We start from the raw sequence: 114,476 nt of genomic DNA, 5'->3' as shown, positions 1-114,476 counted from the left end.
GAGATGTCTATCCAGTTTGAAGAGGCCATTAATAATCTCGATAGGAAAATTACAGATTATCTAATTCAAATTTCCTCTCGGTCATTATCTGCACATGATTCGAAGATGCATTCGATGCTGATGGATACAGTCCGTGATATCGAACGTATCGGAGATCATATTGAAAATATAGTTGAATTGAAGGATTATCAAAAAGTAAACAAAGTTCATATATCAGAGAAAGCACTTGAAGATTTACGTGAAATGTCTGAATTAACACTCTCAACTTTAAAAGAAGCTATTCAGTCTTTAGAATTATTAGATGGTGATTTAGCACGTTCTGTTTTGGAGAAAGAAGAAAAAATAGACAAAATGGAAAGAAAGCTTAGAAAGCAGCATATTCAACGAGTGAATGACGGCAAATGTTCTGGTTCAGCTGGAATTGTTTTTGTCGATATTGTTAGTAATTTAGAACGGATCGGCGATCACTCTGTTAATATTGCAGAAGCAGTAATTGGAGAAGACCACTAAATCTACAGTAATCAAGGTGCCCCTTTAGTATGGCGGGTGCCTTGATTTTTCTCTCAAAAGTAGGCTTGTTTAATTGTTGGAAGTATGGTAAGTTATAGCAGGAATTAATGTTATAAATTTATTCCTAATTTATTTTCAGAAAAAATGTTGACGTAATTTAAAGAGCATGTTAAGATAATTCTTGTCTCTTAAGTGATATTCCACAGTAGCTCAGTGGTAGAGCAATCGGCTGTTAACCGATCGGTCGTAGGTTCGAGTCCTACCTGTGGAGCCATTATGGCGGCGTAGCTCAGCTGGCTAGAGCGTACGGTTCATACCCGTGAGGTCGTGGGTTCGATTCCCTCCGCCGCTACTTTAATTAAATGTTTTACGGCGATTGTGGCGAAGTGGTTAACGCATCGGATTGTGGTTCCGACATTCGTGGGTTCGATTCCCATCAGTCGCCCCATAGGGGACCCTTAGCTCAGTTGGTCAGAGCAGTCGGCTCATAACCGATCGGTCGTAGGTTCGAGTCCTACAGGGTCCACCATTATAGAAGTTGGAAATAGAAGAATGAACTAAGTTATCTCTAACCTCTATTTGTTTACATTAGGTACGGAGGAATACCCAAGTCCGGCTGAAGGGATCGGTCTTGAAAACCGACAGGCGGGTTAAACCGCGCGGGGGTTCGAATCCCTCTTCCTCCGCCATTTATACTACATATTCAAGGATCTCTAACTTAGAGATCCTTTTTTGGTTAAATTAATCTCCATGTGAAAATTCCAAGTCCAATACAGTAAAAAGCAAAATATGTTAATTTAGTGTTTTGTAGCATCGAGATAAACCATTTAATCCCTATCAACGCAAAAATAAATGAAGATATAAAGGCAATGCTTAAGGAAAAGAGAGTGATCTCTGTATGGCTTTTTATTAAATCTGGTAATTTTAATATGGTCATACCGAGGAAGACGGGAATAGAAAGAAGAAATGAGTAGCGAAGTGCAGTATCTTTAGACAATCCTAAACAAAGAGCGGTGAATAATGTACTACCTGTCCTGGATATTCCTGGTATTAATGATAGAGCTTGCCCTATGCCGATAATAACTCCATCCTTCCAGTTTAACGTTGATTGTACTCTTGTTCCTTCATTTAATCCATGTTCAATTAATATTAGCGATAATCCCGTAATAATGAGTGAAGCTCCGATTGTTGCTGAATTAGTTAATTGGTTCCCGAGAATTGACTCGATCATTTTCCCAACTAAGATAGTAACAATTGTTGATATAATTAATAAAAGTACGAATTTATAATTTGTTTGGGCTTTATTATTTTTCGTTCTAATATAGGTTATAAAATCTTGCAGGATCTTACATAAATCATGGCGAAAATAAACAATGACAGCAAAGACTGATGCGATGTGTAGAAATGTTTCAAATGACAATTTAAAATTTTTTCCAATAGGTATATCGAGAAGTCTTTGTGCTATTAGCATTAGTGCTGTACTAGAGATCGGCAAGAATTCTGATATTCCTTGAATGAAACCTATAATTATTGCTTGCCACCAATTCATATTGTTCCTCCATTAGATTGAAAAAGGGTTTGTACATCTTTATGTCTGGGGATTCTTGTTATGACGAAATTGGGTTTAATTCGTCTAGAGTAAGGGTAGAGTATATGTGGTTACATTATTAAAAATTACTGAGCATAAACGTTGCAAGAATGTTCAAATTTTGGTAATGTATGAATTGGAAGACTTATGAAACAAAAATGTTGCAAAAGTCCACATTTTTGGAGTACATACTCCGCCAATAATCAGATTTACATTAGAGGAGGAATTTAACATGGCATACGAATTACCACAATTACCTTATGCAGCAAACGCATTAGAACCGCATATTGATGAGGCAACAATGAATATTCATCATGGGAAGCACCACAACACTTATATTACAAAATTAAATGCAGCACTTGAAGGTCATGATGATCTAGCTAGCAAAAGCATCGAAGAGTTAGTTGCAAACCTTGATGCTGTACCAGAGAATATTCGTGGTGCTGTACGTAACAACGGTGGTGGACATGCTAACCACACTTTGTTCTGGGAAATCCTAAGTCCAAATGGCGGTGGCAACCCAACAGGTGAACTTGCTGATGCGATTACTTCAACATTCGGAAGCTTTGATGCATTCAAAGAAGAATTTGCAAACGCAGGTGCTAACCGTTTTGGTTCTGGTTGGGCTTGGCTAGTTGTTGATGGTGGTAAATTGGCTGTAACAAGCACTCCAAATCAAGACACTCCATTAATGGAAGGAAAGACCCCAATTTTAGGTCTTGATGTTTGGGAGCATGCATATTACTTAAACTACCAAAACCGTCGTCCTGACTACATTAACGCATTCTGGAATGTTGTTAACTGGGATGAAGTTACAAAACGTTATAACGAAGCTAAATAAGAATACAAAAGGCCCTAAGGAAAAACCTTAGGGTCTTTTTGTATAACCGTTTTTTCAAGTGACACACTACTTGTGAGGGTGGTGGAGTCGGTGAATAAGGTATTGGTAAAGAAAGTAATTGGTGATATAGAAGTGACAAGGGACTTAAAGCTATTACTCATAATTGGTGGGTTGTATGCACTAAGTATTGCTTTGTCTAATACTTTCGTCAATGTTTACTTGTGGAAACAATCAGGTGAATTTGTAGATATTGCTCTATATAACTTGGGATCCGTTGTCATGCAGCCAATTGCATTTATATTAGCTGGTAAAGTAGCTAAGAAAATTGACAGGGTCATTGTATTAAGAGCAGGTGTAATTGCACTTGCTATTTTTTTCTCAACTGTTTTATTCTTGGGGAAAAATGCAAATGAATACTTAATTCTTCTTGGAGTGTTAATTGGAACAGGCTTTGGCTTTTATTGGCTTGCTTTTAATGTATTAACGTTTGAAATAACCGAACCCGAGACAAGAGATTTCTTCAATGGCTTCTTAGGTTTATTAACGTCTTTTGCTGGGATGATCGGTCCAATCTTATCTGGGTTTATTATTACTAGAATGGAGCAATTTACAGGCTATACGATTATTTTTACAATTTCCCTCTCTCTTTTTGTAGCAGCTGTTCTCATAAGTTTTATGTTAAAACGTCGTTCGGCTGAAGGGCAGTTTTGCTTTAAAAGAATCTTAAAAGAGCGCAAAAAAAATCCGAATTGGCGACAGATTACGAGGGCTCATTTTTTCCAAGGCTTACGAGAAGGGACTTTCGTTTTTGTAATTGTTGTTTGGGTGTATATCGCAACAGGGAGCGAGTTAGCAATTGGTACGTATGGGTTAGTTGCTTCTGCAACTCAATTTGTTGCGTATTATGTCATTACTCGAATAATAAAACCAACGTTTAGAAAAAAATTAATCCTAATTGGTGGTTTAATCCTATATGGTGCAATCTTCATTATTGTATTAGGCGAGTTAACGTTTGCTAAGCTTATCACGTATGGCGTTGTTGTCTCGATAGCATATCCGATGTTACTTGTCCCTTATGTCTCTCTCACTTTTGATGTTATTGGAAAAGGTTGGAAGGCTGCTGAGATGAGAGTGGAGTATATTGTTGTACGAGAGTTATTTGTAAACTCGGGTCGTATTGTATCAGTACTGGCTTTTTTAGCTACTGTAACACTTTTCTCAGAAGAAAGAGGTATTCCAATTTTATTGCTTGTACTTGGTGCTGGACATGCGGTTATTTACTTTTTTGTTAGGCATGTTCATTTCAAAGAAAATAAAGGGGGAGAAAGCTATAGCTTTGCTAGACAAAAAGGAGGAGATGGTGACCCTTCAGGTGGAAGTGGAACGAGCATGTAGTTGGTTTCCTTTCCCTTTTGACAAAAAAAATGGGTATGCTATAATGAAATCAATATAAAACGTTGCCTGCCGTGTTAGTCAGCTTCTCCTTGTTTCGAACCTTGATTTATTAAAGGGAGTTCTATATTGAAACACTGCCAACAAGCCAGCTTGTTCTGGACGTTGAATGTGATTCTGCGAACACCCACCTACGAGAGTAGGTTCATGAAACAACTGAAGCAACGGCATACGCGGGTTACGACTTTTGCAATCAAGTAGGCACCTTAATAAGGTGCCTATTCTAATGTAGATAGAAAATTTTTAGGAGGAACATCCAAGGTGGAAAGAGCATCAAAGCGCAAGAAGAAACATCATGTTCCAACTCGGTTAAATGTCCTTTTCTTTGCTGTGTTCGTATTATTTTCTGTTTTAATCCTGCGTTTGGGGGTTGTTCAGATTGTAGAAGGACAAGAGTTTGTAAAAGAACTTGAGGGAACAAGTAATACGACAGCAAGAATAGATGCACCTAGAGGGTTGATGTATGATCGGTTTGGCAATGTAGTTGTTGATAATGAGCTTGAGTTATCGGTAACGTATACGAATCCGTCTAGATCAACAAGTGCAGATACTATGCTTGGTATTGCCCGAGAATTAGAACAATTAATTGATATTGAAACAGATCGAATTACAGAGCGGGATAAACAAGATTATATTTTAATGCAAATGACTCAAGAGGAACGATTTGATCTTGTTAGTCGAGAAGAACGTAACGAATTAGAAAGTGTATCTGAAGAATACCAATTAGAGGTTGAACGCATTACAAGCGATAAAACTGAAGCTTTATCGGAAACAGATTTGCGTGTTCTTGCTATTTATCGTGAAATGTCACGTGGCTTTGCTAATTCTCCACAGCGAATAAAACGTGGAATTACAGAAGAGGAAGCTCATAAATTAAGCGAAAATTTATATCGATTGCCAGGAGTTGATATATTAAGAGATTCACGTAGAAATTATGTGTACGGAGAATCATTACGTAGTGTATTTGGGTCAACTGGAACGATACCAAGAGAAAAAGTCGATTACTATTTAGCAAGGGGTTATGAACGCTCGGATATCGTAGGGACAAGTTTTCTTGAATTGCAATATGAAGATGTGTTACGAGGGCAAAAAGCTGTTGTAGAAAGCATTACGCATTCAAGTGGTGGCACTGTAGACCACACAGTCAATGAACGACTTGGTCAACGCGGAAATGATTTAGTACTAAGTGTTGATATGGAATTGCAGCAAAGTTTAGAAAGTATCATCTCAGAAGAAATGAAAAAGGCTGGCAATTCTTTTATTCTAGATCGAGCGGCTTATGCTGTTTTGATGGATCCTCGTACTGGTGATATTTTGGCAATGGCTGGATTCAATGACCCTGCTGGACAAACAAGAGAAACAAATGCGGATCATATCGGAAATGTAACGAAAGCTTTTGAAATGGGCTCATCCGTTAAAGCAGCTTCTGTCTTAACTGGGTTTGAAGCTGGAGTCGCTCACCCTGGTAAAAGTTTTAATGATCGACCAATTAGGTTGCCGTCAACTCCTGAGAAGAAATCGGTACGGAATTATGGTTGGGTGAATGATGTGCGAGCTCTTGAAGTCTCATCGAATGTTTATATGTTTGAAATGGCGATGTTAATGGCTAATTGTAATTACCCTAATAATTGTAATTGGACGAACAATTCAGTAGCAGAGGCTTACAATGAAATTAGGTATAATTTTAGCCAGTTCGGTTTAGGATCTGAGACAGGAATAGATTTACCGTCTAGCTCAACAGGATTAACAGGTGGATCAACGATCTATGGAAACCTACTAGATCTGATGATTGGGCAGTATGACACATATACAACACTACAGCTTGCGCAATATATTTCTACCATAGCTAATGATGGACTTAGAATGCAACCTAGGTTAGTCACGGAAATTCGTGAACCTGTCTCCAATACAGATGAGCATGGTGCGGTGGTTCAAAAGTTTGAACCGCAAGTTCTAAATCGGATTGATATGAATGAACAATTTATTACTCGTGTTCAACAAGGTTTGCGTGGAGTGATGACTAGAGGTACTGCTAGTAGTCGTTTTGCGAATAAATCTTATCAGCCAGCTGGAAAAACGGGTACGGCTCAAGTTCGAGTAGCTTTGGGGACAGGAGATGACCGTCGGTTTGTTGACGGAAACACTCAGACCCTTGTAGGCTACGCTCCTTTTAATAACCCTGAAATTGCATTTGCGGTTGTCGTACCGAATGTGAAGTTAGAAAGAAATGGTGGAAGGCAAGGTATGGCTCAAGAAATTGCCAGCCAAGCATTAGATGCCTATTTTGATATGAAAGATGTGAGGAATGGACCTGAAAGAGCAGAACGTCCAATTCTTGAACAGCCCGATGAATAAAAAAGATGTGTTTCAAAGGTGGAATTCCCCTTATGAAACACATCTTTTTATTTTATTCATATTTATTATGTAAGATAATATCTCGTACCAACAGCCTCATCTAGAAGTCTATGTTACTTTAATATATATTATTTGCCTCTAAATCCTTTCCCATCAATCAATACCTTTTTGATTAACAAGATACCGAATAAATTTATCGTTTTTTATTAGTATCACTTATGTAGTGCTTATGCTGTAAAAGATTTTGCTTATCACTGCTCACTAACAATTCTTCTTCTAGTACTTGGATTTTCTTTTTTAATTGGTAAATTTCTTGCATATATGTAATGGACATGTGGTCAAGTTGTTTTTCCACTTGTTTTATTCGATCTTTACGGAAGAAAGATAAAATAAAAAGAAGAACAGCAAAAGACAATAAGACAATAATAGAAATTTCCACTAAAAGCAACTCACTTTCATTTTTTCAAATATGAATAGTATCAGTTTAGCAAGAAATAAGCTGAAGTCAAATTCCAAAGAGTTTTTTACTTAATTCGACATTCAATAAAGAACACGCTTACATTTACCGACTTTTTAGTATTTTCGCCAAAAAACGACCCGAAGATCTGACAAAAATAGATGGCGAAAAAAGGCGAATAATTTTTTTTGTGAATCAAATGCCTAACTAGCCTCGACCTGACAAAAAGAGACAAAATGGGCTTCTTGTTTGCTGAAAAATTGAATTGTATGATTAACATAACAAAAAAATAGTCATACTTTGTAACTTACTTACATAAAGTAACTATTTGTGTTCTAAAAAAGATTTACTTGGAGGTGAAAGTGTTGATTGAGGAAATACTTGCTTTAAGAGAAAAGGGATATTCCTTTCGAAAAATTGCAATTGAATTAGATACTACAGTTGGAAAAGTTCAATACCGGTATCAAAAACACCGCCAACAACAAGAAGAGAATAAGGAGAATGACGAAATGAATTTTACTCCAATTGTGCCCTCGAGTTATGAACGAGATGAAATCACTTTGCTTCCGCAAAGTCCAACTTCTATATATTCCTTTTGGGAAATTAGCTCATCATTAAGACAAACAATTGAACACCAAACACGCCTTCAATGGCATGAGTTAACTAAGAAAATAAGAGTCTATGATTGTACAATGGTTGATTTTAATGGGCATAATGCTCATCGTTTTTTTGATATTCACATCCCTGAGATGACGAATAATTGGATGATAACGGATTTAGAACCGAACCGTACCTTCATTATAGATTTAGGCATTCAAACAAGACAAGGTTCATTTTTATCTTTGTTAAGGTCGAATGCAATTGATACACCTCGGACTGAAAAAGCAAAACAAGGTTTACATGTTGAAGCAGTGAATCAATGGAAAACTGGCAACCAAAATGAACCTCAATGGCTCGAGCATTTCAGTACTTATTCGTATTATGAAACAGTAAAATAGGAGGGATTTTGTTGAAAGAAGGGTATTATTCTTTAGTTCTACATGCTCATCTTCCCTATGTTCGTCACAAGGAAGAGGGACGGCTTGAAGAACGTTGGTTATTTGAAGCGATTACAGAATCATACATACCATTACTATGGGAGTTAAATGAAACAGAATTAAAAGATGTACTGACAATTTCTTTTTCTCCACCGGTATTAGAAATGTTGGCCGATCCAACGATTCAGGAACGATATTTAGATTACATCATTAAGACCGAGGAACTATTAGGGAAAGAAAAGAAATTAGCAGAAACAAAAGAAGAGAAAGATCTCGTATCATTTTACATTAATCGTTATCAGAAAATTAAAAAAACATTTATTGATTATAACAAAAACATACTTTATGCATTTCGAGAATTATTCGAAAAAAGAGTTATTACGTGTATAACAAGTGCAGCAACTCATGCATTTTTACCTTATGTAAAAACCAAATCAGCCATTCGTTCTCAAGTTGTTGAGGCCATTCGTTGTTTTGAACAACATTTTGGGAAGAAACCTCGTGGTTTTTGGTTGCCAGAGTGTGCTTTTGCACCCGGTATTGATCGCATTTTAGTCGAAGAAGGCATTACCTATACTTTTGTTGATGAACATGCACTATTAAACGCAGAACCAATACCATCTAAAGGTAGTGGAGCACCAATTTATTCACCACATGGATTAATCTTATTCCCAAGGCACACAACCTTGTCAAGCAAAGTTTGGAGTTCAACTCTAGGTTACCCGGGCGATGTTGATTATCGCGAATTTTATCGAGATATAGCCTATGAACGAGAGTGGGATTATATAAAACCATACGTTCATGAAGACGGAATAAGAATAGATACTGGAATTAAGCACAAGCGAATAACAGGTGAAGGTGAAGAAAAAGCAATATACGTTCGTAAATGGGCTGAAGGGAAAATACAAGCCCACGCAGATCACTTCCTATATTCCATTGAAAATGAGATAAATGAGCACGGAGACCAGTGTTATCCTCCATATTTAATGGTTACCCCTTTTGATGCAGAACTTTTTGGGCATTGGTGGTTTGAAGGACCTGAGTGGATTGGACAAGTAATCAAGAAAGGACAGAATCGAATCCATTTTGTGACTCCTGAATTATATATTGACAGACACTATCAGGATTTCGATACCTCTCATATTTCTTTCTCGACTTGGGGGCGTGAAGGCTACGGTGATGTCTGGATAAATGAAAAAAACCAATACCTCTACCGTCATCACCACCGAATGGAGACAGATTTAGCAACTGTTGTTGCACTCTTCTCAAATCCAACGGACTTAGAAAAACGTTATTTAAAGCAAATGGTTCGCGAATGGATGTTGGCAGTAAGCAGTGATTGGGCATTTATAATGGATGGGCAAAGTGCTGTTCAATATGCTCATGAACGATTTGCAACACACCTTAGTAGATTTGATGTAACAAAGGAGAAATTACTAAGTGGATCGGTGCAGGATGAATGGATACTGAGAATGGAACAGTGCTATCCATTTTTAGCGGAAATTGATGAACAAATCTTTTTCTCCCCTCATGATGCTTACATTCAAACGAAAGAAGAGGCTGATCAAGAGCAAAAACGTACCATCTTAATGCTTAGTTGGGAATTTCCACCGATGATGGTCGGCGGATTATCTCGACATGTATTTGACCTTTCAAGGGCAATGGTAAAAGAGGGGCATGAGGTTCATGTTGTTACTTCACATGTAGCTGGTTATCCAGATTATGAAATTAACCAAGGTGTACATGTTCACCGTATTAAAGGATTGCAGCCAGAAGCTGCTAACTTCTTTGATTGGGTTGGGAGTTTAAATATTGAAATGACTCGCTATATCGAGAAGCTAGCAAGAAAAACCCAATTTGATATTATTCATGCTCATGATTGGCTAGTTGGCGTAACGGCAACTGCTGTTAAAAGATCTCTTCAACTTCCGCTACTTGCGACCATTCACGCTACGGAACATGGGAGAAATAATGGGATTCATAGTGAATTGCAATATGAAATCAATCAAAAAGAATGGGAACTTACTTATGAAGCAGATCGGGTTATCGTTTGCAGTGACTATATGAAAGAAGAATTATTAACAATCTTTTCAATGCCAGAAGAAAAGCTTGCTGTCATACCAAATGGTGTAGATATCGACCTGCTTCGTCCGTATACCGGATTAAGTACCATCGAAAACAATAATGAGTTCACTGTATTTTCAGTCGGTAGAATGGTTAAGGAAAAAGGGTATCAAACGGTTATTGATGCAGCAGCGCTGTTAAAAGAAAGAAATGAGAAGATTCGTTTTGTTATTGCAGGAAAGGGTCCAATGCTCCAAGCTTATCAGCAGCAAGTTGCAGAAAGACAATTAGATTCACATGTCACGTTCCTCGGTTTTGTCAGTGATGAAGAGAGAAACGAGTGGTTTTCCCGTTGTGATGCAACGATCTTCCCAAGTTATTACGAACCTTTTGGAATCGTTGCTTTAGAAGGTCTCGCTGCGGGGAAAGCAACCATTGTATCTGATACAGGCGGATTAGCAGGGATTATTCGACATGAAGAGAATGGGTTGAAAATGATTCCAGGTGATGTCCAAAGTTTGGCTACGCAAGTTCTTTATCTTTATAATCATCCAATTTCAAGAGAAGCATTAGCTACTCAAGGACTACGTGATGTTAAATCTCAGTTTAACTGGGAGACCATTGCGAAGCAAACAGAAGATGAAATAGAAAAATGTCTTGTTGGAGAGTTAGAACTAACTATTTAAATTAAAGGGAGGCTATCATAATGAAGGGTGTCATCATGGCAGGAGGAAAGGGTACGAGATTACGTCCATTAACTTGTAATGTACCAAAACCAATGGTTCCATTAATTCAAAAGCCAGTTATGCAATATAGTATTGAACTATTAAAGAAATACGGAATTACTGAAATTGCTGTGACCGTTCAGTATTTATCAGATGTTATTCAAGATTATTTTGGTGATGGGTCTGAATTCGGAGTGAAATTGCATTATTTTGAAGAAACTACTCCTTTAGGGACAGCTGGGAGTGTAAAACAAGCGGAAGAATTTCTAGATGAACCTTTTGTCGTTGTAAGTGGTGATGCTTTAACAGACTTTAACCTTCAATCAGGAATTGATTTTCATGAAAAAAATGAAAGTCTAGTAACTATTTTTATGAAACAAGTTGAATGCCCATTAGAATTTGGTGTGATTATGACGGATGAACAAGATAAAATTGTTCGTTTTCTAGAAAAGCCAAGTTGGAGCGAGGTTTTTAGTGATACCGTTAATACTGGTATTTATATTATGAATCCAGAAATCTTTTCATACATTAAAGAAGATGCAGTAGTAGACTTTAGTAAGGACGTTTTTCCAAAGCTGTTAGCTGATCAATCACCTTTGTATGGATATTCTGCTGAAGGTTATTGGTCAGATATAGGTAATCTAAAGCAATATCGCCAAGCTCAAAGCGATATATTAAATGGTGATCTGGATGCTCTAATTCAAGGAACTGAGATTCAACCAAGTGTATGGGTTGGGGAAAATGTCATTATTGAAGAAGGAGTGAAAATTGAAGGGCCTGTTTCAATAGGTTCAAATTCAGTTATTCGGTCTGGGGCTCACTTAGGAGAACACGCAGTTATTGGCTCAGGGTCAACTGTATCGAATAAGGCTTCAATTAAACGTTCTGTTCTTTGGGATGGCGCATATATCGGTGACGATAGTGAACTAAGAGGGGCTACTTTATGCCAAGGTGTGACCGTTGGCACCAAAGCATCAATATTCGAAGATGCTGTCATTGGTCATAATACGGTCATTGGAGAAGAGGCTAGAATTCAACCAGAGGTTAAAGTTTGGCCATATAAAAGAGTGGAGGAAGCCACAACTGTTCCACAGTCCTTTGTCTGGAATGAAATTGGAGCAAAATCGTTATTAAGAGGACACCGTGCTACCGGTGTTGCAAATAGTGAAATGACTCCAGAGGAAGCCTCTAAATTTGGTGCAGCTTATGGTAGCTTGCTCAATCAAGGTGCACAAGTATTAGTGGCTAGCGATAGTAATTCTTTTTCACAGGTTATGAAATTATCGCTCATTCAGAGTCTGCAAGCATCGGGTGTAGACGTTGTTGAACTCGGACAAACAATGTTGCCAGTTTTAAGATTTAGTGTTGAACAGAGTGATGCTAAAGGCGGTATATACATTAGGTTGTTAGATAAAAATCATGAAAAGCAGTTAATCATTGAATTCTTTAACGAAGATGGATTGCCGATAAGTTCTTCTGAACAACGTGAATTGGAACAAGTGATAACATTTCAATCTTACCGTAGGGTAGCATTTGAATATGTTGGTCAATTTGAAACAAACCATCAATTGGAAGAAAGTTACATAGCTAATTTGATGGAACATATTAATGTTGAAGCGATAAAAGCAAGAAGTATTAAAGTGGTTCTTCATGAAGAATCATCAAGTAACCATCCATTATTCCAAACAATACTTGAAAAACTAGGTTGCTCGATTCATAGTCTGTCTGATCAAGTAGATGAAGAGACAATGAGGAAAACCTTACTTGAGTATAACGCCGATTTTGGGGTAATGGTTGGTGAAAGTGGAGAGTTCATTAGTTTAATGACAGAACAAGGACATTTGGTCTCAGAAGAAGAACAATTAATGTTGTTTATCTATATGCAACTTGAAAAAGGGTTACGCCAAGAGCTAGCTGTTCCATTATATGGTGGAAGTGCACTTGAAGAGGTAGCAGCAAGTTATGATAAAACACTTATTAGAACAAAGACTTCTGCTCGTGCGATGATGGAATCAGAGGGGACAGTTCAAATGATGTCTTATGATGGTTCATATGCGATCGTTCAACTATTAGACCATATTGTTGGGAATAAGCAAACCCTTTCAGAAATTCTAAGTGAACTGCCTGTACAATCTATCTATAAACAAGAAGTAACGTGTAAAACACAACAAAAAGGGATTGTAATGCGAAAGTTATTGGAATCGTTAAAAGGAAAGAACGTAGAACTTATTGATGGGATGAAAGTTAAACATACAGAGGAAAGTTGGACATTTATTGTTCCAGACCAAGAACGAGGAACATTTACTGTATATGCTCAGTCGACAGATGGAGCACATGCAAAACAACTGGCAGGTGAATACATTGAACAGATTAATTTTATTAAACAGCAAACATCCTAGTATGTTTGCTTTTCAAAAAAAAAATCACCACTTCTTGAAGAAATTTGCTGTCTGGTTAGGTGGAAAATGTTCTTGGTTAAATAGTAGTGAATGGGAAATGTCTTCTAAACAAGAGCGCGGGTCAGACCTATCCATTGTTGTCGCTTTCCATAAGCAATGGAATATTCAACTAACTATTTTACAAGAGTATAAAAAAGAGGAAAGTAGTTTCGTTTATACATTTATCTTTAAAAATCAATCTGAAGAAAATCTTAATATTAAGTTTGTCGTTCATCAACAAAGATTTGGGACGGTTTCTTCAAAGGTAGCTTTTATTTCGCCTTTGAGACAAACGATTATGCATTACGGAAGTCCAATATTAACTCTTTTAGCTACTAATTTCTTCAAAGGGAAAGAAAGCCAATTAGCTGTTGGGAAAAGAGAAAAAATATGGTCAGAAAAAAGTGGGAATTTGGCTGTCTCACCATTATGCCAAAGTGGTCATGAAAGCATGATGGTAACTAGCCTTCAATTAGCTCCATGGCAAGAGACTTACGGTCGGATTTGGGAAATCAATGGTACATCAGAAGAGGAAGTATTGATGAAACATGATAAACAAATTCGTTCTAATCACCTTAAACAAGTAACAAAACAAATACTGTAAAGAAAAACCACTTGATTGAAGTGAAAAGATTTGCTATCATATTCAAGTATGAAGTAAGCACAGTTTGGAGGGATAGCAAATGCGTGTACAAGTAACTCTTGCTTGCACTGAAACAGGAGATCGTAACTATATTACAACAAAAAATAAACGTACAAATCCTGAGCGTATTGAATTCAAAAAATACAGCCCAAGATTAAAGCGTCATACGTTACACCGTGAAACAAAGTAAGCAGCTGGATTATCCGCTGCTTTTTTCTATTTATAAGGGTTTTTTGATGGCGCATTCATAAATAAGGTGAGAGTGAGTGAAAGTTATGCTTACAAAAAAGGACATTAGAAATGAAATGAGCAGAAAACTAGATTCAATTTCCGCTGAAAAATGGAAGAATTGGTCGAAAGAAATTGCAGATCACCTTGTTTCTTCTAGTCTTTGGAAAGAATCAGGAGTTATTGCACTTACCGTTTCTCGTGGCAAAGAAGTAGATACATATTGTTTAATAGAAACTGCTTGGAAGCAAGGAAAAAAAGTCGTCGTTCCTCGTGCAGATTTCAAACAAAAAAGGATGTCATTTTTTGAAATCACTAGTTTTAATCAATTAGAAGAAGGTCCATATAACTTGAAAGAACCGAATGTTGAGAGTTGTCCTTCTATTGATCCACAGAAGATTGAGTTAGTAATTGTTCCTGGACTTGCTTTTGATAAAAACGGTTCTAGGCTAGGATTCGGAGGAGGATTCTATGATCGGTTCCTGCCAAAAATCAAAGCGCAGACGATAGCGTTAGCTTTACCATGTCAAGTGATTCCATTTGTCCCAACTGAGCCCCATGATTGTCTAATCGATCATATTATTAGCCCTGCAGGATTTCTATCATGATCCTCCTCCTCTTTACAGCGGTTATTTTGATTGCGGTCTTTGCTTATCAGAAAAACAAATTAACCTTTGGTGGAGCGATTGCTGCTGTCATAGTTGGTGGCTCAATTTCTCTGGGGTTAGGAATTTATGGGTTACTTTTATTAGGTGTATTTTTTTGTAGTTCTATATTAATTGGTTCTTTTCATCCTAATGAAGAAGAGCTTGACATTGTTCAAAAAGGACAACAAAGAGATGCCATTCAAGTACTTGCAAATGGAGGAGTTTCTGCCATACTTGCACTTATTTATTTTGTTTATCCTTCACAAATTTACATGTTCGGATTCGTCGCAAGTCTTGCCGCTGCCACTTCCGATACATGGGCATCGGAACTCGGTTCTCACAGCAAAAAAAAACCGTTCCATCTTTTTAAGAGAAAACATGTTAGACATGGAACATCTGGAGCAATCACATTACTCGGCTCAGCCGCCGCCTTCAGTGGGAGTTTCTTGATTGTTATTTTCTCAATTATTTTTTGGTGGGGTCCATCTTATGATAGTCTTATCTTGTTAGTTGTTTTGACTTTAGCCGGTTTCCTCGGTAATTTACTAGATACAGTGTTAGGTGGGGGTTGGCAAGTTGTTTACCGTTGTTCTGTTTGTTCAATTGAAACGGAACGGGAAAATCATTGTAGTACGAAGACTGTACGTATAAAAGGTAAAAAGTGGATGAATAATGATTTTGTTAATTTAGGTTGTACCGGTTTTGGAGCAGCCATAGGCTTACTTTCAGGTTGGTTGTTGTTATAAGGAGGAGAAAGATGGAACGTAATTCGTTGGAACGCTACTCAAGGCAAATGCGCTTTTCACCAATTGGAGAGGTTGGTCAGAAAGAACTCACGAACAAGTCTGTATTAATTGTGGGTGTCGGTGCTTTAGGTACTGTTTTAGCCAATCACCTTGTTCGTGCAGGTGTAGGTCTAGTAAGACTAGTCGATCGAGATTATGTTGAAATGAGTAATTTACAAAGGCAAATGCTATTTGACGAAACAGATGTAAATGAGAGTTTGCCAAAGGCAGTTGCTGCTGCAAATAAATTAAAAGCAATTAACTCTAGTGTGAAGATTGAGGGAATCGTTACTGATGTAACAGCTGAAAATTTACCACAATTGTTAGAAGGTATTGACCTCGTCTTAGATGGAACTGACAACTTTCGAACTAGGTTTCTTTTAAATGATATGTGTTTTAAATTAGGATTACCATTTGCCTATGGCGGAGCAGTGAGTGCTAGAGGTATGTCAGCTCTATTCATTCCTGGAAAAACGCCTTGTCTGCGTTGTTTTATTAATCCTGGAGAAGGAACAGGACAAACTTGCGACACCATAGGAGTTATTAGTCCAGTTGTGGATATCGTAGCTTCCTATCAAGTAGTGGAAGTACTAAAGTATTTAGTCAATGATGAACAGGCACTTAGAGGAACACTGCGAAGCTTTGATTTATGGAAAAACCACCAATTTGACTTGAAAATGGAGAACTCAAAAAAGGAATGCCCTACCTGTCAAAAAAAAGAGTATCCTTCATTATTTGAAGAAGAGGACCATGTTACAACACTATGCGGGAGAGAAACAGTCCAAATTCAGCGTAATGAGCCAATCAATTTAGAAGTATGGGTAAAAAAACTTGAACCGGTTGCAGAAGTTAAAAAAACTCCTTTTTTACTTAGGGTTCAGCTTCAAGAGGGTGAAAGGCTTGTTTTGTTTCCAGATGGACGAGTGTTAGTACAAGGAACGGAAGACATGTCAAGAGCAAAAACTCTGTATAGTAAATATATTGGAGGGTAGTCTTTTAAAAGACGTTTTGTGGTTTAAGTAAGGAAGTGTATTCTCTAGGAAAGGTGCTGTTTTGATGGAGGCAAAAGGAAAAGGAACGAGAGTAGTTATAATAGGAACGGGTTTTGTTGGTTCTAGTTATGCTTATGCACTACTTAATCAGGGTGTTATAGATGAAATGGTCTTGGTGGACTTAAATAAAGAAAAGGCTGAAGGAGATGCGATGGATTTAAACCATGGTATGCCGTTTGGTTCACCAATGAGAATTTGGGCGGGGACATATCAAGATTGTTCAGAAGCTGATCTCGTTGTTATTACTGCAGGAGCTAATCAAGGTCCTGGAGAAACAAGGCTTGATCTTATAGAAAAGAATGCAAAGATCTTTAGAACCATTGTTGGATCTGTCATGGATAACGGGTTTAATGGTATTTTTCTTGTTGCCACTAATCCTGTAGATATCCTCTCTTATGCTACGTGGAAATTTTCTGGATTGCCAATGGAAAAGGTCATTGGTTCTGGAACAATTTTAGATACAGCTCGTTTTCGCTTTTTGCTAGGCCAATATTTTGATGTAGATTCAAGGAATGTACATGCCTATATCATGGGAGAGCATGGAGATACCGAGCTGCCAATTTGGAGTCATGCTGATATTGCGGGAAAGCCTATTTTAACGTATGTGGACGAGGACAATCATGTCAACATGAATGAACTTGATACGATTTTTACTAATGTTCGTGATGCTGCCTATCATATTATCGACAGAAAAGGCGCAACGTACTATGGGATAGCGATGGGGCTTGTTCGCCTTACTAAGGCAATCTTAAGAAATGAAAATTCCGTCTTAACAATATCGACTCTTCTTCGAGGGCAGTATGGTCTTGATGACGTTTATATTGGTGTTCCAGCTATCGTTAATCGTCAAGGCATTCGCGAAGTGTTAGAACTAAATTTAAGTGAAGAGGAACAAAAGAAATTACATCATTCTGCTTCTGTTTTAAAAGAAGCGATGAAGCCAGTCCATGATATTGTCTAGAGCTTTAATGGATACTTTTTATTTAATCGTGGATAAAAGATTCGTTTCACAGCCACATTAAGGTAGAGGAGGGATGATTATGTTTCAACGTCTCATTTCAATTCTATCGTTAGTTTTTTCAATGTATTTTGCTTATAAGTATCGTTATCGTGTGATCAATGCCTTTTTGAGTCGTCGAATGCTTAGAAAGGTAGCCGTTATGTTTGCTATGCAAATTCCATTTATCCGCGATAAAGTACTCGGTTCGGTTTTTCAATCAAACCGACCACAAGAAAATTTTTAAGATGATATAAGGGTCTGTCATTTAGAGATTTCGTATCTAAGGACAGACCCTTTATCTGTTTATTTGTTTTTTCGCTTGTTCCCTTCTATAAAAGGAAATTGTTGCTATACTGTTAATAAGAATAATGGTGAAAGGAGGAACTTATGGATCGTTTACAACAAGATTTTTTTTTCTGGAGGTTAGTTCATTTTTATATTTTTGAAAAAGGTTTTAGAGTTCTTGATAAAAATTCGAAGGAATTTTGGTTAGAAGATGAAGATTCAAAACCAAAGCGTATTCTTCGAATTGTGAGAGTGGATATAGATTTTGCAAGTTGGTTAAGAAGGGATGTAACTAACTCCGTAAAGCAGTTTGAGCGAGTTAGACGTCATTTACGACTGCGTAAAATGATAGGGGAAAACATCTATATAAGTTTATATCCACCTGTGGATGATTGGGAAGATGTAAAGAAACCTTATTTTGAGAGTAGAAAGAAGCGAACGACTGTTTATTCTTCGATTATTGATAAAATAAACACTGATCAGACAGAACTGCCAGATGTTCCTCATTTAGAAACGGTTGAAGAAGTTGAGATAACAATCCTGCATCTTCAGCAACAAATCCGGCAAGCTACAAAGGAGCGGGAACATAAAGAAAAGTCGTTGTTTTTTCAAGGGAGGCCCCTTGCAACGGTTGCCCTTTTAGGGAGCATTGCATTTATGTTTTATTTGTTAGAACAAGAGGGAAGTAGTACCTCTGTTTTGACGTTAATTGCATACGGAGCAAAGTACAATCCACTCATATTGGAAGGGGAATGGTGGCGCCTATTTTCTGCTATGTTTTTACATATAGGCTTCCTTCACCTTTTTATGAACTCGTTAGCTTTATTTTATCTTGGTAGTGCAGTTGAGAGAATGTATGGAACGGGGCGTTTTCTTTTTATATATTTTATAGCAGGTCTAACGGGCTCTATTGCAAGTTTTGCTTTTAACGAACAAGTAGCAGCTGGAGCTTCAGGTGCTATATTTGGATGTTTTGGTGCGCTTCTTTATTTTGGAACTATTTATAGAAAATTATTTTTCCGAACGATGGGGAAAAGCCTATTAACAATTTTAGCGATTAATTTAGTTTTTGGTTTTGCTGTTCCGATGGTAGATAACGGTGCCCATATTGGAGGGTTGGTTGGAGGGTTTCTTGCTTCTGCTATTGTCCATTTACCAAAACATAAAAAGTCCTTTAGACAGATCCTCTTTTTCGTTGTCACGTCCTTTTCTTTAGTTGGACTGTTTTGGTTTGGAATGAATAATGAAGAAAAAGCTAGCTCTCCTATTTTGGAATTGCAAATTGGTCAAGAATATTTGCAAAAAGAGGATATAGAGTCTGCGTATCCATTTTTAAAAAGAGCTGTAGAAGAAGGGGCAGAGATGCCAGAAGCGTACTTTTTACTAGCTTATGTAGAAGCGATGTTTGAAAATTATGAAGTTGCGAAAGATCTTCTTTTAGTTACGATTGAAAAAAGAGAAGAGTTTCATGAAGCCCATTACAATTTGTCCCTTATTTATATAGAACTAGGCGAGATCGAGGAAGCACGTGCTGCACTTAATCGAGCAGTGGAGATCTATCCAGACGATACTTACCTCGATTTGCTAGACAGGTTGAGTGTGGCACCCTCTTAAGCTGAGTACTGAGAAATATTGCTTAGTTATTAATTGTTTGTAAAAGTTGAACGGGTTCGCCATCTGCCGTTCGAAAAAGAACGAAGAAATGATCAGCTGTATCAGGAACGAGGATTACGGGAACTGTACTTCCGATTGGACTAACCGTTGATCCATCTTTCTTTGTAATGCCAAGCACATAGTTTTTATATAATCCTTCCCAAAGGCCGCCGAGAAATTGCGCGGTTTTTTCTTTTGTTAATCCTGGGATAGGCTCATCTTCGTAAAGAACTAAGTCAGTAAGAGGAATCCGTAAATATCGATCTTTTGGAAGATTGTAATATTCAAATAAAGCATCCCAGTCATACTCTTGTTGTTGTTGCAAGATATAATCCAATATTCGTTTGCTTTCTTTTTCTTCTTCGGTTTGTGGAGTTCTAAAAGCATGTAATGGACTTAAAGGTGAGTCAATCACATAAAGTTGATCAAAACTTAGTTTTTGGGCACTTTTAATTTCATCATTTGGATAGTGTAGCTCAGCATGATGAAATGTAACTACACGATAATGACCGCTGTCATCTGACTTCACATCTTTTTCCATCTCAATAGTGTCCGTGTTCTCACGCCATGAAGATAACGTGTCTTTTAAATAACCGTCTTCAAACAAAAGTGAAACGTCTTGCCTCAAATATGCTGATTGATTTAATACAGAAGTGACACTCCAATCTAAAATGTACTCATCCTCATCTTCTATCGCTAGAAAATCAATGTGTGATGTTGCTTCATCAAATGTGGCTGTCGGATCAAGTGGGAAAAATATTAGAGCATCGTTTAATGGTTCAGGTTTAATTGTAAAAACAAGAAAAAGTCCTACACAAAAAGATGTGATTAGCATGACTATTGCAAATTTCCATTTATTCATCGTTCTGCCTCCATTGGACAAACAGTTTGTCTCATCTATATGTGAATGCATTCGTTCTTATGCATGTGTCATGAATGGAAATAGATATAGAAGCAAATAATGTTAAGGGAATGGGAGGTGATGACACGTGAGTACAAATAAAGTGAAAAACCCTGTCACAATTATTTACAAAGACAATGTTGAGTTTCTAAAAAAGGAGTTAGCGGTCGATGCGAGCTTTGATTTAGTGCATCTTGAGTTAGAACATGGCGAAAGAGAAATGTCGCTCTTTCTTGTAGATGGTTTTGGCAAAGATCAGGCCATTACTCAAATTCAACGTGAGTTAATTCGGATTAGAGACTCCGATTTAGCTGAAAGACCATTAGAACGATTAATTAAGCATCATATTCCTTATGCAGAAATAGAGGCAACAGATGATTTAGATGAAGTGGTTGATCAAATACTAGCAGGTCCTGCTGCGCTCGTTGTTGAAGGGATAGACAAGGTCATTTTGATCGATACGAGAGAGTACCCTGTTAGAGGTCCAGAGGAGCCGGATACAGAAAAAGTCATTCGTGGCTCAAAAGATGGATTCGTCGAAACGCTTGTTATGAATGCTGCTTTAATACGAAGGCGAGTACGCGACAAAACGATGAGAGTTGAATATGTTTCAGTTGGACGTCGTTCTAAATCAGATCTAGCTATTACGTACATTGCTGATATTGCTGACCAAGAATATGTGCAAAGCATAAAAGAATCTCTAGAGAAAATAGATACAGATGGGTTATCTATGGGGGATAAAACGATAGAGGAATTTATATTTGGACATCATTATAACCCATATCCAATGGTTCGTTACACGGAACGACCTGATGTTGCATCTAGTCACTTGTTTGAAGGGCATGTCATAATTATGGTAGATGGCTCCCCAAGTGTAATGATTGCTCCAACGACCTTTTGGCATCATATGCAGCACGCAGAAGAATATCGCCAAAAGCCAATTGTTGGGACTAGTTTAAGAGTAGTTCGTTATGCCGCTGTTTGGGCTTCAATATTTTTATTGCCTCTTTGGTATTTACTTGCTACAAATGATGGGCTTGCTCCTGCTGCATTAAACTTTATTGGAGAGCAGGAAGAAGGTACCGTTCCTTTGTATGCTCAGTTTCTAATTGCTGAAATAGGGATCGAAATGCTGAGGATGGCCGCCATACATACCCCAAACGCTTTAGCCACAGCACTAGGTTTGGTCGCTGCGCTTTTAATTGGGGAAGTTGCTATTAATGTAGGTGTCTTTTCTCCTGAAGTTGTACTCTATTTAGCGGTAGCAGCTGTAGGCACGTTTGCCACGCCAAGTTATGAAATGAGTTTGGCAAATCGATTAGTTAGGGTAGGCTTATTAATTGCATGTGCACTTTTTGGAGTGGCAGGATTTGTTGTAGGAATTACGGTTTGGTTATTAATGCTTGTCCACTTAAGGTCATTAGGTACCCCTTATATGTGGCCGTTTTTACCATTCAATGGCTCTGCGTTTAAAGATGTATTATTCCGCACAGCGATGCCGTTAAAAAAACAGCGCCCTAGTGCTGTCCACCCAAATGATCCGGATAGATAATATAAGACCAGAAAGGAGGGGGTGTCTCAAAAGGGTCAGAAACAGACCTTTAAGACATCCCCTCCAAAAAATTGTAGTCATCTTACCGTTTTTAGTTAATTTAAAGATTGATCGACTCATTCATATCTAACTCATATAAATCATCTTTTACAAAAATATCGTTGCTATCAATTGCTGTTGACTCATCTGCTAATACGAGACCAAAAGGTGTTTCCTTTTGCGGTGTTACAATTGTAAAACGAATACCTGCCTTGCTCGCTTCCTGAATATAATTTGAGTAGTTGCTGTAACTTAATTTCCCATTTAAAAACAAGTGCAGATTCCTTTTTTCTTTCATTAACTGAATGACTTCTGAATACATTCCTTTCTGAATAACTTGCTTTTTTGTCAAGGCTTTATGAATTCTCTCCAAAATAGTCGATAGAAATAAATTTCTTTCTTCTGGTTTAATCTCCGGAGTTCCATAAAGGGCTCGATCAATGATGTCTTTTACTTTCTGTTCCATCTTCCGCTCCTCATTTCATTTTATACTTGAACAAGTTTTATCTTGTCCTTCTTAAATTTGTTTTGTATACATATCATAGCACAAGAGGAAATTTCAAAATAAAATAGTCTTCAGCTGTACGAAAATTGTCAATTAGGAACTGTGCCCAAAAGGGACATTGCTTAATTCGAGGTACTGAGCAGGTTTAATACACCTTTTCAGTGGCTTTAAAAAAGGACGGTGCTTTTTATGTGGTTTATATTAGTTATTATGATTTTTGTTTTTACAATCGGCCTGACAATAGGAGGTCTATTAACTGCCCCCCGTGATCCGATAAGACCAATTCAGCTCTTATTATTTTCTTTATTTTTCTTGTTTTTATGTTACATTGGTATGATAACTGGAATATTGATATCAGGATGGATTGGTGTACGATTTATTGAAATCCTTTTATCGATATTATCTCTTTTGTTTATTGTGGCTTGTTTTAGTCGTTTTCATCCTACACTTGGTTTTTTTCACCCAGAAGATAAAGTTTTAATTTTAGTTTTAGCATTGCTGTTCTTTTTAATGGGAATGGAGTGGGGCTTACTTGAATTTAGAACGCTTTTTACTATTGCAGCTTCATTTTTGTTTACAGCAGCATTAGGGTTGGGTGTATTTGTTCAAATGCAAATACGTCAAGTTTTTTGGCGACATTCGTTCATCTCTTTCACACCGCTTGTTTGGCTTCTTTTCGTAGCGGTTCTAAAGCTGTTATAATGTTTTTTGAGGTGAATGTTTTGAAAACGATGTATGATGTAAGACAGTTGTTAAAAAAACATGGATCAATCGTTTATACTCGTGATCGCTCTATAGATCTTGCCTTAATGGAAGATGAATTACGAGAGCTGTATGAATGGAAGATGATTAATACTGATACGTTTCAGCAAGGTCTTCTTATCTTGCGAAATGAAACTAGGTTACTGAAATAAGCATGAACGTTTTTATATAGGGAGTAATTGTAGTGCAATTAACTCCCTTGAAAGACTTTAAGAAGGAGGTATCCGTTGAAAACGTTCACATTAGAAGGCTGATTACATAGGATAAAAGGACAATCGTATTAGTTATTTGAAGTAAACATCGAAAAAGGAGAAAGATGTGAATGTCAGAATATCGGACGGAACGTGACCTAATCGGAGAGAAGCAAGTACCGAAGGAAGCTTATTATGGAATTCAAACAATGCGTGCAAGGGAGAATTTCCCCATTACAGGCTACCCGCCACACCCTGAGTTAGTTCGTGCATTTGGGTATGTAAAAAAGGCGGCTGCCATGGCAAACCGCGATGTTGGAGTTCTAACAGTGAATATTGCAGACGCCATTATTACAGCGGCGGATGAAATTATAAATGGTAAATTTTTGGATCAGTTTATTGTTGATTCAATACAAGGCGGAGCAGGAACTTCATTTAACATGAATGCAAATGAAGTTATTGCAAACCGGGCAATTGAAATACTCGGTGGCAAAAAAGGCGAATATATGCGAGTTAGCCCTAACACGCATGTGAATATGGCACAATCGACAAATGATGCCTTTCCAACAGCGATTCACATAGCTGCTCTCCGATTAGCTGATGGATTAACAAAAGAACTATCTGAATTGATTCAAGCATTAAAGTTAAAAGAAAAAGAGTTTGATGATGTTCTAAAAATGGGTCGCACGCATTTGCAAGATGCAGTACCAATTAGACTTGGACAAGAATTTGGCGCTTATCAGCGTGTTCTCAGTCGGGACCTTGGTCGAATTGAGAGGTCTGTTGGGCATTTATATGAAGTGAATATGGGAGCAACAGCAGTGGGTACGGGGCTAAATGCAAAACCCGAGTATATTAAAAAAATAGCAGATTACTTAGCAGATATTACAGGTTATCCATTTGAAACTGCAGAGGATTTAGTAGATGCAACACAAAATACAGATGCTTATACGGAAGTATCAAGTGCTCTTAAAATTATGGCTATTAATTTATCGAAGATGGCCAATGACTTACGTTTAATGAGTTCTGGACCACGTACGGGGATTAATGAAATTAATCTGCCGCCAAGACAGCCGGGTTCTTCCATTATGCCTGGGAAAGTAAACCCTGTTATGTGTGAAGTTGTAAACCAAATTTCATTTCAAGTCATTGGAAATGATCATACGATAAGTTTGGCTTCTGAGGCTGGTCAATTAGAGCTTAATGTCATGGAGCCCGTCTTGGTGTTTAATTTATTGCAGTCCTTTTCAATTTTACAAAATGGAATAAGTGTTTTTAGGAAATATGCTATTGAGGGAATGACTGCTAATGTAGAACATTGCCGTCAGATGGTTGAAAGAAGTGTTGGAATTGTAACAGCAATTAATCCTCATGTAGGTTATGAGGTAGCTTCAAGGGTAGCGAAAGAAGCAATTCAATCCAATCGGCCAGTTAGAGAAATTTGTCTTGAAAGAGGAATTTTATCGGAAGAGGAATTGAATGAAATTCTCGATCCAAAGGAAATGACGAATCCTGGAATTGCAGGCTCGAGGTTTATAGATGGTGAAATGTAAGATTCATTGACTCATGTATAGAAGGCACTTAAAAAGGTATAACTCCCTTTTTAAGTGCCTATTTTTATTTTACTAAAACATAGTACAAAAATCTCTCTTTCTGCTATAATGTAGTAATTTAGTAGTCCGGAAGATGTGAGGCATCTTTCTTTTTTGTGTAAAAAAATTGAAACGTCTAAGGGGTTATTTTCGTCTAATACTATAGACTAAAGTGCTTAAAAGAGGGGGCAATGAAAAAGGTCGATTTTCACCTTTTTCAGTGGCTTCTAAAAGAGAGGGAGGGGAAAGATGAAGCGAATTGCATATATTATTGGGATTCTTTTTATGGTTTCAGCCTGTACCCAAGCTCCGTTAGAGAGTCAACCCTTACCAAGAAGTTTCGAATATCAACCAATTAAGCGAGATATCTCAACTTCTTTCTTTACAGGGGTTGAGATTGCACCTATACAAAACGAACATGTTGTAACGGAAATTATAGGTTGGTATGACGATGATACTGTTTTGTATTTGCAAGAACAAGAGGAGCGTTCAAGTATTTATAAACATCACCTTTCTACCGGACAGTCATCAAGTTTTGTTGAGGTGGGCGGATGGATTACAGAGGTCCGTGCTAATGCAGATTACTCTTTATTTGCTATATCGCAGATAACGGTAGAAAATGAGGCTCACTTAGTTATTATTGACCGTAATGGTGAAATAAGGCAGACGATTAAAGATTACGGCGAAGAATATACTGCATACTGGAATCCATATAAACTTGATACGTTTATTTTGATTGCTTTTTTACCAGATTGGGATTTTGAAACGTATGTAGTTGATGTATCTGAAACGAAAGTGAGAAGCATCAATTTGGAACAGTCCTATGTACAATGGATTTCGGCTACTGATGTCGGGTATTTAAAATGGGAAGAACTCGAACCTAATTTTCAAGCGCCTCTATATGAAGTCAATGTAAATAGTGGGGAAGTGAAAAAATGGCAGGATGCTGTAATTGCATATATGAGTTTCCCGGATGGTCTCTCGCTCTCTGTAACAGTGGAATCTGTATATGACCTATATTCCACATACACGTTTTATGAAGAGCAAAATGCTTATAGGCATATCGAAATGCCGATTCTTAACACATATTCGGAACAATGGTGGATCCCTTATTACTCTTATGATGATGTACATGGAATCTTCTACTACTTAAGACCACAATATAGTAGTGATTTCTTTAGTTACACTGATGGTTTTGAATTGGTTGCTTACGATATCCAAAAAGATGCTGAGGAAAAGCTGACTGTATTAGAAAGGCATGTTCCAATTCATATTTCACCTGGGGGGGCTTTCTTGCTTTTTGGAGATCGCTTCGAGACGGTTATGGACTTGTCTGAAGGGGCGTCTATTCCTCTTTTAGAAGAATAAGATGTTAACTTCACCTCTTGCTTTTTTTGGTCAGTATGTCATAATAACTGTATAACTAGTATGTATTATAGACTAGGGGTGTCCACAATAAGTGGACTGAGAAAAAGGTTATCCTTTTACCCTCATACCTGATCTGGATCACGCCAGCGTAGGGAAGTCATCTGAGCCGTATTCCGTATGTTCGGATGCGGCTTTTTTTCGATTTTATGTATAAAAAGGTGGGTTACTCATGAGAGAGTTTAAGTTATACGCGATTACAGGCGAAGAATTTCACCAAGGCAGAGACCTTGTAGAAGTAATGGAAGAAGCCATTTTGGGTGGTGTTGATATTATTCAGTTACGAGATAAAACGAGTAGCAAAAGAGATGTGCTAAACAAAGCAAAGTCACTACGTGAATTAACAAGAAAGCATGATGTGTTGTTTATTGTAAATGACCACATTGATGTTGCTCTTGCAGTTGATGCTGATGGCATACACATTGGCCAAGATGATTTGCCCCTTGCTGAAGCAAGGAAGATCATGGGACAAGATAAAATCATCGGACTTTCCACTCACAAAATTGAGGAAGCTCGCGAGGCTGAAGCGGGTGGAGCTGATTACATTGGTGTTGGGCCGATTTTTCATACCAATAGTAAAGTGGATGTCGTCGATCCTGTTACAACTGAGTATATTAAGCAAGTTGTTGCAGAGATCAATATTCCGTTTGTAGCGATCGGCGGAATTAAATTGCACAATGTAGACCAAGTACTAGATGCAGGTGCAACTAGAATTTGTATGATATCTGAAATTGTTGGTGCAAAAGATGTAAAAGGTGTTTGTCAGCAATTCACAAAAATATTAGCTGAAAAAGGGTGAATAGTAGATGCGTTTAATTATAAATGGGGAAGAACATCACGTAGACGTTTCCAACCTTGAAGAAGTGGTGTCGCATTTTGAACTCGAACCACATCTTGTTGTAACTGAGGTAGATGGAAAGATTATTGAACGTACCAATTGGTCAGGGATTGAACTAAAAGAAGGCATGAGAATTGAACTTGTTCAATTCGTTGGAGGTGGCTGAGATGAAACAAAATAAATTAACGATTGCAGGAAAAGAATTATCTTCGCGTTTCTTTCTTGGGACGGGAAGGTATCCAAATCCATTTGTCCAAAATGAAGCAATTAAGGCATCCGAAGCTGAGGTGTTGACCTTTGCTATTAGACGAGTCAATCTAGGAGCTCCGAATGAAGATGCTATTTTACAACATTTAGAAGGGATGTCGTTTACCTACTTACCAAACACATCGGGTGCCCAAACAGCAGAAGAGGCAATTCGAATTGCAAGATTGGCTAAGGCTTCAGGCTTAAGTGATTGGATTAAAGTAGAAATCAGTGTAGACGAGAAAACGTTATTGCCTGATCCGATTGAAACACTAAAAGCAACAGAAGTACTGGCGAAAGAGGGATTTGTCGTTTTGCCATATACTTCTGATGATCCAGTGCTTTGTAAACGATTAGAGGAAGCCGGGGCAGCAGCAGTAATGCCAGGAGGTGCTCCGATTGGAACGGGATTAGGCATACTAAATCCATATAATTTAGAGCTCATTATTGAACAAGCAAATGTTCCTATTATTGTCGACGCAGGTCTTGGTTCTGCGATGGATATTGCACAAGCAATGGAATTAGGTGCAGATGGTGTATTAATGAATACCCCTGTAGCAAAGGCCAAGGACCCAGTTAAGATGGCTAAAGCGATGAAATACGCAATCGAAGCAGGGAGACTCTCCTACGAAGCAGGGAGAATTCCGAAGAAAAAGTATGCTACAGCAAGTAGTGGATTACAAGCATTCGTTTCAAAGTAGTAAGAGCAGGGGGGAGACATGTGCAAGAGAAAGTAATGATTCTTGGAGGGGGCGTCATAGGTCTAGCAACTGCATTTGAGCTTAGCAGACGTAACTATGATGTAACAGTATTAGAGAAAACGAATTGTGGAGGACAAGCATCTGGTGCTGCAGCCGGGATGCTTGCTCCTTATTCAGAAATTGGTGAAGATCCAGATGACTTTTTTAGATTATGTTTAGATAGTTTAAGGATGTATAAACAATGGCAAAGCGATGTAAAGAATGTTTCAAAAATGGACTTTGAATATTCGGAGAGCGGAAGTCTTCATGCGGTTTATCATGATGCGGATGTTCTCGCACTTGAAACAAGGCAGTCTTGGCAACGTGAATGGGGAGCAGAAACTGAATTGATATCTGGAAGTCGACTATGGGAAATGGAACCGACACTTTCAAAAGATATCAAAGCGGCAATGTATTATCCAGAAGAAAGTCACGTGTTTGCACCTGACTATGTAAAGGCACTTGAAGCTGCCTGCCGCCTGAACGGTGTGAATGTAGTTGATCAACTTGAACAAGTGACAGTTGTTGATTGGGAGCAATCGGTTACATTGCGAGCAAAAGATGGCCGTCAATTTACAGGAGATCGTTTAATTGTATGTTCAGGTGCTTGGTCTAGTGAGCTAGAGGAAGTGTTTGGAGTTCGTATTCCGGTCTATCCAATTCGCGGGCAAATTTGCGCGTATGATGTACCTGTAAATCATGTCAAGCATATTGTCTATACAAGTCAGGGCTATCTTGTTCCAAAGGGGAATGGAACGTTGGTTAACGGAGCTTCTGAAGATATAGCAGGTTTCAAAACGGATGTTACAGAAAAAGGCATACAGAGACTAACAAATTGGAATAAGCACGTTTTTCCTTTCTTAGGTGAAATGACTCCTTTCCATACATGGGCAGGATTACGTCCTGCGACTCAGGATGGGTTTCCACTTATAGGGAAACTTGAGGCAGCACCACATGTTGTCTTTGCAACAGGACACTATCGAAATGGAATATTATTAAGCCCAATTACAGCTGTAGCGGTTGCAGACTTATTAGATGAAAAGGAAGCATACACACCGCTTTCCTCTTGTAAGCCTGAACGATTTACGTAATAGTTGAATGGGACAAATAGATTTAGAAAGGAAGTCTTTCTATGACTTTAGCAAAAACGTTAACGATAGCAGGATCAGATAGTGGTGGTGGGGCTGGAATCCAAGCAGATATTAAAACATTTCAAGAATTGCACACATTCGGTATGAGTGTCATTACAGCTTTAACAGCTCAAAATACACTTGGAGTTCATGGTGTGTTTCCACAGTCGCTAGAAGCAATTGAAGCACAGCTGGAGGCGGTATTATCTGATATTGGTACAGATGCAGTTAAGACGGGAATGTTATTCTCTGCGGACATTATTACCCTTGTTGCTAATAAGTTGAAAGAGTATGACGTTAAAAATATTGTAGTAGATCCAGTAATGATCGCAAAAGGAGGGGCTTCACTTCTTCAGGAAGAAGCTGTTAAGGCACTTACAAGTGAATTACTACCGATTGCAACGGTTATTACTCCGAACTTACCAGAGGCAGCTAAATTGCTAGGAAGAGCAGAAATGAGGTCACTTGAAGAAATGAAGCAGGCAGCAATTGATCTTCATAAGCTTGGACCTAGCTTTGTGGTATTAAAAGGAGGCCATTTAACTGATGGACCTGCTGTTGATTTATTATTTGACGGAAAATGTATTCATGAGCTTGAAGTACAACGCATTGATACGAAACATACGCACGGTACCGGTTGTACATTTGCTGCAGCCATTGCTGCAGAATTAGCAAAGGGAGCACATATAAAAGAAGCAACAGAGACTGCAAAAGCCTATATCACTGCTGCAATATCCCATTCATTAAATATTGGGAGCGGAATTGGACCGACAAATCATGCAGCATTTAGGTATAATTCTAATTAAAACCAGGGGTTAACCCAAAAGGATAAAATCTTTTGAGTTAACCTTTTTATAGTTTATCTACTTATCCATTTACTCATGCTGATGGATCGTTTAGTATATTGAGTAGTACCTTTAATTGATTTGTTTACACATAGGAAGGAAGAAAGAGTTTATGTTTCGTGGAAATAAACCAGTATTAATTTTGCCAGCTATTTTAGCGGTTGTCATGCTGTTTGGAGGATATCAGTTTCTCCAAGGATCTGAAGCCATCACGAATGAAGAATTACAAGATGTTATTGAATTGGAATTGGAGACAACAAAGACAGAGCGAGGGGTAGAAATAGCAGCGAATTGGGATTGGACTGTTATGCCTGCTGAAGGTTTATATGGAGAAGATTATATTGGAATTGTCATTATGGAGAGAGAGACGATGACACCACGTACTGATATCGAGATAGAAGAAGCATTGCTTGAACTGTTGTATGCTGATCGAACTATTGAACAATCGGAAGGAACCGTCGTAGAGAACGGGATTATTTTTCCTTTTTCAAATAAAATTGTAGAACATGAAAGTTATGGGAATGTAGGCCGTTTACGAGTAAATGTTACGGGTGAGGAAATAGAAGGAGAAGATGTAGTCTTAACCTTTCTTCATACGTGGACAGAGCATGCACCTCTTGAAAAGACAGATGCATTATTGTCATCACCAACCTTTACTGGAGCAGCCAATGTACCTCATTGGGATTTGAGAATTAGTCATAAGGAAGAGTAATATGACAGAAGGAAGGTATGTGCGTGAAGATCAGAGGGCTCTCCTATCAAAATGGTATTTTTTATATAGGGAAACAACATGTCGCATGCGCGTATCATGAGAACGGACGGTTAAAAAGTTGGCTTAAACCAGTTAATGCAGCAACAATGGTCGTTATGATGAAGCAAATTATCTGCTCTATGCCTTTATGGTTTAAAGCATTAACACTTTTTTATTTAGGTTTGGTTTTTGTTCCAAAACTACTAGTCATTTGGTACCCTACAATATGGGAAGGACTGCCGTATTATTTTTTGTTTTATTACATGTTTGGTACTCATTTTCTATTTCCAAGACAGCTTAGAAAATACCATGGGGCTGAACATAAAGTATTTAGTGATAAGGGAGTAATTCGAAGGGCTCGAATATTCCAAATAGGAAGGGCTAGCATCACAAATCGTTATTGCTCAACAAATGTTGTTGTCATTTATTTTTTAAGTGTTTTACTCCTTTCAATGCTTCTAGCAGGGATGACTGGCAAAGTAACTTGGGCAATCGAGATGGCATCCTATAGTAGTCTTTTGTTAGTTCCGATCGTACAAAAAGTTATGGATATAAAAGGATTTGGAATGATAAAAAAGGTAATTCTTTCGACTTCTTATTGGCTGCAAGTTCATGTGACAACAATGGAGCCAGAGCGTTCACATATGATAGCTTCAATTGAATCATATCGTAAGCTTGCAGCACAAGAATTTCCTGAGAGATTAACTGTTATACGTCCAAAACGCAAGAAGGAGGAAAGGCATATGGCAATTGTTGATGTAACCGTAATTCCAATTGGAACAGAAACTCCAAGTGTAAGCAAGTATGTTGCGGAAATACAAGAGGTATTACATTCATACGAAGGCAAAATAACATACCAACTAACACCGATGAGTACGCTAATTGAAGGAGAACTTCCTGTTTTATTTGATGTCATTCAAGCGATACACGAAGTACCATTTAAACATGGTTTACAGAGAGTAGCAACGAATATCCGAATTGATGACCGTCGTGATAAGGAGTCAACCATGGCTAGGAAAGTGGCAGCGGTCCAAGCTCACTTGAGTCAAGCTGAGACAGAGATAGAACCTGTACATCATAAAGAATAAGAAATTAACCATTACAACTATAAAAGAAGCGACTGAAAATGGGATGATCACCATTTTCAGTCGCTTCTTTTTTTCGTTAACTTAATGATTTTGTCATGGTCACATGAGGGATACCAGCGTCTAGGAATTCTCCTGAAATCGTCTCATAGCCTAGTTTACTGTAGAATTCCTGTGCTTGAATTTGCGCATTTAGCTTTGCTTTGCCAATCCCATTTAATTGAGCGGTTTCCTCAATCTTTTCCATCAGTTCCCGTCCTGCTCCAGTACCACGAGCATCTTTGGTGATACATATTCGTTCAACTTTGCCGTAACCGTCAACGAACCTAAGACGACCCGCACCAATTGGTTTGTCCGCATCACTATATACAACAAAGTGAATTGCCTCTTCTTCATGTTGGTCAATTTCTTCTTCTATTGGTACATTTTGTTCGTCTACAAACACCTTTGTACGAATGTTATATGCATCTTCTAGCTGATCTTTTGTTGTAACTTTAACGACTTCCATTATTAATTTATACTTCCTTTCCAAGGTGGAATGTTTCATATACGGTCCATGAACCATTTTCTAATTGATAAAGCAACTGCATTCGATTAATCGTTTCCTGATGTTCAATTTTTTTCATTTTTAATTGCCCAACAATATCGGAGTGCTCCTGACTTGAGAGGTCTTGCCCTATAGTTACGTGAGGGATAAATCCATATTTCTCATTTGAAGAAAAGGGATTCTCATGTAAAGCTTTATACAAGGATGATAACGACTCATGCTCACGAATCTTAAAGAAAATTGTATTCGACTGCGGGTAAAAGGTATCTACTTTGTATATATCAATAAAAGCAGGTTCTGCATTATTGGCAATTTCTCTTAAAGTAGAGACGATTGAAGAAAGCTCTTCTTCCTGCACCTCAAATGTTTCTTTTAAAGTGATATGTGGCGGGATTAGTGAATAATGACTGTCATAGCGCATGCGATAAGAGTTAGCATGATCTTGAAGCTCTTTAGATGGAAACAAAGCAATTCCATAATTCATAATTACATCCTCCTTCTGTGATCGTTTGTTATGATAATAACGTGATTAATCCTCTTGGTAAATCTTTTTGCCAATATGTCCATGTATGATCCCCATCGAATTCTTCATAAGTATAGGCAAATGGCTTCTCTCTTAATATAGCTTGTAACTGCCGATTTGGAGTTACGAAATCTAGCGTTTGTCCATTTGTTGTTTTTACAGCTGTCTCTTTCGTTCCAATAACATGATAAATCGCAATGTTCTCTATCTTGTTATAAGTAGATACGTTTTGCATAACTAACTCGTTAACATACGGAGAGTGCATCATTACTTGACCGAATAGGCTAGGGTATTTTAAAGATGTTAAAAGAGATACTGTTGCAGCAAGAGAATCTCCAGCTAACGTTCGAGATGAGGCAAGTTGATGAGTAGGATACGTTTTATCAAGGAATGGTATCACTTCATTTGCTAAAAAACGTATATAAGATTCAACTTTTTCTCCATTTGGATGATAGCGTTTTCTCCGTTCGCTTACTGATGGATAAGGAATGCCAACAACAATCGTTTCCCTTATTTCCCCTTCGTTTATTAAATGTTCAATTTGTCTTGGGAGTCGCCCAAGCTGAAAATAGTCGTTTCCATCTTGACATATTAGTACATCATACGTTTGTAATGGTGTAAAGTTAGGTGGAGTATAAATGAGTAATGATATTTCCTCCTGCAACTCTGCGCTTTTAATGCTTGTTTCTGTTATGTTGCCTTCTAAAGATCTTCTGCTCAAATGACTCAACTCCTCTCCTTTAGAATTCCTTTTTTATTTTACCTAATGATAGGTCAGAATGCTATGCTAAGGGATTCAAATAATAGTTGGGTTCATTAAAGGAGATGTCATCTAGGATTATTCACCTAAAAAATGTTAAAGATAATAAGAACTTACAGTTCGAACAAATTGTATAGTTCTTTAATATTTTGTACTATATAGAAAAGTTGAGAAAGGTATGAGTGAGAATGTCCAAAATTCCAAGATGGATTTACTATAAACAAGTATTCCGGTCTAAATTTCAAGCTGGTTGTGTGAAAGCAAAAATTGAAGACAATTGGATGAATGGCTATGAAATTGGCCCACTTGTAGAAATAAAGAAATTGCGAACAGACAAATATGTAGTCCGATATACGTACGACGAAATTGTGTAAATAATTTAAGAGGATTATTTTCTGGAAGATTGATTTAGGGAGGTATCATGCTGGTAAATAAGGAAGAGAGGTTGTGTTAAAATCAAGTTTCAGCCCACTAGGTCAGACAAAATATGTGTACTCAAATGAAAAGATATAAACTTACCTTTGGTTGGGACAGATCACATGAGACAACCTCTCTCTCGCTATTTATTTAAATAACTTTTGATACAAGCCGTATCCTTCTTTTTCTAATTTAGATTTTGGAATAAAACGTAATGCTGCTGAATTTATGCAGTAGCGTAGTCCATTTGGACCTGGACCATCATTAAAGACATGTCCGAGATGTGAATCTGCTTCTTTACTACGCACTTCTGTTCGAATCATCCCATGACTAAAATCTTCTTTTTCAATTATTTCTTCATCAATGATTGGCTTGGTAAAGCTAGGCCAACCACATCCAGCATCATATTTATCTAAAGAACTAAATAGAGGTTTACCTGATACAATATCGACATATATACCGTCTTCTTCATGATTGTAAAATTCATTACGGAAAGGCGGTTCTGTCCCATTCTCTTGCGTGACAGCATATTGCATCGGTGTTAGGCGTTTTTTTAATTGTTCTTTCGTTTCTTCACTCATCATTTTGCCTCCAATGTAAGTTAATAAATGATTCCCTACCTGATCCTTTGCGATATCTTGCATAGTGAAGTGGGTTTTTCTTGTAGTAATCTTGGTGATATTCCTCAGCAGGATAAAACGCTTTTGCTGGTAATATTTGTGTTGCAATTGAAATGGGGAATTTTCGACTTTCTTCTAATAACTTCTTTGATTTTTCCGCAAGTTTTCGTTGTTCGTCTGAGTGGTAAAAGATCGCTGTTCGATAAGAATTTCCTCGGTCAAAAAACTGTCCTCCAGGATCGGTTGGGTCAATTTGTTGCCAGAAAATTTCTAATAATTTTTCATATGTGAAAACAGTCGGATCATATACGATTTGGACTGCTTCAAAGTGCCCCGTAGTCTCAGAGCAAACTTCCTCGTATGTAGGGTGTTCGGTATAACCTCCCGTATAACCTGAAATAACTGATTCTATTCCTTCATACTGATCAAATGGCTTTACCATACACCAAAAACATCCACCAGCGAATGTTGCTTTTTTAGTCATGTGCTCCAACTAAATTCCCCTCCTTGATTAATATTATATCAACTAATTATTCCGTAAGAAAATAATTAGAGTTTATGTTTGGGGATTAACTCTAACAGTTTTTAATATAATTGCTCTTATGATTAACCCAATAAGATATCCACCTAAGTGAAAGAGGATAGGGAGCCAAATAACGCCAGCGACTTTTCCGAAAATTTCCATTGTAGAGGAAAAGACTACACCAATTGTTCCGGCGTAAGCAGAAACTACAAACGGGATAAAGGCATATCGTATATGTTCCCCACCAGCATCGCGGTATGCATCATACATTGAAAATAAATATAAACAAGGATAGAACATAATCCATTGATAATTAACAGAGGCATTAGCAGCTTCTCCTAATCCGTGGAAACTGGGGATGATTGCTAAATTTAATCTTGCTTGAACGTTAACGATAAACTCTAATATGACAAATAAAAATCCTTTTGCATATTTTTTGTTAAGGAATTGACCAAATCCAGGAAAGGCAATACTCCAGAATATAATCTCCGCCCTTTTTTCTTTATCCATTAGCAACGACCTCTCTACTATTACAATTTTTGCTATAGCAAGTAAAAGTGAAAAACGTAAGGAAGCATAAACCCTGTATAAGTTAAATGTAATATTTTTTTAGTATATCTATAGAAAAGCATTCTAAACGGCAAATTGGATTTACAATTATTGTTATTTCCTTGAAAACAAAAGAATAGTATATGTGGATATAACAAAGAGTAATTAAAAAACAGGTTTAACGCGTTATGTAATTTGGGTAATATATTCTGTTAGCTATATACTTGAAATTTTGGAGTTTTTGTATAGGAGGTTACTATGGATCAAGTTAATGAATCGAAAAGAGTAGGTATTGTTCTTATCATATCAGCTATAATAGTCGGATTATTTGTTCTGTGGGGAGCGGTATCGCCAGGCTCACTTGACCGAGCAGCAGGCCACGGTCTCAGTTGGATGCTAGATAATTTTGGTTGGTTTTATATGTTAGTCACTGCCTTTTTTGTTTTATTTGTTATTGTTTTAGCCATCAGCCCACTTGGGAGTATGCGATTAGGAAAACCAGGTGAGAAGCCGCAGTATTCATGGTACTCGTGGATAGGAATGCTTTTTGCAGCGGGTATTGGTGTAGGGTTTGTCTTTTGGGGAGTAGCAGAACCAGTTCTTTACTACTTTGATACACCTAGTGGATTTACACCTGAAACTCCAGAGGCTGCAGTTGCTGGACTAAGATATGCTGTTTTTCACTGGGCTCTGCATCCGTGGGCAATCTTTTCTATTGTTGGATTAACATTAGCATATGTTCAGTTTCGAAAAGATCGTCCTGCATTAATTAGTTCTGCCTTTTACCCAATTATTGGTGAAAGAGTTCATGGGTGGTTAGGAAAGTCGATTGATATATTAGCTGTCATTGCAACTTGTACAGGTGTTGCTACAACATTTGGTTTAAGTGCCCTGCAAATCACAGGGGGGCTTTCCTATATTTCTCCTGTGCCAAATACAGTGGCAACTCAAGTTATAATTATTGCTATTGTTACATTTCTTTTTATGTTTTCTGCGGCTAAAGGAGTAGATAAAGGGATTAAAAGGTTAAGTAATATTAACTTAGCTGTTGCGGCTATCCTATTACTTTTTGTCATCATAGTCGGGCCAACGTTATTTATTGCAGAGAGCTTTGTGACAACATTAGGTGGTTATATTACAAATGTTGCCTCAATGAGTTTAACAATGACCCCATTTATTGAAAGTGCGTGGCTTGGAACAAATACAATCTTCTTTTGGGCGTGGCACATTGCTTGGGCTCCATTTATGGGGATTTTTATCGCTCGAATTTCCCGCGGCCGTACAATCCGTGAATTCATGGCAGGTGTGCTAGTTGTACCATCAATTTTAGCCATTATTTGGTTTACGGCTTTCGGTGGAACAGCATTAAGTTTAGAAATTGCTGGTGCCGCTCCAATTGGAGATCTTGTAATGAATAATGTAGAATTAGCACTTTTTGCTACACTTGGTGAATTGCCTTTAAGCACAATTACAAGCTTCATCGCAGTAATTCTCATTCTTATCTTTTTTATAACATCTGCTGATTCGGCTTCGTATGTTTTGGGAGCCATGACTTCTCATGGGAGTTTAAACCCTAGTCTATTTTCCAAAATGCTTTGGGGAGTCTTAATTGCAGGGACAGCTGCTGTACTCTTAATCAGCGGTGGTGGTGGCCTAAGCGCACTGCAAACAGCATCAATTATTGCAGCACTTCCTTTTGCTATCATTATGACAATAATGATCATCTCGGTATTAATCATGCTAGGAAGAGATTATAAACTGGAAGGCAGAAAGCGTCGTAAGAAAAACCGAAAAGAAATAAAAGAAGAGATTCGTGAAGAAATGTATGAGGAAATGAAAGAAGAAGTTATGGAAGAAATGAAGGAAGAAATGAAGGAAGAGATGTATGAGGAAATGAAAGAAGAAGTGATCGAAGAAATGAAAGAAGAAATGTTAGATGGGATGAAAGAAGAAATAAAAGAAGATCTAATAGAAGAGTTAGAGATTGAACAAGATAACAAGAAATAAATAGAAGAAGTCATTTTAAAATAAGGTGTTGTTCAAAAAGTAGAAATCATACTTTTTGGATAACACCTTTTTTAAAATTATTTTCCCGTCAATACTGATCAATTCCAGATAAACTCCGCTACAGTCTAACACGTTGCATCCGCTTGTATCATATTCTAATAATGCCATTCGGCTATAAACGAAAGAAAGAGAGGAGCATCATAATGAGCAATTATCAGCAAGAGCTTATGGATATAATGGTGAAAAAAGTTCTGAGCAAGCATAATGTGAAACCAGTATCTGATTTATCAGATGAGGAAAAAGAAAAAGTAAAGAAAGTTGTTGGGGAAATTCAATCAGAGGTAGAGAAGTTTCTTGAGAATCAAAACAAAAGTGTAAGTGAAGAGGACTTTAAGCATAATAACACGCCACAAAACTTAGAGGAAGAAGTTGTTCAACCGAATCCGGTCATTGAAGAGTCGTTAAAAAAGATCACGAAAAGCAACAATGACTTATCGAAAGTTAAAACTTTTTTTAATAAACATTAAGAGAAAAGGAGGGTTTAAGTCGGTAATGATTTTAAACTCTCCTTTATATTTATTTCACCCAAAAAATAGGCGCTTTTATTGAGACAAATAACCAAGCAAATTTTGTTAGAAGGCAATAGTGTAAATTAGAGAAGGAAAGGAGGAAGTAAGTATGAGTCAAGATGTAAACCAACTTGCTGGTCAAGTAGAAAAGACTTTTCAACAATCCGAGGAGTATATTCTAATTAGTAATTCTTGTGATATTACAGTTAGTTCAACAGATACGAAAGCAGCTGTTTCGTTACAAGCTTCACTTCAAGCAGCAATCGCTTTAATTGTCAGTATTTCTGTAGCCAGTAGTGAGGATGCAAAGAGCATCACTCAAGAATTGATTCAAAGCACTAAGACAAAGCAAATGACGTTCCAGAAAACAGTCGTTGAAAACTCCAAAAATGTAAATGTAACAACAACAGATACACAAATAGGGGTTAACATTCAATTGTTGTTACAAATTCTCCTCGCGTTACTTGTAAATTTAGATGTTCTTTAGAAGGTCAGCATAGCCAGAGACTACTGGGAACAAATAAGTATAAAAAGGGTGGCTGCTATGAAAAAAATATAACAGCCACCCTTATCTTTAAGAAAATTTGAAATTAGACAGATAAACCAAGGCAAATGACCAAGCAAAATCAAGATAAAGACATAGTGTAAATTAGAAAAGGAAAGGAGGAATTGAAAATGAATCAAGATGTATACTATTCATCAAAAAAAGAAGACACACCAAGGTGGTCTGCACTTGACTCGAAAGCTTGTCATCCAATGGATGATTCCGATATTAAACAAAGTGCTGGTCAAGTAGATAAAACATTCCAACAGTCTGAGGAGTATATTATCATTAAAGATTCTTGTGATGTAAATGTCAGTTCAACAGACACGAAAGCTGCAGTTTCATTACAAGCTTCATTGCAAGCAGCTATTGCGTTAGTTATTAGTATCTCTATAGCTAGCAGTGAGCAAGCTGAACAAATCACGCAAGAGTTATTACAAAGTACAAAAACAAAGCAAATGACGTTCCAGAAAACAGTAATTGAAAACTCAAGAAATGTTGATGTCACAACAACAGATACACAAATTGGTGTGAACATTCAATTATTGTTACAAATTCTCCTCGCGTTACTTGTTAACCTTGATGTTCTTTAATAGAACAATAACGTTTGTAGAGGGCAGGAAAGTACCTGCCTTCTTTCGTTATGAAAAAAACGCACCTATTAGTATTAGTAACGAATTAAAGGTCACCGGAATAGAGTAGCAATGAACAAGTTACTAAAAGGTTAGGAGATTGATATCATGTTTTATCATGTAGATCAATTGCAATACAATGCAAAACCATCTAGACCAGATGCTGTTTATGCAAAAAAGCTGCAAGAGATATTAGGTGGCCAGTTTGGAGAAATTTCTGTGGCATTGCAATATATGTTTCAAGGATGGAATTTCCGTGGGGAAGAGAAATATCGAGATCTATTGCTAGCCACTGGAACGGAAGAAATGGCTCATGTGGAAATGTTAGCAACGATGATTGCTCGACTACTAGATAATGCTCCAATTGGAGATCAAGAAGCAGCGGCTAAAGACCCTGTTATTGGAGCGGTACTTGGTGGAATGAATCCGCAACATGCAATTGTTAGTGGACTTGGTGCAATGCCAGCAGATAGTGTAGGAAACCCTTGGACTGCTTCGTATATTAATGCTAGTGGAAATTTACTGGCAGATTTCAGATTGAACTTAACTTATGAATCACAAGGGCGCTTACAAGCTGTCAGACTTTACGAAATGACGACAGACCCAGGTGTGAAAGATATGCTCTCTTTTTTAATAGCGCGTGATACGATGCACCAAAATCAGTGGTATGCAGCGATCTGTGAATTAGAAGAAAAGGAAAATATCGTTGTTCCAAGTAGCTTCCCACGTGCCTTAGAGAAACAGGAAGTTGCATATGATTATTATGATCTTTCTGGCGGAACAGCAAGTAAAGCTGGTCGATGGGCTTCCGGCCCAAGTATGGATGGACTAGGTGAATTCAAATATTATCACAATCCGAAACCATTCGGAAAAATTCCAAAGTTAAGACCAGCACCTCCTTATGTTCACAATACTATGCTCCCTAAAGATCCACATATGCCACCACATATGATGTAGTGATTTTTTTCTTTAGAAATCTAATATATTAGTTGTATTTCTCATTCAAATGAAGCAAGAAAACTGGTGAAAAAAACAGGATTTATAGGGATAACGGCGAATCTTATCGAGAGGAATAGTTTGCCTAAGTTAGGAGAATGGAATATGAATGGTTCGATTGTTTCTTCGTGTTTAGATGCGTCGCTGCAAGGACAAGCCATTGTGAATGAGAGTGGAGAGTTTCTGTTTGTTAACACAGCATTTTGCGAGCAAATTGGTTATACAAAAGAGGAAATTCAGTTATTAAATATAGAGTCTTTTTTTATTAATGAAAACAGTCTAAATCGACATAGTTTAATAGAATCATTCTTGAAAAAAGGACGGAAGAACGATCAAATTGAAAAGGTGATATTACATGGAAAAGGGTACCTTCAAACGACGTTATTTACAGTTACAGATGTTTCTATAGAAGGTGAAATCTGTTTCCACTTGCAATTAGATCGGCTAATGGTAATAGGAAAAGAAGGTGAAAGCTCGTTGCTCGAAAAAAGCCTCAGAAATCGTGATGAAGTTCGTTTACCGAAAAAAATTCTTGATGGAATAAAAGATGCTATTATTACGATTAGACTTGATGGACAATTTCTATACGTTAACGAAGAAGCAGAACGAATGTTAGACATGTCGTGGAAAGAGCTACAAAAAAGTGATTTTTGGGCAAGTATAAAACTAGACAAGAAAGAAACGTTAACGAAGAAATTTTATCAATTGCTTGTTGGTGAGGAATACACCCAAGTTGAATATTTTCACGAAAAACAAGAGCAATGGTTTGATGTAAGAGCGTACCGTTCCGATGAGCAAGTAACGATGTATTTCATTAATATTACAGATCGCAAAAAAATGGAGAAAGAACTTCGAATAAAAGAAGAAAACTATCGAAGCTTGGTAGAGAATACACCCGAAACGATTATGGTCCATGACGGAGTGAAACTTATTTATGTGAATCCAGCAGGGGAGAAGCTCTTTAACTTTATCCATCCTCAGAAATTAATTGGTTTAAAATTAAATAATCTTTTATCAAATTACGATCGAGCAAGAGCGAGAGAGGATAGCCGCCTATTACTTTTAGGGAAAATATCTGTTGCTAATACAATTTATTGTTTTCAGTTGGAACATGGAAAGACAATAGAAGTAGAAGCAACGACAACTGTCATAAGGTTTCGCGGGAAGCCTGCGTTTCGAACGATATTAAAGGATATTTCAGAAAGAAAAAAAGTGGATGATATTATTAGAAAATCGGATAAATTATCAGTTGTTGCACAACTTGCTGCGGGAGTCGCCCATGAAATAAGGAACCCATTAACGACGGTGAAAGGTTTCTTACAACTGTTTCAAAAAGAACAGCAATACAACTCGTTTTATATAAATTTGGTTATGGAAGAGTTAGAGCGAGTAGAAGCAATCATTTATGAGTATCTTACTTTAGCTAAGCCTAATTTTGACAATCACTTTGAAGAATTAGATATTTTAAACCTTGTAAATCAAATTTTAACTTTAACGAAAACACAATCGAATATGAATAATGTCACTTTAGAGTTTGAATATGAACAAGTTCCATTTATTATTGGGATGGAAAAACAGTTAAAGCAAGTGTTTATTAATTTAATTAGAAATTCTATAGAAGCAGTTGCTGATAATGGAACAATTACAATCCGTATACTAAATCACCCGGATAATCAAATATGCATACAGGTCGAAGATAATGGATGTGGAATATCTAAGGAACGAATCGAGCGTTTAGGTGAACCATTCTATTCGACAAAGGAAAAGGGAACAGGATTAGGTTTGATGGTTTGTTACAAGATCATTGAGCATCATAATGGAGTATTAAATATTTATAGTGAAGAAGGAAAAGGGACGAAAATGGAAATTATCTTGCCTGCCCAAATAGAAAGTAAAAAAACCGAAATGCTACCTCTGTAGCATTTCGGTTTTTAACAACAATAAACGATGATAGAAAATCTAAATTATTTCACTTCTTTAGCATATTTTTTTAATTCATTCAATAAAGACGTCCTTTGCTCCTCATCTATTTCGAATGACATACCGTATTCATAGGAGTAAGTAAACGTTTTTTTCCAAACAACAGCTCCACGTAATAGCAGGTTTTCAGCATTTAATTGAACATTCACTTCAAGTAAGACTTTTGTTTCCTTTGGGTCTGGTAAGGATAAAGTAGAGTTTCCTCTTAGTCCTCCTTGGCTAATATCGAGTATTTTGATGGCGCCATCTGAGCTTGTTACTTCTTTATCAGCAACTTTTATGATTTTAAACTTAGCTTCAATAGGGTGTTTAAATGTGTAACGAAAAGCGTCATTTCGTCGATAAGGCATATCAATCGCTCTCTTTCTTATGCGTTCTTCTTATTGTAAGTATACTGAATTTCGAAGAGGAAGACATCTGTAATTTAGATTTATGTAAAGAATTCTGGAATTCTAAAAAAATAAGAACGTAGATTGTGATAATATCAAATGAGTTTGTGAAAATTTGTAAAAAAAGGCAATGTACTTCTAACGGCAGGGGGAGTTTAGTATGATGGGAACAGTTGGAAGCGCATCATAATTCCAACTCAACGACAAAGGAGGAATTTGCGATGAGCAAGAAACTACTTTATACGGTATTAGCAGGGGCACTTTCTATTAGTGTATTAGCAGCTTGTGGAGAGCCAGTGGATGAGAATGCACCAGTGGATGATCCAGCAACAATTGATGAGCCTGCAGAAGATGATGCTGAAGCTACAGAATAAACTTTTTGAATAACATGAAAACTAGTACTTAGAGCGACCAGGAAGCTGGTCGCTCTTTAGGTTGAACGAACAATCGATAAAATATTGAGAAATAGCCAATTATAGAGGTAAGTTAATTTCCTTAAATACTCGAAAATCAATGAATTTTCTGGTAATAATGGTGTTGGTGATTTTGGGAAAAAAGTTATTTTCAAGTACTTAAGTATGTGTTAATATGCATTTACGAGCATAAATATTATATTAAAAAAAAGATACAGGGGGTTATTTTACTATGAAAAAGAGCTGGTGGAAGTTAGGGATGTCTGCGATTATTTCAGTAAGTCTTCTTGCTGCATGCGGAACGGCAGAAGATGATACTGCAGGGGAAGAGCCAGTTGTACCTGATACAGAAGAAACTGAAACAGAAGAAGCAACCGAAGGGGCAACGACTCTAATTATGGGTACATCTGCAGACTATCCACCATACGAATCGATCGATCTGGCAACAGGCGAAATCATCGGTTTTGATGTAGATATTGCGAAATACATCACGGAAGAATTAGGCTATGAATTACAAATTGAAGATATGGACTTTGACGGGCTAATTCCGGCGATGGGTGCTGGTCGTGTTGATTTTGTAATGGCTGGAATGACGCCTACAGAGGCTCGTCAAGAGAATGCCGATTTCTCTGATATTTATTTCACAGCTAAAAACTTAATTGTTTCTAATGAAGAAGATGACATTTCATCAGTTGAAGATTTAGAAGGGTTAAAAGTTGGAGTTCAACTTGGGTCCATTCAAGAAGGTGAAGCAGAAGATTTAGCAGAGGAATATGGGTTTGAAGTTGTAAAACTAAATCGTATCCCTGAGATTGTACAAGAATTATTAGCTGGTCGTATTGATGCAATCTTAATGGAAGATACCGTTGCAGCAGGCCATATGGGAGCACAACAACAATTAACTAGCTTTGAATTAGAAGCTGAGGGTGAAGTAGGATCAGCTATTGCATTCCCTAAAGGAAGTGATCTTGTAGAGCCTTTCAACGAAAAGTTGAATGAGTTAATTGACAGTGGTAAGATGGAAGAACTAGTTTTGAAATGGTTTGATGCACAAGAGTAAGAAGACGTTTGACAGACAGCCCGCTGGCATCTATGCTTGCGGGATCTGTTGTGTTAACAAGATATAAACAGGAAGGATAATTAGGGCATGAATTTGGATTTTAGCCAAATCGTGCCCCACATCCCTTTTTTATTGCAAGGGATCGGGGTCACGTTACAATTCGTATCTGTAGCACTAGTACTAGGTTTGGTACTGGGAGTTATATTATCAATTTTTAAGATTGGGCGCTTTCGAGTTCTCAGATGGTTTGCAGATGCTTATACATCCATTTTTCGAGGGACACCATTAATTTTGCAGCTATCAATTATATATTTTGGGGTTCCTCAGTTTGGACTGGATATTTCTGCATATGTTGCAGGTGTCCTTGCGTTTGGTTTGAACTCAGCAGCTTATGTTTCTGAAATCATTCGTGCTGGAATTCAAGCTGTTGATAAAGGTCAAAAGGAAGCGGCAGAGGCGTTAGGGATTCCTTATAGATCAACGATGTTGCGCATCATATTACCTCAAGCGTTTCGTAATATATTGCCTGCATTATTTAATGAATTTATCAATTTGACGAAGGAATCAGCGATTGTCTCCATTATAGGTGTAATGGATTTAATGCGTCGAGCCCAAGTGTTAAATGCTCAGATATATCGCTACTTTGAGTCTCTTCTTTTCGTGGGATTGATTTACTACTTGCTTGTTATGGTATTGACCATCATTGGGCGACTCATTGAAAGGAGATTACAGCGAAGTGATTAAAGTAGATGATTTGCATAAATCCTTTGGAAAAGTAGAGGTATTAAAAGGGATCTCTACTGAAATCAAAAAGGGAGATGTTGTAGCAATAATCGGTCCTTCTGGTTCCGGAAAGTCAACGTTTCTTAGATGTATGAATTTACTTGAGAATCCCACATCTGGTAAGATTTACGTTGGTGGTGAGGAATTAACGAATCCAAAAACCAATGTCTTACGTGTTAGACAACAGATTGGTATGGTATTTCAACATTTTCATTTGTTTCCACATATGACCGTCTTAGGTAACTTAACGTATGCTCCGATGACTGTAAAAGGTCTATCTAAGCAGGAAGCAACTGAAAGAGCAGAAACGTTACTTAAGAAAGTAGGGTTATTAAATAAGCGTGATGAATACCCAAGTCGCCTCTCAGGTGGACAAAAACAAAGGGTAGCTATCGCACGTGCTCTGGCAATGGAGCCAGAAGTTATGTTGTTTGATGAACCAACATCTGCTTTGGATCCAGAGATGGTTAAAGAAGTGTTAGAAGTAATGAAAGATTTAGCAACGTCTGGTATGACAATGGCGATTGTTACTCATGAGATGGGTTTTGCTAAGGAAGTAGCTGACCGTGTTCTTTTCTTAGATCATGGTATTTTAATGGAAGACGCTCCTCCAAGTGAATTTTTTAATGCTCCGCGGTCTGATCGAGCTAGAGAGTTTTTAGAAAAAGTTTTATAAGGCGAAGGAGTTTGTCACAAAACAGGAAAAGAAGTGGCAACGGCTTCGTTCGCAAAAGCTATAAGAGAAGAAAATCACTCCTCTCATAGCTTTTAAAAAAATGTAGAATTTCCTATGCTTGGGGCTATCCAAAATGGTCGAAATCAGACCTTTTCGGATAGCTCCTTCTTTCTTTTCAAGAAGGACAACTTATATTTGTACAAAAATATGGTAAAATTACGTAAAATAATTTTTACATAAGTGAGGGAGCTCATGTCATTTAGAATTGGCTATCGGACATTAAAAACAGCAGTAGGAGCTGGACTTGCTGTAGCAATTGCTCAGGGACTTAATTTAGATTTTTATGGATCAGCTGCCATTATAACGATTCTATGCATTTCTGTAACGAGGAGAGATTCGCTTAAGGTTTCTTGGGCACGTGTTGTCTCATGCATAATCGGAATGATGATCAGCGGAGTGTTGTTTGAGGTGATTGGCTATCAACCATGGACACTAGCCTTAATCATGATTCTATTCATTCCAATTGTTGTAAAGTTGAAAATGAATGAAGGGATTGCTACTAGCTCGGTCATTATTCTACATCTTTACACAGTTGGTAATATGTCTTTAGCTCTTATATTTAATGAACTGTTGATTATTATTATTGGAGTGGGAATTGCCTTGTTAATGAACCTCTATATGCCAAATAGTGATCAAGCGCTAAGAATGTATCATAAAGAAATAGAAGAGCATTTCAAGACCATTCTTCATGAATTATCGGTTTATTTACGATATGGGGAAAGTGAATGGGAAGGAAAGGAAATTCCCGAAACGGTGGATCTATTACAACAAGCAAAAAATCTTGCATTGAGAAATATTCATAATCACATTCTGCGGTATGATGATCAATACTATTATTACTTTAAGATGCGTGAGAAGCAATTTGAAATCTTAGAACGACTGATGCCTTATGTATCGCAAATTCATCAAACAGTTTCTCAAAGTGAGACGGTAGCTGATTTTATGGAGGAGCTTAGTAATTCCGTGAGCCCTGCAAACAGAGTTCCTTATTTCTTAGAAAGGATCCGTTCGATGAGAGCTGGATTTGAAGAGATGCCACTTCCGAAGACGAGAGAGGAATTTGAAGTTAGGTCTTCACTTGTTTATATCTTGCATGAACTTGAAGAATATTTGCATATAAAGGATCGATTATGGAATCATGCGGATAAAAAGAAACTTTAGAGAAAAACTAATCAAAAAGATGGTTGTTTAAGCATTCTTTGCTAAAAGTAAAGGGAGGATTCTAATGAAACTCTCACTTCTTTCAATGTTAGTTATCTTAATTGCTTCCCCTATTTGGCCAATTGGAGATAACCCAATGGTTGGAGACCCATTTCTTATTGTAAATGTTAAAAAGAACGAACTTGCCTATGTTAATGATGGCGAAATCAAAGAGGTGTTTAAAGTGGCAACTGGTAAATCGGGTGATGAAACGCCACTTGGAACATTTACAATTATTGTGAAGGCAAAAGACCCTTATTATCGGAAGAAAGATATACCGGGTGGTGATCCAGACAACCCTCTTGGTTCAAGGTGGATTGGTTTTAATGCAAATGATACAGACGGAAGAACGTTCGGTATTCATGGAACGAATCGTCCTGACTCTATTGGTTATTCTGTGACGGGAGGGTGTATTCGATTACCTAACACCATTGTCGAAGAGCTATTTGAAGAGATCCCAATTGGAACAATCATCTATATAACGGATACAGAAGATCCATTTATAGAAATAGCAGAAAAGTTTGGAGCAATATAGGAAAACACCTGGTAGAAGATAGAAGCCACTGAAAAAGGTACGATTTTGACCTTTTTCAGTGCCCTCTAGAAGATACCAGGTGTTTTCCTTTCACATATAATGAGCTTGCTTTGTAGTTTGTTTAGAAAAAAGATACACCCATTAAAAGGGTACCAAGAACCATAGTTACAATCATTAAATAGATAATAGCTTTTTGAAATTTACGTGGCATGTGAAACCCTCCTCTTAAATACCTTGTTCTATTTTATCTTCTTATATGATTTTGGACAAGTGAAATCTAGAAATACCAAATAAAAGAAGGAATCTATGACGATATCAAGAAATAAATTTAAAGAATATGGAGGAGTTGATTCAATTGACAATAAATAGACCAGAGAAAATTGACCATATTGGTATCGCTGTTCGTTCAATAGATCAAGTACTGCCATTCTATATGGACCATTTACAGTTGCAAGTACTTGGAGTAGAAGAAGTTGCATCTCAAGGGGTAAAAGTTGCTTTTATAGCTATTGGTCAATCGAAAATTGAATTACTTGAACCTTTATCTTCAGATAGTCCAATTTCCAAATTTATAGAAAAACGTGGAGAGGGCATTCATCATGTTGCACTTGGTGTGACTGATATTAGTGAACGAATAGAAGAAATTAAGAAAAATGGTATTAAAATGATCCATGATGTACCGATTGATGGTGCCGGTGGAGCAAAAGTGGCCTTCATGCATCCGAAATCAACTCATGGCGTGTTATATGAATTTTGTGAGAAAAGTAAGTAAGTTAGTTGTTTTTGCTAGGAACTTGCGCTTTATGATAGAGAACGGTAACATTTAATTAGGTCGTAAATAGGTGCAGCCTTTTTAACGATGGTTATAAGCGAGCAAGTAGGTGGATTAAGCCTACACTTGACTAACGATCATACATAGACTGAATTTGGAGGAACATAACATATGGTAAATGAACAACGTTTAGTAGATGAGTTTCTAGAACTTGTACAAATTGACTCTGAAACAAAGCATGAGGACATCATAGCCCCTATACTTAAAAAGAAATTTGAAGACTTAGGAATGACTGTAGTAGAAGATGATGCAGCTAGTAAAACAGAGCATGCAGCGGGAAATTTAATATGTACTCTTGAAGGAACAAAAGAAGGAGTAGATACGATTTACTTCACTTCACATATGGATACTGTTGTCCCTGGAAAAGGAGTCAAACCCTCAATTCAAGACGGCTATGTCGTGACAGATGGAACAACAATTTTAGGTGCGGATGATAAAGCTGGTATTGCAGCTATGCTTGAGGCTGTTCGTGTTTTAAAAGAGGAGAAGTTAGAGCATGGTACGATCCAATTTATTATTACAGTTGGCGAAGAATCGGGCTTGAACGGAGCCAAAGTTCTAGATCCAGGTCTTTTAAAAGCAAAATTTGGATTTGCTTTAGATAGTGATGGACCTGTTGGAAATATTATTGTTGCTGCTCCAACTCAAGCAAAGGTGAAGGCGACGGTTCTCGGTAAAACCGCTCATGCAGGTGTGGCTCCGGAGAAAGGTATTTCCGCCATAACTGTAGCTGCAAAAGCAATCTCTAATATGCCTCTTGGACGTATTGATGAAGAGACGACAGCAAACATTGGACGTTTTGAAGGCGGGACACAAACGAATATTGTGTGTGATCACGTAGCGATTTTGGCGGAGGCACGATCATTAATTGCTGAGAAAATGGAAGCGCAAGTAGCAAAGATGAAAGAGGCCTTTGAATCTACAGCAAAAGAGATGGGGACATCAGCTGAGGTAGAAGTTGAAATTATGTATCCAGGATTTAAGTTAGGCGATGGTGATGAAGTTGTAGAGGTAGCAAAGAAGGCCATGTCACAAATTGGCCGTACCCCAAAGCTGCTTCAAAGTGGGGGAGGAAGTGATGCGAACATTTTTGCTGGACATGGTGTACCAACTGTAAATTTAGCGGTCGGATATGAGGAAATTCATACGAAAAATGAACGCATGCCGATTTCTGAACTTATTAAGCTTTCTGAAGCAGTAGTGGCAGTTGTGAAAGAAGTATCAATAAAATAAAAATAATTAAGAAAAGAGCAATCCTTAAAAATTGGATTGCTCTTTTCTTAATTATTACATTTAAAATGTTTCTTTGTTAACACCTTAACGTACTAATGTTCGTACTGTTACTGACTTCTTTGAAAAACGAACACATTTTCGTATAATAAGTGTAAGGAGGTCTGTAGGATGAATCGTGCACGTTTGATATTTCACTTAGATATGAATAGTTTTTTTGCTTCGGTAGAAATAGCTCATGACCGCTCTTTAATAGGGAAACCTGTTGCGATTGCAGGAAATCCGGAAGAACGTCGAGGGATTATTGTAACAAGCAGTTATGAAGCAAGAGCTAAAGGGGTAAAAACAACGATGCCTATTTGGCAAGCAAAGAAACTATGCCCGAATCTAATCATCCTTAGACCTAATGGGGATCGGTATCGTGCGGCTTCGAAAGCTCTTTTTGAACTTCTTTTTACCTATACTCCTCTTGTCCAGCAAGTATCCATAGATGAAGGGTACCTTGATTTAACGTCTTATTTACATGAAGAAGATCCCGTAAAACTAGCTAAAAACATGCAGAAGCTTGTATTACGTGAACTCAACCTCCCTTGTAGTATTGGAATTGCACCAAATAAATTTCTAGCTAAGATGGCAAGTGATATGAAAAAACCAAATGGGATCACTATTCTACGAAAACGTGAAATAGAGCAGAAATTATGGCCGCTGCCAATAGAAGAAATGCACGGAATTGGGAAAAGGACAGTTGGTAAGTGGAGAAATATGGACATTTTGACTATAGGAGATTTAGCTGCTGCGGATAGAAAACGCCTATTAAAAAAGTTTGGAGAGCGTGGATTAGAGTTAAGAGAAAGAGCGAATGGAAATGATGACAGGCCTGTTAACCCACATGCTTATTCTGAATACAAATCAATTGGCCATTCAACTACACTACGTAAAGATACCAAAAACGACCAAATAATTAGAGCGACCTTAGAAGATCTTGCAAGGCGTGTTCATCTAAGATTACGAAAGAAAGACATGTTTGCAAGAGGAGTACAAATTACAATTCGCTATTACGATTGGAAAATGATTACAAGAAGCCATAAACTCCTAAATCCTATCCAATCTGAAGAAGAGCTATTCACTGAAGCAAAAGCACTGGTGGAGAAAGCTTGGAACGGCAATGCTATCCGTCTACTAGGGGTAAGTACCTATGATTTGCTTGAAAAAAAATATGCATATAAGCAGCTCGACTTATTTACTTACTCAGAGGAAATAAAAAAAGAAGAAATTAATGAGACAATTAATCAATTGCGTGAACGGTTTGGTGAAGGGATTGTCCAGAGAGGTTGGAAAAAAGAAGAAAAGGAATAACAGTAAAGAACTTCTCAGATGGAACCGATAATAAAAGTAGATTTATGATGAGCGGAGCGTGAGAATGGTGCAGATTCAACAATCTTTACATACAACACAGCAATCAGAGCGACCGATTCAACTTAGAGAAGGTGACGTATATCGTGTTACCGTGAAAGAACAAAAGGGTAACAATGAAGCATTACTTTCTGTAAGGGGGAGAGAAGTAGCAGCTAAATTTGATGGTCGGATTCCATCAGGGGAACGTACGACAGTTCAAGTACTTGGGTCTGAAGCTGATCGTATTCGAGTTAGAGTCCTTCATGACGAGGGTGGAAGAGGTACTCAACAGGCGAAAACTCATGAGAAAGGTCATCAGCAAGGTGTTACTCAAACATTACGTCAATTAGGAATACAACAGCCAACACCTGAGTTAAGACAGGCTGCTGCTATCGTACTCGATAAAGGGGTTGCTTTATCTAAGGAAGCTGTAAGAGACTTACAAAAGTATATGAACGAAGGACAATCAGATCTACGGATACAGACGGTTCAGGCTTTAGCGAATAAAAGGTTAGAAGTAACTTCAGTCCATTTACGTGCCATTCATGAAACATTACATGGACGACCTATAAATAGTGTTCTAACGGATTTGGCCAAAGAAATAGACCGTGATTTCAAAGTTGATCCAGCTGAAAGAGAACGGTTGGAACGGCCAACTCAAGCCCAAGCGATCCGCGAAGTACGCCAAAATGTTCATGAAGCGAGAACTGTTGAACAAGCGAGCGAACAAGTCGAAAGACGGTTAATCCAAAGTGGACGAGTGAGCCGAGAGCAGGCTGGCCAATTAGAACGTGTGACTTTGCATGCAAGAACTGATGCTGCAAGTGGCCAAGAGAGGACAGGAGTCGAGCGGATGATTCAAGCTCTTGAACATCTGGAAAGAGAAGCAAGAGGACTACAAGACAGAGGACAAGCAGCTCAAACTCGAGAAGGAAATGGATCTCGAATAGTTGATCAAATTACGCAAGTACGAAATGAAATTCCAGGTGAGTCAATTCAAAGAGCAGCTGAGCGAGTACAGCATTTAGCGAATTTGTCCCAAATAGATCGTGAATTTAGCCGATCGATTGATCGAGCGGTAACAGAATCAAGGCATCTTGATCAAATTTCTAATGAAAGATTGATTCAATCATTGCAACAAGCTGAACGATCAACTAGCAATGAAGGAACAAGTCAAGCTCTAGCAAATGTTAGACAACAAATTGTACATGGTGGTTTAACTCATTCTGTTAGCGAAAAAATAGAAACGATAATAAGGCAAATGACTTCTTCAGATGCCCAAACAAGTCATCAGCTTTCTAAGTCATTGCGTCAAGCCATTCAATTACAAAATGTGGCTAATGACCGATTACAGCAAGCTCTGAACGCGGTAGAACAAAGTATCAAAACAGAAGCATTATCGAAAGAAAAGGCGAATGAAAATCTACATGCAAATAATCTAAGAGAAGCGACAAAAGAAGCAGAAACGACGCTTCGAAGGGAAGCTTCTTTAGAGCGAGCCATACAAAAGGTAGATTCTTTACTAAGTGGTCACCCAGTTCTCACTGCAGAAGAGCAAAATAAATTTAGGCAGTCAATCAGTGAGGCAAGAGAGTGGCAGCAACAAGGGCGAGAATTAAAGTCCCGTCAAGAAATAGCGAAGGCAATTGAGGATATTAAGCAAATTAATCAATTAAGGCCGCAAGAAACAACCACTTATACTCAAAATGAAGCGTTCCAAACAAGTGTAGATATGGCTAGTAAATCAATTGCTGTTACAACAGTTACAGAAAAAATGGCACAAATGGCAAGCGATTTTAAGAAACTTCAACGAGATATTACTCGAAATTTAGACCTTGTTAATAGACAAATTGAGCAATTTCGTAGTCAAGCACAACCTCAGGCCAAACCATTACTTGAGACGACGATTAAAAACTTAGATAATGCGATTTTAAAAAGTGAAATGATGTTGCTCAGTGATATGAAGACGGAAAGGCAATTGATGCTAGCAAGCAGTCAATTAGCTGAAGCGAAAAAGTTGTTAGCAAGAGGAAAGTATCGAGAAGCAAATGAAATTGTTCGTAATGTAAAGCAACAGGTCGAAAGATTGCAATTTCAACCATCTGAAACGAGGGTAAAGCATTATACTGCTGCAAATGAACAAGCATTACGGGAATTACAAACACCAAATCAATCTTTTAGGTCAAAATATACTGAAACTGCCCGTGGACCAGTACAAGAAGGTTCCCCGCGGGCGATGTTTGAAATGGTGAGAAATGCTGGCCTAAACCGAGATAGTGAAATAGCTATGCAACTAGCTTCTGGACGTGAGCAGCACGAATCATCTGAGCGAAATTTAAAATCGATTTTAATGCAACTAGCGCGAGGAGAAGAAGAAGGTTCTCGTGTACAACAGCTTGCTAATCAAGCTCTATCAAATGTAACCGGGCAGCAGTTATTAAGTAGATCTGAGCAACAAAGCAATCTACAAAGCTTGTATTTCCAACTTCCATTATTACTAGAGGATAAAGTTGAGAACCTGCAAGTATATGTCAATTCTCGAAATGAAGGACAACAAGTGGACTGGGAGAATTGCAGTCTCTACTTTTTAATGGAAACCCCTAAGATGGGGGAGATCGGAATTGTTGTATCAGCAGCAGAACGCCAGCTGTCAATAACGTTAAAAAATAATAAAGCTGATTTTCAACAGAAGATGAAGCCTCTTGTTGGTATGGCTGTTACGAAGCTATCTGAAATCGGCTATTCGATAAATGGAATTAACTATAGCCAGCTTAATAATAAAAGTGAGGAATCCGCTGACAATGAGGGACTGGAATCACCTCAACAACCTGTATTTGGAGAGAAAGGGTTTGATTATAAAATATGATGGTTACAAAACATTTTAACCACAAGCAACGTAGGCAAGTAAATGGACCAACAGCTGCAGTGATCCGTTATGATAATGAAAATGGTGGAACTCCTAAAGTCGTTGCACATGGAAAAGGGCAAATTGCAAATCAAATAATGGAACTTGCCAAAAAAAATAATGTTCATATGCAAGAAGATGCGAGTCTTGTTGAAAATTTACTAGATATGGACTTAGGAGAAAACATTCCACCACAACTTTATTCTGTAATGGCTGAGATTCTTCTCTTAATTGAGGAAATGGAAAAAAGCTATTAAACTTTCTTCGACAAGATCCGATATTACTAATAAGAACAATAGAAAAGGTGGATGTGGTACGTATGACCTCAATTCTAACAGAAGAGGCTCTTCATCAAAAGTCATCACAAGAGATTACAGCATTACTCTATGAAGCATGTTTAACAAACATGGAGGGTGCAATCCAAGAAATAGATAATAAAGATTTTATTAAAGTAAATGAAAAGTTACAAAAAGCAAGTGCTATTGTACACCGTCTTGGTGCGGGCTTAAACTATGAAGCGGGAATTATTGCTGACCAGCTTGAACAGATTTACAACTATCTTGCTGATAAATTAGTCGAAGCAAATTTTAAAAAAGATAAAGTAATGATAGAAGATGCTATTAAACTTTTAACATCACTCATGAATGCATGGAATGAAGCGTTGAAAAAAAAGCAGGATCAACAACCAATACGTGTAAAGCGAAAAATTCAAGCATATGAGAGTTATTCAATTTATGACAACAAATAATAATAAAAGATAGGATGTTACCCTCTTATGAAAATTAATAATAATATTCAAGCTTTAAATGCTTATCGAAACTTAAATCAAAATCAATTCAATACATCTAAAAACTTAGAGAAACTTTCTTCTGGATTACGAATTAATCGCGCATCAGATGATGCTGCTGGCTTAGCAATATCTGAAAAAATGCGCTCGCAAATCCGGGGTTTAAAAATGGCTGAACGTAATGCAATGGATGGAATTTCATTAATGCAGACTTCTGAAGGGGCTATGCAAGAAGTTCACACAATGCTTCAACGTATGCGTGAGCTTGCGGTTCAAGCAGCGAATGATACAAATACAGAATACGACCGTGAGCAAATTCAAAAAGAAATAGATCAGCTGAAATTAGAAGTGGATAGCATCTCTGAAAAAACAGAGTTTAATACGAGAAAATTATTAAACGGTTTTAGTGCAGTATTAACAACGTTTAAAATGGATGAAAACGATATTAATATTATGGATTATCCTCGAGTCACAGATGCCAATATAAAGTCAGGTGATTATACTCTAGCAGTGGGTGACGTAACGTTCGATCAAGTGCTCACGCAGCCTGCTGCAGGTATAGATAGCAAAGATGACATTAAATTTGCCCAAACTGGTGATGCTGTCAATGATGGTGGAAGAAAAATGGGCGAATACACAATTTTAGTTCGTGATGTTACAGATGGGTATGCTCGAGTTGAGGTGTTAGATCCAGACGGGTTATCAATTGGAGTTAAAAGTGTTGAAATAGGAGAAGATGACGGTGACGACGTGGAAATTGGCGGTTTATTAATTGACACTAGGAAGATTGATCGACCAGGGACAGTAAAAGTTAAAATTGAAGCTAAGGCCGAATTCACTCTGAAAAATAGTGAAGGAGATGCAATCTCAGCTCCCAAAACACTGCAATCTAACAATGGATTATTCCGCTATGATGGCATTGAGTATCAGTTTTCTAACACAATGACAGAGGGAGAATTAGATTTCACTATTACAAACAACGCTCTTTCATTCCAAATCGGGCCAAACACAAATCAAAATGTGATGATTGATATTCCGCGAATGGATATCGTAACTTTAGGGATCGAAAATGTTAATGTACTGACAAATGATAATGCGAATAATGCTATATTCGCTTTGGATCAAGCAATTAACAAATTGTCTGAAGCTCGTTCTAAACTCGGTGCAGTTCAAAATCGTCTTGAACATACAATTAATAACCTACAAGTAACTCACGAAAATTTAACTGCTTCTGAATCTCGAATCCGTGATGCAGATATGGCACTTGAAATGACTGAATTTACTCGTAACAACATCTTGAATCAATCAGCAACGGCGATGCTTGCTCAAGCGAACCAATTGCCGCAGGGTGTATTACAATTATTACAATAAATAGTGTCCAATGACGAGAAGACTAACTTCTCGTCATTTTTCCTACTGAATTCAAGAGAATGTGGTAAACTACAAACAAAGATACTAGCTTAGAAAGTAGGTTTATTATGGATGTGCAACGTATAGCCAAAACAGGACTTGGTCGAATTGAACCGAAGAAGACTGGTCCTGAAGCAAAGGTATCGTTTCAAGAAGTAATGGGGAAGCAACGTGACGAAAAAGCGTATGAACGACTTTCGCAATTAATGAGTAAAATTGATGATCAGGGGAAAGTCCTTTCGGAAACGCGAACTGTTGATGAGTTAAGGAAATATAAACAACTTGTTAAAGAATTTATGGAAGATGCTGTTCAGTTTGGATTGAGTTTAGAAGAGCGACGGGGATTTAACAGAAGAGGACGAACGAAAATTTATAAAATAGTCCAAGAAGTTGATCGTAAGCTATTAGACTTAACAGATGACGTATTACAAAAGCAGAAAAAAGGATTAGACATCCTTAATATGGTTGGGGAAATTAAAGGATTGTTAGTAAATATATATGCGTAAAAATGACTCAATCAATTTAAAAGAAATTGATTGAGTCATTTTTTACACTAAAGGAAAAAGAATTAGTAAAAGAACATCAAAAAACAAGTGTGAGATAATGGGAACTAATATGTTTCTCGTCTTCAAGTATAGAATGGACCAAAGGAAGCCACCCAATAAAGCGGCTAACACTAATAGTAAACTGCCAGCTACAAAGTGTGCACTTCCATATAAAAACGTACCAATGAAGGCCGCTTTATATAAAGTTGTTTTTTTGCTTAGTCGTTTAACAATAAATCCCCGCCAAAACCACTCTTCTCCAGGTATGATGATGATAAAAAGCCACACGTAATGAAGCCAATCGGTTGGTTTGACTAATGCGTATAGTGTTTGGAGTTGGTCCATTAATGGAATGCCAGAAATCTTTATCAACCAGTTACCAAAAGCAAAGAAGAGATATAAAATGAGGCCACTTGCTAATGAAAGAAACCAATGTGATAAAAGTAGTTTCTTTACTTGTTGATTCTCGAATAACCAACTGTACATCGTAAGCAAAAAAAGCGATAAAGGAAAGAGGATCCAGAAATATGTGGGGAGAAAGAAAAAACTGATTGATAATAGCATTACTGCGAAAAGAAATCCAATATAAAAAATGAAATCTTTTGTTACCATAAATAATCCCTCTTAAATTGTAGCAGGTAAATTTTGATAAAGGTGGTGCTAGCAATGGGTTTGTTTGCTTTTACATATAAAACAGTTATTGATGCACCAATTGAAGCAGTTTGGACGTTTTTTTCTACGGCAGAAAATTTAGCTAAGATTACATCTTTTCCGAGAGTGACTATTCTTTCAAATCCAGAAACAGTCGAAGGAAACACAATTAAAATGAAGCTTCATTTTGCTGGTTTGTATGTGAACTGGACTTCAAAGGTCACTTATGTGCAAGCTCCAAATTGCTTTATAGATAAAGGAGTAAAGCTACCATTTCCAATTACAGAATGGAGGCATACGCACAGTTTTACTGAAAATGGTTCAAGGACAATCATGGAAGATATCGTTATGTTTAACGCTCATTTGCCAACTTTTGTTACAAGACCGATTTTAAAAGCAATGTTTCAAGGACGTGAATTAGCCATTAAGCATGAGTTTAAGTGAATAGAGTAATAGCTCTGTATTAAACAAACCCACTTCATAATCTATTCATTTACCATAGTTTAGCATGTATTTACGGATTTCACGAACTCCTAGCAAGTGTAGTTTTAACTTGTCATGTTCTGGGAAAGCTAAAGGACAAAGGAGTGGCAATAAATGCATTCAAAACAGACGGTAAAATATATATGTGAGTCTTATCCATCCGGAAATGACTATTATTACAAGAAAGAGTTAATAACTCATGACTCTTGGGAAAATGTTGATTCGTTAAGTTGGTCAAGAGCGCGGCCTATTTCAAAATCAACATTTATTAAAAGAAAAAAAGAAGGCTATAAAATTGAATATATAGTGGTTTCGAAACCTCCAGCAGAAGTAATACCATTCCGAAAAAGTGACCAAATCGTGAATTAACATCGTTTCTGTTTATATTTGTTGGCTTCCATCCGAAACATTTTGTACACTTAACTAGGAAACTGGCATGCATAATAGACAGGAGAGAACATAATGAACAAATTAGTAAGTGGAATTATGCTTGTCATGGCAGTAATTGTTATGACAGGGTGCAATATTGTGACGTATGAAAACGAAGAAGTTTTCACATTAGATGCAAAAGGATTAGAGGAATTCGTTGTTCATCAAGATGAAGGCGATGTGACTATTACTGGTGTTGAAGGCCTTGACGACATTTATGTTACAGCAACATTTGCAGCAATGAGTGATCAAGATGTTGAACATGCGAAATCGTTTAGTGAAAATAACACATCACTTTTATTGGAAGCAGAAGGGACAACTGGAGAGCTGCGTACCTCTGTTAAACGAGGGACGGACATAGAACAAGGATTTGTTCATTTAGAGATTGAAGTGCCAGATCATCTGCCTTTAGTATATCGACAAAATGAAGGTCAATTAAAAATCTTATCAATGAAGTCGGATTTAAAGATACAACATGGCTCCAATCATCTTTCTTTAAAGGATATAGAAGGTAATGTTGAAATTACTGACGGAGCGGGGCATGTAACATTAGAAAATGTACACGGATCAATAACGATTAATAATAATGCAGGAACAACCAATGTTACCGCATCATCTGGCTCATTACGGTTAATAGCGGGATCAGGGCATATTGACTTTCAGGATCATGACGGAGACATCGTTGTTAGGAGTGGTTCAGGGAATATCAGCATTGTTGGTGTTAATGGAGATGTTGAGATTTTAGAAAGTAGAGGCGGTACGATAAATATTGAAGATGTGACAGGAGTAATTACGCATCCATAAAAATAAGCGCACTACTGGTCAATGGTAGTGCACTTATTTTTTTTTGTACTCATTTTCGCGTTTTATCGTCTTGACTTTTTTTGGATTGATGGATAGAATACTATTAAACTAATAAATCATATCAAATTACAAGGAATTAAACTTCCTCGTTTTTAATAACGGTAATTGTGGGAGGCTATTATGGCGAGCGAACAGGAATTCCAACGAATTAGTAAGCAGCTACAAGAGCTTTTAAAGGATTTAAAGTATGGTTCTGTAACGCTTATCGTTCAAGATGGAAAGGTCATTCAATTGGAGAAAAATGAAAAAGTACGAATTAAATAATGAGTGCTGACTAGAAAACTAGAGGCGACGGTTGATTGGGACACTTAATCTACGTCGTCTTTTCGTTTAAAAGAGGGGTGAATGTATGATATTTAATTACAATTCCTTAGCAAAAGAGGATTATGAACAAGTAAATAAGGAATTAGAACGTAAAGACTCTTTAGAAGTTTTAAAATGGGCTTACGAGAAGTTTGGTGATAAATTAGTTTATTCCTGTAGTTTTGGTGTTGAAGGTATGGTGCTGATCGATCTAATAAGCAAAGTGAAAAAAGATGCTACCATTCTATTCCTAGACACAGACTTCCATTTTAAAGAAACATATGTATTAATTGAAAAGGTGAAGAAGCGCTATCCAACTTTAAACATTGAGTTAGCAAAGCCCGAAGTTACACCTGAAGAACAAGCGAAACAACATGGCGATCGACTTTGGGAGCGAGATCCTGATGCTTGCTGTAATATTCGAAAAATGATTCCTCTTGAGAGGGAGTTAAGCCGTTATGATGCATGGATTTCTGGTTTGCGGAGGGAGCAATCACCAACTCGCGCAAACACTCAGTTTGTTAATCAAGATAATAGGTTTAAATCGATTAAAATATGTCCTTTAATTCATTGGACGGAAGAAGAAATTTGGATGTATGTGAAACTTCATCAATTAGAGTATAACGAATTGCATGATAGAAATTATCCAAGCATTGGCTGTGAATATTGTACGAAGCCAGTTGCTGAAGGGGAAGACCCTCGGAGTGGCCGTTGGGCAAATTCAGAAAAAACAGAATGTGGTTTACACAAATAATAATGGAAAAGGGAGATTTTAAATGATTCAAGCACATGGAGGAACACTAATTAACCGTTTTGACCAATCTTATGATAGTTCGGCTGTAAAGAAAGAAATTGAACTAGATTCATTCTCACTATCTGATTTGGAATTAATTGGAATTGGAGCATTTAGCCCATTAACAGGATTTTTAGGCAAAGAAGACTATGAGTCAGTCGTACACAACATGCGCTTAGCAGATGGAACTGTGTGGAGTATTCCTGTAACATTGCCAGTTTCAGAAGAAAAAGCAGCAACTCTTTCTGTTGGCGAGAAGGCAAAGTTAGTATTTAATGGTGACGTATATGGCGTAATTGACATTGCTGATATTTACACACCGGATAAGAAGGTTGAAGCTGAAAAGGTGTACCGTGCAAGTGATGATGCTCATCCAGGCGTGAAAAAAATGTTTGAACGTCCAAATGTATATGTTGGTGGAGAAATTACGGTGACAAAACGTGTGAAACATGAGCGTTTTGAAACGTATTATCTAGATCCGAAAGAAACGAGAGCGCGATTCGAAGAGTTAGGTTGGAAGAGAATTGTAGGTTTCCAAACTCGTAATCCGGTTCACCGTGCACATGAATACATTCAAAAGTCGGCTCTTGAAATTGTTGATGGTCTATTTTTAAATCCTTTAGTTGGTGAAACAAAGTCAGATGATATTCCAGCTGATGTACGGATGGAAAGTTATGAAGTGTTGCTTGAGAAGTATTATCCAAAAGATCGCGTATTTTTAGCGGTGTTCCCTGCTGCAATGCGTTATGCGGGGCCGCGTGAAGCAATTTTCCACGCAATCGTTCGTCAAAATTACGGGTGTACTCACTTTATTGTTGGTCGTGACCATGCCGGTGTTGGTGATTACTATGGAACGTATGATGCACAATTGATTTTCTCCGAGTTTGAAGAAGGTGAATTAGCAATTAGTCCATTGTTCTTTGAGCATAGCTTCTTCTGTAAAGCTTGCGGAAACATGGCGTCAACGAAAACATGTCCTCATGGAAAAGAAGACCATGTCGTTCTTTCTGGAACGAAAGTACGCCAAATGCTGTCTGAAGGTGTAGTACCACCACCAGAATTTAGTCGCCGTGAAGTCGTTGAAGTATTGATTCGTGGAATGCAGAAAGTACATGCTTAAAAGGAAGGAAGTCATAGTATGTTAGCCATTGCCGCGATCATTATTGCATGTTTCTTTGCAATGAATATAGGAGCTAGTGGAACCGCCGCGGCAATGGGGCCTGCATACGGGAGCGGTGCGATCCCTAAAAAACGAAATGCGATGCTGCTTGTAGGAGTATTTGCGTTCTTAGGTGCACTAGCAGGTGGAGAGGTTGTGCGGACGATAGGAAGTGGGATTATTCCCACTTCCATCGTTGATGTAGAACTCGTGATTATCATCCTAGGTGCTGCATGTCTCTCTTTATTTATTGCTAATTTGCTAGGGATTCCATTATCAACAAGTGAAGTCGTTGTTGGAGCGATTGTAGGAGCTGGAATAGCTTATCAATCGCTTTTCTTTGATAAGTTACTCATGATCGTTTCATTTTGGGTCATTGTTCCGATTGTTGCCTTTCTTTTTGCTTATGCAGCAGGTCATTTAGTAAGAAAGTTAGAGAATAAATATCCTGATCTAACGGGAAAGGGGAAGTGGCGGAAACCACTAGTCATGTTGCTCATTATTAGTGGCTGTATGGAAGCTTATGCAGCAGGGATGAACAATGTTGCAAATGCAGTGGGCCCTCTTGTAGGTGCAGGTCTGCTAGAAATCGGTCCGGCGATTTTACTTGGAGGCTTCTTTGTAGCTATCGGCGCGCTTCTATTAGGTGGTCGTGTCCTTGAGACAAACGGGAAGCGAATTACGAAATTAAGCTTGTTACAAGGTAGTACCGTTTCGTTAACTGGAGGCTCTCTTGTTATAACGGCGTCTATTTTTGGATTGCCCGTTCCATTAACACAAGTGACAACTTCAGCAATTATTGGAATTGGTACGGTAGAGGGCGGCTTGCGCTTATGGCAAAAAAGCATCCTCAAACAAATTTTAAAAGTTTGGATTGTTTCTCCGTTATTTTCACTCGTTTTGTCGTATGGACTTATTCTTCTATTTAAAAAAGGTGATTACTACACCCTATTTGTCTTAGTAAGTGTACTGATCGCCACTGCTGGAGCTTATAGCATGTATCAAGCGGCTAGACAAGAAAGACGAACGACGTATGATGATGGGGCAGGAATATAAATCAGCGAATTGACAAATGAACAAAGGAACTTTATTTTAATAACAACTAAAATTATCAGAATTTTTAGAGGGGGAGCTATAATGGCAGATAATAATATTGTTTGGCATGAGACAACGATAAAGAAAGAGGAGAGACAAGAGCGCAACGGTCATAAGAGTGCAATACTTTGGTTTACAGGCCTTTCAGGTGCAGGGAAGTCAACGCTAGCTAATGCTTTAGAGCAACAACTTTTTAAGCAAGGGAAGAACAGTTATGTTTTAGATGGGGATAATGTTCGCCATGGCTTAAATAAAGGACTTGGGTTTAGTGATGAAGACCGGAAAGAGAATATTAGACGAATCGGTGAGGTAGCCAAACTTTTTGTCGATGCAGGTACAATCGTTTGTACGGCCTTTATTTCTCCTTTTAAAGAAGACCGCGATCGAGTTCGTGAATTAGTGGAAGACGGAGAATTTATTGAAGTTTATGTGCGTTGTTCTTTAGAGGCTTGTGAAGAACGTGATCCAAAAGGACTTTATAAAAAAGCTCGTGCTGGGGAAATACCTGAATTCACAGGAATTAGTTCGCCTTATGAGGAGCCAGGTGCTCCAGAAATTATTGTTGATTCGGATAAACAAACTGTTGAAGAATCAGTTAATGCAATAATAAATTATTTGCAAGTGAAGAACATCCTATAGGGGGCAAATAGATTATGGCATATGAAAAGATTTGGGCAGAGGAGCCAGAAAAGTTAAATAAGGATGAGCTTCGCAAATTAGAAAAAGATGGTCTTGAAATTCTAAATGATATTGAAAAGTATGCAGAAAGTGGATTTGATTCTATTCCGAAAGAAGACTGGAGCTTATTTAAATGGGCTGGCCTTTATTTACAAAAGCCAAAAGAAGATGGGCATTTTATGATGCGAGTCAATATTCCATCAGGATTAATTACAAATGAACAGGCAGAAGTTCTAGCTGGAATTGGTCGTGATTATGGCCGTGATGTGATCGACATTACAACACGTCAAGCAATTCAATATCATTGGTTAACAATTGAAAACTTACCTGACATTTTTAAACGTTTAGAGTCAGTTGGTCTTTCGTCTGTAGGGGCATGTGGAGATATCCCAAGAACAATCATGGGCAATCCACTTGCTGGTGTAGATCCAAATGAGTTATTCGATACGAGAGAGATCGTTGAAGATGTTTATCGTTTTTTCCAACGTAATTCAGACTTTTCAAATTTACCACGTAAGTTTAAGATGTCAATATCAGGAAATGTACATAATGCTGGCCATGATCGCATTAACTGTATGTCGTTTACTCCAGCTGTGAAAGTAATCAATGGTGAAGAGGTAATAGGGTTTCATGTGAAAGTTGGAGGCGGATTATCAGCTAAACCATACCTTGCAGAAGAGTTGGATGTATTTGTTCTTCCGGAAAAAGTGAAAGATGTTGCGATTGCAATTACGTCAATCTATCGTGACTATGGTTATCGTGAGAAACGTCATCGTGCACGCTTGAAATTCTTAGTTGCTGACTGGGGTGTTGAAAAGTTTAAAGAAAAGCTACTTGAGTATACTGGTGAGCTCCCTGCCAAAGGAACATGCAAATTAGAGGAGTGGAACGGTGGATATTTCTACGGAGTACATGCACAAAAGCAAGAAGGTTTAAGTTATGTTGGATTCAATGTTCCTGTTGGTCGAATGAATTCAGATGAGTGGTTTGATCTTGCTCGAATTGCAAGAGATTACGGAAACGGTGAAATTCGCACGTGTAACTCTCAAAACCTAGTAATTCCAAACGTAGCTAATGAGAAAGTGGAAGCGCTTTTGCAAGAGCCTTTATTTGATCGTATTAAACTTGAACCTAAAAACTTCATTGGGTATTCAGTTTCCTGTACGGGGATCGAGTATTGTAACCTAGCACTTGTTGAAACAAAAGAGCGAATGAGACGTGTAGCAGAGTATTTGGACGAGCATGTCGCAGTTGATGTCCCTGTGCGTATCCATATGATTGGCTGTCCAAACGCATGTGGTCAACGTCAAATTGCCGACATAGGTCTTCAAGGTGTGAAGATGAAGAACAAGGATAAAAAGATGGTTGAAGCTTTTGAATTTTATGTTGGTGGAACTCTTGAAAAAGAAGTTGCTCAATTTAACAACAAGCTAAAAGGAAAAATCGAAGCAGATGAGCTTGCACCTGCATTAGCAGCCTTCCTACGTTATTTTGAAGAAAACAAAGAGCCAAACGAGGTATTCTTTGACTTCTACAACCGTGTAGGTCATGATGCTCTGCAAACTGCATTAGATGACATTTTAGAGACAGCATGATGCATTTATATCGATTTGACGTAGAAATAGAAGAGCGAGGGAATGTGACTGTTGTTGTTGTCGCAGCAAATGAAGAAAGTGCATTTTCAACTGCTGAGCAAGAAGTTGAAAAAAATTATTTAAAATTACCGATCATTACGTCTATTACACTACAAGAAAAAAAACCTGTTGGAAAAACAGCAGGGTTTGTCATTTAGGGGTCAGACCCCTCTGTGTATCTTCACCGCGTTAAATTGCGGATGATCACAGAGGGAATCTGGCTTTTTTATTTTTAAAATTGAAATTCTGGAATCGAGCAAGAAGGGAGGGGTCAGACCCTCCTTTATTGTATTAACGCATTGCAAAGAATGCTGTTTATTGATTGGTTATTGATTGTAAAGCGGCAGCTACATCAATTTCACCAAATCCATAGTATGGATCGTGTCCCGCTGTACCGAGGTCTTTAGCTGTTGAACGCATAACGTTGTATACTTCTTCATTTGTTAAATCCGGACGCAGTGAACGAATAAGCCCAGCCAAGCCAGCAACATGTGGAGCTGCCATAGATGTACCAGACATCACTACATAGTTGTTATCCGGAAACAAGCTTGGTATATGTTCACCTGGTGCTGTAACATCGATATGTTCACCGTAATTGGAGAAAAATGCACGATTTCTTGCCTCATCAACAGCTGCAACTGTGAACACCTCTTCATATTGTGCAGGGTACATAGGGTCTTGGACATTATCATTTCCAGATGCAGCAATTAAGACAACATCTTGTTCATATGCATATCGAATTGCCTCATGTAATAAATCAGAAGAGTAGTAATCGCCAAGACTCATATTGATGACATCAGCTCCTTGTTCTACGGCCCAGTAAATTCCTTTAGCCACTTCAAACGATGAACCTTCTCCTTCATCATTTAATACTTTAACAGGCAAAATCGTACTATCCCAAGACACACCAGCTATTCCTGTTACATTGTTTGTTAAGGCAGCAGCTACTCCTGCTACATGTGTCCCATGCCCATGTGCATCAGAGAAATCAGAGGTATCGTCAAACGAGTTGTATCCTGGTCCTAGTTTCTCAGCGATATCTAAGTGATTTGGGTCTACGCCAGTATCTAAGACGGCGATTTTTACCCCTTGACCTCCTGCCAAGTCCCATCCTTCATCAATCTCTATTTGATCTAAATTCCACTGATAAGGCTCGAAAAATTCATCGTTTGGTTTTGATGTTAATACATTTTGCTGTACTTGTTCTCTTCCTGCCCTTCTCTGATTTTGTTGTCTATTGTTTTGTGTTGGAGATGTATGTCTTGGTTCATTTGGGTCAGTTGAAAAAAGAATAACTTGTTTAGAAATTTTATAATTTGGCTCTGCAATGGCTAAATCATATTCTTTACGTAAACGCTGAATCAATTGTTCAGTTGATTCCGTCTTTGATTCGACAACAAACATTGGATTGTGATCTTCAAGAACTTGTAAATCTTGATTTTCCATTAACCACGTTTGAGCAACTTCGGGGTGTTTAAATTTAATAACGGCTTGTCTTTCAAAAAAAGGTTGTTGAAGTTGTTCTGGTTTCTGATCATCAGAATGAACAACGATTTGCCAACCTAATTCTGGTACTGTTTCTGCTTCTAAATTTTCAGGGATATCTTCAGTTGTTTTCCAGTCAACTTCAGGATCAGCCCCAGAAACGAAAAAAGTCCCGTTGGCATCAGCTACGGATGCTAGCCCTTTGACGAAAGACTTTACGAAAGATAAGTCAATTTCCCCTAAAACAGTTCGACCATCATCAAGCATTTCCCCCATTAACATGTATTGCTTTCCTTCAACAGAATAAGGGTCAGAAAAGTTACTTTTCATATGGCGGTGAGTTAATTTTGATACGTCCATTCGCTCAATATGGCCAACTTGTTCAATGACTTTATCGTTTTCGATAATAGCGAAACCGTGAAAATGTGGATGTTCTGTCACTTCTTCTTCAAACCTAGTTTGTAACTCTTGATCAGTTAAGTCTTGATTTGCCCACCTTTGCATTTGAGCAGAAAGCTGTTTTAAGAACATAGAAGTTGTCATTGTCAGGTCTTCAGCCATTAAGTGGTTCATTGCCGAGATTTCTAGCTCTTCTGGGATCTTTTTTGTTTGGATTGTGAAATCATTGTCGTCAATAAGTGCTCTTCCAATTATGGCAAGACCAATCCCTACGAGACCAACAATCAACACTGTTTTTGCCATTCTCCATAACATTAGAATCAAACATCCTTTCTCTTACGATTAAAAAAATAAGCCATAAATAATTCGTCATCATACGCACCATTAAGGTATGCTTGTTCTTTTTGGATGCCTTCTGTGACGAACCCAGCTTTTTCGTATAAGCTAATGGCTACTTTGTTTGAAGCAAAAACCGTTAAGCATAATTTATGCAAGTATTCTCGGTTACACCATGCAAGCGTGTACTCCATTACTTTCTTTCCAATTCCCTTTCCTTGTGCATCTTCGTGAAGCCACGTTCGAAAGAGACCAGTATGTCGTTTCATCTCTAATTCACCTCGGATAACTCTCGCAATGCCCCGGACGGCACCGTTTACTTCGACTACGATATACATGTTCCCGCTTTCTTTCATTTCCTCAATAAATGCTTCTTCCTCTTCAACTGTTCGTACTCGTTCTTTTTGTATATAAGTTCCTTGCTCAATGATAGAGGAAACTGAATAGATAATTTCTTTTGCATCTTGCTTTTGTGCAGGGCGAAGAATAATTTTTGAATGATCTTTAGCTGTAAACGTTTTACTACCTAAGTGTGTAAGTGTTGTCATTTTAATCCTCCTTTTCTTTAGGATGCCAAAAATGAATAGGGTCTTTCTCTATTTCAGTGTCCAATAGATGTGATACAGGTACAATTTTCACCTGTTCTTTCGTAAATAATGGAAGTGTATTTGAGATACCTGCAAACGTTTCATGACCTTTTATTCCTACATGCCCTATTGCAATTGCTTTTTTATCTTTTTTTGCTATTTTTAATAAAGACGACATTTGCTTCATAACATGTTCTTTTGAAGAGTGAGTATCGTCGATAAAGATACTTCTTGTTGCGTGAGGAATATTCATCTCACTTGCTAATTTAGGAATCACAGAAGATGAGCTTGTTCCACTATCAATTACATATAGCCCTTTTTGTTTAGCAATTTCTAAAATGATACGAATAATTCGTTCGTCTTCCACAATCTTAGATCCCATATGGTTGTTGATCCCTTTTGCAAAAGGAACATTCTCAATGGCTGCTAATACTCTTTTTCGTATTTCTTCATCAGACAAGTCACTTGTAATCGCATTTGGCCCGAGCCAAGATGCCTTCCCCTTTTTAGGTTCCATGGGTATATGGATCATAACTTCAAGTCCTGCTTGATGGGCAAGCTTTGCTTGTTCAGTTGATTGCTCCATAAATGGCATAACTGCCGCAGTAATGGGAATATTGCCATCTAAAAAAGACTCAACTCCTTTTACTTTTCCTCCAAAGTCATCAATGATGATGGCAACTTGTTTGTTCTCATTGGCAAATAATGAAGTAGGACTCAAGGAGACCAGGAACATACATAAAAAAAACATAATTATGAATCTAAATCGCATAGCCATCCACCTTTTCTAAACACTCTGTTTTTATGTTAGTTTGTCAAAGGGCTTTACGTTCTATGATAAAAAGATAAAATAAAGATAACCTATTGAAAAAACGCCAAAAAAAACATGTATAACGATCTCTCGTCACACATGTCTTACTTACGAATATTAAATGCGGCATTAAGCTGTCCGCGAAGCATACGATCGCGTACTTCTTTTTTCTGCATTTGTTTTTGTTCCATTTTTCGAATTTCAAATGTTTGCATACCATCTTCCATTTTATTTGCAATATCTAGTAGTCGCTCAACGTCTAGAAATGAATATTTTCTTGTTCCGCCTTTAGATCTTTCAGGATAGATTAGTTTTCTTTCTTCATAATAACGAATCTTTCTTTCTGAAAGGCCTGTAAGTTCACTAACAATTCCAATTGTAATTACTTTTTTATCTTTATATGTTGACACCCATTCCACCCCTTATTAAGTTAGAATGTTCAGATCTTTTCACTATCATAGCACATATACAGGTGGTGAGTGGTTGGGAATGTCAGATAATCTGACATTGATTATTGAAATTTAACAGTGGGTAAAACATTTAGAGAGAGTAAGACTAACATTAATGTATTTTTTCAATTGAGATCAGGCTTTCGGTATATTATAATTGATAAAACATATAAAAAAAGTCGGAAATATAATTTTGATCCGTATTTACAGATAGCTTAAAGGAGAATCATAATGACTAAAGGATATGTATATTTAATTGGCGCAGGTCCAGGAGATGTTCGTCTAATGACAGTGAAAGGTCAGCAGTGTCTTGAAATAGCTGATGTTGTTTTGTACGACCGTCTTGTTAATCCACTCTTACTTGAGACTACGAAGCCAGGAGCAGAGTTAGTTTATTGCGGGAAACTACCTGATCGACACTTACTTAGACAAGAAGCTATTAACGATTTGCTTGTGAAATATGCGCTAGAAGGCAAGCAAGTAGTTCGCTTAAAAGGTGGAGATCCAAGTGTATATGGTCGAGTGGGAGAAGAGGCGGCAGCTCTTGAAGAAGTCGGAGTTTCATATGAGATTGTACCGGGAATAACAGCAGGAATTGGAGCATCTACATACGCTGGTGTTCCAGTAACGCACCGAGATCATGGAGCCTCATTTGCTGTTGTAACAGGGCATGATAAATCTCCCACTGGGCAACCAATCATAGACTGGAAAGGGCTAGCGACCGGTATAGATACAATTGCTTTTTATATGGGTGTGAAAAACTTACCATATATTTGTGAGCAGCTTATCGAGCATGGACGAGACCCGAATACACCTGTACTACTTGTACAATGGGGTACAGTAGGAAAACAAAAGACACTAACTGGGGATTTAGCTACGATTGCAGAACTTGTTCAAAGAGAAAAGTTCTCTAATCCCGCCATTACGTTAGTAGGTGATGTAGCTAAACTGCGAACGAAAGAAAGCTGGTTTGAACGTCAGCCGCTTTTTGGGAAACATATTTTATTTGGACGCACAACGGAAGGACGAAGTGAGATTGCAAAAGAATTAACTAAATTAGGCGCTGACGTATTTGAATATCCTCGCTTTGTAACTAGGGAACATTTGGATATCGATGTGACCTTTCATAACTATGATCAAATCATATTTCATTCACCGAAATCAGTTGATTGGTTCTTTGCGCAGCTTAGAGAAAAGCGAATCGATATTAGGTCTCTTCAATCACGTTTTTACGGTGCATCTCAAAAATCAATTAAGGCAATTGAGTCATTTGCTTGTCTTGGGATCCCAGTACATGAGATGATTGAATCAGATAAGCGACTAGTTATTGGATCTAGAAATTGGGAAGAGCGTGAGCAGAAACGGTACGAGCTCTATGGAGAGCATGACTTTTATGTATCTCATACAGACGAAATTATTGAACAGTCCAATTTTACTTGTCAACGTATTCTTGAGGAAAACCGAGTGGATACAATTGTATTTCCAAGTGCAGAAGCCGTAAAGGTTGTGACAGAGCAAATTAAAGCATGCCAGGAAACACCGGATTCATTATCAAAGAGGGCTGAAGTTATCTGTTTCGGACCTGAGACGGCTAATGCAGCAATTGAATTAGGTTATCACGTTCAACATGTGCTGCAAGAGCCATCCAAACTAGAGCTGGTTAAAGTGTTAAAAGACATTGTAAAACAAAGTAGGTGAGTTTGTGCAAGCAATCTTATATGTAGGTCATGGAAGTCGTGTTCAGGCCGGCAATGAGGAGCTTCTTTCTTTTGTAAACAAAGCAAAACAAGAACATTCAGAAGTGAAGATTCAAGAATGCTGTTTTCTAGAGCTAGCCGAGCCGACCATTGAAGAGGGAGTACAAGCATGTGTGGAGCAAGGCGCCACGAAGATTGCAGTTGTCCCCCTCCTCTTATTAACAGCAATGCATGCGAAAGTAGATATTCCTGAAGAAATTGATAAAATGAAGGAAAAATATCCTCATATAGCTTTCTCTTATGGGCGACCAATTGGTATTGAATCAACCGTGATTAATATCATTCAAGATCGATTACGAGCTGTTGGATTTCACTTTAAGAATGAAAGGCCAAATTATGATGAGCGTAAGCCGATCTCAATTCTTTTAGTAGGAAGAGGAAGTAGTGATCCTGATCAGACGAGCGACTTAATGAAAATTGCTCGACTCCTTTGGGAATATACTCCTGTAGATGAAGTAGATGTTTGCTTTTTAGCGGCTACAAGACCTAATGTTGATGAAGGATTAGCTAGAATGAACCGTTTGCCAAATAACACAGTGTATGTTGTTCCTTATTTATTATTTACAGGTGTGTTAATGAAAGGTTTGCAAAAGCAATTAGATGAATGGTCAAAACAAACGAATAAAGAATTTGTTTTATGTGACTATTTAGGTTTTGACGATCAATTGATCTCAGTTTTAGGACAACGGGTACAAGAGGTATTAGACGAAGAAGTGAAAGTAAATTGTGACACTTGTTACTTGCGTGGACGTTCTAATCAGGTACCAGGTGTAAAAGCGTGAGTCATCTTCCAGTTATACTGAAGCTAGATGGAAAAAGGGCTGCCGTTATTGGAGCTGGTACTGTGGCAGCACGCCAAATTCCTAAATTACTTGAGGCGGGCGTCAGTCAAGTGATTGTTTATGCTCCATCACTTCACCCAACTCTAGAAAGCTATTTAAATAAACCACATTTTAAATGGGAAAAAGGAATGGTCGATCCAACATTTTCTTTTGATGAAGACTTTCTGTTTTTAATGACGAATGATTCAGCGCTTCATCTAGCTCTCTATCAACATAGAAAGACGTATCAACTTGTTTATTTTGCTGATAATTCTAGCCTCAGTGATTTTCATTTTCCTATGACGTTTCAAAGAGGCCCATTTTCCTTTTCTTTATCAACAGGTGGAGCAAGTCCAACGTATGGAAAGAGACTGATGGCGCAAATAAAGAAAAACATCCCTGATTCCATTGAAGAAGATTTGCTTTTTTTAGAATATGCAAGAAAACAAGTACTTACTAGTGGTTTAAAGCAACAAGTTCGTAAACAAATTTTACAGCAATGTGCGTCTTTGCATTTTTTGCAGGAGCCAAATCGAGAAGAGCTCCTGCATCAATTGATTAAACAAGAAATTAATAGAAAAAGGGAGAGCCATTTTTAATCAATCAATGGTTCTCCCTTTTGTCTTACTTTGTATAAGATAGTTTTGCAATTGCGTCGTGCTGATGGATAGATTCTTCATTGCGACATTGAACTTCGAATGAACGAATCGCTTCATGTTCATATAAATCAGCTGCAACTAGTCGAACGAGATCTTCTACAAAGCGAGGGTTCTCATATGCACGCTCGGTAACAGCCTTCTCATCTGGGCGCTTTAATACAGGGAATAGAATGGAGCTAGCATTACTTTCTGCAGCTTCTAACAGGACAGCCTTCCAATCTGCTTCGTACGAATCATCGACCGTTACAGTCATTGTTACGAAACTTCGCTGGTTGTGGGCACTGTACTCACTAATTTCTTTAGAGCATGGACATAGAGTTGTTACTGCCCCGGTTAGTGTAATAACGGATGTATACCCTTTGTCCTCATCAAACGAGACATCATATGTGATATCAGCGTGGGCCATTCCTTCTTTTTGCATAGCTGGGCTTGTCTTTGTGAAAAACCATGGAAATGTTACACGAACATTCGCAGCTCTTTGTTTCATTTCACGAGCAAGAATCGCCGTAAATTCACGTAAGGTTTGATCTGTTAACAAGTGAGATTGGAAGAATAGATGAAGCTGCTCTGTAAGGCGACTCATATTTATTCCTTTAAAATCTTGTTCTAAGCTTGTTGTTAAGGCAAATGTTGCTGTTGTTGTTTGAGTTGTTGGTGCTAGTTCTGATTCAATCATGACAGGGTACTTCACGTCAGAAATTCCCACTTGTTGAATAGGAAAATAAAAATCATCTGGTTTATTTTGAAGGTCTGGCATCTTTTCTTTGTCTGTTGGCTTTGTTCCTACAATGGGATCAACTGTACCAAAATGACGATGACGCTCAGCCTTAGGTGGTAAAGAACGTTTCATCTGATCTATCACTCCTGAAAATTAATTCTATTTATGTGGCGTTTGACAACAAATATGAATAGATTCATTGTTGTCTAGTTGTTCATCAAGCATCGATGCTGCTAACGAACACCTCTAACGAAAAGTTAGCATAACGATGGCATGTTGATGGAATACGAAAGGTAAAACAGTTGCGAGTTATGCTTCCTCCATATTACACTACAAAGGGAAAAGGAAACAAGAATATCGACTGTTTTCTACAAAGAGATTAGAAGGAAAAGAGTGGAAAGAAGGTATAAAATGAAAAAGGGAACCATATTTTGGATGATTTTGGCAGCTTTTTTACTTGTAATTGGACTAGTCATTCCAATTACAGTAACGGTATCAGGTGATACTCGAGTAATATTAGATCATACACATAAAGTGTATAGTGCACCGGCATGCTTTGATCAAGCTGATTTAACGAATAACTTAGAAGAGACCACGTTAAAGTATGCATTAGAGCTTGATTATGTAAGTGAATCTTCTTGTACACAAGATCAGCTGCAAGAAACCAAACCATTCTTAATAGGGATTTTTCAATGATGTGAGAAAGTAGGTGCAACATGGCTAAACGGGGATTAGGCATTGTTTGTCTCTTGCCTATCGCTGGTTGCAATAATTGATGATGAATCATTATAGAGTAGAGTAGGTGAGATATTCCCCTGCTCTTTTTTTATGCTCGTTTTATCGAAGAAGTCCGAAAGCATACTTAAAGAAGCACAATGGCACCGCATATTCCCAAAAAAAGGCCGTATGTGAGCCTTATCTTAAGGGAATGGGAGCCATTGCCAAGAATCAGGGAGGATTGTGTGGAACAATGTGGTGAGAATAACTGAAGAAGATTCAGGCGAGTATGTAAGCTGAAAACGTGTAAGAATCGTTTTGCAGAACCTGTTTGATTATGCTATATTGGGAATGTTCAAAAAACTTATAAATGAAGAGAGAAATGAAGAATAAGGGAGCTGGAGACATAAGATGAAGGTAGCGAAATTTGGGGGAACATCAGTCGCAAGTGCGGAGCAAATTAAAAAGGTAGCTTCCATTGTAGCAGAAGACAAAGAAAGAAAAATAATCGTCGTTTCCGCACCGGGAAAAAGAAGCAGTGATGATACAAAGGTGACAGATCTTCTTATCCACCTTGGTGAAACCTACTTAAAAAATGAGGATACGGAAAACGAATTACAAGCTGTCTTAAATCGTTATGAAGATATTGCAGAAGGGTTAGGCCTTGGAAAGGAAATCGTTGCGACAATTGAGGCAGATTTGCGTGAGAGACTTCAGTTTGATCGTAATCGTCCTGGTGCATGCATGGACTTATTAAAGGCAAGTGGTGAAGATAACAATGCTAAGTTAATTGCTGCTTACTTCCAAAGCGTTGGATTAAATGCTACATATTTAAATCCACAAGATGCTGGTCTATTTGTTAGTGATGAACCAGGAAATGCACAAGTCTTACCAGAAGCATATGAGCATCTTAAAGCTCTACGTGATCGTAATGAGATTATTGTGTTTCCAGGATTTTTTGGTTATTCAAAAGAAGGATCGCTCGTAACTTTTTCACGAGGGGGGTCTGATATTACCGGTTCCATTTTAGCAGCAGGCGTAAAAGCTGATTTATATGAAAATTTTACAGATGTTGATTCAGTTTTTGCTGCCAACCCTAATATTATTGATAATCCTGTTAAAATTAAAAAAATGACTTACCGAGAAATGCGTGAGTTGTCTTATGCAGGTTTCTCCGTGTTTCATGATGAAGCTTTATTTCCGGCATTCAGAAATGGAATTCCTGTTTGCGTAAAAAATACAAATAACCCGTCTTCTTCAGGAACGATGATTATCGCTGAGAGAGAATACTTCATGAATCCAGTTATAGGAATAGCGGCAGATGAAGGATTTGCAACAATCTATGTTCGTAAGTATTTGATGAACAGAGAAGTTGGTTTTGGTCGCAAGTTGTTACAAATACTAGAGGACGAAGGATTGTCTTATGAGCATATGCCATCTGGAATTGATGATACTTCTGTTATACTCCGACAAGAGCAGTTAACAGCAGAAATTGAGGAGCGTGTCGTTTCAAGAATTCAAGAGGAACTGCAAGTAGATGATGTGTATGTTGAACGTGATTTTGCTATGGTCATGATTGTGGGAGAAGGAATGCATAATACAATCGGAATATCTTCGCGTGCAACAGCAGCTTTAACTAGAGCGAATGTGAATATTGAAATGATTAACCAAGGGTCTTCTGAAGTAAGTTTAATTTTAGGGATCCATGCTTCAGACGCAGACCGTACAGTTGTTGAATTGTACCATGAGTTCTTTGGTGGTGCAGACGAAACGGTCCAATAAAAAAGAATGAGTGGGATCCTAACGGGTTCGGTTTAGAGGTAGAAAAACTAAATAACCAATAATAATAGTAGACCAATTCACATAATGAATAGGTCTACTATTATTTATTTATTTATTTATGAGGATATTTATGGTGGTTAACATATAAAAATAGCACCGTGGTCTATTGTTTAAGTTGTTAAACGGTCTGCTAATTGCGGAACAGTTGTTATACTGTAATTTACAAGAGAATCGCTTTTTTTTTTGTTCAGCTAAAAGGGCAAAAGAAGTTGAATAAACTATTGTCCTTCATAAAAACTGATGAAGGTCAGAACAAAGTAGAGAAGATAGGAAAAAGTTCTTCATAAAGCCGATGAAGGACAAAATAGAACAGAAATGCAGGGGGAAAATCCTTCATAAAGCCGATGAAGGACAAAATAGAACAGAAATGCAGGGAAAAGTCCTTCATAAAGCTGATGAAGGACAAAATAGAACAGAAATACAGAGGAAAAGTTCTTCATAAAACAATATGAATTATTTATATTTTGGATAGCTACTAGCCACTTCCTTAACTAACGGATTGTCTGGGTTTAATAAAGATTAGAAAAAAGTATTGGCTAAACCAATACTTTTTTCCGTTAATATGGCTGCTAATTAATGCACGGATAGCGCTACTTGGGATGTTTTTTAGTTTTCTGCTCCTTAACAGAACCTTTTTTATTTCCGTTCTGTTAATGTTTGGATCATTGCTTTCATTTCTGCTACCTCTTGTCGTAGTTCTTTTAACTCTGAATTTTTGTTTTCCTCTTCTTCTTCTTCATTCGCTTTTTCTACATTATTAACGATGACCCCAATAAAGAGGTTAAATACAATGAATGTACCCACTAAGATAAAGATAACGAAATAGATCCAAGACCAAGTAACTTCAGCGAATATGGGCCTCATAACACCACTTGCCCATGATTCTAGTGTGACAACTTGAAATAACGTTAAGAGAGACAGCTGTAAGTTTCCGAAATATTCAGGGGCAACTCCAGCAAACAACATCGTTCCTATTACAGCAAAAATATAGAAAATGATACTCATTAAAATCATTATGTTACCAAGGGCAGGAATTGTCATTAATAAGGCGTCTACAAGTCGACGCAATGAAGGAATAACGGATATCGCACGTAAAACACGAAGCACACGTAAAATCCTGAGCACAGTCACGAAGTGGGCTCCGACAAATATATGACCAGCAGCTACAATCAAAAAGTCAAACCAATTCCAGCTGCTTTTAAAGAAATCTTTTGTCGGACGCGTTGCAATAAACCGCATGGCAATTTCAATTGTAAAAATCCATAGCAAAATATAGTCAATTAAATAAAACCACTCGTAATAAGCTCTATATAAATCAGGGTATGTCTCAAGCCCGACAATAATGGCGTTAATAAGAATAAGAGTTATAATTGTTGCAGTAAATGCACGATGAAATACAATCTTCTGGACGGTCCGTACAAATGGTGATGTAGATAGTTCGCTATTTCTAGTTTCCATGTTGGCGCATCTCCTTAAGAAAACAAATCTAGTATTTATTTTACTAGATTTTGTGTTTGTGAAAAAGTGTTTGCTTATTTCTATTATCGAATAATTATCGTTTGTTTCACTAGAACGTATATTGTTGATTCAGTATGTACAAACAAATCAAGTTCAATAACTAGTGTTGCGTTAATAAAAAAAGGTAAACACATAAGCTGTGTCTACCTAAAAAAGTGTTATTGTGTTTTTGTGAACACTTCACCTAGTTCTTTAGATCTTGACATTGCACGTTTTACAGCACTGCACATAGCCTCTTGGCTCTTTCGTTCTCTAAGGACATTAATTCCTGCCTCTGTTGTACCATTTGGGCTCATTACTTCTTCATATAACTCTTTAGAAGATTTGCTAGTTGTTTGGAGCCTTTTTCCTACACCAACAACAGTTTGAGTAATAAGTGCAGATGCCTCTTCAGGAGTAAGACCTGCTTCATGTGCAGCCTGTTCCATTGCTTCAACCAAATAATAAAAATACGCTGGCCCGCTGCCTGCGAGCCCAGTAACAGCATCTAATTTATCTTCCTTTACAATGGTAACCGTTCCTACAGCTGAAAAAAGCTGTTCCACTTCTTTTAGCTGTTTATCCGTTGCATGCATTCCTTTTGTAATCGCTGTTGCAGATTCGCCAACCTTTGCTGAGGTATTGGGCATCGTTCTGATGACACCAGCCTTAGATCCTAATAAATCTTCAATATAGAAGGTAGGAATTCCAGCTAAAACCGAGACGAAAAGTTGGTTTGCATTTGTCGCATGCTTAATGTCATCAATCGCCTCTTTCACATGCTTTGGTTTCATGGCTAAAATGACAATATCACCTTGACGTACGGCTTCAATACGATTACTATTCGTTCGTATTCCATACGTGTTCTCAAGATAATGTAATTTTTCTTGAGAACTTAAGTTTGTTGCGATGATCTGCCTTGGTTCAACAACTTCTTGTCTTACTAATCCACCAATGATCGCTTCGGCCATTGATCCTGCACCTAAAAATGTTATGGTTTTGTTTTGTAACAACGATTCGCACCTAACCTTTCACTTGTCCCGTTCCATGGACGATATATTTCGTTGATGTTAATGCTTCTAATCCCATTGGTCCTCGAGCATGAAGCTTTTGTGTACTTATACCAATTTCAGCGCCGAACCCAAACTCAAAACCATCAGTAAAACGTGTGGAAGCATTATGATATACTGCAGCAGCATCTACTTTGTTCAAAAAGTTTTCCACGTTTTCTGCATCTTCACTAATAATCGCCTCGGAGTGTTTTGTACCATATTGATGAATATGCTCAATTGCTTCGTCCAATGAATCAACGACCTTTAATGCTACTTTTAAATCAAGAAATTCATCGGCCCAATCAACTTCTTGAGCTGCCTCTATTCTAGAGTCAAAGGACCTAGTTTTTTCATCTCCGACAAAAGCTACATTTTTATCCGAGAGAGCTTGCAATAATGAGTCGAAATGATCAGTTGCCCAGTTTGAATTTATAAGAATCGTTTCAACTGCATTACAAACAGAAGGACGTTGCGTTTTTGCATTCACAGCTACGGAGATAGCCATGTTGGTGTCTGCATTGTGATCAATGTATAAATGGCAATTGCCAACACCTGTCTCTAAAACTGGTACTGACGCATTTTTTACTACTGATTGAATAAGTGACGCACCTCCGCGAGGAATCAAGACATCTAAATACTCATTTAGTGTGAACATTTCTGTTGCGGTTGCCCGGCTAGTATCTTCAATTAGTTGAATTGCTTCTACTGGAATTGTTGTTTTTTCTAACGCGCGTTGAACCACGTTTACAAGTGCTGTATTGGAATGAATGGCAGAAGAACTTCCGCGAAGTAAGACAGCATTGCCAGCTTTTAGACAAAGGCTTGACGCGTCAATTGTCACATTCGGTCTAGCTTCATAAATCATCCCAATAACTCCAAGAGGAACACGTACTTTCTGAATTTGTAATCCATTTGGACGCTCGATACTTGCTAGTCTTTCTCCTACTGGATCTGTTAGTGAAATAACCTGTCTGATTCCTTCAGCCATATCTTTTAACCTTGTAGAAGTTAATGTTAACCGATCAATGATACCTTCATTTGTTCCATTGTTTCTTGCGATTTGAATATCTTTTTCATTTTCTGTTAATAGGTACTCTTCTTCTTGAAGAAGTTGCTGTGCAATTGCTTCAAGAGCTTCGTTCTTTTCTGTCGTTGTTTTTGTTGCTAGTTCACGGGCACATTCGCTTGCTTTTTTTGCTTTGATTTTCAGTTCGCTCATCGTTTCATCGTCTCCTTTATATGTGGAACCCAGTCATTGCGATGAATAACCACAGGTTGTTTATGTTTGGTTGTATCTTTTTTTGACTCTTGCTGTCCTCGAAAATGGTTGCACTCATCCATAGTCATATTAGCCTTTCCTTTACCAATAAGACTCCCATTTTCATTGATCACTTCAATTACATCTCCTGTTGTGAATTGCCCTTCTATAGCTACAATGCCAACAGGCAATAAGCTTTTCCCTCGGTGTAATAGTGCTTGTTCTGCTCCTTTGTCAATCATAAGGCGAGCAGAGATCTTTGAATGAAGCGCAATCCACTGTTTTGTTGTTGGCATGACCGCTTCATGTTGAAATGAGCCAATATAAGTTCCATCACCTTTTCCTTCTAAAATATCGGTGAATGTGTCTTTTTTAACACCTTTTCCAATAAAGACGTTTACACCTAATGTCAAGGCTGTTTGTGCGGCGCTCACTTTTGATTTCATACCACCGGTACCGACTTTGGATGTCGATTCCCCGGCTAGAGCGAGTAGGTCATCGGTAACATAAGGCAAATAATGGATTTTTTTAGCACTTGGATTTGTTTGGGGGTTATCATCATAAAGCCCGTTCACATCAGTCATGATACATAATGTATTAGCATGAATTAACCCGCTAACAAGGGCAGATAACATGTCATTATCTCCAAATGTCAGTTCCTCGATCGAAGTCGAGTCATTCTCGTTAATAATCGGAATAGCGCCTCGTTTTAATAACTCCGTTAATGTTGAATATGCATTACCATAGCGTGTTTCATCCGAAAAATCTTGCCTAGTTAATAGCAATTGGGCAGGGGTTATCTCATGAATTCCAAACTGCTCAATATAGGCTTGCATGAGCATTGCTTGCCCAACGGCTGCAGCAGCCTGTTTACCAGCAATCGTGACAGGTCTGCTTGGATAGCCTAAAGCCTTAAATCCAGCTGCAACAGCGCCAGAAGAAATTACAATCACTTCATGACCAGCTTGTTTTAGTTGCGCGATTGCTTTGACAAATTCAGTGACTTTTTCCATACTTAAAGCACCATGCTTTGTCGTCAATGAACTACTACCAATTTTAACAACGAGACGTTGTCGACTCATGATTCTCTCCTCATTTCAATAAATTACTAGCTCAAAAAATAAAAGCCCCTCCGTCCTCATCATAATAAGGACGGAAGAGCTTAGTTTCCGCGGTACCACCTTAGTTGGCAAATTGCCCACTCTTTACCCGTATCGTGGGGAACGGTCGAGCTTAATGAAAGGTAAAGTATTAAGCTGACTAGCTCTAGGGCAGGTTCAATGTCATTAGAGGTGATGACTCTTTCAGCCAATGAAGCCACTCTCTATACACATAATGGTCATTTACTAATCCCTATCAACGCTTTTTTGTCATGTTTTTTTCCATTATATGAGGGTACGGTCTCGGAGTCAACTCTTACTCAGAAAAAACAATAATAGATTTTTAATTTTTAGCAAAAAACAGAAAAATAATTAAATGAATAAAACAAAGGAGCGGAAAGATGAACATAGACAAAACGATTTGGATAACTGGAGCATCAAGTGGGTTAGGCCGAGATCTTGCGCTAGAAGCAGTGAAAAAAGGGTATACCGTTGTTTTGCTAGCACGAAATATTAATAAATTACAAGAGTTAAAAGGAATAATTGAAGAAAAGGGAGGAAAAGCGTTTGTATATCCACTTGATGTTAGCCATCCCTTGATGATTGAGGAAAGAACAGCACAGATCATGAAAGAGGTCGGGCGAGTTGACGTTCTAATTAACAATGCAGGCTTTGGAGTGTTTGATAAAGTAGAGTCAGCTAATATAAACGATGTAAAAGAAATGTTTTCTGTGAATGTCGTTGGTTTGATAGCATTGACGAAAGCCGTTCTTCCTTATATGTTAAAAAACAATCAAGGTCATATAATTAATATTGCCTCACAAGCAGGAAAACTTTCGACGCCAAAGTCAACGGTTTATTCCGCGACCAAACATGCCGTTTTAGGTTTTACAAATGGGCTTAGAATGGAGTTAATGGATACAAAGATTAATGTTAGTGCTGTAAATCCGGGTCCTATTAAGACACCTTTTTTTGAGCGAGCTGATCAGGAAGGAACGTATGTTAAAAATGTGGATCGGTGGATGTTACAATCCGAGGATGTCGCTGTTAAGACGATTCAGCTTATCGAAAAGCCAAAACGTGAGCTAAACCTACCTAAATGGATGAATATTGGCTCCACTATATATCAAGTTATGCCAAAAGTGATAGAGCGAATTGCTGGCAAGAAGCTGAACCAAAAATAAGAGAGGGGGAAACTTATGGCTAACCGCTATCATTGTTGCGCAACATGTACTCATTTCAGTGCTGAAAAAAAGCAAGGAGGAGGAATGCACTACCGCTGCATTCGTTTAGGTTATGAAACAAAGCCAGCCTATATCTTTCATTGCTGGGAGCCAAAAGGGCATGTGAAAAAGTTAATGGAAAAGCGAAATCATTCATCCTGATTAGTGAAAAAAGGGTAGATAATATCGTGTAGAATGTCTTGTAAGTTTTCAAATCCTTGTTGTTGTACTTGATCAACAATTTTTTGCAGTAATTGATTCTCTTCATCTTTCGTAAGAGGTAGACTAAAACTTTGCTCTGTGTAGGTTTTTATAACATGATCCATTTGTTTTTTTATAAAGCGTTTGTCCATCTTATTCTCACACTAGTCTTTTCAAATTTTTCTTTACCATTACAGTATAGAAAAAGGAAGTTGACGTGACCAGTTCAGCCTTTTACAATAAAGCTATCAAACTAGTCATTAAAACCTGTTTATTGTACTCAAAACAGGCGTGGACTTTTTTAGAGGCTACTCTATTTTCACCACACTTTGTCATAGGGCAGAGTGTGTTTTTTTGTTTAGAGGAAGGAGTGTGGATGGTGAAGGTTTGGCATTATGCGTCTCTAGTATTTTTAGCTGGATGCTGTTTTGGAATATTATCAACCTTTGTTAAGTTAGCATACGGGGCCGGATTTTCGGTTGGAGAAGTGACGGGTGGACAGTTTCTTACAGGAACAGTTCTTATCTTCTTGTTGTCTTTGTTCACGAAAAGAACAAAGCTATCATTAAGACAATCTCGAGAATTGCTACTGGCAGGCATGCCGATGGGGTTAACGGGTATTTTCTATTATATTTCATTACAAACACTTGATGCATCATTAGCCATTATATTTTTATTTCAATTTATTTGGATAGGAGCACTATTGGAATGGATTCTTGAGAAGAAAAGACCTTCACGTGAAAAACTTGTTGCTATCATCATTTTGTTTGTAGGTTCACTATTAGCAACGGGGCTTTTAGTTGAAGGAAATGTAATATTCTCACTAAATGGAGCAGCATGGGGCATTCTTGCAGCGATCGCTTTTGCTACATTTATTTATGTGAGTGGAACAGTAGGAAAGGCTGTACCGCCTGTTCAAAAGAGCTCCTTTTTATCTTTAGGGGGATTTTTGATAGTTGGTTTATGTTTTCCGCCGGTGTTCCTTTTGGACGGTTCAATTGTTACGGGGATTTTGCCTTATAGTTTTATGTTAGGGTTATTTGGTGTTGCACTTCCGCCTTTGTTATTTTCGATTGGCATGCCGCATATTGGAGCGGGTCTTGGAACCATTCTTTCTGCCTCTGAATTGCCCATTGCCATTATCCTCTCAACAGTTATATTATCCGAAACAATTAATTGGACACAGTGGCTAGGAGTGTTTCTAATATTAATTGGAATTATTGTAGGGAATATCAAAGTGAAAGTGAAAGATTCGGATACATCAAGGAAACAGGAAACCACCATCTAAACCAAATAACAGATATAATGATGCAAAGAGTCGACTGAAACAAGTCACCCTTAAACATGTTTCAGTCACTCGATTTCTATGAATGAATTTTTGTTAATTTGTTTTGAAATTCAGCAATGATGGCTTCAATGATAGACACCCTTGCTGCCCTTTTATCATTGCTATCTATAATATGCCACTTCGCAAATTTGGTATTTGTTTTATTAATCATCTCCTCAATGGCTTCTTCATACTGATCCCATTTTTCGCGATTTCTCCAATCCTCATCAGTTAGTTTCCATTTTTTGAAAGGATCATTTGCGCGTGCTTGGAAGCGAGCAAGTTGCTCATCTTTTGTTATTTGCAGCCAGAACTTTATAATAATATGACCGGCGTCAGCCAGCATTTTCTCGGTATAATTAATTTCCTCATATGCTCTCCCCCATTCTTCATCCGTTGCAAATCCCTCGACTCGTTCAACAAGAACTCGACCATACCAAGAGCGGTCAAAAATGGCGATTTGTCCTTTTGTAGGTAAACTTTTCCAAAATCGTCTCATGTAATGGTATTTTAATTCATGTTCATCAGGGGCAGCAATTCCATGAACTTTGTAGCCACGTGGATCTAAACGTTCTGTGACTCTTTTAATGGCACCGCCTTTTCCTGCTGCATCCCAGCCTTCAAATATAAGAATGACTGGCAAATCTAATTCATAAAGTTCATGTTGCAATTGCAGTAATTGTAACTGATTCTTTTTTAAAGCTTTCTTGTATTGCTTTTTCGTTGCGAACTGTCTTTTTGATTTTGACAAATAACATACCCCTCTCTACTTGATCTGTAAATATATTGAATATCCTTGGTCAGTAAATATCTGTTTCTCAATCTTATGATTTAGTGATCTGTGATGTTTCATATTTACGAAACAGAAAAAAATCATCACATTAGCCCATGTTTAGGAATAGGATAGTTTATGGGTAGAGGTCCTAATTTAGGTCAATGCAAAAAGAGAAAAAGCTCTAGGATCAGTAGATGAATATTTCTACTATCACTTGAGCATGAGAAAACTTCCCAAAAGGGGCTGATGATACATGTGTGGTATTACAGGGTGGATTGATTGGCGTCAAGATTTACGAAAAGAGGAAAAGCAAGTACGTAAAATGGCAGAGACTCTTAATCGTCGAGGACCGGATGATATGAATGTTTGGACATCACCTCATGCCGCTTTTGGTCATGCACGTCTAGTAGTCGTAGACCCGGAAAATGGTATCCAACCAATGAGTCGTACTTATAAGAATAAAACATATACAATTGTCTATAATGGGGAGCTCTACAATACTGAAGATATACGAAAAGAGCTTCTTGTGAGAGGGCATGATTTTAAAGGGCATTCCGATACAGAAGTTCTATTAAAGTCCTATATTGAGTGGGGCCATCAATGTTTAGAAAAGTTTAATGGCATTTTTGCTTTTGCTATTTGGAATGATAAAGATGAGAGCCTATTTATGGCTCGTGACCGACTAGGGGTAAAACCACTTTTCTACACAGTACGTAATGGCTGCTTGCTTTTTGGGTCTGAGTTAAAGGCATTGCTTGCTCATCGTGATATTGAACCAATAGTTAAAACAGAAGGTCTTGCTGAAATTATGGGGCTAGCTCCATCTAGAACACCAGGCCACGGGGTGTATGATGATATTAATGAACTTCGACCTGCTCATATGCTCATCTATGATCGAAATGGAGCTAAGATCAGCCGCTACTGGACATTAAAGAGCAAAAGGCATAACCACACTGTAGAAGAAACAGCTGAGCATGTTCGTTATTTATTAGAGGATACAGTTGAACGTCAATTATTTGCTGATGTACCAGTAGGGATGTTTCTATCAGGTGGTATAGATTCAAGTGCGTTAACAGCTCTTGCTGCAAAAGTATACGAGAAACAAGGAAAAGGGGCAATCAAAAGTTATTCTATTGATTACGATGAAAATGACAAATACTTTAAAGCAAATGATTTTCAGCCGAATTCAGATGCACCATGGGTCAAAGTCGTGTCAGATGCTCTAGGCACTGAACATCAGAATAAAGTCATTTCGATAGATGAATTAGCTAACCGTCTAAAAGAAGCCGTCGATGTTCGTGACTTGCCGGGTATGGCAGATATTGATTCATCGTTAATTTGGTTCTGTCATGAAATTAAAGAAGACGTGACTGTTGGGTTATCAGGTGAATGTGCCGATGAAATATTTGGAGGATATCCATGGTTTCATAAACCAGAAGTAATGAACATTGATGGATTTCCATGGATGCGCTCTATTGATGAACGTGAAAACCTCTTAAATGATAAATGGAAAAAGAAATTAGACTTAAAGCAATATGTATACCAACGTTATAAAGAAACAATCCAAGAAACCCCTACTTTTGATGAGGATACACCTGAAGAAGCAAGGAGAAGAGAAATTTCGTATTTAAATATAATTTGGTTTATGACCAACCTTCTTGATCGAAAAGACCGGATGAGCATGGGAGCGAGCTTAGAAGTACGAGTGCCTTTCTCTGATCACCGCCTCGTTGAATATGTTTGGAATATCCCATGGGAAGTGAAACAATTAGCAGGACGCGAAAAAGGGATTCTTAGAAAGGCTTTGGAAGGCTCCCTGCCACATGATGTTCTTTATCGTAAGAAGAGTCCGTATCCAAAAACACACCATCCTAAATATACGGCCGCTGTACAAAAAGGAATGAAAGAGGTATTAGCTCAAAAGGATGCCCCCATTTTTGAATTTATAAATAAGGATGCCTTAAGAGAGATTGCAGATTCAGGCGGGTTCCCAACTGGTCAGCCTTACTTTGGTCAATTAATGGCAGGCCCTCAGCTACTAGCTCATTTTATCCAAATGGATTACTGGTTAAATACGTACAATGTAAAGATAAAAGAATAGTTCAATAGGAGGGCACTAAAAAGGTAAAGCCGACCTTTTCAGTGCTCTCTTACCTGTCACTGCCAAGCTAGTGAAAAAGTGCAATACTCTATAAAGAATGAAGAATGAACTTATGGGAAAAGTATAACAGATTATGTATGTGGGGGTTATGGAATGTCAAAGGAGCCTGAATTAACGTCATCAGAAATAGGAACACTATGGATGACCTATCAACAAAAAACGATGTTGTTTCAGATGTTGTCTTATTTCATTAATAAATCTGAAAATCGTGATGCAAAAAAAGTAATGATAAGTTTGTCAAAAGAAATTGATCATTATGTAAAGCGAATCGAGAAGATTTTTGAAACGGCAGGTGCTGTCATTCCTCAAGGTTATAAAAAACAGATGTGCATATAGATGCACCTAAGCTATTTGACCATGATTTTGATATTTATTTTACTCGAATAATGAAAGCAATTAGTATGGGGATGCATACGTTGCATATAGGTATGGTATATCGAAAAGACTTACTAAAGTTATTTCAAGATTTAACCGTTATGACTCAAGACTATTTCTCACAATGTACAGATTACTTATTAAAAAAAGGCGTGTTAGTGCGGCCACCCCATGTGACGATGCCAAAAGAAGTAGAATTTGCGACAGATCAAAGTTATTTAAAAGGAATTAAGCTTGGTCACAAACGATCATTGACAACTGTTGAGGTTGCTCATTTGTATCACGCAATTGAAAGTAACATAATTGGGGCTAATTTGATGCAAGGCTTTGCTCAAAGTGCACAAAATGAAGATGCGAAAAAGTTCTTTAATCGTGGAAAAGAGCTATCAAAAGGCCTTGTGAAAGATTTTGGAAATATTTTAAGAAAAGCAGAGGTTCAAATCCCTGCCCTTGAAGGTGGAACAGTTACCACCTCAGTAGTACCACCGTTCTCAGATAAAATCATGATGTATTGTACAAGCTTGTTATGCAGCTTTTCTTTAGGAAGTAATGCTTTTGGGACGTCCTTTAGTTTGCGAAATGATATTCCTCCTGTTGTCATACTTGGTGCGAAAGATATTTTTGACTACGCAACGGATGGAGCAAAGTTAATGGTCAAGCATGGCTGGATGGAAGAGGCTCCACAAATGGAAGATCGAAAGCAGCTATTAAAAAAATAGACTTTAAAACCAAAAAGAGTCATAATAGCCCACCGATCCTAAATTTAGCAAGCAAAAATAAATAAAGATTTAACGGAAATCATTTATTTGCATAATGTATAGGAGGAGTTAAGATGTGGCCGAATCTTAATTCCCCCCTAGGGAGGTAAAAACGACTTAAGAGGGCATTCCCTTTTTTAAGTCGTTTTATTTTTTGTATAATGTTTTCTTGAGAGAGGAATGTAAAAGATAATAGAGGTGGAAGGATACATATAAACTGAATGATAATTGAGGAGGGCTTACTGATGGACAGCCGTATTGTCATTGTTACAGGTGGAGGACAAGGAATAGGTGCAGCTATCGCAAAAGCATATGGAGCAAACGGTGATATTGTGATTGTGACAGATATTGACGAAATGAAAGCAAGAGAAACAGCGGCCTATATAGTGAAGAATGGTGGAACTGCTCATTCTGAATTATGTGATGTGAGGAAAGAAGATCATATCATTAAAGTTGTTTCTCAAACTCTACTGCAATTTGGGAAAATTGATATTCTAATTAATAATGCTGGAGTGTCAAAGTTTAAGTCCCCCTTTGAGATAACAACCAAAGAGTGGGACGATATCCAACATACAAACGTTCGAAGTGTGTTTTTGTTTTCGAGAGAAGTAGCGAAAGACATGAGAAAACGTAAGAAAGGTTCCATTGTTAATATAGCATCAACGCGTTCTGTTATGTCAGAGCCTTACTCAGAAGCATACGCGGCTTCTAAAGGGGCAGTTGTTGCTGTAACTCATGCATTAGCAGCTTCTTTTCAAGAAGATCGGATACAAGTTAATGTTATTAGCCCAGGATGGATTCACACTGGAGACCAGTCGGAACTAAGGGAAATCGATCATGAACAGCATTTTTCCAAGCGGGTAGGGGAACCAAACGATATTGCAAGGGCATGTCTTTTCTTAACAGATGAATCAAACCAATTTATTAATGGTGAGAATGTAACGATTGATGGTGGAATGACGAGAAAAATGATTTATGAACAATAAAGGGGTATCCCAAAAGGTTTTTTGACCTTTGGGATACCCCAAAAGCAATGAAGCGAACGGAGCCATTGCCATCTTTATTTTGATTTAAGCAATTTTTTTAGTCACAGCATTTGCAGAAGTTAATTGCTTTTTAGAACCTTGTTTAAATGAAGCATAACCAAAGAATAAAGCTACTAACAGATAACCAATAGCAAAATCAGGAGCGGCGTTAAATGCTAATGCAGGTGCGTGCATGAAACCAATAAATGATAAGAATGCAGCAATGCAAGAGAAAATAATAGCTTGCTTAAAGTTCTTATCAATTATTGCAACAGTCATTGCTCCAAGTAAAATTGCGGTAAACATCGCACCTTGCCCGAGTGGAACAATTCCCGTAGAAATTCCTGCTACGACTTCTCCTGCAGCATTATTAAAACGGGTCATGACATAGTTTGCAAGGTAAGGTAACATTGCAATAGCAACAGCCGGATAATACTTTTTGTCATTTGACAGAAACGCTGTACCAACCATAGACATCCCAACGAATACTAGAATTGGAGCAACAGCTGCAAGGGGAATGATAGCTGAGAAAGCTGCAATTACTCCAGTCATAGCTGCAATACCAAATACAATGGCATTTAATATACTGTATCCACGACCTGCGCCCATCTGTTTTGAACCTACTGTTGCAATATATACAGTAGTCGGGAACAAACCTCCAAATAAGGATCCAATCATTGTACCAACACCGTCTACCGCTTGACATTTACGTACATCATATGAGTCACCAGCAGCAGCCATTGCATCAACATTGTTCATCGTTTCAATGGCATTATATAAGGTAATAGGAATCAGAACAGCTAATATTCCTATTAAGGCTCCGAATAAATATGTCATACCTTCAAAAGGAGCTAGTGTAGGTAATATAGGATAGAAACCAATATTAGCTAGTCCATCTGTAATTTGAGTTGGAGACTGATAACCGAGAGCAAATGCTAAAATGGTTCCAGTTAACACTGCAAACAACGACGCAGGGATTTTAAACGGCATTGCAATTTTCGCAACAATCCCAACAAGAATAATAGCTAATGAAACAAGTCCAACTACAGGAATTGAGAACGTATTAAAAAGCATTTCACCTGCAACAAAGGTTAAAGCAACACCAGCAATCGCTCCGAGCATAGCTGCCCGTGGCAGACGGTCACGAACCCAGTTTCCACTGAAACTGACAAGAACTTCAACAAGTCCACTTAATAGTGCGGCAGCAACCCCAATTTTCCATGCAAGCTCAGGATCGCCAGTTAATGCATTAGCTGGTGCTAGAACTCCAAATAAGAAAACAAACATAACAGGTGTACTAATACCATAAGATAGAGCCGTAACGTCGGTTCGACCTTCTTTTTCAGCTAGTCGTTTTGCCATATAAGCATAATACAAATTTCCAACCATAACAGCAACAGCAGCACCTGGGATAACTTTACCAAAAACAATACTAGCTGGAAATCCCATTCCTAGCATTGTGACTGCAATTACAACAAAGTTAGCTAGGTTGTTTTGAAATAAAGCAAAGAATGCATCTGTATCTTCTTTTTTATATAACGGATAATGAATAACTTTTGTACTCATGGTGTCAGCCCCTTAGTTGTTGTTTGTTACAAGTTCATCTATAAATGTAACGCGCCCAGCTTCTAATTCATGAATTCTTGCTAATGATTCTATACGATATCCTTCTTCTTCTAATCGTTTCCTTCCATCTTGGAAAGACTTTTCAATAACAATCCCAAGCCCAGCAACTTTTGCTCCAGCTTGGTTGACAATATCAATAAGTCCTAATGCAGCTTGACCGTTTGCAAGGAAATCATCAATAATTAAAACTGTGTCCTCTGCAGTAATGAAATCTTTTGATACAGTGATGTCATTTGTTTCTCTTTTTGTAAACGAGTAAACTTGGCTAACATACACATTCTCATTCATAGTAAGAGATTTTTTCTTACGTGCAAAAATAAGTGGTGTATTAAGGTTTGTCGCGGCCATAAAACTAGGCGCGATCCCTGATGACTCGATTGTAAGAACTTTTGTAACCCCATCATCTTTAAATAAACGGGCAAATTCCTCACCGACAGCTCCCATTAACTCAACATCTACTTGATGGTTCAAAAATGTATCGACTTTTAATACTTCAGATGAAAGAACATTTCCTCTTTCACGAATCGCTTGTTTTAATCGCTCCATCTAACTCAACTCCCTAAAAATTCAAATAAAAAACGGATACCAAGGCATCTGTTGATAAACGAGTGACCTTGATATCCGTCTTCTTTGCGTAGGAAAAACGACATATCTCTGCACTCGTAGTCAAGCCATTTACGGCAGCCTGGTAGAAACTTTTGGGCCATATCCCCAATATTATACGAGTTTTTTATTTGATTGTTTGTGTATACGGGTAAGTATAGATGAAATGAATAAAAAATGAAAGAGGTTTTTTATAAATTACGAATAAAAAGGTTATTTTTAGAAAATTCGTTCGTTAAATTTATTAATAAATTTGTAGGGGAAGAAATAAATGGTAAAAATACCTGCAAAGATTAAGGGAACTGAAGGAGGAGAATTTGAGTAATATGGAATAAAGAGGTTAAGATTGCCTTGTATAGGCTCGGCGTTCGGCATATTCAAGACATTTTTCACAGACATGTATTGATTCAGTCGAACTCTTTTTATATTTTCTCATGTATGCTATGGTTGTCTTACAGAAAAAGCACGATTTTCTATTGAAGAAGCGTAGAATATGATTAAACAAATATTCACCTCATTTGAATTAAGAAATAGAAAAGTTAGGAGGAAACGTTTGATTGTAAGTTATCCAATAAACCTCGTCTTACTAACTCGTCTTTTAGCAAAGAAATAAATTCTACATCTAATTGTAATTCTACAGATTGTTGATATGCTTCAAGAATAATCTTGTCTTCTAATTTCGTTAGCATTTCGATCTTCCTTTGCAATTTATTTTTTACATCTTATAAGTAATATTACCCTAATTGCAAAGTGTTAGATAGTTATATTGTAGGGATTTTTAACATACATTTTTTTCCTGAAACGAATTTTCGGCTTTCTTGTCGATAAAAATAGAACTATATACTTAATTTTGAGTTAATGGAAAGGTGCCTTTTTCTTGGTTGGTTAAAAGGCACCTCTTTTTATTATGAAATTAGTAAACGCAAGCACATCCAACGATAACAAGTAAAATGAATAGAACGACAATTAGCGTGAAGCCATCGTGATACCTGTAACTCATATTAGTCATCTCCTTTCCTTCTGTTCATAACATCATATGAAAAGACGAAAGAAGAAGTTTAGGCATGTGCCCAGAGAACTGGAGTTTAGTTGCATTTTTCTATGTTTGTTACGGGAAATTAAGGGTAAATTATGTGTACCTCCTATAATTGTCTTTGGTTTGACAACAGTATGAACCCATAATAAAATAGGTTAGAAATAAAATATTCAAGATTGTTACTGATTTGATCAGGCAAGACTTAAAAAGTTATAGGGGTGCTTTAGGTATCTCTATGTTTTTTAAGTCTTTTTTTATGATTGCTAATGAAAAGGAGAATGAAAAATGCTAAAGAAATTATTTGGTCTTGGAAAAAAAGAAGCAGAGCCAGTTCAACCGCAACAAGAGGTCGTTGTATCTCCAATTACAGGGAAACTAGTTAATATTGAAGAAGTGCCAGACCCTATGTTTGCTCAAAAAATGATGGGTGACGGTGTTGCTATTGAACCAACAGAAGGCAAGGCGGTTGCCCCAGTATCAGGTGAGATCGTGCAGGTATTTCCAACGAAACATGCGATTGGATTAAAGACAAAAGGTGGAATTGAACTTCTATTACATATTGGTTTGGAAACCGTTAATATGAAAGGAGAAGGATTTACTGCTTATGTGAAAGAAGGAGATAAGGTTAATGTTGGTGATACATTGGTAGAGTTTGACTTAGACTTAATTAATGAAAAAGCAACAAGTACCATTACTCCGATTGTCATTACAAATATGGAAGCAGTTGCGAGCTTAGAGAAAGAAGCAGCAGCAGAAACAGTGGCAGGAGAGACGCCTCTTTTAACGTTGAAACTGTAACCAGTGTGGGGAGTTCGTACAAATGAGGATTAACAGAGTGCTAAATAACAATGTTGTCGTGGTGAAAGAAGGAGAAGAAGAAATCATTGTCATGGGTGCAGGTATTGCTTTTGGCAAAAGTAAAAATGATATTATAAGTACTGATAAGATTGAGAAGGTTTTTGTCATGAAGGACAAGAATGAATATGAAAAGTTCACTCAAATTATTGACCAATTACCGGAAGTGCATATAGCAATTGCAGAAGAAATCATTACCTATGCGGAAAAAGCATTAAAAACCAAATTAAATGAACATGTCCACGTTGCGTTAACTGACCACCTATCATTCGCCATTGAACGGATAAAACAAGGGTTTCAATTAAAAAATAAGCTGTTAAATGAAATTCGTGTTCTATATTCAGCTGAATATGAGGTTGGTCTTTGGGCTCTTGAGCTGATTGAGCAAAGACTTAATATTCGCTTGCCTGAGGACGAAGCAGGCCATATTGCCCTGCATCTGCATACTGCTAAAATGAATGCTCTTACAATGGATGAGACCATGAACACAACCGTTATCTTGAATGAACTAATAGAAAAAATTGAACAAAAGCTTAACGTGAAGGTAGCTGAAGATTCAATTTCATATCAACGCTTATTAACCCATTTAAACTTTGCACTCAGACGAGTAGCTGAAGGACAGCCTTTTGACGATGTGGATCAAGATATGCACAAATTAGTCAAAGAAAAGCATAGATCAGCCTATCATATGGCAACAGAGATCGGGCGTTATTTAGCCGAAACACATCAGTACGATCTTCCTCCTTCCGAACTTGTCTATTTAACATTACACATTCAACGAATTGAACGTAATAAAGGTGATGAGGTGTCATAATGAAAGGAATTATCTGTTTAGGTGAAGCGTTAATTGATTTTATTCCTCTTGATCAAGAAAATACATCATATCAAAAAAGTCCAGGTGGGGCACCTGCGAATGTAGCTGTAGCTGTATCGAAACTTGGAGCCAAGTCAAGCTTTCTGGGGAAAGTTGGAAACGATGTACTAGGTCATTTTATGCAAGAGACGTTAGAGCATCATGGAGTTGATATTACTCATATGACTTTAACGGATGAAGCGCGAACGGGTGTTGTTTTCGTGACATTGGATAAGACAGGAGAACGTAATTTTAGCTTCTATATTGATCCAAGTGCCGACCGCTTTTTAAGGACGAATGACTTAAACGATTCGTTATTTACTAATAATAGAGTGTTGCACTTCGGTTCAATTTCAATGATTAGTGAACCAAGTAAAACAGCGACTATAGAAGCCGTAAAAAGGGCAAAAGAAAGCGGTCTAATTATCTCCTATGATCCTAATTTACGACTTAGCTTATGGCCTTCAGCTGAGCAAGCAAGAGAAACGATTCTATCAATGTTAGGTGAAGCCGATGTAGTTAAGATATCTGAAGAAGAGCTGGAGTTCTTAACAGAAGAAAAAGAGCTTGAAAAAGGAATTGCGAAGTTATCAACCTACCATATTCCTGCCCTAGTTGTCACATTTGGTGCAGGTGGAAGCTACCTTCATGTAAATGGAGAGACGATTCATGTTCCGGCTATGAAAGTAGAGACAGTGGATACGACTGGTGCAGGTGATGCGTTTGTTTCGGGAGTTCTTTATAATTTGAGTGAAGAACATACAAATATTAATCAGATTTCAACTGACCGTTGGAAGGAAATATTGACGTTTGCATCTGTTTCAGGGGCATTGGCTGCGTCAACACGTGGTGCTATGACCGCATTGCCTACAATGGATGAAGTAAATGAATATTTGAAGAAAATGTAATTAAAGAAAAGGCTGTTTTAATAAAGAGTGTTACTATGAAATAGTTTTTCCTTGTAGTGAAATGGAGCGGAAGTCACTCGACTCCTGCGGGATGCAGAGGTAGGGGCGAGACCCCACAGGCGCAGCCGAGGAGGCTCGGCACCTCCCCGCGGAAAGCGAGTGACTGGAGCGTAATGGAACGAACATGTGGAGGACACGTAAGCCATAATAAAAATAACAAAGTATGCGAAATCAGCCAAAGAAAAAGATAAAAATCTGTCTTAGACCAGGGCACGGAAAAGGTAAAAGCCAACCTTTTCCGTGCCCTGTTTTCTATTGTTCGCATTTGTATAAATACTAAGGCAACCCCCTTGTATAATTTTACCATTTAGTTATAATTAAAATAGTTTATAGAATTATGTGAATATTTCTACTAAAAAACTTGACAAAAGAATATGGTTGATTAAGGAGGGGTGCGAATGAAAGGATCATAACTACTTGAACATAAATGAAGAAATTGAGATTTAGACCATGTATGAGGAAAGCAAGGTGATGTACATGACTGAAACACAAGTAGAGAGATTCATTAATCAAATGGCTAATAAATATACCGTTCAGTTCAATGTATATCGAGATGAGACCATTGGCGACATACCTTTGAATTTCTATGCAGAGTTTCAGAGACGGGATGAAAAATATTTAATGTCTAAATCAGTAAAAGTATGGAGTGTTGAAACACAGCAGTATGCGTTTGTAAAGCAAGAAGACAACCTCTCAAAGGAAAAACTCCATCAGTTTGCTAAAGTTTTAGATTCTCATATCCCGTCGTTTGTCCCTGAAAAACAAGAGCATATGTCTACTTACTTTATTGGTGTGATCGTAACAAATGAATCCATTGAAAAACAATTGCAAAATTATGTACAAAGAGCTAGAAAGCTCCAATTTTTAAAGTTTGGTTGGCATGGATGGGCTGACCGGTATCTTGCGATTGTTAGCTTAAAAGATAAACGTGTGTATGTAAATAGAAAGGGAAAAGAGTTTGTTAAAGCGTTTGAAGAAGCTCTAATGAAGGGGGATGTTACATTATGAACTTTATAACATTGATGATGATCTGTGGAGTGATCCTTTTATTAGCTTACCGGATTTACGGAAGGTTTCTTGAAAAAGAATTAAAAGTGGATCCAAACAGAACGACGCCAGCTGTTGAGGTCAATGATGGGGTTGAATACGTTCCTGCTAAAAAACCGGTCTTATTAGGACATCACTTTGCTACAATTGCGGGTGGAGGACCGATTACAGGGCCGATTGCTGCAGTTGTATTTGGCTGGTTGCCAGCGGTTATTTGGATTATAGTAGGAAGTATTTTTGTAGGAGGAGTGCACGATTACACCTCTTTACAAGCATCAATTCGCCATAAAGCTCAATCTATTGGAAGCGTTATCAAGGAGTATATGGGTGGGCGAGGTCAGATCTTATTCTTATCTTTTTCCATTGCTACACTTATTTTAATTGTTGGTGTATTCATGATTTTGGTTGCGAATACATTTGTTGCAGTTCCTGAAGCTGCTACAGCATCGATCTTATTTTTAGGCGTTGCTATTATATTTGGATTTTTAGTCAACCAATTACGAATGAACCTAGTTGTGGCAAGTATATTAGGTGTTGCTGCAATGCTTATATCTATTTGGGTTGGAATTCAATTCCCGATACATTTAAGTGCACCAACTTGGTCTTTAATACTTCTTGGGTATGCATATGTTGCGTCTGTCTTGCCAGTTTGGCTTTTGCTTCAACCGCGAGACTATTTGAATGCGTTTCTGTTATATGGGCTAATTATAGGCGCGGTAATTGGGATACTAATTGCTTCACCGACGATGCAGCTGCCTGCTTACACAGGTTTTAGACATGAAACTATGGGCTTTTTATTCCCAATTCTTTTTATTACCATTGCATGTGGAGCAATTTCCGGCTTTCACTCACTTGTTTCATCGGGTACGACAGCAAAGCAATTAGATAATGAAAAGAATGGAAAGTTTATCGCCTATGGAGCGATGTTACTCGAGGCATTTATGGCGATTATTACGATCGGTTCCGTAGCGTATTTAACACAAGCAGACTTTGCTGCAAGATTAGATGCACTTGGTGGTCCAATTGGAACATTTGCAGCTGGGATTGGCTATTTTATGTCATACTGGGGCATTTCAGAAGCAACAGCTGTGACTTTTGCCGCTTTAACGGCTTCTGCCTTCTTATTAACTACACTGGATTCTGCAACTCGTTTGATGAGATATGCAGTCCAAGAGATCACTGAAAATCGTGCACCGAAAATGTTCCAAAACTCCCATGTTGCAACAACTACCGGATTAATAGGTGCGGCAGCACTAGCATTAACTGGTACGTGGGAACAAATTTGGCCATTATTTGGTTCCGCGAATCAAATGCTCGGTGCTCTTGCCTTGCTAGCTGTAGTTGTGTGGTTGAAGAAAACAGGTGCCAGAACATTTTACGTTGTTATCCCGATGGTATTTATGTTTATCGTTACGATTTCAGCTCTTGGCGTATTGATGTATAACAATTTTATGGCAAGTAATTATTTCTTGTTCTTCTCAGCCTTTGTCTTATTTATCTTATGTGTCTTTCTTGCAATTGAAGGCTGGAGGTCGATGTCGGATGATAAATCTGACCGGACAGTGAAAATGTAAATGCAACAACATGACTATATTATTGTACTGAAAGAAAAAACGAACGGTTGCCATTTTTTGGCAGCCGTTCGTTTCATTTAAAAGCTAAATCGTGGAAAAACATATGGACTTTCAGGTTGGTCAATGACTTCAATTTCACGTAATTGAATTAAAGGAATACGAAATTCATTGTAGTTTGTTTGGTCTAAAATACCTGTTACACGTACCCATGTGTCATTTTCAAACTGACTTGCTTCATTTGCTTCAACCATTGTTCCATACACAGAAGCATCTGCCACACAACATGTCATTCCAAAACGAGCAACAACAAGCTGATTATCTTCAAACTCGGGCTCGCGATAAACAAAACCGATAATTTCAATGGGTTTCCCGATAAATTGTTCAAGCTGAAGGTCTAACATCGTCATCATATCTAGATAATTCTCTTCCGTTACAACGATTTGACCTTGCTCGAGAACTTCTTCAGTTAGCTCCTCATAATACTGATTAAATCCTTCTTGTGTAAAATACTCATCAGGAGTTATATGGTCTTCTTCTGAAATTTCAGCCCCTGCTTCAAGTTGATCAAAATATGCATCTGGATCATCCAAATATGCTTGAGCTCGAGAAACAGACTCCTCTTTATTTTGCTCAGCAGCTGCTTGGTCAGCCAAAATCCCAGAACCATATTGAATACCACGATTGGCAGCAACAGAACTATCCAGTAATTTATCTGGTAGAACAAAGCCGAAAATGATCGGAGCTACAAATATAGAATAAATAAGTAACTTTGTGACTGGTGAACCTGATACATTGTGATCAGTCCCGCAATCGCATAATTCCTCTTCTTCTTGCCCTTTACTTGTACTTCGAATGATTTGGATGACTCCTAGTAATAAGAAGACTCCTGTTGCAAAATAAATAAATGGCATCATCGTAGGGGCAATATAATAGATGATATTGCCTGTAATGATAAAGGCAAGCATAAGTAAAGCAAAGCCAATTAGGATAATTCCACGAATATAGGCATGAAAGCCTAAGTCTGATTTCTTTTCCATATAATTACTCCTTTCTTTAGATAATGGCTAGTAATTGTAGAGCAACAACTGATATGAAAACAATTGCCGTAACAACCCCAATAAAAATCAATACAAATTTTGCTTTAAAGAAAGCAAATAACATAATCGTATTCTTTAAGTCAATCATTGGACCATAGACTAAGAAGGCAATAAGCGAGCCTGTTGTAAATGTATTTCCGAATGATGCCGCAACGAATGCATCAGCTTCAGAACATAGTGATAGAAGGAATGCAAAAGCCATCATTACAGCAGTCGAACTAAACTCATTGCTCCCGATAGTTAATAAAATGCTGCGATCAAGGAATGTTTGGAATAGTGCAGCAATAAAAGCACCTAAAATGAGAAATTTACCCATTAAGAAAAATTCATCCGCAGCATGGTAAAGGGTTTGTTTAAAACGATTCATTTTTCTTGGTGCAGTTGCCCCTGTTTCTAATACAACTTGACGCCCAACAAGTTCTTCTTTTGTCCATTTTAATTGATCACGATTTTTAAAGACAACGTATAATATCCCTCCGATAATAATTGAAAGAACAAAAGCTAGTCCCATCCGTGCATATAGAACGGTCAAATCTGTTCGAAAGGCGAAGAAGGTAGATGCTGCAACAACTGGATTTAAGATCGGAGCGGCTACTAAGAAGACGACACCAACGTGCAAGGGCATTCCTTTTTTTATCAGCCGGCGAACAATTGGGACAATCGCACATTCACAAATTGGAAAAATAGCACCTAAAACGGCAGCAGGCAAAAGAGCAGCATAAGCATTTTTCGGTAAGTAACGATGAATGATGTCTTCTTTTACGTAAATTTGAATGAGTGCTGAGACAAACACACCTAGCAAAATAAAAGGAACGGCTTCAATCACTATTCCAAGGAAAATCGTGTTTACATTTAGCCACGAATCGGGAACAGTAAAACCAGCACGTTCATCTTTAAAAGACTCAATATTAAAGAAAAGAATTAAGAATAACAAAAGTAAAACAAATCCTAAAAAGTCTTTTCCAAAAGAGAGAAAAAATTGTTTAAATTTATTCATTCAAATTCTCCTTTTTGTACTCTATGAAAGTTCTTTTGCTATTTTAACACAGATTGAGTGAATGAAGTGTGAAATATCGTTTTGTAAAAATGATGAAATCTTTGGAAGAATTTCAAAAAATCCTTCAAAAAATAAGGTAGCTTATAAGGATTTTTCCTGTTACACTACGATAGTTATATTAGATTGAAAGTAGGTGTCATAAATGCTACAAGCGTTAATTATTTTTGTTGCACAATTAATTTATGTTCCAGTCCTAACACTCCGAACGATCACGATGGTGAAAGGGATGAAAGGAAAAGCATCTGCTTTAGGAACTCTTGAAGGAGTTATTTATGTAGGCGCAATTGCCATTGTCTTTAGTGATTTATCTAACTATTTAAATATGGCTGCTTATGCTATTGGTTTTGGTGTAGGTTTATATATTGGTCAAATTATTGAACAGAAACTAGCAATAGGGTATGTATCGATTGAAGTGAATTTAATGAATAAAAATGAGCCTTTAACTGACCGACTTCGTGAAGTAGGATTTAGTGTGTCAACGGGAGAAGTGGAAGGAATGAATGATGCTAAACGGTATCGTTTAGATTGTACAGCAAGAAGAGATCGCGAACAAGAATTTATTCAAATTGTAAGTTCCTATGAACCGAGTGCGTTTATTGTTTCCTATGAACCTCGTAACTTTAAAGGTGGTTATATCACAAAAGCCATGAAAAAGAGAAAAGAGAAATTTATAAAAAGTAAACAAAAAGGGAGTGCCACTCTTTAATATGATTGAACGACTACATATTACATGTAGTCGTTTTTTTTTTTTTGTTTACAAATAAGAATCCTTCTTATTTGTAAGGGTGAGAATTGTATGGTATTTTAAAATAAGACTATTTTCGTAAAGATTGTTACTGTGAAGGAACGTTTTGTCTCGTAGTGAAATGGAGCGGAAGTCACTCGACACCTCCTTGCGGGTGCGAGTGGCGGGAGCTCAGGTGGAACGAACATGTGGAGAATAGGTACCCCATAAAAACAACAAAGTATGCGAAAAAAGCCTAAATAAAGGAGTGACATATGATGAGCCGAATTCCAGTCTATTTATTAACCGGTTTTTTAGGAAGTGGGAAAACAACAGTATTAAAGAAAATGGTAAGATCGATAAAAGACAAAGGAAAGCAACCTGCATTAATAATGAATGAACTCGGTTCTGAGAATGTCGAAAAGGAACTGTTTGAAGATGAAGCTATGATCGAGCTCCTAAATGGTTGTATTTGTTGTACAATTCAAGATGATTTGAGGAATGAATTGATTCAATTTTTGAAGCAAAACCACGACATAGATGTTTTATTAATAGAAGGAACTGGAATTGCCAATCCAGCAGAAATTGTTGAGTCTCTTACCCATCCAGAATTAATCGATCAAGTAAGCATTCAAACGATCATTGGAATGGTAGATGCTAGTCGCTATCTTGAATATCAAAGCTTATTCCAAAGCTCAAAGGAAATTAGAACGATGCTAAAGCAGCAGATAACTTCGAGTACGCTTCTAGTTGTAAACAAAACTGATCTCATTGATGAGAAAAAACTAAAAAAAGTTATTACAAAAATAGAAGATGTAAAGATGAAAGATGCTCCAATAGTAAAAGCAAAATATGGGGATGTGTCTGAGAAAGCTTTATTTGAAAAACGTTTTTTAACTGAGACCGTCCCTGTAAATAATCATTCGAGTCACCACCATCACCATCATCATACTCACCCATTTCAAGCGATTAAACTTGAAGGGATTGAAGTGATCGATAAGAAAAGCTTTGAAGAATGGTTGAAAGAACAAGGATCAATCTTACGTGCAAAAGGTTATATTGTTTTTAAAGGTGATCGACAATTGTACTCATTTCAATATGCGACAAATCAACTCGAGCTACACTCAATTGAGTCAGGTAAAAAAACATGTATCATTCTAATCGGGACAAGTCTAGATCAAGAGAAGATCCGTCGGTCTTTAACTAAATTTGCAAAGCAAATCGGTTGATTCTAGTAATTCTTTGCTTCAAAATTGAAGACGACAATTAAGCCACTGAAAAAGAGGAGTGTTCTTTGTGAGAGTATTAGTTATTGGTGCAAACGGTCAGGTAGCGCGTCACACATTAACAAAACTGAATGAGGCTGGGCATACTCCTGTTGCAATGATCCGTAATGCTGAGCAAGAAACAGCTGTAAAAGAAAAAGGGGCAAAAGAAACAGTATTCGCCGATTTAGAAGCTAATTTTGATCACGCATTTAATGGGATTGAAGCAGTAATTTTTGCCGCTGGTTCAGGAGGACATACAGGGGCAGATAAAACGATCTTAATCGATCTTTGGGGTGCAGTGAAAGCCATTGATACAGCCGAGCGACTTGGAGTGAAACGTTTTGTCATGTTAAGCTCTATGGGAACGGTTGATCCTGATAAAAGTGAGCGAATTCGTCATTATCTTGTAGCAAAAAAGTTAGCTGATGATCACTTAAAACGTTCAAGTTTGGACTATACGATTGTACGACCAGGCAGTTTAACAAATGAGCCTGCGAAAAAGCTTCTCAAACTAGAAGAAGAAATTCAAGTGCGGGACAACACGATAACAAGAGAAGATGTAGCGATCGTTCTTGCTGAGGTTATTAACCAAAAAACATCATATGGTAAGACGTTTGAAATTCTAAATGGTGCTACACCAATACAGCAAGCACTAGGAAAGTTATAGGTTTGTCTCAAAATCCGGTAAAAGATGTAGCGGCTCCGCACATTGCTTTGGGGGTTATTGCAAAAGGTTAAATCATCCTTTGCGATAACCCCTTTTTCATACATTTTTTTAGGTGTAATATAATTTAATATAACAGTAACAAGTGATTAGAATCAAAGGGTAGGGGGGATGAAATGAATGCGATTTTTGGTTTAGCTCAAGAGATGTTTGTTTTATTAGTAATTGGGCTAATAGGCTTTATCATGAGGAAGGTGAACATTTTACCAAAAGAATCGAATTTAGTCTTAACACAAGTCGTACTATATATTACTCTTCCTTGTCTTATCATTTTCTCTATGGACATTCAAATGTCTATAGAGTTGGTACTAGATATTTCATGGTTGATCGGACTGTCTGTCTTTGCCTTACTTTGTACAACGGGGACAGGTTATTGGCTAAGAAAAAAAGCAACGCTACCTGATAGTCGAAAGGGAGTGTATGAGGCTGCGATTATCTTTGGTAACCAAGGCTTTATTGGATATGCGATAGCTTTTTTGTTATTTGGAGAAATTGGAGTATTGTATACTGCCTTTTTTATGATTTTTTTCTTTTTTTATGTATGGACGTATGTTGTGTATGTCGTTGCAAGGGCAGGGCAGAAGGTCTCGTGGAGGCAGATCTTGCTTAATCCAGGTGTTATTGCTACAACAGTTGGATTTCTTGTCATGATTCTGCCTTTTCGCCTTCCGCCTATACTTGGGGGAGTGCTTGAAGATATAGGGACTATGACACTGCCTTTATCTATGATATTAATTGGTAGTTTACTATCAAGTATAAATGGAAATCAGTTTAAACAATTAATAAAAAACCGATATATTTGGTATGCTACAGGAGCTAAATTACTGATACTTCCGCTTTTTTTAATTCCTTTCTTATGGATGCCTGTTTCTACAACGGTGATGGGAGTCGCTATCCTTGTGACAGCAACTCCAACTGCCCCGACAGTTCCGATGTTTGCAAAGAAGTATGGTGGAGATGTAGAGTTTGCTACTTTTACAGTGGCAACGACAACTATTCTATGTGTACTAACCATTCCGCTTTTTTACGCTTTGATTTTGCTTGTTAGATAAAAAAGGCAATTATTTTTGAGGGGGCTTTTCAAAGATACAGAAGCAATGTCACATGAACTATAAGAAAAGGCCGCATGCGCGGCCTTTTCTTATAGTTCAATAATCATACTGTTATCTAGGAAGAAATAAACAAAAATTGCTGCGACGAAACAGTACAATGCAAAGTATATAAGTTTGCTTTTCTTTAAGAATTCAATTAACCAAACAATTCCTAGCCAAGAAAAAATGAAAGTAGCAATAAAGGAAACAATTAATGCTGGAATTCCAACTTCTGCAACCATTGCCCCGTCAGCAAAATCTCCAATCGCTAAGACACTAGAGCCAAGAATGACAGGAATGGAAAGTAAGAAAGAATAACGAACAGCTGTATCACGATTTAGACCGGCAAATAATGCTGTAACAAGTGTTGCACCTGATCGTGAAATTCCTGGGAATACGGCTAACGTTTGTCCGAGTCCAACAAAAATGGAGTCTTTAAATGTCATTTGCTCCTCTGTACGGTCCCCGTACCGAACAAAACGTTCAATAATAATAAGAAATAGTCCTGTTACAGCTAAAGCAATAGCAATAAATGGTGGTGTTTTCATGGAAGCTCCAATGAAATCTTCAAGAAGTAGTCCAAGTACTCCTGTTATAAGTGTTGCAACAATGATGTAGATTCCAAAAAAGAATTGTGTACGGTTGTCTTTTGAACGATTAGCAAGATATCCAATGAATCCAAAAATGACAACCAAAATGTCTTTTCTAAAATAAATCATAACGGCAAGGATAGAAGCGAAGTGCAGATATATCTCAAATCCAAATCCTGGAAATTGGTAGCCTAATACTAGTTGAGTAATGACGATGTGTGCAGTACTAGAAATTGGTAAAAACTCTGTGATTCCTTGAACAATTCCAAATATTAATGCTTCAATAATTGACATGAATTTAATCCGTCCTTTCTAATATGTGACCCACTAACCTTATCATTCTACCAAACTTATTATCTTCAGGAAAGATTCATTTTACATGTCGGTCGTTTATTTTTAGTTGCTTTACTTGCGTTTATAAGAAACAAATCCCTATAATACGAAGTAGATAGTAAAGATGGTTATAGGGGAGACGAATAAATGAAACGTAGAGCCACAATTTTTATCCTAGGCGTTGTATGTGTCCTGATAATTGGAATCATTTTTTTGCAAGAACGTCAGGAAATTGGGAACGAGCCAGGTATGATTGCCGAGAACTTTTCATTGCCAATGTATACAGAGGATTCAGGTGAATTATGGGACTATCGAGATGATGTCATTATTTTAAATATGTGGGCATCATGGTGTGAACCGTGTCGAGATGAAATGCCTGATTTAATGGACTTACAAGCTGACTATGAAGATAAAGGGTTAAGTGTCGTAACGGTTAATATGCAAAAAACGGAACGGACTTTACATGATGCTCCTGATTTTATAGAAGAGATAGGTATTACATTACCAGTGTTCTTTGATGTAGACGGTGATGTTGCAGATCGTTATAAGATCTTCGGAATGCCAATGACATATATAATAGATAGAGAAGGTGTGATTGAACACGTAATTCGTGGTGAAGTTGACTATGAAGGGCTGGAATCATTAATTCTCCCTTTGTTGTAGATCAAAATGTGTCTATATCTTACCGTTTTTTGGAAACAATAAGAAAGGTTATTTATTATTTTAACCTAATAAGCTCCTAGTAAGGCGTGAGTGCATGTATAAAGAAATAGAAGCTAAGGTTCTTGGCATTAGTTTTGAAGATCATTCCATTCAAAAGTTAGTAACCGATAATGGAAGCAACAAAGCGATATTATATAAGCAATTTACACCACGAGCTGAGATCGGGAACCTTATTCTCATTAATACAACTGCCACTGAATTAAAGTTAGGAACAGGTGGGTGGGATATTGTAAGGTCCCACATTCATAGTGATTACTGGCAATCAAATGAGTGCAGGGGACATATTATGAAAGCACGCTATACGCCTATCCAGCACAGTGTGTTAGCTGTTGAGGCGCAAGAAAGTGACTATCATCAACATTTTAAGGGAAGTTTTTCTCTTACCGGGACTCCTGTTTGGCTTGCTGAATTACATAGTATGGTTCCATTATTTTATTATGTACTACAAGAGTTTAACCCTGGACTCAAATGTTGTGTGATTTTTGATGATCAAGCCTCGTTACCTTTAACGATGAGTGATCAGTTGCGGAAGCTTGAAGAGCAAATGCATTTTTATTCAATAAGTGTCGGTCAAGCATTTGGTGCTCAGTATGAAGCGATCACTGTTGCATCAGCATTGCAATTTGCTACGCAAGTACTTAAAGCAGAGATTATTTTAATTTCTGTAGGGCCAGGTGTCGTCGGTACAGGAACACGATATGGCTTTACAGGAATGGCACAATCACATTGGTCTCATACAGTCAGCGCACTTAACGGGAAGCCTATTTGGATTCCTAGAATGTCATTTGCGGATAAACGGAAGCGTCATAATGGCATCAGCCATCATACATTAACACCATTGTGTGAATTTACGTTTAAGCCTGCAATTTTACCTATTCCTTATTTGCAGAATCATGAACGTCAAAATGTGATCGATCAATTAAAGTCTTATCAATCTCAAACAAGTCATCACATTTGTTTTGCTGATGACGATTGTGTTTCTACAGTAGTTGAACAGGTAGTCAAAAAGTCGATGCTTCCAATTCAAACAATGGGACGAAAATACGAAGATGACCCTGTTTTTTTCTGTGCCGTAGCAGAAGCGCTCAGAGTGGGTTTACAGTTAGCAGAATGAATTACATCAACCCACTGTTCTAACGTATCAAAGGACTTTTGCATTTGTTTTAACTTTGCTTGAATTTCCCATGCCTTTCCAGCCATAATAACACCTTTTTTATGAACGTACACTTTCATTATAGGACTCGTCCCTTCAAGTAGATTATGGTACACATTTATGATGGGATTGGAAGAAAAAGAACTGAAAGTTACACGAATACATATTTTGGAGGAGAAAATGGACCATTTATATGAAAAGACAGTAGCAACTAAGCAAATTTTTAAAGGGAAAGTTATTGATTTAGAAGTAAAGGAGGTAGAGCTTCCTAACGGAAAAATGAGTTCTCGTGAAATAGTTAAGCACCCAGGAGCTGTAGCAGTCGTGCCTATGACAAAAGAAGGGAACATTGTCCTAGTAAGACAGTACCGAAAAGCTCTAGGTAAAACAATTGTAGAAATACCAGCAGGGAAGCTTGAAAAGGGAGAAAATCCTCTTGAATCAGCTGCGAGAGAACTAGAAGAGGAAACAGGCTATAAAACAAAAAAACTAGAATTTCTTTTATCCTTTTATACGTCACCGGGTTTTGCTGATGAATTAATCTATCTATATTTTACAGATGAACTTGAAAAAGGAACAGTAAATATGGATGAGGATGAGTTTTTAGATCTGATAGAAGTTAGTCTTGAAGAGGCAGAAAAAATGGTAAAGGATCAAACCATTCATGATGCGAAAACAGCGTATGCAATTTTATATATGCGGATGAAAGCAGGTTTTAAGTCATGATAGATTTAAGAGAGTATGTAGCTGATTTACACATTCACATTGGCAGAACCCGTTTGGGGGCAGCAGTTAAAATAACTGCTGCTCCTTCTTTGACTATAAGCTCCATCATTCAATATGCAGTTTTAACAAAAGGGGTTGATTTGATCGGGGTAATCGATTGTCATGTAAAGGAAGTCATACTTGAATTAGAAGAGAAAATAGAAAATGGTGAAGCATTTCCATTAGAAGGTGGTGGGATTCAATTTCCTGGAGTGACATTACTGCTAGGAACGGAACTAGAGTTACTAGATGAAAACTGCAAAGGACCTGTTCATGTGCTTGCCTACATGCCTACAATCGAAAAAATGAAAGAGTTTAGTGAGTGGTTAGCAAAAAGGATGACCAATCCCAATCTAAGCTCCCAAAGAATTTATGAAAATGCAAAAGCAGTTCAATTAAAAGTACGAGAACTAGGAGGTTTGTTTATACCGGCACATGTGTTCACTCCTTTTAAGAGCTTATACGGAAAAGGAGTCACATCAAGCTTAACAGAAGTGCTTGATCCAAAGTTAATTGATGCCATTGAGCTTGGTTTAAGTAGTGATACCAATATGGCTGATCAAATCGAAGAATTACATGCATACCCATATTTAACGAACTCTGATGCCCATTCGTTAGAGAAAATTGCAAGAGAGTATCAAATGGTAAAAATGAAACAACCGTCGTTTCAAGAGTTCAGACTTGCCTTGCAAAAGAAACAAGGTCGAAAAATTAGTAGCAACTTCGGTTTAAATCCCCTTCTAGGCAAGTATTATCGAACAATTTGTGCAAAATGTTCAAAACAAATAGAGGGAAAAGAGTGTTCTAATTGTCAAAGTTCAAAAATAGTTAAAGGGGTCTTTGAGCGATTACTAGAGTTGAGGTCCTCTGATGGTAAAGAAACGAACCGTCCACCGTATATCCATCAAGTACCATTACAATTTATACCGAAATTAGGAAAACAAACATTAAAGAAACTTAGAGACCGTTTTGGGACAGATATGAACATAATCCATTCAGTTCCCATAGAAGATTTGCTGCAGGTTGTATCAAAGCCTGTTGCAGAAGCGATTATTGGTGCCAGAGAAGGGACTCTTTCTATTAATGCTGGTGGTGGAGGTGTTTATGGGAAGGTTGCACCGAGGAAATAGTAAGTCTTATTTATAAACTATTGATTCTAACGTTGCTACACGCTGTAAAAAACTATAGAAACATCATTGTCATAGATTCAACCCTTATCTCATAGAGTGAAGTAAGAGCAAAAGAGGAGGTCTTGGCATGATGAAGTACGGTTTACGTGAAATGATAGCTACCCATTTAGAAGAGAACCGAACGATCTATGTATTTACAATCGTGTTATTTTTAATAGGGATCGTTTTTGGAGCAATCGTTGTTAATAGCTTGAGCTTAACGCAAAAGCATGATCTATATACGTATTTGAACCAATTTTTTGGACATGTTCAACAAGGTGAATTAGCGCAGTCATCGGCTTTATTTAGTCAGAGCTTTGCTCATTATGCAAAATATTTTGGGCTAATGTGGATTCTAGGTTTGTCGATTATTGGCCTGCCAGTTATTCTCGTTTTGCTTTTCTTAAAAGGAGTCGTGGTTGGTTTTACAGTAGGGTTTCTAGTCAATCAAATGGGGATGTCCGGATTTTTTTTAGCGTTTGTATCAATCATGCCACAAAACTTCATCCTAGTACCTGCGTTCATTATTGTAGGAACTGCAAGTATTTCATTTTGCTTGAAGATGGTTCGCCAACAATTTATGAAAAGAACAAATATGCCTATTTTTCCGCAATTTCTTAAATACTCCCTACTTATTTTATGTGTAGGATCTGCACTTGCATTTGCATCTGCATTTGAGGCATACGTATCACCTGTTTTAATGAAGTGGGTAATTGAATCTATGGTATAATTATTATTAATTGATAATAATTATAATTTTTTAAGTAATAATCATTATCGATTGACACTGTTTTTTTGAATGATTATAATAAAAGGAGGGAAACTGCTCGAGGGGAGGCATAACGAATGGAGAAAAGACTCGAACGTATTAAAAAGCATCTGCACTCACAAAGTTACAAGCTTACGCCACAGCGGGAAGCAACGGTTCGCGTTCTTCTTGAACATGAAGAGGATCATTTAAGTGCAGAGGACGTTTACCTCCTCGTAAAAGAAAAATCACCAGAAATCGGACTAGCTACAGTATACCGAACGTTAGAGTTACTGGCTGAATTAAAAATCGTCGATAAAATAAATTTTGGAGATGGTGTATCTCGTTTTGATTTACGGCAAGAAGGTGCAGCTCATTTTCACCACCATCTTGTTTGTATTGAATGTGGAGCTGTTGATGAGATACAAGAAGATTTATTAGGTGATGTCGAAGAGGTCGTTGAACGTGATTGGAATTTCAAAATAAAAGATCATCGTCTAACGTTTCATGGAATTTGTCATCGTTGCCATGATAAAGAAAAAAAAGAAGAGAACTAACATAAAAAGCACGCACTAGATGTTGAGTCTTGTGGGTGCTTTTGTCTGTGTTTAACATAGAAGGTAAACTTAATTTTTATTGTAATGCGTATGGATTAATAGGTATATTCCATATGGTTTTTGGCATAGCTTGTAAAAAGGGGAATCGTACAAGAAGTCATAAGCGGAGGTATGTCCCATGAAATCTTGGTTTCGTTTAGTTATACAAACAATAAAAGTGTTTCTCTTATTTATGGGATGCACACTTCTCTTTTATTATGGTATTCTATGGGTGAGTCAAGAATATGAGAGTTATCATCGCTATGATGAGCCTCAAGGGAAAGCTGTTAAGGTTTTTCAGATGGAACGAGATGGAGGGGATCCTGTTTCGTGGATTGATCGACTTATGCTGTTCTATCGAGAAGGTGAGTAAGCGGATGACTCATAACTAAGGTGATTAGATGGAACAAGAAAGAAATGAGTTTCTTCATTACATACAATTGGAACGCAGACTTGCAAAAAATACGGTTCAATCGTATGAACGTGATCTGAAACAGTACGAGCTATATGTAAAAAGTGCCGCAAAGAAAAAAAGTGTTCATGATATTGATCAACCGACGATTGTTGAATATTTGCATTTTTTGAAAGAGCAAGGACGTGCCGATACAACGATTGCTAGAACCATTGCATCAATAAGGGCGTTCCATCAATTTTTGCTTCGAGAAAACTTAGCGAGTTCGGATCCTTCTGTTCATCTGGATATTCCAAAACGTACGAAACGATTGCCGCAAATTTTATCTTTGCAAGAAGTCGAAGCTCTACTTAATGCTCCCTCTGGTAATGATGTGTTCTCAATTAGAAATCGAGCGATGTTGGAAACATTATATGCTACGGGGATGCGTGTGTCAGAGTTAATAAATGTAACGGTTACGAATACGCATCTAACGATGGGGTTTGTTAGATGTATTGGCAAGGCAGAAAAGGAGCGAATTATTCCATTGGGACGGCAAGCGACGAAAGCTTTACAAAAGTACCTTGAAAGTAGTCGGCGAATCCTTATGAAAAACAAACAACATGACGTATTATTTGTTAATCATTTAGGAAGCCCGCTATCTAGACAGGGTTTTTGGAAAATTTTAAAGCAGCTTGCTGGCATTGCTTCTATCGAGAAACCTTTAACCCCGCATACATTGAGACATTCATTTGCAAGCCACTTAGTCGCCAATGGTGCAGATCTTAGAGCGGTTCAAGAGATGCTAGGACATGTAGACATTGCCACGACACAAATGTATACACAGGTAACGAAAGCAAAAATGAAAGACGTCTATGCTCAGTATCATCCACGAGCATAGAATTTTTATGCCATATGAGGTCAGACTTCCGACAACTAAACTTTGTTCAAGTTGACTCAAAAATCGGGCATAGTATGTAATAAAAGGAGGAATTTAGCAGTGAGTAACTATCGTTATGATCGAGTATTTTTAATTGTAATGGACTCCGTTGGAATTGGTGAAGCTCCAGATGCAGCCGAATTTGGTGATGCAGGGTCTAATACACTTGGGTCTATTGCTGAAAAGATGGATGGATTAACGATGCCCAACATGGCGGCACTCGGTCTAAGTCATATTCGAGAAATAAAAGGGATTGAAAAAGTAGCCAGTCCTCTTGGGCACTATGGGATTATGCAGGAGGCATCAAGCGGGAAAGATACGATGACGGGACATTGGGAACTAATGGGCTTACATATTAAAGAGCCTTTTCGTGTTTTCCCAGATGGATTCCCTAAACAATTAGTTGAGGAATTGGAACGTCAATGGGGTAGAAAGATGATTGGGAATAAAGTGGCTTCAGGTACAGAGATTTTAGATGAACTTGGAGACGAGCATGTGAAAACAGGTAATTTAATCGTCTACACTTCAGCCGATTCTGTTTTGCAAATAGCGGCTCACGAGGATGTCGTTCCGATTGAGGAGTTATATGACATTTGCGAAAAAGCACGTAAGCTTACTCTCGATCCGAAATATATGATTGGTCGTGTAATTGCAAGACCTTTTGTAGGGAAGACGGGCGAGTGGAAACGAACATCTAACCGTCATGATTATGCGTTAAAGCCTTTTGACCGCACTGTTATGAATGAGCTTGCAGATAACGGGATTGATTCCATTGCACTTGGGAAAATTTCTGACATTTATGATGGAGAAGGTGTAACAAAAGCGATTCGAACGGTATCCAATGATGACGGCATGGAGAAATTACTTGAGACAATTCGTAAGCCTTTTACTGGGTTATGCTTTTTAAATTTAGTAGATTTTGATGCAGTATATGGACATCGCCGTGATCCAATTGGTTATGGAAAAGCATTAGAGCAATTTGATCGCCAACTTAAGCAGGTAATGGAAGAGCTTAAAGAGAATGATTTACTAATCATTACTGCTGACCATGGCAACGATCCGACACATCATGGGACAGATCATACGAGGGAGTTTGTACCATTAATCGTTTACAACAAGAAGCAAACAAGTTCGAAAGACCTTGGAGTGCGTACGACATTTGCTGATGTAGGGGCAACGATTGCTGATAACTTCGGTGTTCCGCTTCCGAAACATGGGGTAAGCTTTTTACACGAACTTTAATTTAGGAGGAAAAAAAGTGACTAAAATTACAGAGACAGCTTCATATTTAAGAGAAAAAATGACCGTAACACCATCTATTGGCTTAATTTTAGGTTCGGGATTAGGCGTATTAGCAGATGAAATTCAAAATCCAGTAAAAGTACCATATAGTGAAATTCCCAATTTCCCAGTTTCAACGGTAGCTGGTCATGCAGGTCAACTCGTATTTGGAATGCTAGAGGGAAAGCAAGTAGTAGCGATGCAAGGACGTTTTCATTTTTATGAAGGATATAGCATGGACGTTGTTACTTTTCCAGTTCGAGTCATGAAAGCACTAGGTGTCGAACAAATTATTGTAACGAACGCAGCAGGTGGTGTGAATGAATCATATGAGCCAGGTAACTTAATGATCATTAAAGATCATATTAACAACATGGGACAAAATCCATTAATTGGCCCAAATGATGAAGCCTTTGGAGTGCGTTTTCCGGATATGTCTAGTGCCTATTCAGGACGTCTTCGAGAGCTTGCGCGAGATCATGCAGAAAAACTTACGATTAACGTACAGGAAGGCGTGTATGTAGGAAATACGGGACCTTCTTATGAAACACCAGCTGAAATTCGTATGCTTCGTACGTTAGGTGCTGACGCTGTTGGGATGTCAACAGTTCCTGAAGTGATTGTTGCTCGCCATGCAGGACTAGAGGTACTTGGTATCTCATGTATTTCCAACATGGCAGCAGGAATATTACCTCAGCCTCTAACACATGATGAAGTCATTGAAACGACAGAAAAAGTAAAATCAGACTTCTTAGCGTTAGTTAAATCCATCGTGAAAGAAATGTAAGAAGGAATAGTGAAATTGTAATGGATAAATAGAGGCGGTTTGAGTAAGTAATCGTATCATCGGTCAAACTGTAACTTTTTTTAGTAGAAGAAAAAAGGATGTGACGCAGATGCGAATGGTAGACCTTATTGAGAAGAAACGAGACGGTCATGAGTTAACGAAAGAGGAGATTTACTTTGCTATTGAAGGCTATACAAATGGGGATATTCCAGACTATCAAATGTCTGCTCTTGCGATGGCAATCTTCTTTCAAGACATGACAACAAACGAACGGGCGGAATTAACCATGGCGATGGTGAAGTCTGGTGATCAAATTGACTTATCTGCTATAGAAGGGGTGAAAGTAGATAAGCATTCCACAGGGGGAGTCGGCGATAAAACGACTATCGCTTTGGCCCCACTTGTTGCGGCTGTTGGTGTTCCTGTCGCTAAAATGTCAGGACGTGGCTTAGGGCATACTGGTGGGACAATTGATAAGCTTGAAGCCATCCCAGGATTTAGTGTCGAGATAACAACTCAACAATTCACTGAATTAGTTAATAAAAATAAGCTCGCTGTTGTCGGCCAAACAGGTAATTTAACACCAGCTGATAAAAAGTTATATTCTCTAAGGGATGTAACAGCAACGGTAAACTCGATCCCTCTTATAGCTAGTTCAATTATGAGTAAAAAAATTGCTTCAGGAGCTGATGCAATTGTACTTGATGTGAAAACAGGTTCCGGCGCATTTATGAAACAATTGGATCAATCAAAACAACTAGCACAGGCAATGGTCGAAATCGGAAATAGGCTCGGTCGTGAAACGATGGCAATTATCTCTGATATGAATCAGCCTCTTGGGTATACGGTCGGAAATGCACTAGAAGTAAAAGAAGCTATTGAGATGCTTCGTGGTGGTGGACCAGATGATTTACGCGAGTTATGTTTAACGCTTGGAAGCCAAATGGTTTTTCTAGCAAAAAAAGCAGCGTCTATTGAAGAAGCACGTCAACAACTTGAGAATGCTATTGCAGATGGAACGGCACTTGAAGCATTAAAAGTATTTATCGAAGCACAAAATGGAGCGCCTTCTGTAGTAGATCATCCTGAGACCCTTCCCGAAGCTAGCTACAAAGTAGAAGTGCTAGCAAAACAAGCTGGAACTGTTTCAGCCATTGTAGCGGATAAAATCGGTACTGCTGCGATGTTACTCGGAGCAGGTCGTGCAACAAAAGATTCAGAAATTGATTTAGCGGTAGGTATTGTTTTACATAAAAAAATCGGTGATTCAGTTCGAGCTGGGGAAGCGATTGCGACATTACATGCGAATCAAGAGAATGTAAGTAATGTCATTGAAATGGTGCATGCTGCGTATTCTTTTACGGACGGACCAATCGATAAACCAACGCTTATCTATGATGAGATTCATTGATGAATTTTAGAAGAGCAGGCTCTATGCAAGTAGTTCCGTTTTCGTAGAGAAACACTGCACAAAGCATGCGAATTTGCATAGTAATTCGCATACTTATCTTGTTGATATATCAACGTTTTATAAAAATTTAACCCAAATAACATAGAGAAATATGGCTATTGTCATCGTGTAAAAGAGGGTGATATTTTACTCGTTATTTGATATGTGATTTAGTCTGTTTCGAGTAAAAATTAAGGATTTACATGTTTATGTGATAAATCAAATCATAGTGGAACTAACGATGAAGGATTGTTCAATAGTTCAAAGAAATATGAGGTTTGGAGAGAGCCAATAAGCGGAAATTTTTCTGTTAGACTGTAGACTAGAGACGGTTCGGGGTATATAAGCGGAGGTTT

122 protein-coding genes, 5 tRNA genes, 1 other RNA gene, 1 pseudogene, 2 riboswitches and 1 other annotated feature (1 of these 132 running past the window's edge) are annotated in these 114,476 nt (G+C 37.7%); of the genes and pseudogenes, 97 read left to right on the top strand and 32 right to left on the bottom strand.

The annotated features are described in order from the left end of the window. The 6 genes from MF646_RS08730 to MF646_RS08705 form a co-directional block, all read left to right on the top strand. Positions 1-510: the end of a Na/Pi cotransporter family protein gene (locus MF646_RS08730; protein ID WP_250096105.1), read on the top strand. It extends 1,116 nt beyond the left edge of the window; the window shows 510 of its 1,626 coding nt (coding positions 1,117-1,626); its start codon lies off the left edge, out of view; the stop codon is at positions 508-510. Positions 511-709: 199 nt separating this feature from the next. Continuing rightward, positions 710-784 (top strand) — tRNA-Asn (locus MF646_RS08725). 4 nt (positions 785-788) lie between these two features. Continuing rightward, positions 789-862 (top strand) — tRNA-Met (locus tag MF646_RS08720). 20 nt (positions 863-882) lie between these two features. Further along, positions 883-958 (top strand) — tRNA-His (locus MF646_RS08715). A gap of 4 nt (positions 959-962) precedes the next feature. Next, positions 963-1,039, top strand: a tRNA-Ile gene (locus MF646_RS08710). Positions 1,040-1,106: 67 nt separating this feature from the next. Then, positions 1,107-1,199: transfer RNA gene (locus MF646_RS08705), tRNA-Ser, on the top strand. A gap of 47 nt (positions 1,200-1,246) precedes the next feature. On the opposite strand, the gene MF646_RS08700 is transcribed toward MF646_RS08705, so the two are convergent. Next, the gene (locus tag MF646_RS08700) at positions 1,247-2,059 is read right to left on the bottom strand and encodes an undecaprenyl-diphosphate phosphatase (RefSeq protein WP_250096104.1); all 813 of its coding nucleotides are present in this window, start codon (positions 2,057-2,059) and stop codon (positions 1,247-1,249) included. Positions 2,060-2,330: 271 nt separating this feature from the next. Here MF646_RS08700 and MF646_RS08695 point away from each other — a divergent pair, with 271 nt between their 5' ends. The 4 genes from MF646_RS08695 (at position 2,331) to MF646_RS08680 (ending at position 6,746) form a co-directional block, all read left to right on the top strand. Further along, positions 2,331-2,939 (top strand): superoxide dismutase, encoded by a 609-nt coding sequence (locus MF646_RS08695; protein WP_250096103.1) that lies wholly within the window; start codon positions 2,331-2,333, stop codon positions 2,937-2,939. Between the two features lie 90 nt (positions 2,940-3,029). Continuing rightward, the gene (locus MF646_RS08690; RefSeq protein ID WP_250096102.1) at positions 3,030-4,334 is read left to right on the top strand and encodes an MFS transporter; all 1,305 of its coding nucleotides are present in this window, start codon (positions 3,030-3,032) and stop codon (positions 4,332-4,334) included. A gap of 60 nt (positions 4,335-4,394) precedes the next feature. Beyond that, positions 4,395-4,575, top strand: a non-coding RNA gene (gene ssrS, locus MF646_RS08685) — 6S RNA. Positions 4,576-4,652: 77 nt separating this feature from the next. After that, a complete protein-coding gene (locus MF646_RS08680; RefSeq protein ID WP_250096101.1) occupies positions 4,653-6,746 on the top strand; it encodes a peptidoglycan D,D-transpeptidase FtsI family protein in 2,094 nt (697 codons plus the stop codon). 193 nt (positions 6,747-6,939) lie between these two features. On the opposite strand, the gene MF646_RS08675 is transcribed toward MF646_RS08680, so the two are convergent. After that, complete coding sequence (locus MF646_RS08675; RefSeq protein WP_250096100.1) at positions 6,940-7,185, bottom strand: hypothetical protein; 246 nt, start codon at positions 7,183-7,185, stop codon at positions 6,940-6,942. Between the two features lie 380 nt (positions 7,186-7,565). On the opposite strand from MF646_RS08675, the gene MF646_RS08670 reads away from it, so the two are divergent. The 11 genes from MF646_RS08670 to MF646_RS08620 all read left to right on the top strand — a co-directional run bounded on the left by MF646_RS08670 (position 7,566) and on the right by MF646_RS08620 (position 19,721). Then, positions 7,566-8,201 (top strand): DUF4912 domain-containing protein, encoded by a 636-nt coding sequence (locus MF646_RS08670; protein ID WP_250096099.1) that lies wholly within the window; start codon positions 7,566-7,568, stop codon positions 8,199-8,201. Between the two features lie 11 nt (positions 8,202-8,212). After that, positions 8,213-10,990: a 1,4-alpha-glucan branching protein domain-containing protein gene (locus MF646_RS08665; RefSeq protein ID WP_250096098.1), complete on the top strand. Its 2,778-nt coding sequence runs from the start codon at positions 8,213-8,215 to the stop codon at positions 10,988-10,990. A gap of 20 nt (positions 10,991-11,010) precedes the next feature. Beyond that, positions 11,011-13,428 carry a sugar phosphate nucleotidyltransferase gene (locus MF646_RS08660; protein WP_250096097.1) on the top strand — a complete coding sequence of 806 codons (2,418 nt, stop codon included), beginning with the start codon at positions 11,011-11,013 and terminating at the stop codon, positions 13,426-13,428. Next, complete coding sequence (locus tag MF646_RS08655) at positions 13,391-14,071, top strand: hypothetical protein (RefSeq protein WP_250096096.1); 681 nt, start codon at positions 13,391-13,393, stop codon at positions 14,069-14,071. Before MF646_RS08660 ends, MF646_RS08655 begins: the two co-directional genes overlap by 38 nt. A 79-nt stretch (positions 14,072-14,150) precedes the next feature. Continuing rightward, complete coding sequence (gene rpmG, locus MF646_RS08650; RefSeq protein ID WP_034624960.1) at positions 14,151-14,300, top strand: 50S ribosomal protein L33; 150 nt, start codon at positions 14,151-14,153, stop codon at positions 14,298-14,300. Positions 14,301-14,385: 85 nt separating this feature from the next. Further along, a complete protein-coding gene (locus MF646_RS08645) occupies positions 14,386-14,946 on the top strand; it encodes a 5-formyltetrahydrofolate cyclo-ligase (protein ID WP_250096095.1) in 561 nt (186 codons plus the stop codon). Further along, entirely contained in the window at positions 14,943-15,731 is a 789-nt protein-coding gene (locus MF646_RS08640; protein WP_250096094.1) for a DUF92 domain-containing protein, read from the top strand. The genes MF646_RS08645 and MF646_RS08640 overlap by 4 nt, the downstream gene beginning before the upstream one ends. 11 nt (positions 15,732-15,742) lie before the next feature. Continuing rightward, positions 15,743-16,762: a ThiF family adenylyltransferase gene (locus MF646_RS08635; RefSeq protein WP_250096093.1), complete on the top strand. Its 1,020-nt coding sequence runs from the start codon at positions 15,743-15,745 to the stop codon at positions 16,760-16,762. Between the two features lie 64 nt (positions 16,763-16,826). Further along, entirely contained in the window at positions 16,827-17,783 is a 957-nt protein-coding gene (locus MF646_RS08630; RefSeq protein WP_250096092.1) for an L-lactate dehydrogenase, read from the top strand. Between the two features lie 79 nt (positions 17,784-17,862). After that, on the top strand, positions 17,863-18,066 hold the full coding sequence (locus MF646_RS08625; RefSeq protein WP_250096091.1) for a sodium:proton antiporter: 204 nt from the start codon (positions 17,863-17,865) through the stop codon (positions 18,064-18,066). A 143-nt stretch (positions 18,067-18,209) separates the two neighbouring features. Next, entirely contained in the window at positions 18,210-19,721 is a 1,512-nt protein-coding gene (locus MF646_RS08620; RefSeq protein WP_250096090.1) for a rhomboid family intramembrane serine protease, read from the top strand. Between the two features lie 22 nt (positions 19,722-19,743). Here MF646_RS08620 and MF646_RS08615 read toward each other — a convergent pair whose 3' ends face one another. Further along, positions 19,744-20,622, bottom strand: coding sequence for a hypothetical protein (locus tag MF646_RS08615; RefSeq protein WP_250096089.1), 879 nt, complete (start codon positions 20,620-20,622; stop codon positions 19,744-19,746). 127 nt (positions 20,623-20,749) lie between these two features. Here MF646_RS08615 and MF646_RS08610 point away from each other — a divergent pair, with 127 nt between their 5' ends. After that, a complete protein-coding gene (locus tag MF646_RS08610; protein WP_250096088.1) occupies positions 20,750-22,213 on the top strand; it encodes a spore germination protein in 1,464 nt (487 codons plus the stop codon). Positions 22,214-22,313: 100 nt separating this feature from the next. Here the strand turns inward: MF646_RS08610 and MF646_RS08605 are convergent, their stop codons facing one another. Next, the gene (locus tag MF646_RS08605) at positions 22,314-22,718 is read right to left on the bottom strand and encodes a YueI family protein (protein ID WP_250096087.1); all 405 of its coding nucleotides are present in this window, start codon (positions 22,716-22,718) and stop codon (positions 22,314-22,316) included. Positions 22,719-22,946: 228 nt separating this feature from the next. On the opposite strand from MF646_RS08605, the gene MF646_RS08600 reads away from it, so the two are divergent. From MF646_RS08600 to MF646_RS23405, 12 genes and pseudogenes are all read left to right on the top strand, one after another. Next, positions 22,947-23,459, top strand: a complete 513-nt coding sequence (locus tag MF646_RS08600; RefSeq protein ID WP_250096086.1) for a hypothetical protein — start codon at positions 22,947-22,949, stop codon at positions 23,457-23,459. A 29-nt stretch (positions 23,460-23,488) separates the two neighbouring features. Further along, the gene (locus MF646_RS08595; RefSeq protein WP_338035486.1) at positions 23,489-23,671 is read left to right on the top strand and encodes a YqgQ family protein; all 183 of its coding nucleotides are present in this window, start codon (positions 23,489-23,491) and stop codon (positions 23,669-23,671) included. Positions 23,672-23,841: 170 nt separating this feature from the next. Continuing rightward, positions 23,842-25,263, top strand: coding sequence for an aspartate ammonia-lyase (aspA, locus tag MF646_RS08590; RefSeq protein WP_250096084.1), 1,422 nt, complete (start codon positions 23,842-23,844; stop codon positions 25,261-25,263). Between the two features lie 288 nt (positions 25,264-25,551). Continuing rightward, positions 25,552-26,670 (top strand): YqgU-like beta propeller domain-containing protein, encoded by a 1,119-nt coding sequence (locus MF646_RS08585; protein ID WP_250096083.1) that lies wholly within the window; start codon positions 25,552-25,554, stop codon positions 26,668-26,670. Positions 26,671-26,734: 64 nt separating this feature from the next. After that, a riboswitch (TPP riboswitch) is annotated at positions 26,735-26,842 on the top strand. Between the two features lie 57 nt (positions 26,843-26,899). Then, positions 26,900-27,526 carry a thiamine phosphate synthase gene (gene thiE, locus MF646_RS08580; protein ID WP_250096082.1) on the top strand — a complete coding sequence of 209 codons (627 nt, stop codon included), beginning with the start codon at positions 26,900-26,902 and terminating at the stop codon, positions 27,524-27,526. Positions 27,527-27,533: 7 nt separating this feature from the next. Beyond that, the gene (gene thiS / locus MF646_RS08575; RefSeq protein ID WP_250096081.1) at positions 27,534-27,731 is read left to right on the top strand and encodes a sulfur carrier protein ThiS; all 198 of its coding nucleotides are present in this window, start codon (positions 27,534-27,536) and stop codon (positions 27,729-27,731) included. A 1-nt stretch (position 27,732) separates the two neighbouring features. Beyond that, on the top strand, positions 27,733-28,512 hold the full coding sequence (locus tag MF646_RS08570; protein WP_250096080.1) for a thiazole synthase: 780 nt from the start codon (positions 27,733-27,735) through the stop codon (positions 28,510-28,512). Between the two features lie 20 nt (positions 28,513-28,532). Next, complete coding sequence (gene thiO, locus MF646_RS08565; protein WP_250096079.1) at positions 28,533-29,642, top strand: glycine oxidase ThiO; 1,110 nt, start codon at positions 28,533-28,535, stop codon at positions 29,640-29,642. Positions 29,643-29,683: 41 nt separating this feature from the next. After that, complete coding sequence (gene thiD / locus MF646_RS08560) at positions 29,684-30,487, top strand: bifunctional hydroxymethylpyrimidine kinase/phosphomethylpyrimidine kinase (RefSeq protein WP_250096078.1); 804 nt, start codon at positions 29,684-29,686, stop codon at positions 30,485-30,487. Between the two features lie 151 nt (positions 30,488-30,638). Further along, positions 30,639-31,238: a hypothetical protein gene (locus tag MF646_RS08555; RefSeq protein ID WP_250096077.1), complete on the top strand. Its 600-nt coding sequence runs from the start codon at positions 30,639-30,641 to the stop codon at positions 31,236-31,238. 17 nt (positions 31,239-31,255) lie between these two features. Continuing rightward, positions 31,256-31,942 (top strand): annotated as a pseudogene (locus tag MF646_RS23410) (DUF1385 domain-containing protein); the annotation flags it as partial. Positions 31,943-32,020: 78 nt separating this feature from the next. Next, complete coding sequence (locus tag MF646_RS23405) at positions 32,021-32,365, top strand: MTH1187 family thiamine-binding protein (protein ID WP_338035485.1); 345 nt, start codon at positions 32,021-32,023, stop codon at positions 32,363-32,365. Positions 32,366-32,441: 76 nt separating this feature from the next. Here the strand turns inward: MF646_RS23405 and MF646_RS08545 are convergent, their stop codons facing one another. From MF646_RS08545 to MF646_RS08535, 3 genes are read right to left on the bottom strand one after another with little or no spacing between them, the layout of a single operon-like run. After that, positions 32,442-32,870, bottom strand: a complete 429-nt coding sequence (locus MF646_RS08545) for a GNAT family N-acetyltransferase (RefSeq protein WP_250096075.1) — start codon at positions 32,868-32,870, stop codon at positions 32,442-32,444. A gap of 7 nt (positions 32,871-32,877) precedes the next feature. After that, complete coding sequence (locus MF646_RS08540; protein WP_250096074.1) at positions 32,878-33,393, bottom strand: YjcG family protein; 516 nt, start codon at positions 33,391-33,393, stop codon at positions 32,878-32,880. 28 nt (positions 33,394-33,421) lie between these two features. Next, entirely contained in the window at positions 33,422-34,153 is a 732-nt protein-coding gene (locus MF646_RS08535; protein WP_250096073.1) for an alpha/beta hydrolase, read from the bottom strand. Positions 34,154-34,380: 227 nt separating this feature from the next. On the opposite strand from MF646_RS08535, the gene MF646_RS08530 reads away from it, so the two are divergent. Next, on the top strand, positions 34,381-34,566 hold the full coding sequence (locus MF646_RS08530; protein WP_250096072.1) for a hypothetical protein: 186 nt from the start codon (positions 34,381-34,383) through the stop codon (positions 34,564-34,566). 189 nt (positions 34,567-34,755) lie between these two features. Here MF646_RS08530 and msrB read toward each other — a convergent pair whose 3' ends face one another. From msrB to MF646_RS08515, 3 genes are all read right to left on the bottom strand, one after another. Then, entirely contained in the window at positions 34,756-35,190 is a 435-nt protein-coding gene (gene msrB, locus MF646_RS08525; RefSeq protein ID WP_250096071.1) for a peptide-methionine (R)-S-oxide reductase MsrB, read from the bottom strand. Further along, positions 35,183-35,713 carry a peptide-methionine (S)-S-oxide reductase MsrA gene (gene msrA, locus MF646_RS08520; protein ID WP_250096183.1) on the bottom strand — a complete coding sequence of 177 codons (531 nt, stop codon included), beginning with the start codon at positions 35,711-35,713 and terminating at the stop codon, positions 35,183-35,185. Before msrA ends, msrB begins: the two co-directional genes overlap by 8 nt. A gap of 72 nt (positions 35,714-35,785) precedes the next feature. Beyond that, complete coding sequence (locus tag MF646_RS08515) at positions 35,786-36,262, bottom strand: hypothetical protein (RefSeq protein ID WP_250096070.1); 477 nt, start codon at positions 36,260-36,262, stop codon at positions 35,786-35,788. Between the two features lie 297 nt (positions 36,263-36,559). Between MF646_RS08515 and MF646_RS08510 the strand changes: the two genes are divergently transcribed. From MF646_RS08510 to MF646_RS08485, 6 genes are all read left to right on the top strand, one after another. Next, the gene (locus MF646_RS08510; protein WP_250096069.1) at positions 36,560-38,308 is read left to right on the top strand and encodes a BCCT family transporter; all 1,749 of its coding nucleotides are present in this window, start codon (positions 36,560-36,562) and stop codon (positions 38,306-38,308) included. A 203-nt stretch (positions 38,309-38,511) separates the two neighbouring features. Next, a complete protein-coding gene (locus MF646_RS08505; RefSeq protein ID WP_250096068.1) occupies positions 38,512-38,835 on the top strand; it encodes a hypothetical protein in 324 nt (107 codons plus the stop codon). 151 nt (positions 38,836-38,986) lie between these two features. After that, on the top strand, positions 38,987-39,364 hold the full coding sequence (locus MF646_RS08500) for a spore coat protein (RefSeq protein ID WP_250096067.1): 378 nt from the start codon (positions 38,987-38,989) through the stop codon (positions 39,362-39,364). Positions 39,365-39,552: 188 nt separating this feature from the next. Continuing rightward, a complete protein-coding gene (locus MF646_RS08495) occupies positions 39,553-40,014 on the top strand; it encodes a spore coat protein (protein ID WP_250096066.1) in 462 nt (153 codons plus the stop codon). A 147-nt stretch (positions 40,015-40,161) separates the two neighbouring features. Then, entirely contained in the window at positions 40,162-41,010 is an 849-nt protein-coding gene (locus MF646_RS08490) for a manganese catalase (protein ID WP_250096065.1), read from the top strand. Positions 41,011-41,154: 144 nt separating this feature from the next. Beyond that, on the top strand, positions 41,155-42,969 hold the full coding sequence (locus MF646_RS08485) for a PAS domain-containing protein (protein ID WP_250096064.1): 1,815 nt from the start codon (positions 41,155-41,157) through the stop codon (positions 42,967-42,969). A 44-nt stretch (positions 42,970-43,013) separates the two neighbouring features. Here the strand turns inward: MF646_RS08485 and MF646_RS08480 are convergent, their stop codons facing one another. After that, positions 43,014-43,379 (bottom strand): PilZ domain-containing protein, encoded by a 366-nt coding sequence (locus tag MF646_RS08480; protein WP_250096063.1) that lies wholly within the window; start codon positions 43,377-43,379, stop codon positions 43,014-43,016. A gap of 260 nt (positions 43,380-43,639) precedes the next feature. On the opposite strand from MF646_RS08480, the gene MF646_RS08475 reads away from it, so the two are divergent. From MF646_RS08475 to MF646_RS08450, 6 genes are all read left to right on the top strand, one after another. After that, positions 43,640-43,792 (top strand): hypothetical protein, encoded by a 153-nt coding sequence (locus MF646_RS08475; RefSeq protein ID WP_250096062.1) that lies wholly within the window; start codon positions 43,640-43,642, stop codon positions 43,790-43,792. A 271-nt stretch (positions 43,793-44,063) separates the two neighbouring features. Continuing rightward, positions 44,064-44,891 carry a transporter substrate-binding domain-containing protein gene (locus MF646_RS08470; RefSeq protein WP_250096061.1) on the top strand — a complete coding sequence of 276 codons (828 nt, stop codon included), beginning with the start codon at positions 44,064-44,066 and terminating at the stop codon, positions 44,889-44,891. An 87-nt stretch (positions 44,892-44,978) separates the two neighbouring features. Then, positions 44,979-45,635 carry an amino acid ABC transporter permease gene (locus MF646_RS08465; RefSeq protein ID WP_250096060.1) on the top strand — a complete coding sequence of 219 codons (657 nt, stop codon included), beginning with the start codon at positions 44,979-44,981 and terminating at the stop codon, positions 45,633-45,635. Beyond that, positions 45,628-46,350: an amino acid ABC transporter ATP-binding protein gene (locus MF646_RS08460; protein ID WP_250096059.1), complete on the top strand. Its 723-nt coding sequence runs from the start codon at positions 45,628-45,630 to the stop codon at positions 46,348-46,350. Before MF646_RS08465 ends, MF646_RS08460 begins: the two co-directional genes overlap by 8 nt. A 252-nt stretch (positions 46,351-46,602) precedes the next feature. Continuing rightward, positions 46,603-47,571, top strand: coding sequence for an aromatic acid exporter family protein (locus MF646_RS08455; RefSeq protein WP_250096058.1), 969 nt, complete (start codon positions 46,603-46,605; stop codon positions 47,569-47,571). A 64-nt stretch (positions 47,572-47,635) separates the two neighbouring features. Then, complete coding sequence (locus MF646_RS08450; RefSeq protein WP_250096057.1) at positions 47,636-48,145, top strand: L,D-transpeptidase; 510 nt, start codon at positions 47,636-47,638, stop codon at positions 48,143-48,145. Positions 48,146-48,266: 121 nt separating this feature from the next. Here MF646_RS08450 and prli42 read toward each other — a convergent pair whose 3' ends face one another. Then, positions 48,267-48,356, bottom strand: a complete 90-nt coding sequence (prli42, locus tag MF646_RS08445) for a stressosome-associated protein Prli42 (RefSeq protein WP_250096056.1) — start codon at positions 48,354-48,356, stop codon at positions 48,267-48,269. 144 nt (positions 48,357-48,500) lie between these two features. Between prli42 and mce the strand changes: the two genes are divergently transcribed. The 8 genes from mce (at position 48,501) to MF646_RS08405 (ending at position 57,210) form a co-directional block, all read left to right on the top strand. Then, complete coding sequence (mce, locus tag MF646_RS08440; protein ID WP_420842493.1) at positions 48,501-48,917, top strand: methylmalonyl-CoA epimerase; 417 nt, start codon at positions 48,501-48,503, stop codon at positions 48,915-48,917. A gap of 171 nt (positions 48,918-49,088) precedes the next feature. Continuing rightward, positions 49,089-50,210: a M20/M25/M40 family metallo-hydrolase gene (locus MF646_RS08435; RefSeq protein ID WP_250096054.1), complete on the top strand. Its 1,122-nt coding sequence runs from the start codon at positions 49,089-49,091 to the stop codon at positions 50,208-50,210. Positions 50,211-50,378: 168 nt separating this feature from the next. Beyond that, on the top strand, positions 50,379-51,563 hold the full coding sequence (locus MF646_RS08430; protein ID WP_250096053.1) for a DNA polymerase IV: 1,185 nt from the start codon (positions 50,379-50,381) through the stop codon (positions 51,561-51,563). A 64-nt stretch (positions 51,564-51,627) separates the two neighbouring features. Then, on the top strand, positions 51,628-54,468 hold the full coding sequence (locus tag MF646_RS08425; RefSeq protein WP_250096052.1) for a hypothetical protein: 2,841 nt from the start codon (positions 51,628-51,630) through the stop codon (positions 54,466-54,468). Beyond that, positions 54,465-54,764, top strand: a complete 300-nt coding sequence (locus MF646_RS08420) for an EscU/YscU/HrcU family type III secretion system export apparatus switch protein (protein ID WP_250096051.1) — start codon at positions 54,465-54,467, stop codon at positions 54,762-54,764. Before MF646_RS08425 ends, MF646_RS08420 begins: the two co-directional genes overlap by 4 nt. A gap of 62 nt (positions 54,765-54,826) precedes the next feature. Continuing rightward, the gene (gene fliS, locus MF646_RS08415; protein WP_250096050.1) at positions 54,827-55,255 is read left to right on the top strand and encodes a flagellar export chaperone FliS; all 429 of its coding nucleotides are present in this window, start codon (positions 54,827-54,829) and stop codon (positions 55,253-55,255) included. A gap of 27 nt (positions 55,256-55,282) precedes the next feature. Next, complete coding sequence (locus tag MF646_RS08410; RefSeq protein ID WP_250096049.1) at positions 55,283-56,665, top strand: flagellin N-terminal helical domain-containing protein; 1,383 nt, start codon at positions 55,283-55,285, stop codon at positions 56,663-56,665. A gap of 107 nt (positions 56,666-56,772) precedes the next feature. Then, the gene (locus tag MF646_RS08405) at positions 56,773-57,210 is read left to right on the top strand and encodes a YaaR family protein (protein WP_250096048.1); all 438 of its coding nucleotides are present in this window, start codon (positions 56,773-56,775) and stop codon (positions 57,208-57,210) included. A 42-nt stretch (positions 57,211-57,252) separates the two neighbouring features. On the opposite strand, the gene MF646_RS08400 is transcribed toward MF646_RS08405, so the two are convergent. Continuing rightward, positions 57,253-57,861 carry a CPBP family intramembrane glutamic endopeptidase gene (locus MF646_RS08400; RefSeq protein WP_250096047.1) on the bottom strand — a complete coding sequence of 203 codons (609 nt, stop codon included), beginning with the start codon at positions 57,859-57,861 and terminating at the stop codon, positions 57,253-57,255. Between the two features lie 54 nt (positions 57,862-57,915). Here MF646_RS08400 and MF646_RS08395 point away from each other — a divergent pair, with 54 nt between their 5' ends. From MF646_RS08395 to MF646_RS08350, 10 genes are all read left to right on the top strand, one after another. Then, positions 57,916-58,344, top strand: coding sequence for an SRPBCC family protein (locus MF646_RS08395; RefSeq protein ID WP_250096046.1), 429 nt, complete (start codon positions 57,916-57,918; stop codon positions 58,342-58,344). A gap of 153 nt (positions 58,345-58,497) precedes the next feature. Beyond that, positions 58,498-58,752 (top strand): hypothetical protein, encoded by a 255-nt coding sequence (locus MF646_RS08390; RefSeq protein WP_250096045.1) that lies wholly within the window; start codon positions 58,498-58,500, stop codon positions 58,750-58,752. 93 nt (positions 58,753-58,845) lie between these two features. After that, positions 58,846-59,616, top strand: coding sequence for a DUF4097 family beta strand repeat-containing protein (locus MF646_RS08385; RefSeq protein WP_250096044.1), 771 nt, complete (start codon positions 58,846-58,848; stop codon positions 59,614-59,616). 180 nt (positions 59,617-59,796) lie between these two features. Further along, positions 59,797-59,940, top strand: a complete 144-nt coding sequence (locus MF646_RS08380; protein WP_250096043.1) for a YezD family protein — start codon at positions 59,797-59,799, stop codon at positions 59,938-59,940. A gap of 85 nt (positions 59,941-60,025) precedes the next feature. Beyond that, a complete protein-coding gene (locus MF646_RS08375) occupies positions 60,026-60,733 on the top strand; it encodes a phosphoadenylyl-sulfate reductase (RefSeq protein ID WP_250096042.1) in 708 nt (235 codons plus the stop codon). Positions 60,734-60,755: 22 nt separating this feature from the next. After that, complete coding sequence (gene sat, locus MF646_RS08370; RefSeq protein WP_250096041.1) at positions 60,756-61,892, top strand: sulfate adenylyltransferase; 1,137 nt, start codon at positions 60,756-60,758, stop codon at positions 61,890-61,892. 18 nt (positions 61,893-61,910) lie between these two features. Continuing rightward, positions 61,911-62,987, top strand: a complete 1,077-nt coding sequence (locus MF646_RS08365) for an inorganic phosphate transporter (RefSeq protein ID WP_250096040.1) — start codon at positions 61,911-61,913, stop codon at positions 62,985-62,987. Between the two features lie 81 nt (positions 62,988-63,068). Next, positions 63,069-63,665, top strand: coding sequence for an adenylyl-sulfate kinase (cysC, locus tag MF646_RS08360; RefSeq protein ID WP_250096039.1), 597 nt, complete (start codon positions 63,069-63,071; stop codon positions 63,663-63,665). Between the two features lie 14 nt (positions 63,666-63,679). Next, positions 63,680-65,299, top strand: a complete 1,620-nt coding sequence (locus MF646_RS08355) for a nitrite/sulfite reductase (protein WP_250096038.1) — start codon at positions 63,680-63,682, stop codon at positions 65,297-65,299. Then, positions 65,299-65,496, top strand: coding sequence for a DUF3906 family protein (locus MF646_RS08350; RefSeq protein WP_250096037.1), 198 nt, complete (start codon positions 65,299-65,301; stop codon positions 65,494-65,496). The genes MF646_RS08355 and MF646_RS08350 overlap by 1 nt, the downstream gene beginning before the upstream one ends. 157 nt (positions 65,497-65,653) lie before the next feature. Here the strand turns inward: MF646_RS08350 and MF646_RS08345 are convergent, their stop codons facing one another. The 4 genes from MF646_RS08345 to MF646_RS08330 form a co-directional block, all read right to left on the bottom strand. Continuing rightward, entirely contained in the window at positions 65,654-67,537 is a 1,884-nt protein-coding gene (locus MF646_RS08345) for a S8 family peptidase (RefSeq protein WP_250096036.1), read from the bottom strand. Between the two features lie 5 nt (positions 67,538-67,542). Further along, on the bottom strand, positions 67,543-68,106 hold the full coding sequence (locus MF646_RS08340) for a GNAT family N-acetyltransferase (RefSeq protein WP_250096035.1): 564 nt from the start codon (positions 68,104-68,106) through the stop codon (positions 67,543-67,545). 1 nt (position 68,107) lies between these two features. Beyond that, entirely contained in the window at positions 68,108-68,917 is an 810-nt protein-coding gene (locus MF646_RS08335; protein WP_250096034.1) for a divergent polysaccharide deacetylase family protein, read from the bottom strand. Between the two features lie 143 nt (positions 68,918-69,060). Next, positions 69,061-69,366, bottom strand: a complete 306-nt coding sequence (locus tag MF646_RS08330; protein WP_250096033.1) for a MerR family transcriptional regulator — start codon at positions 69,364-69,366, stop codon at positions 69,061-69,063. A gap of 270 nt (positions 69,367-69,636) precedes the next feature. Here MF646_RS08330 and cobA point away from each other — a divergent pair, with 270 nt between their 5' ends. Genes cobA through MF646_RS08315 form a run of 3 tightly spaced genes read left to right on the top strand, consistent with a single transcriptional unit; the run spans position 69,637 to position 72,582 of the window. Then, positions 69,637-71,103, top strand: a complete 1,467-nt coding sequence (gene cobA / locus MF646_RS08325; protein WP_250096032.1) for a uroporphyrinogen-III C-methyltransferase — start codon at positions 69,637-69,639, stop codon at positions 71,101-71,103. A gap of 4 nt (positions 71,104-71,107) precedes the next feature. Then, the gene (locus tag MF646_RS08320; protein ID WP_250096031.1) at positions 71,108-71,944 is read left to right on the top strand and encodes a sirohydrochlorin chelatase; all 837 of its coding nucleotides are present in this window, start codon (positions 71,108-71,110) and stop codon (positions 71,942-71,944) included. Then, positions 71,941-72,582, top strand: coding sequence for a precorrin-2 dehydrogenase/sirohydrochlorin ferrochelatase family protein (locus MF646_RS08315; RefSeq protein WP_250096030.1), 642 nt, complete (start codon positions 71,941-71,943; stop codon positions 72,580-72,582). The genes MF646_RS08320 and MF646_RS08315 overlap by 4 nt, the downstream gene beginning before the upstream one ends. A gap of 25 nt (positions 72,583-72,607) precedes the next feature. Here the strand turns inward: MF646_RS08315 and folE2 are convergent, their stop codons facing one another. After that, positions 72,608-73,492 (bottom strand): GTP cyclohydrolase FolE2, encoded by an 885-nt coding sequence (gene folE2 / locus MF646_RS08310; RefSeq protein ID WP_250096029.1) that lies wholly within the window; start codon positions 73,490-73,492, stop codon positions 72,608-72,610. 279 nt (positions 73,493-73,771) lie between these two features. On the opposite strand from folE2, the gene MF646_RS08305 reads away from it, so the two are divergent. Further along, positions 73,772-74,056 (top strand): hypothetical protein, encoded by a 285-nt coding sequence (locus MF646_RS08305; protein ID WP_250096028.1) that lies wholly within the window; start codon positions 73,772-73,774, stop codon positions 74,054-74,056. Between the two features lie 432 nt (positions 74,057-74,488). Further along, complete coding sequence (locus tag MF646_RS08300) at positions 74,489-75,859, top strand: aspartate kinase (RefSeq protein ID WP_250096027.1); 1,371 nt, start codon at positions 74,489-74,491, stop codon at positions 75,857-75,859. Positions 75,860-76,555: 696 nt separating this feature from the next. Here the strand turns inward: MF646_RS08300 and MF646_RS08295 are convergent. The 4 genes from MF646_RS08295 to proB form a co-directional block, all read right to left on the bottom strand. Next, a complete protein-coding gene (locus tag MF646_RS08295) occupies positions 76,556-77,377 on the bottom strand; it encodes an ion transporter (protein ID WP_250096026.1) in 822 nt (273 codons plus the stop codon). Between the two features lie 218 nt (positions 77,378-77,595). Then, on the bottom strand, positions 77,596-78,429 hold the full coding sequence (gene proC / locus MF646_RS08290; protein WP_250096025.1) for a pyrroline-5-carboxylate reductase: 834 nt from the start codon (positions 78,427-78,429) through the stop codon (positions 77,596-77,598). Positions 78,430-78,439: 10 nt separating this feature from the next. Next, positions 78,440-79,687 (bottom strand): glutamate-5-semialdehyde dehydrogenase, encoded by a 1,248-nt coding sequence (locus MF646_RS08285; RefSeq protein ID WP_250096024.1) that lies wholly within the window; start codon positions 79,685-79,687, stop codon positions 78,440-78,442. Then, entirely contained in the window at positions 79,684-80,808 is a 1,125-nt protein-coding gene (gene proB / locus MF646_RS08280; protein ID WP_250096023.1) for a glutamate 5-kinase, read from the bottom strand. Before proB ends, MF646_RS08285 begins: the two co-directional genes overlap by 4 nt. A 63-nt stretch (positions 80,809-80,871) precedes the next feature. Beyond that, positions 80,872-81,095, bottom strand: a binding site (T-box leader). Positions 81,096-81,227: 132 nt separating this feature from the next. Here proB and MF646_RS08275 point away from each other — a divergent pair. Together MF646_RS08275 and MF646_RS08270 are read left to right on the top strand one after the other, a co-directional pair. Then, complete coding sequence (locus MF646_RS08275; RefSeq protein ID WP_250096022.1) at positions 81,228-82,010, top strand: SDR family NAD(P)-dependent oxidoreductase; 783 nt, start codon at positions 81,228-81,230, stop codon at positions 82,008-82,010. A 15-nt stretch (positions 82,011-82,025) separates the two neighbouring features. Then, positions 82,026-82,211 carry a hypothetical protein gene (locus MF646_RS08270; RefSeq protein WP_250096021.1) on the top strand — a complete coding sequence of 62 codons (186 nt, stop codon included), beginning with the start codon at positions 82,026-82,028 and terminating at the stop codon, positions 82,209-82,211. Here MF646_RS08270 and MF646_RS08265 read toward each other — a convergent pair. After that, entirely contained in the window at positions 82,199-82,402 is a 204-nt protein-coding gene (locus MF646_RS08265) for a YqzH family protein (protein WP_250096020.1), read from the bottom strand. The two genes, MF646_RS08270 and MF646_RS08265, sit on opposite strands and share 13 nt — an antisense overlap. A 227-nt stretch (positions 82,403-82,629) precedes the next feature. Here MF646_RS08265 and MF646_RS08260 point away from each other — a divergent pair, with 227 nt between their 5' ends. Beyond that, complete coding sequence (locus MF646_RS08260; RefSeq protein ID WP_250096182.1) at positions 82,630-83,538, top strand: EamA family transporter; 909 nt, start codon at positions 82,630-82,632, stop codon at positions 83,536-83,538. Between the two features lie 76 nt (positions 83,539-83,614). On the opposite strand, the gene MF646_RS08255 is transcribed toward MF646_RS08260, so the two are convergent. Beyond that, complete coding sequence (locus MF646_RS08255; protein ID WP_250096019.1) at positions 83,615-84,328, bottom strand: polyphosphate kinase 2 family protein; 714 nt, start codon at positions 84,326-84,328, stop codon at positions 83,615-83,617. Positions 84,329-84,605: 277 nt separating this feature from the next. On the opposite strand from MF646_RS08255, the gene asnB reads away from it, so the two are divergent. The 4 genes from asnB (at position 84,606) to MF646_RS08240 (ending at position 88,632) form a co-directional block, all read left to right on the top strand. Next, on the top strand, positions 84,606-86,453 hold the full coding sequence (gene asnB / locus MF646_RS08250; RefSeq protein ID WP_250096018.1) for an asparagine synthase (glutamine-hydrolyzing): 1,848 nt from the start codon (positions 84,606-84,608) through the stop codon (positions 86,451-86,453). A 153-nt stretch (positions 86,454-86,606) separates the two neighbouring features. Beyond that, positions 86,607-86,849: a DUF3231 family protein gene (locus MF646_RS23400; RefSeq protein WP_338035484.1), complete on the top strand. Its 243-nt coding sequence runs from the start codon at positions 86,607-86,609 to the stop codon at positions 86,847-86,849. Continuing rightward, a complete protein-coding gene (locus MF646_RS08245) occupies positions 86,840-87,607 on the top strand; it encodes a DUF3231 family protein (protein WP_338035483.1) in 768 nt (255 codons plus the stop codon). Before MF646_RS23400 ends, MF646_RS08245 begins: the two co-directional genes overlap by 10 nt. A gap of 284 nt (positions 87,608-87,891) precedes the next feature. Next, the gene (locus MF646_RS08240; RefSeq protein WP_250096017.1) at positions 87,892-88,632 is read left to right on the top strand and encodes an SDR family NAD(P)-dependent oxidoreductase; all 741 of its coding nucleotides are present in this window, start codon (positions 87,892-87,894) and stop codon (positions 88,630-88,632) included. An 84-nt stretch (positions 88,633-88,716) separates the two neighbouring features. On the opposite strand, the gene MF646_RS08235 is transcribed toward MF646_RS08240, so the two are convergent. From MF646_RS08235 to MF646_RS08220, 4 genes are all read right to left on the bottom strand, one after another. Beyond that, a complete protein-coding gene (locus MF646_RS08235) occupies positions 88,717-90,237 on the bottom strand; it encodes a SulP family inorganic anion transporter (protein WP_250096016.1) in 1,521 nt (506 codons plus the stop codon). A gap of 12 nt (positions 90,238-90,249) precedes the next feature. Continuing rightward, positions 90,250-90,843: a xanthine phosphoribosyltransferase gene (locus MF646_RS08230; RefSeq protein ID WP_250096015.1), complete on the bottom strand. Its 594-nt coding sequence runs from the start codon at positions 90,841-90,843 to the stop codon at positions 90,250-90,252. 97 nt (positions 90,844-90,940) lie between these two features. Next, positions 90,941-91,042, bottom strand: a riboswitch (purine riboswitch). A 397-nt stretch (positions 91,043-91,439) separates the two neighbouring features. Continuing rightward, positions 91,440-91,589 carry a sporulation histidine kinase inhibitor Sda gene (gene sda, locus MF646_RS08225; protein ID WP_250096014.1) on the bottom strand — a complete coding sequence of 50 codons (150 nt, stop codon included), beginning with the start codon at positions 91,587-91,589 and terminating at the stop codon, positions 91,440-91,442. Between the two features lie 224 nt (positions 91,590-91,813). Continuing rightward, positions 91,814-91,900 (bottom strand): YjcZ family sporulation protein, encoded by an 87-nt coding sequence (locus tag MF646_RS08220; RefSeq protein ID WP_250096181.1) that lies wholly within the window; start codon positions 91,898-91,900, stop codon positions 91,814-91,816. Positions 91,901-92,221: 321 nt separating this feature from the next. Between MF646_RS08220 and MF646_RS08215 the strand changes: the two genes are divergently transcribed. The 5 genes from MF646_RS08215 to MF646_RS08195 all read left to right on the top strand — a co-directional run bounded on the left by MF646_RS08215 (position 92,222) and on the right by MF646_RS08195 (position 97,233). Then, positions 92,222-92,734: a PTS sugar transporter subunit IIA gene (locus MF646_RS08215; RefSeq protein ID WP_250096013.1), complete on the top strand. Its 513-nt coding sequence runs from the start codon at positions 92,222-92,224 to the stop codon at positions 92,732-92,734. A 22-nt stretch (positions 92,735-92,756) separates the two neighbouring features. After that, entirely contained in the window at positions 92,757-93,605 is an 849-nt protein-coding gene (gene licT / locus MF646_RS08210; protein ID WP_250096012.1) for a BglG family transcription antiterminator LicT, read from the top strand. Further along, positions 93,605-94,552 carry an aminoimidazole riboside kinase gene (locus MF646_RS08205; RefSeq protein ID WP_250096011.1) on the top strand — a complete coding sequence of 316 codons (948 nt, stop codon included), beginning with the start codon at positions 93,605-93,607 and terminating at the stop codon, positions 94,550-94,552. Before licT ends, MF646_RS08205 begins: the two co-directional genes overlap by 1 nt. A 537-nt stretch (positions 94,553-95,089) precedes the next feature. Further along, on the top strand, positions 95,090-95,620 hold the full coding sequence (locus tag MF646_RS08200; RefSeq protein ID WP_250096010.1) for a DUF8052 family protein: 531 nt from the start codon (positions 95,090-95,092) through the stop codon (positions 95,618-95,620). Further along, entirely contained in the window at positions 95,617-97,233 is a 1,617-nt protein-coding gene (locus MF646_RS08195) for a carbon starvation CstA family protein (protein ID WP_250096009.1), read from the top strand. Before MF646_RS08200 ends, MF646_RS08195 begins: the two co-directional genes overlap by 4 nt. Before the next feature lie 77 nt (positions 97,234-97,310). Here the strand turns inward: MF646_RS08195 and MF646_RS08190 are convergent, their stop codons facing one another. Both MF646_RS08190 and MF646_RS08185 read right to left on the bottom strand, forming a co-directional pair. Beyond that, entirely contained in the window at positions 97,311-98,270 is a 960-nt protein-coding gene (locus tag MF646_RS08190) for a TIGR03943 family putative permease subunit (RefSeq protein ID WP_250096008.1), read from the bottom strand. Between the two features lie 16 nt (positions 98,271-98,286). Beyond that, a complete protein-coding gene (locus tag MF646_RS08185) occupies positions 98,287-99,327 on the bottom strand; it encodes a permease (RefSeq protein WP_250096007.1) in 1,041 nt (346 codons plus the stop codon). Positions 99,328-99,529: 202 nt separating this feature from the next. Here MF646_RS08185 and MF646_RS08180 point away from each other — a divergent pair, with 202 nt between their 5' ends. The 4 genes from MF646_RS08180 to MF646_RS08165 all read left to right on the top strand — a co-directional run bounded on the left by MF646_RS08180 (position 99,530) and on the right by MF646_RS08165 (position 103,155). After that, positions 99,530-100,093, top strand: a complete 564-nt coding sequence (locus MF646_RS08180) for a DUF2179 domain-containing protein (protein WP_250096006.1) — start codon at positions 99,530-99,532, stop codon at positions 100,091-100,093. Positions 100,094-100,389: 296 nt separating this feature from the next. Then, positions 100,390-101,340, top strand: coding sequence for a CobW family GTP-binding protein (locus MF646_RS08175; protein WP_250096005.1), 951 nt, complete (start codon positions 100,390-100,392; stop codon positions 101,338-101,340). 67 nt (positions 101,341-101,407) lie between these two features. Beyond that, positions 101,408-102,046 carry an SDR family oxidoreductase gene (locus tag MF646_RS08170; RefSeq protein ID WP_250096004.1) on the top strand — a complete coding sequence of 213 codons (639 nt, stop codon included), beginning with the start codon at positions 101,408-101,410 and terminating at the stop codon, positions 102,044-102,046. A gap of 173 nt (positions 102,047-102,219) precedes the next feature. Continuing rightward, positions 102,220-103,155: an AEC family transporter gene (locus MF646_RS08165; RefSeq protein WP_250096003.1), complete on the top strand. Its 936-nt coding sequence runs from the start codon at positions 102,220-102,222 to the stop codon at positions 103,153-103,155. Positions 103,156-103,244: 89 nt separating this feature from the next. Here the strand turns inward: MF646_RS08165 and uppP are convergent, their stop codons facing one another. Then, on the bottom strand, positions 103,245-104,078 hold the full coding sequence (gene uppP, locus MF646_RS08160) for an undecaprenyl-diphosphatase UppP (protein ID WP_250096002.1): 834 nt from the start codon (positions 104,076-104,078) through the stop codon (positions 103,245-103,247). A gap of 186 nt (positions 104,079-104,264) precedes the next feature. Here uppP and MF646_RS08155 point away from each other — a divergent pair, with 186 nt between their 5' ends. Both MF646_RS08155 and MF646_RS08150 read left to right on the top strand, forming a co-directional pair. Then, positions 104,265-104,780, top strand: a complete 516-nt coding sequence (locus tag MF646_RS08155) for a TlpA disulfide reductase family protein (protein ID WP_250096001.1) — start codon at positions 104,265-104,267, stop codon at positions 104,778-104,780. 94 nt (positions 104,781-104,874) lie between these two features. Further along, entirely contained in the window at positions 104,875-105,954 is a 1,080-nt protein-coding gene (locus MF646_RS08150; protein WP_250096000.1) for a DUF3866 family protein, read from the top strand. On the opposite strand, the gene mciZ is transcribed toward MF646_RS08150, so the two are convergent. Then, entirely contained in the window at positions 105,864-106,073 is a 210-nt protein-coding gene (gene mciZ, locus MF646_RS23235; RefSeq protein ID WP_275980248.1) for a Z-ring formation inhibitor MciZ, read from the bottom strand. The genes MF646_RS08150 and mciZ overlap by 91 nt on opposite strands. Before the next feature lie 100 nt (positions 106,074-106,173). Here mciZ and MF646_RS08140 point away from each other — a divergent pair, with 100 nt between their 5' ends. The 9 genes from MF646_RS08140 (at position 106,174) to MF646_RS08100 (ending at position 114,081) form a co-directional block, all read left to right on the top strand. Further along, positions 106,174-106,719, top strand: coding sequence for an NUDIX hydrolase (locus tag MF646_RS08140; protein WP_250095999.1), 546 nt, complete (start codon positions 106,174-106,176; stop codon positions 106,717-106,719). Beyond that, entirely contained in the window at positions 106,716-107,888 is a 1,173-nt protein-coding gene (locus MF646_RS08135) for an endonuclease Q family protein (RefSeq protein ID WP_250095998.1), read from the top strand. The genes MF646_RS08140 and MF646_RS08135 overlap by 4 nt, the downstream gene beginning before the upstream one ends. Positions 107,889-108,018: 130 nt before the next feature. After that, positions 108,019-108,657 (top strand): stage II sporulation protein M, encoded by a 639-nt coding sequence (spoIIM, locus tag MF646_RS08130; protein ID WP_250096180.1) that lies wholly within the window; start codon positions 108,019-108,021, stop codon positions 108,655-108,657. Between the two features lie 116 nt (positions 108,658-108,773). Beyond that, the gene (gene fur, locus MF646_RS08125; RefSeq protein ID WP_250095997.1) at positions 108,774-109,232 is read left to right on the top strand and encodes a ferric iron uptake transcriptional regulator; all 459 of its coding nucleotides are present in this window, start codon (positions 108,774-108,776) and stop codon (positions 109,230-109,232) included. Positions 109,233-109,410: 178 nt separating this feature from the next. Continuing rightward, positions 109,411-109,644 carry a YqzK family protein gene (locus MF646_RS08120; RefSeq protein ID WP_250095996.1) on the top strand — a complete coding sequence of 78 codons (234 nt, stop codon included), beginning with the start codon at positions 109,411-109,413 and terminating at the stop codon, positions 109,642-109,644. Positions 109,645-109,672: 28 nt separating this feature from the next. Further along, complete coding sequence (xerD, locus tag MF646_RS08115; protein ID WP_250095995.1) at positions 109,673-110,563, top strand: site-specific tyrosine recombinase XerD; 891 nt, start codon at positions 109,673-109,675, stop codon at positions 110,561-110,563. Positions 110,564-110,662: 99 nt separating this feature from the next. Continuing rightward, a complete protein-coding gene (gene deoB, locus MF646_RS08110; RefSeq protein ID WP_250095994.1) occupies positions 110,663-111,844 on the top strand; it encodes a phosphopentomutase in 1,182 nt (393 codons plus the stop codon). 16 nt (positions 111,845-111,860) lie between these two features. Then, positions 111,861-112,670, top strand: coding sequence for a purine-nucleoside phosphorylase (locus MF646_RS08105; RefSeq protein ID WP_338035482.1), 810 nt, complete (start codon positions 111,861-111,863; stop codon positions 112,668-112,670). A 109-nt stretch (positions 112,671-112,779) separates the two neighbouring features. Beyond that, positions 112,780-114,081 (top strand): pyrimidine-nucleoside phosphorylase, encoded by a 1,302-nt coding sequence (locus MF646_RS08100; RefSeq protein ID WP_250095993.1) that lies wholly within the window; start codon positions 112,780-112,782, stop codon positions 114,079-114,081. The last annotated feature ends 395 nt before the right edge of the window (positions 114,082-114,476 follow it).

It is taken from the genome of Halalkalibacter alkaliphilus (assembly GCF_023555415.1).
GTDB lineage: Bacteria > Bacillota > Bacilli > Bacillales > Bacillaceae_D > Halalkalibacter > Halalkalibacter alkaliphilus.
This window is presented reverse-complemented; position numbering and strand designations above follow the sequence as displayed.

What these genes read in the sequence shown, in the direction of transcription:
- MF646_RS08220 (WP_250096181.1), bottom strand. Translation starts at nt 91,900, where the DNA reads ATGAGTTACAGGTATCACGATGGCTTCACGCTAATTGTCGTTCTATTC.
- MF646_RS08140 (WP_250095999.1), top strand. Translation starts at nt 106,174, where the DNA reads ATGGACCATTTATATGAAAAGACAGTAGCAACTAAGCAAATTTTTAAA.
- MF646_RS23405 (WP_338035485.1), top strand. Translation starts at nt 32,021, where the DNA reads ATGGCAATTGTTGATGTAACCGTAATTCCAATTGGAACAGAAACTCCA.
- MF646_RS08265 (WP_250096020.1), bottom strand. Translation starts at nt 82,402, where the DNA reads ATGGACAAACGCTTTATAAAAAAACAAATGGATCATGTTATAAAAACC.
- MF646_RS08420 (WP_250096051.1), top strand. Translation starts at nt 54,465, where the DNA reads ATGATGGTTACAAAACATTTTAACCACAAGCAACGTAGGCAAGTAAAT.
- MF646_RS08350 (WP_250096037.1), top strand. Translation starts at nt 65,299, where the DNA reads ATGCATTTATATCGATTTGACGTAGAAATAGAAGAGCGAGGGAATGTG.
- MF646_RS08515 (WP_250096070.1), bottom strand. Translation starts at nt 36,262, where the DNA reads ATGGATAAAGAAAAAAGGGCGGAGATTATATTCTGGAGTATTGCCTTT.
- MF646_RS08570 (WP_250096080.1), top strand. Translation starts at nt 27,733, where the DNA reads ATGAAACAAAATAAATTAACGATTGCAGGAAAAGAATTATCTTCGCGT.
- MF646_RS08150 (WP_250096000.1), top strand. Translation starts at nt 104,875, where the DNA reads ATGTATAAAGAAATAGAAGCTAAGGTTCTTGGCATTAGTTTTGAAGAT.
- cysC (WP_250096039.1), top strand. Translation starts at nt 63,069, where the DNA reads ATGGCAGATAATAATATTGTTTGGCATGAGACAACGATAAAGAAAGAG.
- fliS (WP_250096050.1), top strand. Translation starts at nt 54,827, where the DNA reads ATGACCTCAATTCTAACAGAAGAGGCTCTTCATCAAAAGTCATCACAA.
- MF646_RS08345 (WP_250096036.1), bottom strand. Translation starts at nt 67,537, where the DNA reads ATGTTATGGAGAATGGCAAAAACAGTGTTGATTGTTGGTCTCGTAGGG.
- MF646_RS08335 (WP_250096034.1), bottom strand. Translation starts at nt 68,917, where the DNA reads ATGCGATTTAGATTCATAATTATGTTTTTTTTATGTATGTTCCTGGTC.
- MF646_RS08530 (WP_250096072.1), top strand. Translation starts at nt 34,381, where the DNA reads ATGTCCAAAATTCCAAGATGGATTTACTATAAACAAGTATTCCGGTCT.
- MF646_RS08185 (WP_250096007.1), bottom strand. Translation starts at nt 99,327, where the DNA reads ATGAATAAATTTAAACAATTTTTTCTCTCTTTTGGAAAAGACTTTTTA.
- MF646_RS08485 (WP_250096064.1), top strand. Translation starts at nt 41,155, where the DNA reads ATGAATGGTTCGATTGTTTCTTCGTGTTTAGATGCGTCGCTGCAAGGA.
- MF646_RS08175 (WP_250096005.1), top strand. Translation starts at nt 100,390, where the DNA reads ATGAGCCGAATTCCAGTCTATTTATTAACCGGTTTTTTAGGAAGTGGG.
- MF646_RS08230 (WP_250096015.1), bottom strand. Translation starts at nt 90,843, where the DNA reads ATGGAGCGATTAAAACAAGCGATTCGTGAAAGAGGAAATGTTCTTTCA.
- MF646_RS08190 (WP_250096008.1), bottom strand. Translation starts at nt 98,270, where the DNA reads ATGGAAAAGAAATCAGACTTAGGCTTTCATGCCTATATTCGTGGAATT.
- MF646_RS08155 (WP_250096001.1), top strand. Translation starts at nt 104,265, where the DNA reads ATGAAACGTAGAGCCACAATTTTTATCCTAGGCGTTGTATGTGTCCTG.
- MF646_RS08405 (WP_250096048.1), top strand. Translation starts at nt 56,773, where the DNA reads ATGGATGTGCAACGTATAGCCAAAACAGGACTTGGTCGAATTGAACCG.
- MF646_RS08240 (WP_250096017.1), top strand. Translation starts at nt 87,892, where the DNA reads ATGGACAGCCGTATTGTCATTGTTACAGGTGGAGGACAAGGAATAGGT.
- MF646_RS08495 (WP_250096066.1), top strand. Translation starts at nt 39,553, where the DNA reads ATGAATCAAGATGTATACTATTCATCAAAAAAAGAAGACACACCAAGG.
- MF646_RS08545 (WP_250096075.1), bottom strand. Translation starts at nt 32,870, where the DNA reads ATGGAAGTCGTTAAAGTTACAACAAAAGATCAGCTAGAAGATGCATAT.
- MF646_RS08205 (WP_250096011.1), top strand. Translation starts at nt 93,605, where the DNA reads ATGAAAGGAATTATCTGTTTAGGTGAAGCGTTAATTGATTTTATTCCT.
- MF646_RS08475 (WP_250096062.1), top strand. Translation starts at nt 43,640, where the DNA reads ATGAGCAAGAAACTACTTTATACGGTATTAGCAGGGGCACTTTCTATT.
- MF646_RS08635 (WP_250096093.1), top strand. Translation starts at nt 15,743, where the DNA reads ATGGAACGTAATTCGTTGGAACGCTACTCAAGGCAAATGCGCTTTTCA.
- MF646_RS08270 (WP_250096021.1), top strand. Translation starts at nt 82,026, where the DNA reads ATGGCTAACCGCTATCATTGTTGCGCAACATGTACTCATTTCAGTGCT.
- MF646_RS08365 (WP_250096040.1), top strand. Translation starts at nt 61,911, where the DNA reads ATGTTAGCCATTGCCGCGATCATTATTGCATGTTTCTTTGCAATGAAT.
- proB (WP_250096023.1), bottom strand. Translation starts at nt 80,808, where the DNA reads ATGAGTCGACAACGTCTCGTTGTTAAAATTGGTAGTAGTTCATTGACG.
- MF646_RS08505 (WP_250096068.1), top strand. Translation starts at nt 38,512, where the DNA reads ATGAGCAATTATCAGCAAGAGCTTATGGATATAATGGTGAAAAAAGTT.
- sda (WP_250096014.1), bottom strand. Translation starts at nt 91,589, where the DNA reads ATGCTAACGAAATTAGAAGACAAGATTATTCTTGAAGCATATCAACAA.
- MF646_RS08660 (WP_250096097.1), top strand. Translation starts at nt 11,011, where the DNA reads ATGAAGGGTGTCATCATGGCAGGAGGAAAGGGTACGAGATTACGTCCA.
- MF646_RS08390 (WP_250096045.1), top strand. Translation starts at nt 58,498, where the DNA reads ATGCATTCAAAACAGACGGTAAAATATATATGTGAGTCTTATCCATCC.
- xerD (WP_250095995.1), top strand. Translation starts at nt 109,673, where the DNA reads ATGGAACAAGAAAGAAATGAGTTTCTTCATTACATACAATTGGAACGC.
- MF646_RS08120 (WP_250095996.1), top strand. Translation starts at nt 109,411, where the DNA reads ATGAAATCTTGGTTTCGTTTAGTTATACAAACAATAAAAGTGTTTCTC.
- MF646_RS23400 (WP_338035484.1), top strand. Translation starts at nt 86,607, where the DNA reads ATGTCAAAGGAGCCTGAATTAACGTCATCAGAAATAGGAACACTATGG.
- MF646_RS08450 (WP_250096057.1), top strand. Translation starts at nt 47,636, where the DNA reads ATGAAACTCTCACTTCTTTCAATGTTAGTTATCTTAATTGCTTCCCCT.
- folE2 (WP_250096029.1), bottom strand. Translation starts at nt 73,492, where the DNA reads ATGAAACGTTCTTTACCACCTAAGGCTGAGCGTCATCGTCATTTTGGT.
- fur (WP_250095997.1), top strand. Translation starts at nt 108,774, where the DNA reads ATGGAGAAAAGACTCGAACGTATTAAAAAGCATCTGCACTCACAAAGT.
- MF646_RS08165 (WP_250096003.1), top strand. Translation starts at nt 102,220, where the DNA reads ATGAATGCGATTTTTGGTTTAGCTCAAGAGATGTTTGTTTTATTAGTA.
- MF646_RS08100 (WP_250095993.1), top strand. Translation starts at nt 112,780, where the DNA reads ATGCGAATGGTAGACCTTATTGAGAAGAAACGAGACGGTCATGAGTTA.
- msrA (WP_250096183.1), bottom strand. Translation starts at nt 35,713, where the DNA reads ATGACTAAAAAAGCAACATTCGCTGGTGGATGTTTTTGGTGTATGGTA.
- MF646_RS08510 (WP_250096069.1), top strand. Translation starts at nt 36,560, where the DNA reads ATGGATCAAGTTAATGAATCGAAAAGAGTAGGTATTGTTCTTATCATA.
- mciZ (WP_275980248.1), bottom strand. Translation starts at nt 106,073, where the DNA reads ATGAAAGTGTACGTTCATAAAAAAGGTGTTATTATGGCTGGAAAGGCA.
- MF646_RS08395 (WP_250096046.1), top strand. Translation starts at nt 57,916, where the DNA reads ATGGGTTTGTTTGCTTTTACATATAAAACAGTTATTGATGCACCAATT.
- MF646_RS08480 (WP_250096063.1), bottom strand. Translation starts at nt 43,379, where the DNA reads ATGCCTTATCGACGAAATGACGCTTTTCGTTACACATTTAAACACCCT.
- MF646_RS08700 (WP_250096104.1), bottom strand. Translation starts at nt 2,059, where the DNA reads ATGAATTGGTGGCAAGCAATAATTATAGGTTTCATTCAAGGAATATCA.
- MF646_RS08500 (WP_250096067.1), top strand. Translation starts at nt 38,987, where the DNA reads ATGAGTCAAGATGTAAACCAACTTGCTGGTCAAGTAGAAAAGACTTTT.
- MF646_RS08595 (WP_338035486.1), top strand. Translation starts at nt 23,489, where the DNA reads ATGTATGATGTAAGACAGTTGTTAAAAAAACATGGATCAATCGTTTAT.
- MF646_RS08640 (WP_250096094.1), top strand. Translation starts at nt 14,943, where the DNA reads ATGATCCTCCTCCTCTTTACAGCGGTTATTTTGATTGCGGTCTTTGCT.
- MF646_RS08490 (WP_250096065.1), top strand. Translation starts at nt 40,162, where the DNA reads ATGTTTTATCATGTAGATCAATTGCAATACAATGCAAAACCATCTAGA.
- MF646_RS08625 (WP_250096091.1), top strand. Translation starts at nt 17,863, where the DNA reads ATGTTTCAACGTCTCATTTCAATTCTATCGTTAGTTTTTTCAATGTAT.
- rpmG (WP_034624960.1), top strand. Translation starts at nt 14,151, where the DNA reads ATGCGTGTACAAGTAACTCTTGCTTGCACTGAAACAGGAGATCGTAAC.
- licT (WP_250096012.1), top strand. Translation starts at nt 92,757, where the DNA reads ATGAGGATTAACAGAGTGCTAAATAACAATGTTGTCGTGGTGAAAGAA.
- MF646_RS08215 (WP_250096013.1), top strand. Translation starts at nt 92,222, where the DNA reads ATGCTAAAGAAATTATTTGGTCTTGGAAAAAAAGAAGCAGAGCCAGTT.
- asnB (WP_250096018.1), top strand. Translation starts at nt 84,606, where the DNA reads ATGTGTGGTATTACAGGGTGGATTGATTGGCGTCAAGATTTACGAAAA.
- MF646_RS08275 (WP_250096022.1), top strand. Translation starts at nt 81,228, where the DNA reads ATGAACATAGACAAAACGATTTGGATAACTGGAGCATCAAGTGGGTTA.
- MF646_RS08425 (WP_250096052.1), top strand. Translation starts at nt 51,628, where the DNA reads ATGGTGCAGATTCAACAATCTTTACATACAACACAGCAATCAGAGCGA.
- MF646_RS08620 (WP_250096090.1), top strand. Translation starts at nt 18,210, where the DNA reads ATGGATCGTTTACAACAAGATTTTTTTTTCTGGAGGTTAGTTCATTTT.
- MF646_RS08410 (WP_250096049.1), top strand. Translation starts at nt 55,283, where the DNA reads ATGAAAATTAATAATAATATTCAAGCTTTAAATGCTTATCGAAACTTA.
- MF646_RS08235 (WP_250096016.1), bottom strand. Translation starts at nt 90,237, where the DNA reads ATGAGTACAAAAGTTATTCATTATCCGTTATATAAAAAAGAAGATACA.
- MF646_RS08300 (WP_250096027.1), top strand. Translation starts at nt 74,489, where the DNA reads ATGAAGGTAGCGAAATTTGGGGGAACATCAGTCGCAAGTGCGGAGCAA.
- MF646_RS08465 (WP_250096060.1), top strand. Translation starts at nt 44,979, where the DNA reads ATGAATTTGGATTTTAGCCAAATCGTGCCCCACATCCCTTTTTTATTG.
- MF646_RS08295 (WP_250096026.1), bottom strand. Translation starts at nt 77,377, where the DNA reads ATGGAAACTAGAAATAGCGAACTATCTACATCACCATTTGTACGGACC.
- MF646_RS08435 (WP_250096054.1), top strand. Translation starts at nt 49,089, where the DNA reads ATGGTAAATGAACAACGTTTAGTAGATGAGTTTCTAGAACTTGTACAA.
- MF646_RS08355 (WP_250096038.1), top strand. Translation starts at nt 63,680, where the DNA reads ATGGCATATGAAAAGATTTGGGCAGAGGAGCCAGAAAAGTTAAATAAG.
- spoIIM (WP_250096180.1), top strand. Translation starts at nt 108,019, where the DNA reads ATGAAGTACGGTTTACGTGAAATGATAGCTACCCATTTAGAAGAGAAC.
- MF646_RS08380 (WP_250096043.1), top strand. Translation starts at nt 59,797, where the DNA reads ATGGCGAGCGAACAGGAATTCCAACGAATTAGTAAGCAGCTACAAGAG.
- thiE (WP_250096082.1), top strand. Translation starts at nt 26,900, where the DNA reads ATGAGAGAGTTTAAGTTATACGCGATTACAGGCGAAGAATTTCACCAA.
- MF646_RS08195 (WP_250096009.1), top strand. Translation starts at nt 95,617, where the DNA reads ATGAACTTTATAACATTGATGATGATCTGTGGAGTGATCCTTTTATTA.
- sat (WP_250096041.1), top strand. Translation starts at nt 60,756, where the DNA reads ATGATTCAAGCACATGGAGGAACACTAATTAACCGTTTTGACCAATCT.
- MF646_RS08555 (WP_250096077.1), top strand. Translation starts at nt 30,639, where the DNA reads ATGTTTCGTGGAAATAAACCAGTATTAATTTTGCCAGCTATTTTAGCG.
- MF646_RS08455 (WP_250096058.1), top strand. Translation starts at nt 46,603, where the DNA reads ATGTCATTTAGAATTGGCTATCGGACATTAAAAACAGCAGTAGGAGCT.
- MF646_RS08385 (WP_250096044.1), top strand. Translation starts at nt 58,846, where the DNA reads ATGAACAAATTAGTAAGTGGAATTATGCTTGTCATGGCAGTAATTGTT.
- MF646_RS08605 (WP_250096087.1), bottom strand. Translation starts at nt 22,718, where the DNA reads ATGGAACAGAAAGTAAAAGACATCATTGATCGAGCCCTTTATGGAACT.
- thiS (WP_250096081.1), top strand. Translation starts at nt 27,534, where the DNA reads ATGCGTTTAATTATAAATGGGGAAGAACATCACGTAGACGTTTCCAAC.
- MF646_RS08375 (WP_250096042.1), top strand. Translation starts at nt 60,026, where the DNA reads ATGATATTTAATTACAATTCCTTAGCAAAAGAGGATTATGAACAAGTA.
- MF646_RS08430 (WP_250096053.1), top strand. Translation starts at nt 50,379, where the DNA reads ATGAATCGTGCACGTTTGATATTTCACTTAGATATGAATAGTTTTTTT.
- MF646_RS08285 (WP_250096024.1), bottom strand. Translation starts at nt 79,687, where the DNA reads ATGAGCGAACTGAAAATCAAAGCAAAAAAAGCAAGCGAATGTGCCCGT.
- MF646_RS08695 (WP_250096103.1), top strand. Translation starts at nt 2,331, where the DNA reads ATGGCATACGAATTACCACAATTACCTTATGCAGCAAACGCATTAGAA.
- MF646_RS08135 (WP_250095998.1), top strand. Translation starts at nt 106,716, where the DNA reads ATGATAGATTTAAGAGAGTATGTAGCTGATTTACACATTCACATTGGC.
- aspA (WP_250096084.1), top strand. Translation starts at nt 23,842, where the DNA reads ATGTCAGAATATCGGACGGAACGTGACCTAATCGGAGAGAAGCAAGTA.
- MF646_RS08615 (WP_250096089.1), bottom strand. Translation starts at nt 20,622, where the DNA reads ATGAATAAATGGAAATTTGCAATAGTCATGCTAATCACATCTTTTTGT.
- msrB (WP_250096071.1), bottom strand. Translation starts at nt 35,190, where the DNA reads ATGAGTGAAGAAACGAAAGAACAATTAAAAAAACGCCTAACACCGATG.
- uppP (WP_250096002.1), bottom strand. Translation starts at nt 104,078, where the DNA reads ATGTCAATTATTGAAGCATTAATATTTGGAATTGTTCAAGGAATCACA.
- MF646_RS08305 (WP_250096028.1), top strand. Translation starts at nt 73,772, where the DNA reads ATGAAAAAGGGAACCATATTTTGGATGATTTTGGCAGCTTTTTTACTT.
- MF646_RS08600 (WP_250096086.1), top strand. Translation starts at nt 22,947, where the DNA reads ATGTGGTTTATATTAGTTATTATGATTTTTGTTTTTACAATCGGCCTG.
- MF646_RS08470 (WP_250096061.1), top strand. Translation starts at nt 44,064, where the DNA reads ATGAAAAAGAGCTGGTGGAAGTTAGGGATGTCTGCGATTATTTCAGTA.
- MF646_RS08585 (WP_250096083.1), top strand. Translation starts at nt 25,552, where the DNA reads ATGAAGCGAATTGCATATATTATTGGGATTCTTTTTATGGTTTCAGCC.
- MF646_RS08540 (WP_250096074.1), bottom strand. Translation starts at nt 33,393, where the DNA reads ATGAATTATGGAATTGCTTTGTTTCCATCTAAAGAGCTTCAAGATCAT.
- MF646_RS08200 (WP_250096010.1), top strand. Translation starts at nt 95,090, where the DNA reads ATGACTGAAACACAAGTAGAGAGATTCATTAATCAAATGGCTAATAAA.
- cobA (WP_250096032.1), top strand. Translation starts at nt 69,637, where the DNA reads ATGACTAAAGGATATGTATATTTAATTGGCGCAGGTCCAGGAGATGTT.
- MF646_RS08645 (WP_250096095.1), top strand. Translation starts at nt 14,386, where the DNA reads ATGCTTACAAAAAAGGACATTAGAAATGAAATGAGCAGAAAACTAGAT.
- MF646_RS08180 (WP_250096006.1), top strand. Translation starts at nt 99,530, where the DNA reads ATGCTACAAGCGTTAATTATTTTTGTTGCACAATTAATTTATGTTCCA.
- thiD (WP_250096078.1), top strand. Translation starts at nt 29,684, where the DNA reads ATGACTTTAGCAAAAACGTTAACGATAGCAGGATCAGATAGTGGTGGT.
- MF646_RS08630 (WP_250096092.1), top strand. Translation starts at nt 16,827, where the DNA reads ATGGAGGCAAAAGGAAAAGGAACGAGAGTAGTTATAATAGGAACGGGT.
- MF646_RS08340 (WP_250096035.1), bottom strand. Translation starts at nt 68,106, where the DNA reads ATGACAACACTTACACACTTAGGTAGTAAAACGTTTACAGCTAAAGAT.
- MF646_RS08400 (WP_250096047.1), bottom strand. Translation starts at nt 57,861, where the DNA reads ATGGTAACAAAAGATTTCATTTTTTATATTGGATTTCTTTTCGCAGTA.
- prli42 (WP_250096056.1), bottom strand. Translation starts at nt 48,356, where the DNA reads ATGCCACGTAAATTTCAAAAAGCTATTATCTATTTAATGATTGTAACT.